This is a genomic window from Elizabethkingia miricola, assembly GCF_001675285.1.
Taxonomy (GTDB): domain Bacteria; phylum Bacteroidota; class Bacteroidia; order Flavobacteriales; family Weeksellaceae; genus Elizabethkingia; species Elizabethkingia miricola.
On the sequence record NZ_LSGQ01000027.1, the window covers coordinates 1 to 115,343 of the forward strand.

Below are 115,343 nucleotides of genomic sequence, written 5' to 3' on the forward strand. Positions count from 1 at the left end.
GTGGCTGTTTTTTGTATAAATTATTCACTAATTTCGCGTTATTAATTAGGGAACTATAACTACCAATTTTTATATATAACATTTATGGAATTTTATAAATATCAGGGAACAGGGAATGATTTTGTAATGGTTGATAATCGTGATCTTACCTTTCCAAAAAGCACTTCGCTTATAGCACAACTTTGCGACAGAAGATTCGGTATTGGCGGAGATGGCCTTATCCTTCTGGAGAATGATGATCAATACGACTTCCGGATGGTATATTACAATGCCGATGGTAATGAAAGCACAATGTGTGGTAATGGCGGCCGCTGCCTTGTTTCTTTTGCTCACTTTCTGAATATTTTTGAAGATAAAACAAACTTTATGGCTATCGATGGCTTGCATGAAGCGGAAGTAAACGGAGATCTGGTAAAATTAAAAATGATTGATGTAGAAGACATTAATACTTTCCCTGAATACACTGTGATGAATACAGGTTCACCTCACTATGTAGCATTTGTGGAACATGTAGAAGACATGGATGTTTATTTAGAAGGGAAAAAAATAAGAAACAATGATACTTTCAAAAAAGAAGGTATCAATGTAAACTTCGTTACGCAAACTTCTGAAAACGAACTATTTGTAAGAACATTCGAAAGAGGTGTAGAAGATGAAACTTACAGCTGCGGAACAGGAGTTACAGCATCAGCTTTAACTTTTATGCAAAATCATAATCAAACCCCTGTCCATATCAAGGTTCTGGGAGGAACATTGAAAGTATATGCGGAAAAAGCTGAAAAAGGTTTTCGAAACATATGGCTAGAGGGTCCTGCAAAGCAGGTATTTAAGGGTAATTTAGAAGTAAAATAACAGCATTATGAAGAAAGTAGTTTTAATTGCAGCTCTTGCTATCGTTTCGGCAGCAGGCTTCTTCGGCTGGAAATTTTACAAAAAGAATTACGGAAGCAATGTGAAAAAGTCCGGATTTATTCTGGTTCCCCACGATGCAACATTCCAGCAGGTAACGGATTCCCTGAAGCCATACCTTAACGATGTTGAAAGCTTTACACAAATAGCAAAATCTAAGGGTCTGGATAATAAGATTAAAGCCGGACGCTATGAAATTAAGGAAGGTGCAGACAATGCTCAGCTTATCAATATGATTAAAGCCGGGCTGCAAACCGAGAATACTTTCAGAATAAAGGATTTTGATGATGTATATCAGATGATTGGCCGTGTATCCAAAAAAACGGAAGCTGACTCTTTAACTTTTGTAAAGGCATTTAATGTAATTGCCCGCCAGAAAGGACTGAATAATGCAGAAGATTTGAAGCCTTATTTCTTTTCAGATACTTATAATTTTTACTGGACAGTAACACCTGAAGATTTTTTCAAAAAATTTGAAAGTCTTTATAATGACTTTTGGACTCCCGAGAATCTTGCAAAAGAAAAGAATTTAGGCCTTAGCCGTACTCAGGTTTATGCATTAGCTTCTATTGTTCAGAAAGAATCCGGTGGAAAACCCGATGAACAAAAAAGAATTGCTGGTTTATATCTGAACCGTTACCGCAAAGGAATGAAACTACAAAGTGATCCTACGGTAATTTATGCTATAAACAAAGATGCCAATTTCACTAAGTCGATTAAACGAGTCTATTACAAAGACCTTACTGTAGACTCTCCTTATAACACCTATAAAAACATAGGTATCCCGCCGGGTCCTATTTGTCTGGTCAACAAATCTTCGGTAGAAAATGTTCTGAATGCAGAAAGCAATGATTATATATTTATGGTAGCCGATCCTTCCAGGCCAGGCTTACATAAATTCACCAATAATCCTGAAGAGCATGTTCAGAATGCTAAAATTTACCAGGACTGGCTGAATAAAAAAGAAATTAAATAATGATAAAAACTGAAATCAAACAGAGAATTGTAACCCGAACATTAGGCTTAACGCTCGCATTTAGTGCAGCAGCTTTTGCCTTTGCTCAACAACAGAAAGTAGCTGTATCCGGAAAGATAACTGATAAAAACGGTGCAGCTGTTCCTTATGCTTCTATCACTTTTGCTAACAAAACAAATAATGCATTATCTGATGGCAGCATGACGGATGATAAAGGAAACTACTCTCTTAATCTTACTCCCGGAACTTACTCTTTGCAGGTAGAAACACCAGGATTCAAGACATTTCAGACAGAAAAAATAATAACTGCTGCCGGAAACATCGGTAGTGTTCAAATAGAGGCTCTGAAAGGTCAGGAAGCTGTAGATAGTAAGACCAAGAGTATACAAGGTGTTACCATTACTGCTGCTGCATCCAAGCCTTACAAGGTTGAGCTTGATAAAAAAACATATGACCCATCAACCGACCTTATTAGCAAAGGAGGTACATTACAAGATGTACTAACCAATGTTCCTTCAGTATCTGTAGATACAGACGGAACAGTTTCTATGAGAGGAAATACCAATGTGAAGTTCTTAATCAATGGTAAGCCGTCTTCACTTTTAGGTATTGACGATGGAGCGAATGCTTTACAAAGTATTCCTGCAGACCAGATTGAAAAAATAGAAGTTATTACGAATCCGTCTTCTAAATTTGAAGCATCGGGTACATCGGGTATCTTAAATATCATCCTTAAGAAAAATAAAAAAGTTGGTTTCAATGGTAGTGTTACCGGAACTCTAGGTTATATGCCAAGAACCGCATTAAATGCCAATTTAAGCTGGAGAAAAAACAACTGGACCTGGTTTTTAAATGGTGGCGGTGGTTACACAGAGAGTAAAGGTAAAAATGAAACGGAAACAACCTATCACAATATTGTTCTCCCTACAATTCCTCCAACACAAACTACACAACCCAAAGATATTCTATCATATCAATCACAGAACTCTAATAATAAAACCTATAATAATAACTACAATGTAACCGGAGGTTTTGTTTATGATATTTCGGATAAAACATCCTTAAGTTTATCTGGTGTAGTAAGAACTTTTGAAGGTGATAACAGAGAACCTTTAAACACCTATAATGATTTCTATAGATTTGATCTTAATTCCCGCCAATGGAATTTTATGAATTCATTAGGTACAAGAACATCTGTTGGAAGGAGTAACAACCTCGCTTTTCAGGGAGATTTAGGATTAGATCATAAATTTAATACCAACGGGCACAATTTATCCCTGGCATTAAGTGTACAAAGAAATCGCAGTAACAACTACTCTGACATCATTGAAACACTAGATTCTGCTTTAGTAAGCCACGATAACACTGAAAGAAAATCGGTTACGAAAACGATTATTGGTAAAGCAGATTACGAATTACCAATTGGTGAAAATTCTAAACTGGAAGCTGGTTACCGATTGGATGCTAACAAAAATGATTATAACAATATTGTGAATACTACTGCAACCAATCAGTTGATTCCAAATTATAATAATACAACAAGTTATCAGGAGATATTTAATGCTTTCTATGTTCAGTTCAAAAGTAAAGTTGGTAATTTCGGGTACCAACTCGGACTGAGAGATGAGCTTTCTAATGTAAAAATAGATTATAGTAATCTTGCAGGGTCCAATATTAATAAGACCAAAAATTATAATAATCTATTCCCAAGTATATTTTTAAGCTATGATGTAGCGAAGAATAATCAGATTTTGGTAAATTACTCTCGTAGGATAGACAGACCAAGAGCTTTCTTCATGGTGCCTTTCCCTAATTATAGTAACAACCAGAATATCTTTGAAGGAAATATAGATCTTAACCCTTCTTATGTAGACTCTTTTGAGGTTGGTTACAGCATTCAGAAGAAGAAATTCACTGTGAATCCTACCCTGTATTACAGCCGCACTACTGACGATGATAAAATGTTGGTATACAGACCAGATGAAAGTCTGAATGTATTCTATACCAAGCCTATAAATCTTGGGACTAGTGATCGTTATGGTTTAGACCTTAATTTCACTTACGATCCCTTATCATGGCTAAAGTTCATGGGTAGCTTAGACTTATTCGGGTACAAAACTACAGGTATAGCTTACTATGATGCTGTAGATATAAATAAAAATCCTATAGTAGGAAGTATGGATTTTACCGGTAGTGGTTTCTCTACACGTGCCAGGCTGAATACAACCTTCAAACTGGATAAAACACTAAGTGTACAGTTACAGGGACAATACAGAGGTGCGCAAAAAACAGCTAGTCAGAACAGATCAGATATGTATTCTCTTAATCTGGGAGCTTCTAAAACAATCTGGAATGGTGATGGTACAATCACTTTCAACATTCAAGATATATTTAATACCAGAAGAATGGAGTCTTTCACCTTTAATGATGATTTTACAAGACGTAATTATATGCAGTGGCAGCCAAGACAGTTTTCCATATCTTTGTCTTACCGCTTCAAACAGGGTGAGAAAGTTGATCAGCCTAAAAGAAAAAAAGACATCAACAATAATTACGATGGTGGCGACGAGCAAGGCGGACCAATGTAAGAAATATGAAAAAAACAATCGTTATAGTTTTAGCATTTAGTACAATGGCTTGTACTTCCAGAAGTTTGAAAGGCCCACGGCCTGAAAACTGGGCAACAAAAGTTACGGAAAAGCCTTTCCACAATCTGCATAAAGTTAGCGACAGCATTTATAGAAGTGAAAAGCCCGATAATGCGGGCTTTCACTTTTTCCAGGAAAAACAGATGGCATCTGTCCTGGATCTGCGACGTCAGCATAAAGATCTTATTGCCGTAGAAGGAAGCTCATATAACGGTAAATTATATAGTGTTCCGATGAAAGCCTCAAAGATGTCGGATAAAGATATAATTGAAGCTTTAAGAATACTAAAAACAGCTCCTAAGCCTATTGTAGTACATTGTGCGCACGGCAGTGACAGAACCGGAGTAACGATAGCTATGTACCGCATTATTTTTCAGAATTGGAACAAAGATGAGGCTATTGAAGAGATGAAACGCGGTGGCTACAATTATCACTGGTTTTATCCGGGTTTAATTACTTATATTCAAAATGCAGATATAAATCATATTAGAGAACAGGTACTTAAATAAGTATTTTTATTTGTACTTATTCTAAATTAATTTATATTTGCAACATGAAATCTAACATCATCCCGTTCAGAATTGCTCCATTGGCACCAGCATTTAATCATACAGAAGAAATGTACTGTGACAAGAAAAAATGTTGTAAAAAATTCAAGAAAGGAAAACGTTGCAAAAAATGTCCGGGCCGTCTGAAAATGGCTTAATGCCTTTTCAATAGCAAATAAAGAATAACTAAAATAACAGCTGCCGCAGCTACCCCCCATTTTATATAAACCGGAAGCTGTTCCTCTGCTTCAGTTGCTTTTCTTACCTCAGCTGTTTTTTCTTCAGCTACCGGAAATTCTTCTCTTTCTACTTCAAAAACTTCTGTAATAGTAATACCATTTGCTACTGTTTTATTCAACAGTGTATTTGTAGCATTCAGTATAAGCTGAAACCTTCCTTCAGTATCAAAATCATTGACAATGAATTTCTTTTCACCATAAGCCTTCTCCAGTCCAAAGGGGTGAATTTTCACAACATCAGCATCAAAAGTCTGCCAGGTAATAATAATCTCCTCTCCTTTTACCACACGAATCTTGTTCGCATGAAAAGATTTTATGCGTGGCGGCAGATTAGATTTCGCATTTTTCTGTTCAAGACTCAGAAGATGATTATAAGTTCTGCGTCGATCCTCGTCACTTAATGTATTGTACGCTTCCTGTACTTCCCGGAAACGATTTTCGAAAAAAGGATCATTATCGCTTTTATCCGGATGGTACTTCAATGACAATTTGCGATAGGCTTTTCTGACATCTTCGTCCGAAGCGTCAACAGAAATACCGAGAAAGTAGTAATAGTCCTTCACAATGGGAATTGTGAAACAAAAATAACAATTTATTTCCCGATACGACTAATGTAATATAAAAACGTAAGACTCATTTTCTTGTTTTTAAAGGTTTAAATTCCAGTGAAAATATCTCGTATGTTTTTGTTTTATATTTTCTGTATTCAGATACTATATAACCAAAGAAACGAAAAGCAGATACTTTTCGTTTCCCGGTTAATTGATTTATTTATTAAAATTCTTTGCAAAGAAGCCCAGCATATAGGTATAAAGCTCGATTCTGTTTGGCTCTTTACCAAATCCATGGCCTTCATCGTATTTCACCATATACGGAACATCAAAACCTTTAGCCCGCAGACCTTTTACAATCTGATCTGATTCATTGATATTAACTCGCGGATCATTGGCTCCCTGTACTACAAATAATGGTTTCTTTATTTTATCAATCTGGAATACGGGAGAAACTTCTTTAGCTATTTTAGCTTCTTCAGGATTATCCAAATCATACCAGATTTGTTTTACCATTTCTTTGTAAGGCTTCCAGTATTCCGGGAACGAATCGAAGAAAGTAAAAATATTGGAAACACCTACATAATCTACACCGCAGGCATAAAGATCAGGTGTTTTTATAAGTCCCATTAATGTTGCATAGCCACCATGACTTCCACCATAGATAGCAATTTTATCTTTGTCTACCCAGCCCTGTTCTATTGCATATTTTACTCCGTCCTCTACATCATCCATTGCTTTCCTTCCGATTTGCTTATATCCAGCTTTCTGAAATGATTTTCCATAACCTCCGGATATTCTGAAGTTAACCTGTAATGTAGCATAACCTCGGCTGGCAAATAATTGCGTTTCCGGATTGAATCCCCAGCTATCACGTATACCCTGTGGCCCACCATGAGGATTTACAACCAATGGTACCTTTTTACCTTCCAATGCTGCCTTAGGCAAGGTAATATAGCCATGTATCGTAAGCCCGTCCCTGCTTTTAAAAGTAATCGGTCTCATTTCGGCCATATCTTCAGGCTTCAGCTGAGGCATAAGATCGTATAAAAGTTTAGTCTTTTTAGTTTTTGCATCATATTCATAATAAGTTCCATATAACTTATCACTACTTACAACAACCAGAAGTTTGTTATCATTGTCATCAGAAGAAACTACAGAAAAGTCTTTATCTCCGAATTCAGATTTTAACTGATTGTGTACTTCTTTATAAAATTTGCTTACCGGTATCACTTCTTCTCTTTCTCCGTCATAGTTTATATAATCCAGTTCGAAGTTTCTATTTTTACCGGCAAGGCTCATGGAGCTAACATCATATACCGGATTGGAATAAACTTCTTTAATCACAGCATTTTTTTTCAGATCATATAAAACAATTTTTGTTTTATCACTATCCAGATTAGTTACTACATAAGCTTCATCTTTATTCTTAGAATTTTCATTGAAGCTGGTAATATAGAATGTATCCGACCAGTCAGCTTTTTTCAGAAGATTGAATCTCCCTGTCTGCAGATCTTTGTAATACGTATGGGTTGTTAATCCGTTTACCAATATTGTATATCCCCTAAGATTTCCGTCTTTATCAAATATATAATCATTAATAGGATTCTTAGGATCTTTATTCTCTAAGAGTTGGGTTGTTTCACCTGTAACAAAGTTTATTTTGAAAGGTTCAAAAATCTGCTTGTTGTTTTTATTCATGGTTACTACAACAAAGTCGGTATCCTTTACAGGCATTGCAAAGCCTATCTTTACACCTTCAAACGGTGTGAGATCTTTTAAGTTTTTTCCATCAGTGTCCGTTGCATACAGGTGGATATTCTCATTTCCACCCTTATCCTGAGTAAAATACAGGCGATTTTTGCTTAACCATCCATAGCTTTTAATCAGATCTTCTTTTTCTTCAATAGCTTTGGTTATTTTTCCCGACTTCAGGTCTTTTACATAAACATGATTTTTCTTGTTACTATCTTTCTCTTTGTAAGATAAGAACTGTCCATCTGGTGAAATTTTAAATTGTGAAGCTTTTGGTCTTGCAAAATAATCTTCGACTTTGTACTTGAAATTTCCTTTATCATAGGAAGCAAGTTGTTCCAAATTAGCTTTGGAAGATGGCAGTGTAGCATCTCCAGGCAATTTAGCAGTAGCGCTTTGTGCGTTCATCATTGCAGTAGTTATTACAACCCCGGCGGTTATAAAAAATTTAGTGTTTAATTTCATAACTCATATTTTAGTGATTAGGACAGCTGAAAAACAGCCGTTTACTAATAAGACTACTTACAACATCAAAATGTTACACTCAATATGATTTATCTTCAAAATTTTATATGTTCTTTAGTGTAAATAAATTCCGAAATACCATGTCCAGGCAATCAGAATAATCTGCATAGGTATTCTTTCTTTATAAAGATATTTCATTCCCGGGCCTGTATAATCGGCTTTGAAAATGTTGATCCGTTTTTTCGAGGAATTAATATTGGCTATAAATACAACTGTATAAAAAACAATAAGCAAAATTGCGGTTATCTCCCGCAGCTGCGGAATCATTAATCCTATTCCTGCAGCTATTTCCAGTACTCCGGTAAAATATACCCAAAACATTTTATAGGGAATGAAATCCGGAATCATCAAAGCCATTCCTTTTTGAAATTTAAAGTGAGAAAATCCTGTAAAAATAATAAATACAGCCATCCCCAGATTACCGGAAAAAATCCAGTTCCACTCTCCCTGAATAATTTTTGTTCCGAGTAGGGCTATAATAAATACGCTAAAGAGTATCGATAATAATTTCATTTATTTTTCTGCTAGTTCTTTTACTAAGCCGAGTCCTTTGACAAACCCTTTGTCCATATCATCTTTCCATTTCTCATCTACTTGCACCTCAACATGAAGTTTTGTTTTATCTCCCAAATCTGTAAGGAAATATTTTTCCTGGGCTCCACTCCATTCCATAATCTCTTTGCTATGGAGATCTTCAATCCCGTTTAATATCATTCCCAAATGTTTAAATACAATCTGATGAGGTTCTTTGAGACTGTCAATAGTCGAGACCATTCCGTCCCCTTTACTGTTCACAAATAATGTACGTCCGCCAACTTTCCAGTCTGATTTCATAACAGAATCTGAACCGAAAAATTTTGTCCATTCACTATAGGTTGCTTCGCTCCACAAGATATCCCAAATTTTCTGTTCTGGAGCACTGATTTCAATTTCGTAAGATAAAGTTTCCATAAATATATCTTTTAGGATTATACAATTCCGTTTTTATTTCTCAGCCAGATTTTTAACAATTTCCAATGCTTTCGGAAACTTATCTTCAAAGAAACTTTTAAATTCTTCTGGAGTCTGTATCTCTCCTTTAAGAATTGTTCCGTTTCCGGTTTCTTCCAATATGTACGATTCTGTTGCTTCTCCCCAGTTTTGTGCTTTTTCTACGCCATCATAAATCTCACCAAGGTGCAGAAATTTAATTTCTTTATTCAGAATGTTTTTTTCAACACGGCTATACATACCATTATTATTCGGATCAAAAAACTTCACGATACTTCCCTCTTCAAGGGTTCCTTTATAAAAAGAGCCTTCAGCAAAGACAGATGTCCATTGTGTATAGGTAACATCATTCCATAATACTTCCCATATTTTGTCTGGAGTGGCATTGATCTGAATCTGATAAAAAAGTTTTTCCATGAGATACAATGTTATATATTAATTATTTAGGAATTATAAGCTGCCTCTAAATCAGCAATTATAATTTTCTGCATTTTCAGCATCGCCTGAACAACTTTTTGCGATTTTGCAGGATCAGTATCGTTCATCAGTTCAATTAGTCTTTTAGGCACTATTTGCCAGCTTACACCATACCGGTCTTTCAGCCAGCCACACATACTTTCTCTCCCTCCTCCGGATATTAATGTATTCCAAAGATGATCTGTTTCTTTCTGATCGTTTGTCATCATTACCAGGGAGATTCCTTCATTGAAATCAAACTTATGGTCAAAAGAAGAGTCCATACAACTGAGCATATAGTTATTAATTATAAACTGAGCATGTTGTACATTTTCGGGGTTTTCTCCGTTCTCACCGCCATCTTTATACTTCAGGATGCCTTCAATCTTAGAATCCGGAAATGTATTGGTATAGAACTCCATTGCCTCCATTGCTTTTCCGTTATTCTGATGCATAAACATAAGCGTAGGCACTAATCTCTGCTCTTGCATTTCTCCAAAGTAAAGCTGCCAGGTTGCTCCGTATTTATCTTTAATCCATCCGTATTTCTTACTCCATGGATAGGAATCCAGAGCCATTAGAGCAGTTCCTCCATCAGATAGTTTATCCCAATAATGCTGCACATCTTCTTCAGAAGCACAGTTAATGAGAAAAGATATCGAAGGATTTTTCTCAAACTGCGGTCCAGCATTCAGTAACATAAGCTTTTGCCCGAATAATTCTATATTTATCACAACTGGGGTATCTACTGTAATCTTCCCTCCGAATACCTGACAATAAAATTCTGCTGATTCCTTAGCGTCTCCATTGCACCAGAGACATGGAAAAATATCATTATTCATTTTTCTATTTTTTCGTTAAACTGATATAGTATATATTCTAAACTAGCAAAAATGCACTTCTTAGTGCGTTTCTGTATACTGACTGAAGTTACCTAAAATAGCATTCCATCCGTCTTTCTGCATTTCTACCGGATTTTCTGCTTCGGGATCGAAAGCTGTAGTAATTTTTGTACCATCTTCTACTGCCTCAAAAGTTGTAGAAACTTTCCGTCCGTCCGGCATATGGTACTTAATAAGTTGCTGAGGAACGACCTCATCATAAGTTCCTTCAAAATTAAATCCAAAACTTCCGTCCCTTGCTTCCATTCTGTTATTGAATTTCCCACCTACTCTAAGGTCATTTTCAGAGGAGGGGCAAAACCAACTTTCGTGGGCAAAATTCCATTGAGTAATATGCTCAGGCTGATTAAAATAATCCCAAACCTTATCTACAGAAGCATTTACGGTTGTTTCTATTGTGATTTGTTCCATAATATTTAAATTAATTAGTTTGTCTAAAATAATGAAATTGACTAGTATCTCAACTTCAATTTTACAGATTAAATTTTGTCAGGGTTTGAAACCCTGACAAAATTGTTTATTATTTGTTTTCGTAACCTTTATCACCACTATAGTTAATCATCCATTTTACATCATATTTATCTGTAAAACAGCCAAAATAATCTCCCCAGAACTGATCTTCCAAAGGCATTTCTATAGCTCCTCCCTCAGAAAGACCTTTGAAGAGTTTGTCTGCTTCTTCTCTGGATTCCGGAAAAATGGAAACATAATTGTTATTTCCTAACTGAAGGCTTTGTCCAAATTCCGGAACAATATCGGAAGCCATTAGTAAATCGCCACCTATTGGTAAAGCGATATGCATTACTCTGTTTTTAGCTTCTTCGGATAAGTTTTCGGTACCTGGTGCATTTCCCATCTTGTGAATCTCACCAAGGAATTCCCCTCCGAAAACAGATTTGTAAAAATTAAAAGCTTCTTCTGCTTTACCATCAAAATTGAGGTATGGATTTAATTTAGGCATAATCGTAAAATTTAAAGGTTATTGTAAAAAATTTTTGACTTTCAGAATTGTAAAATCTATTGTTCTGTTATTGGTATGGCCATGCTCATCCGCCATCATATAGGTACCATGCCCCGAAGGAAGTATCAGTAACCTTGAATCCGGAAACAGGGTATGAAGCTCTGCTGCATGAGATACCTTTATAGCGTCCCGATCTCCATATATAAGAAATACAGGATTTTTAATATTCTGTAATGTTTTGTTTTCCCAGTCTTCAAAGTTTATCATCCTTTGACTGTCTTTCTGGAACATGTTGTAAAGCTTATCTTCATCCGGTGTCAGTTTTAGAAAATTTTCTTTAAGATAGTTGGGCATTATTTCTATTACTGCATTTTGCATTCCCTCAAAAAAACCATCTACCATCCCTTTTCTTTTATAAAGTCCGGAAGCGGCAATTAGTTTGTAAACTTTTTCAGGGAAGAGTTCTGCAATTTTCATAATACTTGTTGCACCATTGCTGAAACCAAAAAATGAGGCTTTTTCAATATTCAGTTTATCCAATACAGCTACAATATCTTTTGCGTCCTGTTCAAAAGTTTCAGAGATTTCTCTGTGATCAGATTTTCCATGATTCTGCAAATCGATTCCGATAAGCATAAAATGATGATGCAATCTGTTAATGACTTCCTGAAAATCTAATCTTATAGAAGATCCACCGCCATGAACTAATACTACAGGTTTTCCCTCTCCGTATATTTCGTGGTATAGCTGAATGCCATTGATATCAAGATATCCGGCTTTATGCGGTTCCATATTTAATACAGAATATTATTATCGGTGTCATATTTCATTCCGGGATAATCCAGCAAACGCCGCATCAATCCCATTTGCCCGCAGAGATAATCCTGACGCCCAATACACATTCCTATAAAATTGAGTTTATCTTCTTTAATGAAGGGGATATCCATATTAATAGGAAACTTTTCAGATAGTTGTTCATCAGTAGCTTCTAAAAGCTTCTGATAGGCTTTAGGAGAAACAGCATGAAAGCTGTCTTTCAGTTCTTTCAGAGAAGGATAAGAAAAGCTTTCATCCAGTGCCTTTCCCATAAAAAATAAATCCTGATAAGGATCTTCTGTTGCTTCTCCCAGTATATGAGCGATAGCATAGCGAACATTTACATAATTTCCGGCCATCCAGATGATATGGTTGGTTCGTCCGTCAATTCTTTTCAGTGCATCTTCTTCTGTAATTCCGTCCAGAACATTCAGAAAGGTCTGAGTATGCATTCTGTAGGCAGGAATGATGACTTCTAATTTTAATGATTTTGGTGCATTCATTTGTAATTGTTTTAAGTCGGTTTTAAACTATCTCATTTCTTTATCAAAATTAAGAGTGAATGATATAATATGGACTTGCCATAGGGCAAGAAAAATAAAAGTCGTTTATCTATTTTTTAGCTTATACTGAATAGCTTTTTTAGCTGCTGAAAAAATAATAGCATGAACAAAATGTCCATGCTATTATTTTAATATTCTTTTTTATGAGAAACCAATTCTTTTCGGATTCTGCTAAGTGAAGTATCTGTTACGCCGAGATAAGATGCAATCTGTTTCAGGGGAGCAAATCTTACTACATCCGGTTTTTGCTCCATTAGGTTCAGATAACGTTTGGTTGCAGATAGTGTAACCATATCCAAAGAACGTTGTTTCATGGAAAAAACCTGATAACTGAACCAAAGACGCCCCCATTCGCTAAATCCGGGAATAGTATGATAAATATGCTGAAAATCATCGAACTCTATTTTCAGTAATGTACAATCTGTAACAGCCTGAAGATTTTCCTGTGAAGGAGTCCTTTGAAAAAGTGAAGCCGGAACAATTACAATATCTCCTTTTGTAAAAAACTCAGTCGTGATTTCGTTATTATCATAATCATATACGAAAGCTCGAACCAATCCGCTTTCAAGCAAATAATATTCATTGGCGGTCTCACCTTCATGCAGAAATATTTTACCCTTTTCTATTTCAGTTTTCTGGTGCTTCTCTGCAATTTGTATTATATCTTCATCGGACAAGAGAAAATGTTGATATACCTCTTTATAAATCGGATTCATAATTTCTTTCCAGTTTTTGATTAAAGATAATATTATTTCCGAAAGGATCGGTTACTGTAAAAGATAATGCTTCGTAAAATGTTTCTTGCAGCCCGGGTTTATTGTATTTATAGTCTTTTGCAGAGAGTTCTTTGTGAAATTCTTCTATCCCGTCACACCAAATAAATATATGGGTTCCGGGGGTGCCATCGCCATGATGTTCGCTGAGATGAAATTTAATATTGGCTCTCTGTATTTCCATGTATACAGGAAAATTCTCTTCGAATGTATGTTCCCACAGAATCTCAAAACCAAGCCAGTCTACATAAAATTCTTTTGCTTTCTGATAATCAAACATTCGTAAAACAGGAATAATGGCTTCTGCTTTCATAACAGTATTATTTAAAATAATGATAATTGTATTTCATTTGGTTTATCCGGTTTCTTAGCATCTCCCATTGTCGACTTACCTCCATATTGCCATGAAACGGCTCTTTCTTCTTCTATCAGCTGCTGAATATCAAAATTGGGTGTGAAGTTTTTTTCTGCATTCAGTACAATCTGATGCAGCTTGTTAATTGAATTCAGCTTATCAGAATTTCCCAGTTTAGATTTTTCTATCCCTTTTTGGAGAATCTGAATACTCTCATCATAAATTTTTATAGGAACAGGAAACGGATGTCCGTCTTTCCCACCATGTGCAAATGAAAAACGGGCAGGATCTTTGAAACGTGAAGGAGCACCATGAATAACTTCACTAACCAATGCCAGCGACTGCATGGTACGGGGCCCTACCCCTTCCAGCATAAGAAGGTCTTCAAAGTTTTGTGGCTGTTGCTCTCTTGTGATATAAAGCAAGGCTCCCAGTCGTTTAAGATCTACATCCGTTGCTCTTACATCATGATGTTCAGGCAGAATCAATCGGGCAAAATCCTGCATAATTTTGGCCGAATCTGTATGAGAAATATCAAGAATTCCTTTTCTGTTATCCGACGCTTCATTAGCCGTAAGATTCAGAATTGTTCCTTTGGAAATACCATTTATCCCAGTATGCGGCTCATCTATAAAAGAAGTAAGATTTTCGGATAACCAGTGGTAGCGTCTTGCTGTTCCATCGGCATCGTTAAGTCCTTGCTGAATTACACACCAATTACCATTATCTGTAACAACAAAATTATGCTGGTATAGCTGATAGCCATCCTGAATAGCTGTATTATCTACTTTTGCAGATAATTTACTGGCTTTTACAAGCTCTGTTCCATTAAGTCCGGTTTTATCCGCAATATATAGAAGTTCCTGCGGAGTATCTCTGGAATATTTTCCTTTTCCACCACAAATAAAGATTCCCAGGCTTTGAGAATTGGGATTAATAGCTCTTTTCAAAGCCCCCATTACAGAAGTTGTAATGCCTGAAGAATGCCAATCCATTCCTAATACGGCTCCAAAGCTTTGGAACCAAAAAGGATCGGATAATCGTCTTACAACTTCTTCTTTTCCATAATCGGCAAGTATAACTTCCATTATAGAAAGCCCAAGCGCAGACATCCGCTCGTATAACCAGGCGGGAACTTTTCCGTAGTGTAGTGGTAAATCTGCAGTTCCTGAACGTTTCATACCTCTAAGATAAAAAAACGACTCCGAAAAAGAATTACGAAGTCGTTTTTTATGATTTTTTGCTTTTAATTATTTCAAAGCAGCAAGAGCAGCATCATAGTTTGGCTCCTGAGCAATTTCCGGAACCTGTTCTGTATAAACTACGTTTCCGTTCTCATCTGCTACGACAACTGCACGGCTTAATAAACCTTGTAATGGAGAATCTGCTAAAGTCACTCCATAATCATCTCCAAAATGTCCTCTGAAATCAGATAATGTATCCACATTATTTAATCCTTCTGCTGCGCAAAATCTGCCTAATGCGAAAGGTAAATCTTTAGAAACATTTACTACCACTGTGTTGTCTAAGTTAGAAGCTTCCTGATTGAATTTTCTTGCAGAAGCTGCACAAACACCAGTATCAATACTTGGAAAAATATTTAATACTACCTTCTTTCCTTTGTAATCTGCTAAAGTTTTCTCAGACAGATCTGCATTTACCAGTGTAAAATCTTTTAATTGTTCTCCAATATTCGGAAGATTTCCTACTGTAGAAATCGCATTTCCTTTTAGTGTAATGTTTGCCATTATTTTGTCTATTTAATTTTAGATAAAAATACAGAATTCTTCTAAATTTCTACTGATAGTTCATTTTAAATTTATCATAAATTTCAGTACAAGAGAAACAAATAGAAAAACACAAGGTTTATTCTTAAAAGATACAGGCTTTTCTTTTGGAAGCTTAATATGCCAGACATTCTATTTAGTATTGAATTTCAATTGAATATGGAATATTTTACATTATTTTATCTGACTTTTAAATGTAGAATACTAAACATACAAATTCAACTGTATAAAGCTATTAGTAGTCTGCCTGATTTGAAAGCATATATAAATGTTTTAAACTAAATATTCAGTTTATGTCGTTCTACCAAAAAATTTCAGTCATTGGCTCCAAATATATAGGATTACCCAAACTTATGAAATGGGGTTTCAATCTTTCACCTATGTACAGAAGAAGTACTGCAAGAATCACTTCCGTATCTCCTGACCTACTCAATGTACAAATTAAGTTACCCATCAGCTATAAAAATCGAAACTATATGGGAACCATATTTGGTGGAAGTATGTTTTCAGCAGTTGATCCCATCCCAATGGTACAGCTGATTAATCTATTGGGGCATCAGTACGTCGTATGGGATAAATCTGCTCAGATATCTTTCAAACGTCCGGGAAATGTAGATTTATATGCAGAATTTACATACACAAAAGAAGAGCTTGAACAAATAATTGAACAAGTTGAACGTGAGAACGAAATCGAAATTGTAAAGACAACACAACTAACCAACAAAAGCAAAACGACTGTATACTGCGAAGTAAAGAAAACTATCTATATTGCAGGAAAGGCTTATTATAAAATGAAAAGAAAGGAAAAAGCCAGGCTATAAAATCTAAGCCTTCTTTTCAATCTTTTGGAAAGAAGCGTTTATTCCTTTAATCAGAGATGAGCTAAATCCTTGATGTTCCATTTCATTAAGGCCAACAATAGTACAGCCTTTAGGTGTTGTTACTTTATCAATCTCATCTTCCGGATGATTCTGATTCTGGATCAGCAATTCTGCAGCACCTTTTACAGTTTGATTTACAATCTGTACCGCTGTTTTAGCATCGAATCCAATCTGAATTCCTCCCTGTACCATTGCACGCATAAATCTCAGTACATAAGCAATTCCGCAAGCTCCCAAAACAGTTGCTGCTTCCATAAGGTCTTCATTGATCTGTATAACGCTACCTACATGAGACAGCAGACTTTTCACGCTTTCCAGCTTTTCTTTCTCCTGCCCGTTGTATACCAAACAAGTTAAGGATTCTCCTACATCCGAGGCTGTATTCGGCATCGCACGCATAGTTGTAACAGCTTTATTTTCTATTGCCTCCTGAATTTGCTGTATGCTAATCCCTGTTGCCATTGAAACAAGAATTTTGTCGGATGTAAAATATTGCTTGTATTCTTTTAATACTTCCAGAATATTAAAAGGCTTAAGTGCTACAATAACAATATCCGATTGTGTAATTGCATAAGCGTTATCTGAAGTTACTTCAATACCGTCTTTTTCCAGAAAAGCAATAGACTGAGTATTTCTTCTCGTTGCTATAATCTGATAATTCTCACCGGACTTCAATATGCCCTTTATAATGGAAAGTCCAAGGTTTCCCGTCCCTAATACAGCTATCTTCATAGACATTTGGTTTTTAGTTTATTTTTTTATCACAATAAAAGTAGTTCATTTTTGGCGATTTGTTCTAAAAATCATTCTAAAAACAGTAAATTTGTTACTCTAAAAAATAGATCATAGAGAGGGGCTCTCTTTTTATAACTAAGTTTAAAAAAACAAAAAAGAATGTCAGAAAAATCAAAAATCTACTACACACTAACGGATGAAGCGCCAATGTTGGCTACACACTCGTTTTTACCAATCGTAAAGGCATTTACAAAATCAGCAGATATCGAAATCGCTGTTCCTGATATTTCTTTAGCAGGAAGAATTTTAGCAAATTTCCCGGAATTCTTAAAAGACGATCAAAAGATCGGTGATGCATTGGCAGAATTAGGTGAATTAGCAACCAAACCAGATACTAATATCATTAAGTTACCAAATATTTCAGCTTCTGTCCCGCAATTAGATGCAGCTATCGCTGAATTACAAGGAAAAGGTTTTGCTGTTCCGAACTACCCTGCTGAGCCTAAAAATGATGAAGAAAAAGCAATTAAGGCTAAATATGCTAAGGTTTTAGGAAGTGCTGTAAACCCAGTGTTAAGAGAAGGAAATTCTGACAGACGTGCTCCAAAAGCAGTTAAGAACTACGCTAAAGCTAATCCTCACAGAATGGGTGACTGGGCATCTGACAGCAAAACAGATGTTGCTCACATGAACAGTGGAGACTTCTATGGTACTGAAACATCTACTACTGTAGAAAACGCTACTAAATTCAGAATCTTATTCAAAGGAAATGATGGTTCTGAAACTTTACTGAAGGATTTCGCTCCGCTTCAGGCCGGAGAAGTAATTGATTCTTCTGTAATGAACCTTAATGCATTAAAAGTTTTTGTTCAGCAGGCTATTGAAGAAGCTAAAAATAGAAATGTACTTCTTTCTGCTCACCTGAAAGCTACTATGATGAAGATTTCCGATCCTATTATCTTCGGAGCTATTGTGGAAACTTTCTTCAAAAATGTATTTACAAAATATGCTGAGACTTTCAAGTCATTAGATATAAACCCTAACAATGGTCTTGCTGATCTTTTTGAGAAAATCAAAGGAAATGCTCAGGAAGCTGACATTAAAGCTGATATTGAAGCAGCTTTAGCTAGCGGACCAAGAGTTGCTATGGTAAACTCTGATAAAGGTATTACTAACTTCCACGTTCCTTCTGATATTATTGTTGATGCATCTATGGCTGCTCTTGTAAGAGGTGGTGGTAAGATGTGGAACAAAGAAGGTAAAGAAGAAGATACAGTTGCTATTATCCCGGATCGTTCTTATGCAGGTTTCTACCAGGCTGTAATCGATGATATGAAAGCTCACGGAAAATTAGATCCTACAACTATGGGTTCTGTTCCAAACGTAGGATTGATGGCTCAGAAAGCTGAAGAATATGGTTCTCATGATAAAACTTTCCAGGTAAAAGCTGACGGAACTGTAGAAGTTCAGGATGAAGCCGGAACTGTTCTTCTTTCTCAGAAAGTAGAAAAAGATGACATCTTCAGAATGTGTCAGACTAAAGATGCTCCTATCCAGGACTGGGTAAAATTGGCAGTAAACAGATCCAGATTATCTGAAACTCCTGCAATTTTCTGGTTAGACAAAGGAAGAGCTCATGACAGAGAGATCATCAAAAAAGTAGAAAAATATCTTAAAGATTACGATACTACAGGTCTTGACATCAGAATTCTTGATGTAATGGATGCAATGACTGAAACTTTAAGAAGAGCAAGAGAAGGGAAAGATACAATTTCTGTTTCCGGAAACGTATTAAGAGATTACCTGACTGACCTTTTCCCAATCCTTGAACTTGGAACTTCTGCAAAAATGCTTTCTATTGTTCCATTAATGAATGGTGGTGGTTTGTTCGAAACCGGAGCCGGAGGTTCTGCACCTAAACACGTTGAGCAGTTCTTAGAAGAAGGTTACTTAAGATGGGATTCATTAGGTGAATTCCTGGCACTTCAGGCTTCTTTAGAGCATTTAGCACAAACTCAGAACAATCCTAAATCTCAGGTATTAGCAGATGCATTGGATGAAGCTAACGCTAAATTCCTTGCTACTGATAAATCCCCTGCAAGAAAAGTAGGTCAGATTGATAACAGAGGTTCTCATTTCTACCTTGCTATGTATTGGGCTGAAGCATTGGCTAATCAGACTGCGAATGCAGAAATTGCTGCACAGTTCAAGCCAATTGCACAAAACATGCAGGAAAACGAGGCTAAGATTAATGAAGAATTAATCGGAGCACAAGGACAACCTCAGAATATCGATGGTTACTTCAAAACTGATGAGGCTAAAACTTATGCAGCGATGAGACCAAGTGCTACATTGAATGCTATTATTGACGGAATCTAATTTCTGATTAATATATAATTTATATGAACCGGATGCTTTTAGTATCCGGTTTTTTTATTGCTGATTATGCTCTTTATCCACTGCCGGAAGTGTTGCTTTGTCTGTAAACTGGGAGTATTAACTCCTGTATTTTTACAATTGGGTCTATTCCTTGTAGATTTACTACGGCAAAAGTTTATAAAGAAACAAAAGAGAGAAAAGCAGGTTATTAATGAACCAGATTTGGAAAAATAAAAATGACTACTCCCTACGGGTTTTTAATGATGGTTTTATCATTGTAGAAATGCCCTTTGTTAGAAATTGTTATAAAGCTAGTATCTGGCTTTCTGAATCCTACAAATACAGAAACTGGACACATCTTGAAGCTTATAATCGTAGATCAGGACAATTTGTAGGAACATTTTCCCGTGATTCGTTTATACCTCCTTTTCCCAGATTTTAAACAGACAGAATTGTTTTAAGATCTTACCCTCTTTTTACCGATTACTACTTGGTTGTATCTTACCCACTTCTATAACAGATGTGGGTATTTTTTATTAGTTTATTATGTTAAATTGTTATTTAAAATAAAATGTTTAAGTTTAAATATTGAATCATTAAATTATTATTAAATGAAAAAAAATTTATTTTATCCCGCATTGTGGGGAATTTTGACATTATCAATTTTCTATTCCTGTCGTACAGATAGTGTAACAACTGAACAAACAGTAGCTTCAAAAGAGAAAATTGCTGCTTTTGAGAGATTTGAGAAACAGAATAATATCGTTCAGCCAATTGCTGGAGCAAATCAAACTACAACCCCTCAAAAGTATATAAGCTATGCTAAACCCTTTGCAGAGATTATTTCTAATTTTATACAAAATCATCCCGATTATGCTAAATGGATGGACAAATCTGTCGGAGTAATAAGACTGGATGTAGCTTCTCAAACTTTTGGAGAAGGTAAAAAAGCTATAATATTTCCAGTAACAGATGAAAACGGAAAAGTAACAGGAGCGTGGTATGGTATTATCAATGAAGAAAGAAGCTATGTTAACTTCTCTTATATGAATGATAATTCTCTTGAACTAGCAGATATTAAAAAAACTTTTCAGAATTACTATGATAAAAAGGTTGGTAGTTTGTCATCCAGAGCAATAGCATCAACATCAAAACTAATAAATCCGGTTGCCTTAAAAATGGTAATGAACAAAAGCCTATAGATATAGAAGAAGTAGTAATAACAAAGAAGAATCCAACAACTCCTCCTCCTGATCAATGGGTTCCTAAATATCCCGATGAGCCTTCCGGAGGTGGCGGAGCCGGAAGTAGTGGTCCTGGAACTGGTATGAGTGGTGGTAGTGGTACACATGCTGGTCCTAATAATGAACCTCCTAAAACAGATGATTCTTGTAGTAAATTAAAGGCTCTACAAAATACAGAAGAATATAAAAAGAGGATTGATGCTTTAGAAAAGAAGCTTAAAGAAACAAATGAAAATGGTTATATTCAAGACAAAGATGGAAATTATTCAGAATTGACACAAAGAAGCGAGTCAGAAAATTCAAGATCTATGAGATTACCTGATGATATTTCTAATTTAAAAGGATTTATTCATACTCATGTAGAGAAAACAACAGTAATGATAGATGGAAATGAATATGATGGTAAAGGAGTAGATATGTTTAGTCCTGCTGATGTAGAAAAATTCATGGAAATTGTTAAATTTTCATCAGATCAGGGAAGATCTCTTGATGAAACATATGGAGTAATGGTTTCTAGATCAGGTAATTACACTCTTAAATTTACAGGAAACAAGAACCAGATAATAACTAAATTCCAAGGGAATTCATTAAATAAAAGAGTTTACCTTGATTACATGATGAATAATTCCAAAGAATTTAAAGGGATGAGTTTAGAGCAAAAGTTTCTTAAATATCTTGATGAATATATGAATGTAAAAGGAGTGTCTTTATATAAAGACAATAAAAATGGAACAAATACAAGAATGGATCTAAATGATTCTAATAAAAAAGAAATGAAAAAGAATGATTGTTAAAAAAAATAAATTATGAAAAAAATAATGTTAATATTTGGAATATTGTTATTTACATATGCATCAGCACAACGAACAATAAGCTTGGAAGAAGAGACTAATTATTTAACAACTGGTGATAAAAAAGTTCCTGAAGATGTTTCTTATGTAAAAGATATTAATGGTGTTTTTGATAAATACACAGGAGTATGGAATGGCAACATAAATGGAAATACTATTGAATTTAGATTCAATAAAATTACAGTAGGAGATAATTCTTTTAAAAGAGATAAGGTTATAGCTAGAATTTTTGCTAAAGATGTTAATGGTAATGTTTTATATAATACTTTAAATGATTCTGATAGTAAAGCATTTCAAGGCGTTGATTTTTCAAAAAACATGAAAATTTATTCAATGATATATGAAGGACCTAAATCAATTGACTGCAATGAAGTTGGATTTATATATATATTAAATAATAATGGAGTCTTGAGACTCAAGTTTATAGCAGATACTGACATGTTGAAAGCAAATCAATGCCCTCAAGGTTATAAATTCTTAATTCCGGACGATACTACAATAACATTAACAAAACAATGATTTTCAAGGATACCCCGACTAACCTCGGATTTTTGTTTCAATACCTATTCTTTTATGAATAGGTATTTTTTTTGTTAAAATCCTGCTCTGATCGTATTTTGATCTTAAATTTTATTAATACTGAATTATATCCTACCAATTTATTTAATTATGGGATGATTTTTTATCTATATTCGGCGTCCTTTTTGAATTGTTAAAAAATGTTAATAAAATACCACATGAAAAAGTATAATCAGCTGACTATGCAACAAAGGATTCTTATATCCTTCCTTATTAAAAAAAACAAATCTCAAAGTTACATTGCTAAAGAATTAGGCGTACATCCCTCTACTGTATGTAGAGAGCTAAAGCGTAATAAAACCTCAAAGGGACGCTATAATTATAATCTGGCTCAATCCTTTTCAGAAGACCGCAGAGTATCTAAAAAACGATACACTAAATTTACAGATGATGTAAAAGCTTTTGTAGAAAGAAAGATTAAAAAACGTTGGTCTCCTGAACAAATAACAGATTACTGCCGTGTTAACTCTATTCCCATGGTTAGCCATGAAAGAAATTATATTAAATAAAAACTAATGCTACATATCTGAAAAATCACTAAATTTCTAAGTTAAAAATCAAGATCCATTATTAGCATGAAAAACAGAATTATACTTTCAGTCTGTCTATCTTTCATTTACAATATAAAAGCACAAAGTAAAATTGATCAGGCAATACAAGTACTTGATCAAAAGTATTCTCAGGAAAAAGTTTATCTTCTTTTTGATAAAGAGAAATATGTTTCAGGAGAGAATATGTGGTTCAAAGCATTTGTCTTTGATGGCTATAACCGATCCACAATATCATCTTCCTTATTTGTTGAACTGTATGACAGCAATAAAAGTATAATTGCCAAAAAGGTATTTCCTATCAATAATGGTGAGGGTAACGGCAGCATTAATCTTTCTGAAAAACTAAAAGAGGATGTTTATTTCGTGAGGGCCTATACGACATGGATGGCCAATTTTAGTGAGGACTTCCAGCTTGTACAGCCTGTTCCGGTATACAATCCTGCATCTCCGCAAAGACTGGTTATCAATAAGGATTCCAAATGGACGGCTAAGGCCTATCCTGAAGGCGGAACCTTTATAGAAAATCTTCCTACCAAATTCGCTGTAAGACTTCAAACCGAAGGCACTCCTCCATCCGAATGGCATGGTTATGTAACAGACAAAGATAATCCTGCTGAAAAAATTATCAGCTTCAAAGGATTGGATCAGAATGTAGGAGTATTCAACCTTACTCCCAAAAAAGGAAAGACATACCAAATCGTTGTTGAAGATAATAACGGCGTAAAACAAAATATTGATTTGCCTGTAGCCAAAGATACTGGTGTACATATACAAATAGCCAATACAGCGAAAGGTATTCAGTATACATTGAAAAGCAATAATCTTTCGGGATTGAAAGACTATAAAGTTATTGGTACTGTCAGTAATTTACTGGCCTATAAAGCCAATATCAGCATCAATAATAAAGAAGCTTCAAGTACCATCCCATCTTCTATCAGTAATAAAATGAATGGTATACTACAGTTGGCTGTATTTGACGAAAAAGAGAATCTTGTTGCTCAAAGATTATGTTTCATTGATCCTTCACAGCTACATGTAACTCAGCCCACCGTTTCATATTCACAAGCTGATAAAACACCACGTGCATACAATACAATTGAAATTCCGCCCCAGGAAAATTATTCCAATTATACCGTGGTTGTCCGGGATGATGCTAAAAACACTGAGAAAAATAACATTTTAAGTGCTTTATGGCTTACTGGTGATTTCTCTTCAAAAATAACCGCACCGGCACAGTATTTCACTAAAAATGCAAATACAGAAGCTCTGGATGGTCTTCTGATTTCTGAAAAATGGAATCGTTTTGACTGGAATGCTGTAATGGCAGGAAGAACACCTGATATAAAATACAAACCTGAGCCTTATTTTTCTTACAGAGGAAAATTGACAGTCAACAGCAGACCTCTTCCAAATACTTCTGCAAACCTGATATTCAAAACGCTTGACAACACAGTAATTAATGAAGTACAAACCGATGATGGAGGTTATTTCATGTTAAATAATATAAATACTGATGAACCTATAAAAGTCACCTATTTTTTAAATACTTTAAACAAAGCAGCTAGTAATCCTCCCAATCTTAGAATAGCTTTTGAACCAACTGTTGATTTTGTTACCTACAGAAGTTCATTACCTGCTACACAATACCATCTGGAAGACCGCCAGGCTGCAAATGATACTCCTGCACCGGAAATAGCCCGTGCAATAGCTAACAAAAAGAATCAGAAGCTTATACATGACAATGAAATTCTGATCAAAGAAGTACAATTAAAAGCTAAAAAGAGAGACGAGAAGAGAATACTTAATGACAAATTGAGTAGCGGAATATTTAGAAGTATGAATGAACAGGTATTCGATCTCGTGAATGAAAATCAGGATGCACAAGGCTCTCAAAATATATTACAATGGTTACAAGGTAAAGTTGCCGGATTAACTTTCCAAATGGATACTGGTGGAAATTACGTACCATATATGAGAGGGGGGAAAGCTGCATTATACCTTGATGAAGTTCCTATGGATGCCAGCATGATCAATAGTACACCTGTAAGTAATATTGCCATGGTAAAAGTTATCAAAGGATCCGGACTGCTTGGAAATGCTGTTGCTATATATACACGGAGAGGAGATATCCAACCCGCTACTCCAACCGTAAAAGATCCTTTTATGGATAATACTGCAACTATTTTAGGTTATGATAAAGTAGCAGAATTCTATAACCCGGATTACAGCAAAGAAGCCTATAAAAGTATTCCGAATGACACGCGTGATGTGTTATACTGGAATCCTGATTTAAAAGCTCAGGAAAAAGCTCCTTCTGCAATACAGTTTTATAATAATGATACCCCGAAAAATTATCAGGTTATTATTATAGGTTTTGATAAAGATGACAAACCTTTATACTATAACGGGACAATGCCATAATCCCTAATACTATAAAAAAGGACTGAAGAAATACTCTTCAGTCCTTTTGCTTTTTTATATAAATAGCTTAGATTATTTTAGAAAATCTACTATATTTTCCAATGGTCTTCCGATAACAGCTTTATTATCTCTTATAACAACAGGTCTTTGGATTAGCGTTGGATTATCCACCAAGACATTAACCCAATCTTCTTCATCTAATTCCTGTCCTGCATATTTTTCTTTAAATAGTGCATCGCTTTTTCTCACCAAATCTTCTGCTTTCATCCCAAGCTTTTGCAGTACTGATGTTACTTCTTGCTTATTCAATGGATTCTGAATAATATTAATAAGTTCAAAACCTATATTCTGATTTTCCAGATACTGTAATGCTTCTCTGGATTTAGAACATCTGCTGTTATGTAAGATTTGTATTCCCATTGCCTGGTTAAATTTTAGAATAAACCATTCAGGTTACTGTCAATACTATCTAAGATAAAACCAAAGTCTTCTGGCTTCTCAACAAAGTCAATATCATTAACATCTATAATAAGCAGTTTTCCTTCATCATAACCTTTGATCCATTTCTCGTACTTATCATTCAGTTTCGAAAGATAATCGATACTGATTCCGGCTTCGTAGTCTCTGCCTCTTTTTGCAATCTGAGCAACAAGTTTAGAGATATCTGCTCTTAAATAAATCAATAAATCCGGAGCTGATACAAAAGTTTTCATCAGATTGAATACTGACTTATAGTTATTAAAATCTCTTTCGGTTAAAAGCCCCATATCGTTAAGGTTTTCAGCAAATATATGAGCATCTTCATAGATCGTTCTGTCCTGAATAACATTCTTACCACTCTCACGGATTTCTTTAATTTGTTTAAAGCGACTTCCTAAGAAGTAAATCTGAAGATTAAACGCCCATTTAGCCATGTCGTGGTAGAAATCATCCAGATATGGATTGTGATCTACATCTTCAAACTGCGCTTCCCATCCATAATGTTTAGCCAACATCGTTGTGAGCGTGGTTTTTCCAGCCCCTATATTTCCTGTTACCGCAATGTGCATATCTTATTTTTTTCGAGGTGTAAAGATAAAGCTTGTTTGGCTCGATTGCAAACCCATTTTGAAAACAATGACTAAAGTCCGGAATTCCATTGTGTAGGATGTATACTTACGATTTATTACTTTTTTCCAGCAATACTTCTCCCCATTCATTAAGCTGCCACAGTACCTTTACCAAATCTTCACCAAGAGGTGTAAGGGAATACTCCACACGTGGTGGCAACTCAGGATAGGAAATTTTTGTTAAAAGACCTGCTGATTCCATTTCTTTAAGCTGCTGATTAAGAACGCGTCTGTCTACTTTACCAATTCCTTTGATAAATTCACTGGGACGTTTTTTACCTTCATTAATCTGCCAAACGATAGGGATTTTCCATTTTCCGCTTATTGCATTTACTGCAAATTCAAGTGGACATATTTTTTCTTCTATCGCTCTTTCCTTTGTATTCATAAAATTGACTTTTTTATCCCATAGGGACAAATTTATGCGTTATTGCCTATCTCCGGATAGTTATAAATCTTTGCAAAATTAAATAAAATCATATGGATATTTTAGCAAAAAACATTGCTCAATTCAACGAAGTATTAGCATCTCAAATTCCTGCAGAAACATTACAGGCTTTTCAAAGATCTGTTCAGGATTTGGAAGAGAAACAAACCGGAAGTAAAAGTCTTAAAATTGGAGAAAGATTTCCGGATTTTCAACTTTCCAATTTTGACGGACATACGTATTCTTTAAAAGATCTGTTAAAAAACAAACTAGTGATCGCCTTTCTCAGAGGAAGCTGGTGCCCTTACTGCAACCTGGAAATCCAAGCACTACAAAATGAACTTCACCAGTTTAAAGCAAAAGATGCAAATCTGATTGTCATTACACCACAACCATCGAGTATTAATGCTGAATGGCAGCAACAGCAAAATGCTGAATTTGAAATTTTATCGGATAAAGGTAATCTACTCGCTAAAAAATTGGGAATCGATATTGAGCTACAAGAGTTTGTTATTCCTCATTATAAAGCCATGGGAATAGACTTACTTCAAATTAATCAGACAGAACAATACTCTTTGCCAATCCCTGCTGTTTACGTTCTCGATTCTCATGCTACTATAACTTATAAATTTGTGAACCCTGATTATATGAAACGTGTTAATATAGAAGAATTATTAAATCAGCTCTAGACTAAAGCCTCAAAGCCAATTTGCTATGAGCAGAAAAAATTAAAGTAAGCTTTCGCTTACTTTAATTTTACTTCGTATATCTTCGGCCAGTTCTTACCGGTTACCAGCATATTATCACCTTTAAAGGCTATACCGTTCAGGACATCATCGGATCCTTTGGTATGTAATTTTACATAGTTAGAGAAATCATATCTCCCTACCACTTCCCCGGTTGCAGGATCAATTTTTAGTACCACAGGCTGTTGCCATACGTTAGCATAAATAAATCCTTTATAATACTCCAGTTCATTAATCTGACCATATGCCATTTCTGAACCAGCTACTCCGATTTTTCTTACCACTTTGGAAGGATCGTTAACATCCAGGAAATAGATATTAGAAGATCCATCTGAAGCAATCAGGTTTTTGCCGTCATAAGTTAGCCCCCAGCCTTCTGTCATCTCAGTTGGATACTGAAACTGACCTATCTGCTGTAAATTGGCTTTATTATAAATGAAACCAATTTTATTTTTCCAGTCCAGCTGAAACACTTTATCTCCGGCTATTGTACTTCCTTCAGAGAATATTTTTTCAACCAGCTGAGTTCCAGGAGCAGGACTAGGTTTAGCCTCAGCAATAGGCTGGGTCTGTCCTAATGTATATTTAATCAATCTGGACTGATCGAATTGTCCATCTGATTCATAGACTGTATTTCCGTCTAACTGAAATCCCTGTACAAAATTTTTCGGATCATGCGGATATTCAGCAACCTGCTCATAAGTAAGATTTTGCTCAGGTTTAGAGGCAAATACATTAATTGTTGCATCCTGGTTGATCACTTTACCATCTTTCATCTTAATGTTGAATGTTACATCATTCTCTCCCAGTGTGAAAAATTTAGGGTCAATAGTCAGTGTATTACTTTCTTTATCTCCGAAGCTTATACTGATGCTTTCTGCATTTCCTGTTACATCGGAAGGCAAAGCTATCTTATCTCCGAAATGATAGCCTTTGTCCTGCATTGTAGCATTATATTCCTGAATACTTTTTATAACTGTTTTCTCCTTGTTACAGGAAGCTAAAAGTGTAAGAGCCATAAGCCCTATAACTATATTTTTTTTCATTTACCTATTTTTATTTTCAGGGGTATTCATCCCCTTTTATAATTGAGTCAAAAGTACAAAATTTTATCCCGAAAAATCACCAAGCATATCCATTGTTGGTACAAAAAACAAAATTCCGGTTTTTGCAGTACTGAAGTCTAGTATTCTGTCATAATTGCCTGCAGGATCACCAACAAACATACTTTCAAGCATTTTTTGTACGGTACTGAATGTACTGGCATAGGCGATAAAATAAGTTCCGGTTTCAGAACTTGTCCGAAAAGGCATATTATCCCGAACCACTTTGAAATCATCTCCTACATTAGCCAGAGCACTGTGCGAATTTGCAGGCTTCACGTCATCTGTCATTTCTATATCACTTGCTTTGTAGCGGCCAATTACTTTTTCCTGCTCTGGTACAGGCAATGAATTCCATGCTTTCATATCATGAGTATATTTCTGTACAAACAGATAGCTTCCCCCTTCATACACCTCATCTTCTGTTCCTACCTTTGCAAAGAAATCGCGGTCGGATCCCTGTGGGTTTTCTGTTCCGTCTACAAATCCCAATATGGCTCTTCCATCCCAATATCTGAAACCATGTATTTCCTCTATACAGCTTGCAACAGGAGATAATACATCGGAGATTGCTGTGGCCATATCAAAACAAATACTGAACTGATCTGCCCTGATATGGAAGTGCAAATCACCCGGAGTAGAAACAGCTGTATGCTTCTCCCCTTTTATTTCTTTAAAGATATCAAGCTCTTTAGGTAGCGGTTCCTGAAGTTCCAGCTTTTTCCATGCATTATAACCGATTCCCATAACGCAGCTAACCCTTACATTTGGAAAACGTACTGCTGCGGAATTATTAAGATTCGAAACCAAAGCACATACTCTCTGAAAAGCTTCTTTAATATTATCTGTGTTTTTAAAATTCCATACCATGAAATAGGTATTGGCATTAGGATTATCTGTTACTTTTTGTGATTGTACAGCCATATTATTTGTCAAAAAAAACGATTAAATCAATATAAATTTACTCCAATAATAATTATTTCAAAGTTTCTATATCCTGACCAAACTGCAGGATATAACCATTGTTATCATAAATAGCAAATTCCCGCATTTGCCACGGAAAATCTTCAATATTATAACATATCTCTGTTTTATCTTTCAGCTGTTCCCAAAGATTATTAACATCCTGAATGTTAAAATAAAATGATCCGGAAAACATTGAGCTTTTGAAAGGAATCTGCTCATTAGGTTTAGAAAACATAATCTCAACATCATCTTTTTTCAGCAATGCCCACTGCCATTCTTCATCTTTTTTCAGGCACTGAAACCCTAAATTTGTTGTATAGAATTCAATCGTTTCATCTAATTCTGTTGTCCATAAATTAGGGGTAAGTGTATTAAACTTTATCTCCATTATTTTCTAAAAAATTTTTAAGTGATTTACCCAGAATTTCATTCCAGCCCGCTTTATAATTTTCTTTTGCAAAGTCGGCTCCGGCATCTGAAAAACTATCCAATCCTGTATGTGTTAAGGTAAGCTTTGTTCCGTTATCTGTTTTTTCAAGTTCCCATAACAATTCCGATGAGCCTCTGCTATGATCCGGGTGTGTCCAGGTATGCTTTAAAAACCTGTTAGGTTCAAAACCAAGTACCTGACAGCGATGAAGATATTTTTTCTCATCCCCGGGTTCAAAAAAATCGAATACAGCTCCCTCTTTAAGAACAAAGTTGGGAATATCAAAATACCAGATTTTCATTTCATCTTTATCGGTAATAGCCTTCCATACTTGTTCTACAGGTACGTTATATGTTTCGGTAATGATAACTGACATAACCCATATTTTCCAATAAAGCTAAACAATATTTCAGTTATTCTTCGCCTATTTATGAAAGTTTATGAATTTTCATGAGGTATTTCATAAAAAAAGGTGAGCAAGCTCACCTTTTAATTTTATTCACTTAAAGAATAAGTTAATTTAAATCCTGTTTAAATTTTATTATTAATACTCTTCGACAGGCTCAGAGTGACATTGCTCATATCAATTATCCTCTTTTTAGAGGTGTCAGGCTGAGTTAAGTCTATAGTGAGCATGACGAACTATCGAAGCCTAATACTTTTTTGAATCAAAATTAAACAGGCTCTTATTTTAAATCGATTAATTCGTCCTCAGACTTTACTTCTTCAGGCTTAAGATAGCGGAACATCTTCCATAACTTTATTTTCAAAGCAATCCAGCCTAAAACCCCATATACAATCAGAAGAATAATCAGATGTTGTAAATACGGATAAGTAAGTTCAACAGAGCCTTTCTGAATCAGAAGTATTTTGAATGCCTGTAAAAATGGTGTCAGCGGAATAATATTCGCTAAAAACTGTACCGCCGCCGGCATTGCACTAAGCGGCCATGTAAAACCGCTGATAATAAAAGACGGCGACGCCAATACCATTAAGATCTGTGTAGCCTTTAATGCATCCGGAATCAGAATACTGATAAATACTCCCAGAAATGATGCAGATCCAACAAAAACTGCAGTAAGCAATATAAAGTTAAAAATACCTTCCGGCATTGGAACCTTAAAGATCATATGCATAAGGTAATAGATTCCTACAATAAGAATCGAGAAAAACCATATCGGAATTACTTTTATCAGCATGGTAGGGAAAGCCCATCTGCGCATTCCGTAATATTCTTTAATAAACGACCCTCTCTGGAATTCCGCAGCAAAGCTTACTGCCATTGCCAAAAGGATTACTTGCTGCAGCACTACTGCAAGCATCGCAGGCCACATAAAGATAAGGTAGTTACTGGTTGTATTAAACAGGGTAATATAATTAGTCTTAAAAGGCTCGTATTGGGTTGCAGCTTTAACAGCCGGCATTCCCATTTTCTGAAGACCTTTTATAGAAGCTCCCGCAGAGAAAGTACCAATTGTAAGCTGTAGTGCTTTAGAAGCAAAATTAGCTGTTAAAACATTTCCGGTATTCACATAAACATTAAGCTCCGGATATTTTTTCTGCAGCATATCTGCCTCAAATTTTGCCGGAATCATAACCACTGCAGCTGCTTCATTTTTTATAACTTCATCCTTTATGCTTTGTGGCTCCTGTATATATTTAATAACTTTTATACTGCTGTTATCATCCAGCATATCAGTCAGCTGATTAGACAAGGGAGTGTTGTCTCTGTCTACAACCAATACCGGAATATTCTCTACTTTTCCGCTTTGGTAAACAAAACCTAATAAAACAGCATACAGAATCGGAGCCAGAAAGAATACTGACCTCAAGGTATCATTGGCTACAAAAAGCTTAAATTCTCGCTTTAAAAGACGCAGAAATTCTTTCATAGACCTTATTATTTCAGGATAATATTTGCATTCACCAGGATATTCTGAGCTTTCTTCATATCCTTTGGTTTTACTTTGATTTCATAAATAGCATCCTGAAGCTGATAGTCCGGATAAGCGGTTGTAATATCAGCATAGCGGGTAAGCTGCTTGATGTAAACAATTGTTCCTTCCAACTCTTCTTTGTTGTAGACCACCTGCATTTTCACCTCCTCACCTTTCTTATATTTAGCAATCTTACTTTCCGGAATTGTAAAACGGAAGTAAGTACTCGAAGGAATATAACCGTTGAACAATGCAAAACCTGCTGTTGCCAATTCTCCCGGATTAAGGCTGATGGTTTCTATCTCCATATCGTTTGTTGCAATAACATAACGTTCGGAATATGCTACATTAGCTTCCTGTAAAGCTCCCTGAGCCTGAGAAGCCTGTCCGGCAGCCATTTCTATTTTTTCATAGCGCGTTCCTCTCTTTACATCGTCGAGTTCCGCATTTACTGCATCGAATTGTGCTTTTGCTCCCTGCAGTTTAGCGTAAACCTCATCATAGGCTTGTGGGGACATCAGACTGTCTCTATACATATTGGATGCTCTTCTGAAAGATTTCTGTGCAAAATCATATTGCTCTTTCAGACCTTTATATTTAGCCTGAAGTTGTTTCATCTGGTCTGCAGTTGCTCCATTTTTTGCCATTTGCTCTTGTGCCTGAGCTGCACTTACAGCCCCTTTTGCCTGAGCTATTTTAGCAGTAACTTCCGGAATATCTAATAAAGCCAGTGTATCTCCTTTTTTTACAGTTTGACCTTCACTTACTAATATTTTCACAATTCTTCCGGTAACTTTAGGGGCAAAAGAAATAACATCCTTTTTAGTTTTCCCTTCAAATTCGGACATGTTGCCTTTATCGCTTCCGCAACTGCCCAGAATAAATAAACTGAAAAGAGGTATATAGATATTTTTTTTCATAATGTTCTTTTTATAAACCTTGATAAAGCTTGGTTACATCTAATTCCTGAGTAGATTTCATCAGCTCGATAGCTGCTCTTCTCTGGTTGAATATCGCGTTTTGGTAGTCTAGCTCTGCAGCTTCCAGATCATTTTCGGCTTCTATCAGCTGTGTAGATTTTGCCATTCCGTAGCGGAATTCTTTCTCAGCCTGAACCAATGCATTCTGTGCCAGTTCTTTTTGTTTCTTTTTCAATGCAATTTGCGCATAGGCAATATCGTAATTAGACTGGTTATTGGCCAGATTCAGTGTCAGCTTTCTCGTAGCGTCATATTTCTGAGTCTGCAGCATTTCTTTATTTACTTTTGCCAGTTCTTCAGCATGTTTACCTTCCTTACCATCAAATATTTCCCATTTGAATCCTACTCCCGCAGTAAGCAATGGAAATACTGCCAGATTATTGGGTCTCCAGTCAAGTTTTCTTCCCGGATAATTCAGCTCCGGAATTGCCGGAATAATATTATCTGAAGTTTTGATCCTGTTACTATAAAGACCAATATAGTATAAAGAAGCCATTAACTGAACTTTTGGAACCCACCATGTTCTTTCTGCCTGTATTTTATAATCTGCAGCATTAATTCCATGATCGAGTGCGCGAATTTCAGCTCTTTCTTCGATGCTTTTCTGCAACGGAAGACTTTCCACCGGAACCAATACAGGGTTTATCAAACGTAATCTTTCTTTTTCTACTCCCGTCAATACTTCCAACTGTGTCAGCAGAAGTTCTTTCTTTCCTTCATATTCTACAACCTTTGCATCCAGGGTTGCCTGAGCCAGTTCAATTTTCTTATGATCGTATGGTGTAATAAGACCATAACCTAAAGCTTTATCTGCTGTTTTTCTGTTGGCATCCAGTCTTCTCTTGCTTTCATCCAGAACAATTTTGGACTGGTGAATTAGCGCCAATTGGTCATAAGCACGGGAAACGGTTGTAATAACCTCATCACGTGTTTTTTCCAATAGGATATCTTCCGACTTTTTCTTTTCTTCTAATGCCTTATTCAGATATTTCACTTTTCCACCGGAATACAACAGCATTTTTGCATCTGCTTTCGCGATTCCTGAAAACCCTGAAATATTAAGATTGTTGCTATACTGTCCGCTTGGAATAGTAAGAAAAGGTTCCAGATTTATTTCCGGAGAACTCAGACGGGTTGTCGCATTAAGATAACCTGCCTGCCCACTAATTTCCAGTGTAGGCAGAAAGATATCTTTAAGTTTATGCTGATCGAGTTCTGTGACCTTATTTTTGGTCTTCTGCATCATTAAATCTGCATCGCGTACAATAGCACTTTCCAGCAATTCTTTGAAGTCGGGAGCCGATTGTCCCCATCCCAAAACAGGGAGTAAAAACAAGCTTATCCCATACAGTGATAATCTGTTCCTCATCATTCTATTTTTCACAAAAATAATACAAAAAAAATGGAAAAAAGAGAAATTTTAATCCTCTTTTTTCCATTAAAGTTAGTTTAACCCTCAATTCCCATAAAATCAAAGCTTACAGGAAGTGTATAAGTTCATTTTTATGGCATTACAGTAACATTTGTTCCTTGTGTATGTGCATTCATCTGAGGCGCGTAGTAATTCTGCATTGTCGTAATTCCGTTAGAAAACTTACCTGCAATATTAGCTACCACATCATATTCGAACACATATTTACCTTTTGGCATCTGTTCTATATAGAAGTTGGTAGATGCATCTTTAGTCGACTGATAGTAACCTAAATTATTCTTCCACTGGTATCCGGATAACACTTCTGTTGGTTCGAATCCTGCGGCTCTCATATCTTTGATATGGATATACTCCATTGGACGGTCTGTATTCAGGATCATTCTCACTGTTACTTTATCTCCTACACGAAGTGGTGTATCAGCTGTAATCTTTTTAAGTTCTTCTCCGTTTTCTGTTTTCACTTTTTTGTAAAGCTCTTTGGTCACAGAAATATAGGTTTCAGAAGATTTCACTTTATCCAAATCTTCATAATACTGCCAGAACAATCCTCCCTGAACAATACCAGGACCTGGTTTGGTTACGGTTACTTCAGCCAGTTTTTTATCCAGTTCAGGAGATTTTACAGCAGACTTGATATAACCTGTTGCCTGAACATCAGTTTTTGTCAACTCTTTACCACCCCAGACTACAGTTGCTTTGTCCGCTTCCGGAGTTGTCCATGACTTACCGCTGTTCATTATTGTATAGATAACTTCTGCAGTAGCACGGCTGGTTTCCCAATGGTTGACTTCTTTCTGAGTTATCAGCCAGATTTTCATATCTTCTATAATTGCATCATTAGGTTTCAGCTTATTGAATGCCTGCATTGCCAAAGCATGGTTAATTGCTTTCGAAGCATACCAGCCCCATGCATCCAGATTCTGCTTCCAGTATACACCCTGAGTTTTAGTATCTGTAGACGTTTCTTTCAGATAGGTCATCAGTTTATCAGAAACATCTTTCAATCCATAGTTATTGAATAATAATGCAGCTCTTGATAATCCGTAGAATGTAAAATCTGTAATCTTAGCTGTTTTTGCTTTAGCAATAACCTGAGATTTCAGTGTTGCGCCTGTATTTTTTAATGGGTATTGAGCTTCCCAGTAATGACGTGTATCCAGATAATCCAATACCAGATTGCTCCACGGATTCATATCTTTTGGTTTCCAGTAACGGTTGATCTCACGGTCCAAATAAGCCGTTAATGCACTTACCATTTCATTTTGCGGTGTATTCTGATAATCGTTCACGCCGCCTTTATCTTTCAGCCATTCGTTTACTTTTCCTAAATTTTTAAGAATATAAAGCGATGTAGAGAAGCTGCTTGGAGAACCTGCATACCATGAGAACCCACCATCACCATTTTGCAATTGTTTTAGTGTGCTCCAATCGTCTAAAATAGAGTTACGCATATTATTGGCATCAAACAGACGTGCTAACATTTGCATTTGCTGTTTCTCATCTTTAGCCTCGAATACCCAAGGTGTTTCTTCTAATAAAAGCTGCTTCAGTTCCTGATTTTTCTCCAGATTACTTTCCAATAAGCCTTTCTCCTGATATTCTTCAAAGATTTTCTTCATTCTCGGATTAGCCTTAAATATTTCAGAAGCCAGAACATCTGCAAACCATTTATTGAATACTACATCTGCTGAATTATTAATATCATTCTTCAGACTTGGTAATGCAAACAGCACTTCCCAAATTGGATTGGTTGTCAGCTCTAATGTATTAGAAACATTGGCAATTGTTGTCGAGTTATTCGATTTCAACTGATCCAGTACAAAAGTCTTAGTTTGCCCTTCTTTTACAAAAATTGGTAAGGCATCCGTTACCAACATTCTGTTTGGCAATACCGGAACTGCTTTTTGTTCACCATCACTGTACTGCCCTGCTTTTGCAACCGTTTTTATAATAATTCCGGAAACATCGTTTGGCACTTTGAAAGTCCAGTTAACAGATTTGCTTGAAGTTGCATTGATATCAAAATTCTGAATCAGATTATTCAGTCCGAATTTTGAAGAAATATCTTCGTTGGTATCAGCATTCAGAATTTGCAGCTGTACGCTACCACTTAAAGCTTTTTCTACAAGATTATTCAGCTTCACCTGCATATTAATTTCATCACCTTCACGTAAGAATCTTGGATAATTTGGAGTAACCGAGAAATCTTTCTGTGTAACAATAGTCTGCTCCAGTGTTGCAGCATTAGCATTTTTATCATGTGCCAGGAACATCAGCTTCCACTTGGTTAGCGCTTCCGGAGATGTAAATTCAAAACTTACATTTCCATCTTTATCTGTTTTTAAGTTTGGATAGAAGAATGCAGTTTCATTCAAATTACTGCGAACAGGAACTTTGTCCAGATCTTCTTTTTTCTTCGCTTTACCATATCCAGTAACTACAACTGCTTCTACATCTCTAGTCTTTACACTATCTTTTTTAGCAGCAGCTACAGGTGCTGGTAATGCCATATCCGCAGTAGCTTCATAAGCTACATTAGCTTTCCGTAATGTGGATCCTCCTCTAATTCTGACATTAGTTGCAAGTCCACCTAGCGCTCCATACTGATCGAACCAGTTAAAATAAGGCTCAAATACGGTTTTAGCATTCAAATATTTTTCACGTTTATTAAAGCGTACAGAGTTTAGACTTTCTGTACCCACTCCATAATTTTGCTGTATAAATCTTTCGAAATTGAAATTTCTGAATGTATAAGTATTAGCAACGAACTGATCCAGTGACATATCGTACATATTAGCTAATAATTCAGCAACTGCTTTTTCTTTGTTCTTTCCGGTAATCTTCACCATCCACTTTTCTTTGCTTCCCGGCTGAATCTTATCACGGAAAGTGGTAAGTTCTATCTTCATAGGTTCTGTTTCATTACGAACCGGCAAGTTTGTAGAAAGTGTCTGAATATCATTATAAGCTGCTAAAGTAAACTGAAGGTTCAGTTGCTTCACAGCCGGATCCGTAGGAATTGCAATTTCATACTCCAACACACCGTTTTTGATATATTTTTCTTCGGTTTTAGTCTCACCGTTTCCGTTTTGTACATATACATACACTTTAGCCTCCGGGATAGCAGAATAAAGATATACTTTGGCCTTTTCTCCTCTTGCATAATCTTTCTGATTATTCATTAATCTGAAGAAAGGTTTCTGTCCATTTCCTAAAGATTTTCTGTCCCATACCTCGAAGACTTTTTCAGTTTTTATAGTATCCTGTCCTTCGATGTTGTAGAATTCCAGTTTGTAAGTTCCAGCAGCCAATTTCCCAAGATTAAATTCTTCATCGGCAGCTGTTTTCTGCAGTACTGTTTGTTTCTCTTTTCTGTTATTCGCTAATTCGGATTTATCAAAGTAATCGTGTGGGAATTTCTGAATGAAATTCTCTTTAGAAAATACCGGAATATCCTGTACAAAATCTTTAAAATTATTTCTGAAAATACGCTCAGGAGATTCCAGAAGACTCAGTTTTGCCTGATAGCTTTTCCCCAGCTTCTGGTTATTGTAATTCTTAGTCGCAACCTTCACCTTTATATCTTCATTTGCAAAAGCTGGTTTTACTTCTTCAGTTTCTATAAAATGGCTTACAGAGGCTACACGGAATGTTGACGAATTCTCCTGTGTTTCGCCATTGGTATCTGTCACCGATGCATTTATCACATATTCGTTTACCTGTATTCCTTTTAGTTTGTCATCTTTTTTCAGGTCTACAGGAATATCAAATTCACCCTTTTCATTGGTTTTAATAGTTCCCAGAATTGAATTTTCGTTAGATGTTGGTGTGAACCAGTAGAAATAACGGTAACGAATATCCTGTTTCTTAATTTCATAATTCAGCGTAGCATTGCTTAGCGGAACTCCCGAGAACGAAACAGCTTTGCCTTTCATATGAATGGTTTGGCCAAATTTATATTCACCTTTAATATCTTCAAAGGTAATTTCGAAATTCGGGCGTTTGTATTCTTCTACTCTGAAGCTTACGGAACCTTCATCCGTTTCCAGCATAAACTGACCGTTTAATTTTCCTTTTGGCAAAATAAAGTTTCCGCTGTAGCTCCCAAATTCATTTGTTGTAAATGTCTGCTCCGAAACATCTTCACCATTGGCATCTACAAGCGTTATTTTTTGCTTCATCCCAACTACAACAGTTTCCTTTTTGTTACTGTATTGGGTATTAATCACTTTGAAATAAACAGTTTGTCCGGGTCTGTAAATAGCTCTGTCCAAAAATATCTGAGCTGTCTTTTCGGCAGCATCAACTCGTGGCTGATCATAATAATTCCCGCCATAAGCTTCTATAAAGCTGATGTTTTTCTCCGAATCTTCAATCAAATAACGTTTGTAATTTTGGGTTTTATTTTCCGGGAACACAAAAATACCCTGCGGATCTGTTTTAGCAGAAGATTTAACTACAGGCTTGTTATATTCGCTATAGTCATAAAAAGTAAGGCTTGTATTTTTCTTAGACTCACCATTATTTCTGCTGATCAGCCTCAGTACATTATTAGACCCGTTACTCAAAATTTTATTATAGATAATACGGGAATCTGTTACGGAGAACCAGTAGCTTCCCTGAGATTTCCCTTCTACAATATATTCAGCAATGTAAAGACCATTCTTCAATGCGGAAAGTTCTACAGAAGAAATATGGTTTTTATAATCTCCTGTATTCTTCAACTGATAATTTTCTTTTTTTACCAGTTGTTTCGCAACCTTTAACAAGGGGTTTCTATAGCTGTCTTTAATATGGCTGATAAATGAATTGATATCAGTTACCTGATAAATATTCATGGCAAAAGCATCTGCATTTTTATAGTTAACAGATAAGTGAATAGGCTGTTGAGGTAATGTGAACGATTCATAACTTACCGTGATCACCGGAGTTGTAATACTATTCTCTGTATTTTTTATATTATTCTGAAACTCGCTCTTAGGATACATTTCCTTTGCTTTTTTCAAAATAGACATTGCCTCTTTAGGATTTGCAGAAGCCAGACCTCCAGCTATATCATTCAGAATATAGATTTTGTAATCTCCATCTGTGGAAGAATTTATAATTGCTTCATATTTTTTGCGGGCTTCCGCTTCTGATAATTGACCAAAACTTACCTCATACTGGGCTTTAAGATATTCATAAAACAATTTAGGGTTTCCTGAATTAGATGCAATCTGATCATTATAAATTTCCAGAATTTTAGCATTATTTGCTTTTAATTCATTTGGCGTAAATAATACATTATCCTTTAAAAAGTCTACATGCTGTAAAGCAACCCAGTCCTGAACAGACGGGAAGTAAGCAATATCCTGTGTATTGGTAAATAACTTCTGATATTTGGTCATGGAAATTTTACGAATTTCATTTTTAACCTTTCCAAGATCATTGAAGCCCTGTGTAAAGTATTTCTTAAAATCCAGTTTAGACCAGGTTTCAATCTGACCAAAGTCCTGATTGTCTATATTGGTTCTGTCCTGAATTTTCCATTGATTTCGTTTTAAATAATCGTCCACAAACTTTATCTGTAAAGCACGATACACTAATAACTCGTCTCCTTTCAGATTCTTTTCCTGCTTTTTTATTTTGTCAAAAAACTGGCTTGCAGAATCATTTTTCTCATCGTCACGCGTTTGGTTGACAATGACAAACTCTGCCTTCAGGGCATTGATTAACTCAATGGTGTTGTTATCTTTCATAGCTTGTTTCTGAATATCCAATACTATTGGCAAATTGGATTTTACCATTCCTTTTGCATAATTATCGTTAATCTTTTTCCATTGCTGATCATAGTAATTCTGGGCATGTAATGAGATACCCGATAAAATGACCAACAGCAGGCTAAAAATTTTGGCAATGCGTTGCATAAATATTTATTTTTGATGTGTGTTAAATTTACTTAAAAAATACATTGTAGACAGTCAGATTTATGTTTCTTTAATGGGAACTTTACTTACACTGTTCTTTATGGCAGAGCGAATACCGTTCCGTTCTGCACTTATCCTTCTTATATTCCTTACTTTTCTGAATGGTTATCTGTATACAAAATACCAGATGACACGGAGGCTTTTTGGTTATGTATTGCTTTTCAATACACTCACTTTTATCTTTTGTGTCACAGTTATTATTCACAGGCATCATCCTGAATCATTAATTAAATGGCTTTTTATCATCATTTTAGGTTTTTTATATAACACTCAGTTTCTTAATACATTTATCCGGAAAATTCCGTTTATCAAAATCTTTCATGTCGCTCTTGTATGGGCGCTGATCAATTCCTGGCTTATTATGCCTGTGATACAATGGGATGTTTTCTTCATTACTTTTTTCTTAGTCTCAGGTCTTATTTTACCTTTTGACATTCGGGATATGCAATATGATACTGTTACTACATTTCCGCAGATTATCGGTATTCAGAATACTAAATATCTGGCTTATCTGCTGTTATTTTTTTCATCACTCATTGCTGTTTTTTCCTTACAATCAGATTTCGCTTTCTGCTATTCACTGTCTGTAGCTGTTGGTTTTATATTTATTTATTTCGCTCAGCCATCGAGGCCTGATGCTTATTATTCTTTCGGAGTAGAAACCGTTAGCGGCCTTCCGTTTTTGCTTCATCTCCTTCAGAAATTATTCTGATTGTTGTATCTTTACACAAGTTTTTTCCAAGTATGCTGATACAATCTATTCGCTTAAACAATTTTAAAAATCATGCTTTCCGCCAATTTGACTTTTCACCACAAATCAATTGTTTTGTCGGGAACAATGGCGTAGGCAAGACTAATATATTAGACGCATTATATTACCTTTCGGTTGGAAAAAGTTTTCTGGGCAATACAGATCAGAATAATATTTTGCAAGGTGAAGAGTTCTTCAACATCGAAGCAATGGTAGCTGACGATGAAAAAGAAAATATTATAAAAGTTCAGCAGCCGCTGAATTCTAAGAAGATTATTAAGAAAAATGACAAGTCGTACGATCGGCTTGCTGATCATATAGGTTTTCTTCCTTCAGTTATTATTTCACCTTATGATAACAATCTGATATCAGATTCGGGGGAAGCGCGCAGAAGATTTCTGGATGGTATGATCTCTCAAACCGATACCGAATATCTTTTCCATATAATCCAATACCAAAAAACGATTCAGCAAAGAAATGCTTTACTAAAAGCTTTTCAGAAGAACCGTTACTTTGATGCCGATTCTCTGGATATTTATCAGCACCATCTGATAAAGTCCGGGAATATAATTCATGAGAAGAGAAAGTCGTTTAATGAGAAGTTCTCTCCTATTGTACAGAAATTCTACCAGTTGATTTCTGATGGAAAGGAAGACATAGAAATCAATTACCAGTCTGATCTTTCAGAACAGGATTTTGAAGCAATTCTGATTCAGAATCTGGAAAAAGACAGAATATTGACTTATACCTCAAGAGGTACTCATAAGGATGATCTTAATTTTCTTATGCGCCAGTTTCCACTAAAAAAGACAGGATCACAGGGACAGCAGAAAACTTTCCTTATCAGTCTGAAGCTTGCGCAAATGCAGATGATAAAAGATATCACCGGAAAATCACCTATTCTTTTACTGGATGATATTTTTGACAAACTGGATGACAACAGGGTAAGTCAGTTAATAGCGCTGGTAAATAAAGAGAACTTCGGGCAAATTTTTATTACGGATACCCATAAAGACCGTACACAATCTATTGTACAACGTATTAATGAAGAAAGCAGAATTTTTGAGTTATAGTTGTCCACAATTCTTTGGAAAGTGATAAAAACTAAAACCACATAGATACATAGAATACAGATTACTGGTCGTTTTACATAGTTAAACACAGACCTCTATATTTCTATAGTGTATCAGAAGTATCTTTAAACCACTTTAAAACGATGTTCCTCTATGGTTAATAAATTTATTATAATTAGAGATTACACAATTTGAATAAAATCAATAGATTTAGAAATGAAAAAAAAGAAACGCGAATATATGTCTTCTGAATTGGTTCAATCTTTTATAAAGATCTACGGGCTGGAAGAAAAAATGGAGGCTATTGCTATCCGGGATTTTCTTGAAGATTATCTGGACGAATCTCTTTATCAGGAAATCACCAGTGTCTCTTTGAAAGACGGTATGCTGGATATAAAAATTAAATCACCTCTTCTGAAAAATGATTTCAGAATGCGTAAGACTTTTTTTCTACAAAAATTCCGTGGTGTAATCGGCGAAGAAAAGATTAATGACCTTCAGTTTTTGTAATATTCGTACTTTTCATTAGATCCATTGCACGCTCATCCAGTCTCGAACGGATTGGCAGGAAGAATCTCAAGGGGTTTCTGAAGAAATAACGGAAGATCTCTGCGATAATCAATCTTACCTCCCCCATATTTACTTTTCTCGAACGGAATGCCAATACCATAGATAATCCAAAGCTTACCAGGAAGTTGAAGAATCCTATTAAGAAGACTGTTATAAAGGAGATCCAGAAAGCATAAGTGGTTACATTAAAATCTTTACCATAAAGACCTAACGCAAAGTTTCCGGCCGCAAATGTAATATGTCGAATATCCAGATCCAGACCTAAGAAAAGCCCTATTGGCGCTGTTGCTCCCAGGAAAATACCAAACCAGAAGTTGGATACAATTCCGCCCCAGTTACGGGAATAATAGACAGATAGGTTTCTGGCAAACTTTTCTCCGAAGAAATAATTGATAAACGGATTTTTTGCAATACGCTTTGGAATCTGATAAAAAACTCCTGTATTGCTCACATTTCCGGCTATAATACCCGAAATAAAAAGGAAAAACCCTGCTATACAGGCGTGGAAAATAGCTTTAGAATGTATAGGATCCAGATCCTGTAATAATTTGGATGATTTGTCTATTGCAAGGTTTTGTTTAAAAATAATTTCTAACCCGTAAATAATGATTAATGCTACAGGGAATGAAAGCAATACGTTCCCAACGAAAGCAATAAACTGTGAACGGAATAACTTAGAAACAAGGTGTGCAAAATCTATATAATTCTTCTTGGTATTACGTCCTTCGGAAAGTACTCTTGCCATAGTAGCAGCCGTCATTGCCGGCTGTTTGGTAGCAAGGGTGAAATTCATCAGATAGATCATTACAAATCCCATCGCATAGTTAAAAGAATACATAAATGCATGTACAAAATCACTACTATGACTATAACTATACAACATTTTCAGTACACACAATGCCCCTACAATAACACCACCACCGGAAGACTTCAGAAGCATCTTAAAATAATCCTTTCTTCCTGTAGTAATATAATGGGTCCCTACTTCTGAAGTATGGGTTGTAATAAGGTGAGAAATAAGCCTTGTACTGTCTGATACAAGATCTGAAATATTATTTTTATGAGATTTGAAATCCAGAATACTGAAAAATAATTGTCTTGATTTTTTCAGGTAATCATCCGGATTATCTATTACCAGCAGGTTAAGAATAATGCTTACTCTCTCCAACTGCTGACGGATCTTCAGCAAAGACTGATTAATCTTATTGGAAATCCCATATTTAGAAGCATTTTTAAAGGCCAGATTCACAAACTCCTGACACTGCTGCAGGTAGACCTTCATTTGCTTATAGATCTCTGATTTCGAATTCAATTCGGTTGCAGGATCTTTTTTAAACTCTTCTAAAAGCAAATCCAGTTCATTTTGTAATGCCAAAAACGGATTATCGAAGTTTTTGTACTCCGGCGCCATTCTCACAACATCTACATCCAGCGCATTTCCGATAACACGCCACGCCAGGATATTCATAGAGAACATTAGCTCATTTTTCACTTTTGGATTGCGAATAAAATCATCGATTTTAAGCAGTCTGAAAAGTTCATCCATCTCAGCATCTGAAATGCTTTTCAGGTAAGTCAGATCTTTTTTGGTATGTACAGAAACAGTGTCTACCAGATAAGAAACAGAATTTTCGTTATCTACAGAAGGCAGAATTTTGTTTAGTATTCTTTTCTTTAATTCCGGATAAAAGGCATTCTCCGAAAGGATATCGGCTTCAGTAAGGGATAAATTGAAGGGTTTTCCGTCAAAAAGATTCCGGATATAATATCCGAAATTATCACATATCTCCGGATTATTCTTCAGATAAGCTAAAAAGACCTCAAAATCCTCCTGTACAATACTGTTAAATACATCTTTAAGAGGTTCTAAGGATTTTGTTTCGTTTTTAAAAACGAAATATTTCTTTAGAATATTGTTAAAATTATCTTTATTTCTTCTGAGGAGCCTTCCCATAATCTGTACTGCTAAGATATCAATTTAACTTCATATAACCCATTTGTTTCATAATCCAGCTGTGCTTTTTCTGTAAGTACGGCGACGGATTTTTAGGATCATATTTCTTTGGATTTGGTAACACTGCTGCAATCCAGGCAGCTTCGCTTTTGGTTAAATCTTTTGCAGATTTATTAAAATAATATTTAGAAGCAGCTTCTACACCGAACACTCCGCGCCCCATCTCAATGGAGTTCAGGTAGCGTTCCAGAATAATATCTTTATTCCAGAGGTGCTCTATAATAAAAGTATAAACAACTTCAAGACCTTTCCGCACCCAGCTTCTCCCGTTCCACAGGAATATATTTTTGGCTGTCTGCTGGGAAATTGTACTTCCGCCCTGAACAGTTTTCTTATTTTTCTTTTCGTTGTGCTTCATTGCTCTTTCAATAGCTTTGAAGTCGAAACCATTGTGCTTGAAATAGTTTTGATCTTCACTGGCTATTACCGCAAGCTTTACATTATCTCCCATTTCATCAAACGAAATATAATCGCGGTCTAATTTTCCGTATTCTGCAAGCCCTCCCAACTGAATAAAAGTAATAGGCGGATTAAAAAATCTTCCCCATATTACAGCCAGTATATTGAAGACTATAACAATAAAAATAACTCTTTTAATAAACTTCCACATAAGTCGAAATATGTCGCAAAAATAAGCTTTTTAATTTTTTGAAAAAATATTGATTATTGTTTTAAAAGCCGATATGTAAAAGTTATATGAGCCTATACCTATAAATAAACAAACCTGATATCGCTTAAGTGCAATAACAGGTTATTTTTCAATACGTTCTGTTGTTTTTTTTAGTTCAGGGAATGAACTTGTCTTTTCAGGAAGTCAAAGAAGAAAAGTTTATCGAATAAACTGTCGATATTTTTTTGCCGGATAAAATCCAATGCAGAGTTTGCATCCTCTGTGTCTCTTTCCCTTACAAATACAAACCATAATTCTTTAACCCCACCATGATTTCTTTTAGCCTCTGTAGCCAGCTGTTTATATGAAACGGTATTATGCAGACTATTGATATCACAAAAGAAAATTCCTTTGTCCCCGCCTTCGTCAACAATTACATTTACTTTTCCCTTTAGCACGTACTCAGATCCTTTTATAGAAGAGCTGCAACATTCTATAAAACGGCTAAGATCTGCAAGCTGTACTATTTTTTCTTCTTTTTGTTGCTCTGTTAAAGTACTATCATTCAGGATCAGGTTGGATAAATCGGTGAATTCCTTTAGGTCCATAAGATTAAATTATAATGAGCAAAAGAAGGTAAATAGAACACATTAATTTTTATTTTTATATCAAATCCGCTTTTTTTTATACAAAACTGTCATTTATAATTTTGTATAAAAGGATGACGGGTTTGTATAATTTTTTAAATAATACTTCCGAATATTTTAGTTTTGCAAATTATTAATATGAATATGGAAGATGTCCAGGACATTCAGGTCAATGGTTTTATTAAGTTTCTTGTAGAAGACCGCTACAGGATTATCCGTCATGTTATTTTTATCATCGGGCTTTTCCTTTTATTCTATAGCAGTAACCCCAAAGTAACATCAGATTCTTCACAGATTTATAAATTTTACATGGTATTGCTGGGATGGTCTGTTTTTATTACCATGTTTTATGTCAACATGTATATTCTGGTGCCCTATTTCTTCTTCAGATCCAAATATCTACTGTATCTGCTTCTGCTCATTATTCTGGTTGCTGTCAGTTTATCTTTTATAAGCTATATCATCAATAACAACACTACATTCAAATTCCGGGAGGACAAAAGCTTGTACAGCGGTATCATTATTTCTACACCAATTATATTAACAACCACAACTCTGAAACTATTCCAGAGGTGGATAAAAGATAAAGAACGAATTTCTGAGCTTAAAAATCTTTCTTTGTCAATGGAACTGGATGTGCTAAAAAATCAGATTAATCCACATTTCCTTTTCAATATGCTGAATAATGTAAAAGCATTGATCAGAAAAAATCCGGAGCAGGCTACAGAGGTTTTGATGAAGCTTTCGAGTTTTTTGCGTTATCAACTTTATGAAAACAACGACAAGACGACTCCGCTTACAGGCGAGATCAATTCACTTTCCAATTTCCTGAATCTTGAGGAATTAAGACGTGAAAATTTCACAGCTGTCATCAATCACAATCAGGATATTCAGTCCTTCAACAGTATTTTTATCCCCCCAAATCTGTTTACGACTTTTGTAGAAAACGCTGTTAAACACAGTGTAGATCTTGCGGATAATAACACCTATATTATAATTGATTTTACTGTAGAAAATTCCAGATTAATTTTTACCTGCCGAAACTCTGTAAGTCCGGATTTATCTCTGGAAGAAGACCGTTATAGCGGCTTAGGACTTAAGAATATCAAAAGAAGACTGGAGCTATTGTACCAAAATCAGTACAGTCTGGATATTATTTCGACAGAAACCGAATATATTGTAAATTTAACAATACCCCTATCCTTATGAACTGTATAATTGTAGACGACGAGCCGTTGGCAAGAGAAGAAATGAGATCATTAATTAATGAAGTATCTTCTGTTGAAATACTGGGAGAATTTTCTAATGCTCTTACTGCTCTTAGTTTTCTAAAAGAGAATAAAACTGATCTTATATTTCTGGATATACAGATGCCTAAAGTAACAGGATTGGAATTTGCAGAAATGGTTCCTGAAGAAACGCTGATTGTCTTTACAACAGCCTATCCTCAGTATGCGCTGAAAAGTTATGAACTGGACGCTATAGACTATCTATTGAAACCGGTAGAAAAGCAGAGATTAAAAAAAGCGATTGACAAGGCCCTTTCATATAAAGAATTGTTTTCCCAGGCTACAGTAAAAAATACAATTGAGGCCAGTAATGACGCTTCTCTAATGATAAAGGCGGATAAAAGATATTATAAAATCCAGCTCGATGACATTCTCTTTATCGAAGGCTTAAAAGATTATGTTGTTATTTACACACAAAATCAGAAGCTTATTACAGCTATGAATCTTAAAACCATTCATCAAAAAATTTCATCTCCACTTTTTTTGCGGGTTAGTAAATCTTATGTGGTGAATATGCAGCATATTGAATCATTCGACAGCCATACTATTTATATTTGTGAACACGAGATCCCTATTGGTGAGGTATACCGAAATGATTTTTTTGATAAGTATTCCGGCGGGCTTATAGCAGGCAATTAGATCTGAATTGCATAATTAGTGAACTTTAGTCCATAAAAAAGTAATATAATTATTGGATTTTTAAAAAAAACTGACTCCAACAAGCAGAGAAATTTCTATAAACGGTCATTAAATCTTATTCATTTTAGTTTTTTTTAGACAATTTCACTAATTAAACAATTGTGACTAAATTAACACTTAAGATATCAATTACACAAAATATAACACAATAATTTTAACAAGTCATAACAGTACACTCTTTTTATTCAGGTGGTAATAATATCAAAAATAAACATCTACTAATTAGATAGACTTTATATGATATAAATCATATCCGCTATTAGGGACGAATTTTGATTAATTAAATACTTTTGGTGCAGTAAAAAAATCAAATTCGTTTTATGAACACAAGTTTATCCGACGCTGTCCCGGGAAACTTCCCAACAGTATCTGCCCAAGAATCTTCTTGTACAAAAAACTATTATACACTGAAATATTTCACCTTTCAATGTATGTGTTATATGTATTCCATGTAATGCATTATTGAAGAGGTAATAAAAACGGGAGTTTAGATTCTTTCTCTTACTAAATCTCCTTTTTCCTTTCAATCTTCAGCACTTTTAATGCAACCTCCCTCATAGAAGGAGGCCGGATATTTATTATCTCTTTTCAGTAATAATGAACAGGGACTAAATAAACTATGTGTCTTCTCAAGATTTAAACTAAGATTAATATATAATGAAAAAACAACAATGTAAAATTGGAGCATTGGCCTTGATTCTGTTTGCGGAATATGGCTTTGCACAAACCAGGGACAGCCTGACCAAGGAAAATTCCATCAAGGAAGTCGTGGTAGTAGCCTTTGGTAAACAAAAAAAAGAAGAGATCACAGGATCTGTACAATCACTAAAAACAAAAGATCTGGCTAATCTTCAAAACGGTAATATTTTGCAGGGAATCGGCGGAAAAGTTGCCGGCGTACAGGTAATATCTTCCGGGCAGCCAGGTTCCCAACCAACCATAAGAATGCGTGGAATAGGATCCATCAATGCATCAAGTGATCCGTTAATTGTATTAGATGGTATTCCGTATAACGGAAACCTCAATAGTATTCCGGGAACAGATATAGAAAGTATTTCTTTTCTGGAGGATGCATCTTCCAATGCCTTATATGGTTCCAGAGGTGCCAACGGAGTAATTATTGTAAATACCAAAAGAGGAAAAACCAATGGCCTTCGAGTAGAAGCCGATGTAAAAACAGGTATAAATTTCAGATCTATAGAAGATTATCCGGTTTATACATCTCCAAAAGATTATTATACTGCATTTTATAACCGAGCCAGAGTCGGCGAAATCGCAAGACTGAAACAAACTGGAGCAGTTCCTACCGGAGCCTCTCCGCATGAAGTTGGAATCTCTGCCCTGAATAAGCTTGGGTACAATGCATACAACCTGCCTTTTAATCAGTTAATTTCACAAGATGGCTCGTTTAATCCTAATGCACAGTTATTGTATCAGGATGACTGGAAAAAGCTGCTTTTCAAACCATCCTTAAGAAGGGAGGCAAGTGTGGGAATTACAGCAAATAATGAGCAGGTAAAGTCTTATACTTCATTGAATTATCTGGATGACCAGGGTTACCTTATCTCTTCAGGGTTTGAAAGGTTTGGAATAAGGTCTAATTTGGATTATGCTATTACCAGTAAGCTAAAACTGACCAGTGGTTTATCATATACCCATAGCAAACAAAATTTTGGTGAAACCGGAGGCTTTTCCAATCCGTTTCAATTTGCCAGAAATATTGCCCCTTTTTACCCGGTATTTCTAAGAAATAATAACTACCAGATTGTTTATGATAAGAACGGAAAAGCTTTGTATGATTATGGAGACGGACAAGGCCCAAATGGAGCTGCAAGATCTTATGCTGTTTATGAAAATCCGGTTGGTAACCTTCAGCAGGATAAATCACAGACAACCAGCAACATTACCAATATAAACCTGGGATTAAACTATGAAATTATTAAGGGATTAGATTTCACTTATAACTTCGGTGCATATTTAGAAAACATAAAAGATCTCCGCTTTGGTAATACAATTGGAGGTACTTCCGCATCCGTTGGGGGCAATCTTACTATGAGTTCTATATTCAGAAATACCCTGAATCACCAGCAGTTGCTTACCTACCAGAAGAAACTAGGCAAACACAATTTCAATATTCTTGTAGGTCATGAACTTAACAAAACAAAAAGCGACAGGTTCTCAGGAACAAAACAGCAACTTGTATTGCCCAACTCTCTGTCCTTTGACAATGCTGTAAAAATTACAGATTTGTCAGGAAATGGCTATGAATATGCAGTAGAAGGTTATTTCTCCAGATTACTTTATAATTATGACAACAAATATTTCTTCAATGCCAACATCCGGAGGGATGGTTCTTCGGTTTTCTCTCCCGACAGCAGATGGGGTAATTTTTATGGCTTAGGAGCAGCATGGAATATTGCAAAAGAAGATTTTCTTAAAGAAAACAGCTTCATAAATACATTAAAGCTAAAAGCTTCATATATAATCGGCAAATCCATTTGTAAATAATCGAAAAACTAAATGTAAAGAAAAAACACACGCACAAATAAAAAAGCCTCTCAATTGAAAGGCTTTTTAAATATGTTTTAATTGATGTTTAAATTAGGATTCACAAAATTACGTATCCTGCTTTATCTTTTGTTTTTTGGCTTAAAACACTCCATTTATAGCCTTTCTTTTCAAAATGAGGCATATCCTTGAATGTCGCCCAATTACCGCCCCAGTCCCATCCAAAATGCTTGAAAACAGCAACGCATTCCATCCAGTCTGCAATACCATCTTTATCCCAGTCTGCCTTTGTGTCCCAACTAGCAGTTCTACCATCAATAATCAGTACGATATCGACCGCTAAACCATAATTATGAATGCTTTGACCAGGTTTTGCATTTGTAACTGTTTTTCCTGGTATAGTTCGCCCCTGGGCATAAAGTGCAGCCTGTTCTTGATCTGTTCGTAGACCTTGGGCTATTCTAACCTGTGAGCGTCCTGTAAGATTAGCGTTACATTCATTTATAATTGCCGTCACTTCATTTCTTACAGAAGGATGCAGCTTTGCAATCCTTTCTTGTGTTATTTTATCCATCTACTTTTTTTATAAAAGGTTAATTTTCCGAAATACACTAAAAGAGCTATCACTACTATTCCAACAGCTCCCAAACCTAATAGAGTTAAATAAGCCCCAAACTGTAAACCTGTTTTTTTAGATTCTGATTCCTTCTGCTTTTTATAGATATCGAAATTCTTTTGGAGATTTTCAAAGTTGTTTTGGAGAATTGAAATACTATCCTGGACTTGCATTAATAATGTTTTAGAAATGGTTTCTGATCCGAAATTTATAGCCTCATTACCTTGTATATCATATTCAGCCTCATTACCGGCAGCATCTTTTATTTTAACTTTTCTAGGTGCTTTTGGGATAGTTGAATCTTGTATTTGAGAATTACCAGGAACAATTGATAAATTCATTTTTCCAGATACAGTTTGCGAAAAATCAGTTATAGATCTATTGACTTTAACATCTGCTGTCCCTGATTTAGTTAATACCTCTTTTTCAGAGCTCCTTACTTCGCTAATTTGTTTTTTTTTATTCCAGGCTGCACAACTAAATAATAGAAATCCAGTTGTTATAATTACAATAATTGTTTTCATATTTCAAATACTTACTTTTTAAATGATATTTAATAGCTGTTTAAATTATAGCGGTTGCATTGTGTTAGCATTGAGCCAGCCACCGAGATATACAACCTTTATCCTTTGTGTCTTCAGGTAGCCTTCCAGCCCATCAGTTGGATTACTTGGAAGAGCGTCCCAGACATTAGCAGGCATATATGATAAGTTGTGTTCATCGTTGATAACTTTAACCCGAACACCAGCATCCCACGAGCCAACACCTTTTTCGCCTCCTTCCTTATGTACAACATATCTATCAATCGTTACACTAGACGTACCGGATTCCTGAATAATGTCTTTTTCGGAATACCACCACTTGGTAGTATCATTAATTATCTCGGTTTGATATACACCTAAATTAAGGTACGCCCCGTCACCCATTACGATTGGATTTCTGTTCATCTCCAAAATACATTGACCTATTCTAGCAGGATAGAATTTTTCAACATGCATTCCGTTAACATTTCCAGAGCCGATGTATTTGCCCAATTCCAAATGCTCCGTGGCGTAGAAACCTGTTCCAAAGCCTTGACATCTTAAATACACCCCGTCTATAGATGCGTGGTTATTCCACTTTGGAAGATATAATCCAATACTTTTAAGAGACGGCATTAAGAGCTTAGTCCCTGGCACAGAAGTACGAATAAACATTCTACCGAATTGGAAATTTGAGTTTGTACTCGCGTCAATTCCGGACATTGTATTCGATACAGGTGCACCGTTGGCTCCATGACTACGCAACATCATATAGATGTTATCCATGAATATGTTAACATTATTGAACTCACCAAAAACAGATGAATCACGTCCGGAACCTAATGAAATACACCAGTTAGTCTGGTTTGTATCTTGATTAAACAAGCTGCTGTAAAAACCACATCCAGCATAAGAAACAGGCATTTCGGCGATACTTTGCTCTTCCCAGATTGGTGCGTGCTCTCCGACAATACCTACGTTTTTTATCACCATTAAAGGTGTATAATCAATAGTTGGAAACATTACCTGTGCACGCTTACCGTTTGGCCATGTCTTAACCTCTCCACCAATCCTATACATACCCTTAAGGGCTATTTTTGCATTTACGATATTATTATCATTGAATATTTCATCAATACAAACCTGAAGAGCTGCTGTGCAATCTACGCTACTATCAGGAGAAAATGGATTTAAGGCTACAGCTCCATAGTCCTCTAAATAGTATATTTTTGAATTGGCGCTGATATTATTAAACTGGGATAATAATCGCACTGCATCATCACCCGTTAATTTCGGTTGTTTTACTTTGAAGGTGTAAGACCAAGATATACCAGCATCAACATTCGCTCCGGTTTCTGCACCTTCGACCATTGCAGTAGGTGAGAAATTTAAGCTATTTCCTAAAGCAGAATTATACTTAAAGTTTCTGTTATCTACATAAACGCCTAGGCGATCCCCGTTTTCAATATTAATAGTCTCACTTAATACTACAGTACTTACAGCATTTGGCGTGAAACCAGATACGGTGAATACCTTTATCGTTTTAAACATTAAACCTGTAGTTTTTCGAAGGACACAGAATTTAACATTGTCCGCATTTGCTGTCGAGGCATTCAGGGTGATTTCGGAAATAACTCCGGATATTGTAGCCGGGACATCAATTACCCGAACAACATTATAATTACTCACACTATCGCTATCTGTTCCAAAACCAAAGGTTAAGGGATCAGTGAACCCAGCCTTTTTAGTAATAGCTTCATCAAACAAGATATCAGAAGCATTATGAACATCTTTCATTGTCGCCACTCCGTTTGTACGGATGCCCTCCAATATATTTATAGCTTGGTCCCCTGTTAATTTGGGCTGTATAACTTTAAAATCATAACACCAGGATAAACTGGTATTATATGTTGCATTATTAGTACTTCCTTCTACAGCTGCATCGGTCGGCAATGATAAACAATTACCTGTAGTTACATTGGCGCTGAAGCTTCTACCATCTACATCAATACCCAAATAATAACCAGTCGCAATATTAATAGTTTCATTTAATACTACAGTACTGACAGCATTTGGTGTAAATCCGGACACTGTGAACACCTTGACCGTTTTAAAAGATGATGCACCGACTTTTTGCAGAATACAGAATTTAACATTATCGGCATTCGCTGTAGTTGTCTTTAGGGTAATTTCGGAAATAATACCGTCAATAGTAGAAGGTGTATCGTTAACCCTTACAAGTGAATAGCTGCTCACTTCGTTGGTCGTTGTTCCATAACCAAAGGTTAAAGGATCAGTGAATCCGGCTTTTTTGGTTACTGCCTGATCAAACAACTCATCAGAAGCATTATAAGTTGCCCTCATAGTTGATGCGTTAACATCATTTCCGGAGTCGAAAACCTTACTATTTTCCTTTGCGCCCTTTACTGCGGGAATCCATCTGGAAGACACCCCCGGAACATCGGCTCCGGTTGCAATCGAATTAGCTTCCCAAAGAGTATTGTCATATATAACCTGTGCCCCTTTATTATATGGATTTGTATTGCTCCATGTTGGTGTCAGGGAAGACGGTTTTTGATTACGTTCTTTTTGAGCTACACCATCTTTTACCTCGATGGTTACTTCATAAAAAGCCCCATTATTTTCAAAGTCTTCAGCTTTGGTCTCGATAGGCGTTCCTGTGGCATCTTTTAGATTGGTAAATGTGATAATAGCACCCTGTTCAACTTTATACCAGTAGGAACCAAATGCAGGAGGCTGTGAAGACATCACAGCTATACCCAGATAGGATTTATTAACAATATTCTCAGCCTCTTTTATTTTTTCGTCAAATGCTGCCAATAAACCATCCTCCGCACCTTTTTCCAGTTTCCCGTCCAAAGCATTTTTTAAGCCGGAAACGTTGTCTATAGTTATGGCATCATCTTTATGAACGAAACTATCCAGATTATCGCTAAATTGTTCTTCAGTTGGCTTTTTACCTTTCTGAAAATATGTTTTTAGTGTATTACGAGGTCTTTTCATTTTTCTAACCTTTAAAACGTATAAAAATTACTACTCGGTAAGGGTTCATTATGTCGTGAGCCTGATCACCTCCTAAAGCATTTGTTTTACCAGCAAATGGCTCACCGCTTGTGGATGTGATGGTATAGTTCCAATCTTCATTATCATTAGGAGAATCACCCTTTCCGGCTGCTGTAGCATTTGGATTATTGGCAATAGTTGAAGTATTCATCCCATCACCACCAAACAAGCTGAATCTATGTGAAGGAATTTCCGACATTGTTAGTGTATGCGTTTTATTACCACCTGCCTGAAGTACCTGTTTAAAGTCTAAATCATTAGGGTCTAAGCCTAGAGGAAAACGTCCTCTAAATTCGGTCGCCTCTTCCCATCCTTCAGGAATCTCATTTGCAGGACGCATGAATAATACTGGTGCGTTACCGTCAATAATTGGTTTTGAAGCACGTTCTAGTTTGGTTAAACGTGCTTCTATTTGTTGTAATGGAACAGAATTAATAAAATCATCAATTGTTTTAAATTTCCCTTCTAGGGTGTTTAAAGCAGGGATTCTTTTAAAATCAGTCCAGGGTAAAGAATCTTGTGAAAACCCGAAAGTTGCAAAACGATCGATAATAACATCTTTCATTTCTCCGTTTTCAAATTTCTTTTGGGTTATGATCTCACGGATAATAACAGTATTTTGTTTGGCTCCGCCTTTGAATTCTAAAAGCTCACCATTAATCATGACAATACCGTCACTGATTACTGCACCAGCATTTGTTTCCACACACCCGGAAATAATAGCCTTATTTCCCGCCATTCTCGCAACCCCTTCAACAATGGAATAAGCTGGCGTTATATCTGCCAGAGTTTCAGTTGTTACCTTAAAACCTCCGGTCTGATTATAGTTAAATGTTCTCATACTAATTCTATTCTAAATCTTTTACTTGCCAACCTGTAATAGTCTACAGTGTTATATATTTGATCGTAATAGTCTTTTAATGCTATAGGCACTTTGACTATAAAGTCTACCTGATCATCCGAAAACTCACTGGCCGGATATAAGATTAATTCGCCCAGGTATTTTGGTTTATTCTCTGAATCTGTGTAGATATAGGTTTCTTCTTTATTTATAGGGTCTTCTATAGTTATTCTCCGGTCTGAATCAAACTTATCATTCAATAATCCTCTCAAATGGCATAACTGGCTATTATGGACTGCACGTTCAATATTATAATCCCTGGTCTCTAAAAAAATATCATGCAGTTTTTCTAGCGTGATACATATAACGCTTATAAAAACACTGTATATATCACCTCGTAGAAATGGCGGGCATAGTAATAAACCAAATTTTCTAAAGTCAACTTTATACCACATTATCACTTACTCTTTGTTTTGTATTCAATAACTGTATTAGACCAATCCATTTCAAAGTAGCCAGATTCGGGAATTTTACTTATTTCTATAGATTCGTAATTTCCATAACCTCCGGTCTTAGGGTCTATCCATTTTGAATCTGCTGTCCATAACCATGGATCTACAACACCTGGAACTTTTTGTAGTTTATCTATAAGACTATTTAGAATCAATTCACCATTAAATGGCAGTTCTTTCATAAATTCATTTATAGCCTCTTCAAAAGGTTTATTGCCTAAAAGTTTATGATATCCGTTTTCATCTATGATTTTATCATCTACATAGATTGTAAGACGCATCTTTAGGATATCAGGCAGATAGTTGATAATAGTAAGCTTTACACCTGCATCACGGTATTCGTTTGCATAGGTTTTAAAGCCGTTATATTGGCTCTGTGTAATAGGCGAAAGTTTTCCGTTTGTTTCAGTAGCAATTTTCAAAATTAACCGACTTTCTTTATCGTCCTCAGATATCGCTGCATACTTGATAATTTTTGAAGCTGCTATCTGTTCATCCGTTTTGCCGGTATTGTCAAACTCATCTTTATCCGGGAGTAACTGAAAACCGAACTGAAAAGCTTTTGCCTTTTCTCTATACCAAAGAAGGCCATGAGCTTTCTCCTTTTTCAATAGATCTTCCAGTTCCTGTTGGTGTGAATCAAATATTAATTCATGTGTCCAGATCACTAATGTGAAAATGTCAAAAAGTATATTTTCAAAAGAAACTATTGAAAACTGATCATAAAAACTTTTCTGATTATCCAGCTCATAATATTCCTGTACTTTCGTATTGCTTACGAAATAATCTATAATTGACTGTTTTATTTCCTCTTTAGTACGTGCCATTATTCTACAATAAATGTTTCTTCTATTATCATATATCCTATTCCTCCCGGTCCTGGTATAATACTTCCGGGACTGAGTGCCGTTGCTGGCTGTTTTGATCTGAAAAGCCTTACATTATCCTCATTTATAATCCTTGTAACATTTATAATCTCACCAATTGCCAGATCATCAGTTATAGACTTATTATTTAGGATCGCAGCATTAATAATTTCGTCAAAGCTTCCTGACTGCTGAACAACCATATCAATAAATGATTGCCCCTGTTGTACTTTATTCATACTCGGCATCGATACTAAATTTTTGAAGGTTATAGAAATCCAGATGTTTTACCACCAGAGAATCTTTAGCAAAGTTTTCTTTAATCAGGTGTCTATACTCTAAAAGATCTTCACCTAATAATATCGATCTAAGACCAACACCCAAATCCAGATTTGTTTTAAAATCACCCTGCTCAGCAATGAGGATAGAAGCCATATTTTGCTCCAGAATAGGACCTAAAACCAACCCGGTTATAATCTTTCCGGAACTGTCTTTTTTTACGTCAATATTCAGGTCATAATTCCCGTTATCTGCTACCCGGTATTGTATGCCAAAGTCTTTAGTTTTCATTCGATATTACCGTTAAATGTTCCGGTTACAGGATTAGCCCCGGCAACCAGTCCGGTTGTATATTTTACTTGAGCTTTTGAAATCCAAGTAAAAAGAAGCCCTATAAATCGCCGAGAAAACTCCTGATCTGATAATTCCGTTTTGGATCTCATTTCTGTTAATAGACTTTCCAGATCTGAAATAGCCTTTTGTTTTTCGCTACTTAAACTCATTTTAAAAGCTTTTTAAAATTGGTTTCAAACTCATCTAATTTTGTAATGGTGTCCGGCAATGGAACACCTGACGGACCTACAGGCGTTGAAACCTTCAATGTTTTCAATAACATTGTCAGATCCTCAAATAATTGATAAAGGTTTATTTCATCGTTTTTCACACTTATTTTCTTGGATTCGCTGTCTATTTCGACTGCTACACCATTTTGGTTATATAGAAATTTCGTTACCTGGTCACACTTAATAACAGTTAAATTATCAATGCTTCCATCTGTAGAGATCATAAGCACATGAGAGCCAATAACCGGAACCATTAAAACAGAATCCTTTCCGTTTGCTGTAGCTTTTAACCTTACATCTACCAGCTCGATATCATCTACCTGAACAGAACAGGTATCGCCTGTTATTGCTGTGACAACACCGTCAATGGTTATCATGCCTTGTTTTGGCATCATGTCCCGGAACCGGCGTTTTAATTCTGCAATTTTGTCCATTAGTTGCTTAACTTTATTCCTGGTGTTATGGTTCGTTTTCCTCCGGATTCGCTAAAGGAGATCGTAACACTCTCAGCATAATAGCGTCCATCCTTATATGGATAATCTTTGTCGTAAATCCCTATGGTATAGCTAGGTTCTACGTATGGGATTAGCCAGCTATCAAATGTCCCTTCATAACCAGGAGCCATTTTATTTTTATATTCAACATCAGCAATAAGCTTTATTGCTTCTTTGCTCATTCTGCCTACTTTACGGGTGATCTTTTCACCGCCGGCATTTCCAACTGTGGTTTTAATGGTTTTGCCATCCAGTCCGACACTTTCGATAGTAACTTCAACTTTTCTATCCTCAGCCGATTTATATTCTAAAGAAGCACCTTCCTCAATATTATGCTGAAAGCTGTAATCAGTTTCACCACCTTTACGGGTATATGCCGGATGTATATGCAGCTCTTTGGTTTTCATATCGAAAAAAATATCCGCTCCGGTTTCTTCCTGGATCTTTGCTAATACATCTCTTCCGGTAGCCTGATAAATGGTAAACTTTTCATAGCCTATATTATAGTCACAAACAACCTTATAAGAAGGATCTATCTGGCTGCATACATATTGTGCTAATTCTTTAACCGTTGTTGTTTTATACTGCTTATTTTTAACTCCTTTCCTGAAAAGAAATAAAGCATCTTCACACATGATTTTCAAAGCGCCATCTACAGTGATAATTTCCCGAATGTAACCGGAAAACTCAGTTCTTAGATCAGAATCATAGCCTAATTTTATTCTAATTTCATCACCCCGTCCAATAGAATCCTGAACACGCAAAACCGTATTTTGGTCAGCTTCCGGAAGTATAACAGTTGCGATATCAACAAGGTTTTTAACTGATTTCTCAATTGTACACTCTGCCAATATTCCAAGCTGCCATTCACCTTCTTTATTTTTGATATAACAATCCCAATTCAATTGATACATTAGTCCTTTATTTTTTCTTGTGACCAATCTCCCATACTAACAGTACTTTTTTTACTTGCTTTTCTTCTGTAAATAAGCTGATAAGGAAAATCACTTAAAGCCCGTATTTCATAGGCTTGGACATTCTCACCTTTAGTAAATGGAAAACTAACTGATTCAATTACAATCCTATTAATATCTAGGATCTGTAAAGCTTCAGATCTAACTTCTATTGCATTAGCAGACAAAAGATATTGCCGGAGTTTTTCCATATCTTTTCTGGGATAGGTTTGTGCCGGTTTACCCAGCATTTTATCCCCATAAAAAGCACCTGTGATGGTTATTTTATAATCACCTGTTGTCCAACGTTCTTTTACTGAGCCAATTAAATTTTGACCGGCTTTTGCAACATTTCTTTTGGCAATAATATTCTCAGATTCAATACTTATAATAGGCTCCCACGGGAATAGATAAAAATCCTTTTCATCTACAGCTCTAAACGACAGTGGAAAAAACTGATTATCAGATTCTGTTGGCAATGTTCCTTTCCATAGCTCGTATTGATCATCATATTCAGGCTCATTAATGCCTACATCCTGAACATTTAAAGGCAGAAATCTTACCGGAGGTAAAACATGTTTACTGATCTCATTTTGCACCGCTGCAAAGCGTGGAATGCTTTTGGCAACCTGACTCCCCAATAATGAGGCAATCAATCCCGTTTCATTACTTATTTTCATCCTCCTGCTGTTATGGCGCTTGCCGTTATTCTTAAAAGTTCATCTAATACCTCTTCACCGGCCTTTTTCTTTGCGGATTCAAAAGATCCAGTAAAGCCTTTTATACCTACCTGTTCTCTAATATTAATAGTGATGTAGTTATGCTTTGTTCCGCCGGTTGCTATATCGCTATTTGCTTTTTTTCCGTCTTTTTTATCGTCATCGTCTCCGGATCCGCCTTTTTTACCTCCTCCAATTCCTCCAGTACCAGGTATACCAACAGGGGGTAAAATTCCAGAGTCTGTGGATCCCGATGTTTTGCCAGCGTTTAGCTTTTTAGTATAAGCATTACTAGCTGATTGACCGGCTTTCATTGCCCCGCTCCATCCGGAAACAACCTGATTACCAAATTTTGATGCAGAACCATAGCCACTAAGATCAATAGCTGCTTTTTTTCCGGTCTCCCAGGCTGTTTTCCAATCTCCTTTAAAAAAGGATAATAAAGCGGATCCAATGCCGGTAATTCCGGAAAGAAGTTCTTTAAAACGATTTATTACAAAATCTTTTATTGCTGTTCCAAACAGCTTCATAGCTTCCCAGCTTTTAAAAATCACGGTTCTAAAGCCTTCAAACTTATTCCAGCATACTACTACACCGGCAATTAATGCAGCAATACCGGCAACAATGAGCCCTATAGGGTTGGCGGTCATTGCGGCATTCCATAACCACTGTGCAGCAGTTACAATTTTTGTCCATAAAGCCTGCATCTTCTGAGCATTCGTAACAAACATGATAACCTGACCGACACCCTGAAATATTGGAACTAAATTGCCAACATCACGGGCAACTTCTGCTGCTACGTTCGCATATCCCATCCATGCATTAGTAGCATTGAAAAGCGATATTTTAAAATCATCAAGCTGAGCTTTTAACCTGGCATTCTTTTCTGCAGGGCTTTCCATTACAATGGCAGCCTGGTCATAAGCTGATGTAGTTCCTTTAACCGCTCCGGTTAATCTGTCTATTTCTCCGGTTTGCCCTATTAATGCCATTGCTGCATTACTATTTTCCTTTCCAAAGGTTGCAGATAATAGAGCTGAATCCTTTAATAAAGGTTTAAGCATATTAAGCCTTTGGCTTAAGGAAATGGATGGATTGTTGAGCTGGTTAATGTCAATGCCTAAAGCCTGAAATTCTGAACGCACTTTTTTAGGAAGGAATCGGCCCTGTCCTAATGTAGCGAGTACGTTTCTAAGAGCAACACCACCCTCGCTTCCTTTTTTTCCAGCAGCATCCAATACCTCAATAGCTGCATTGGTTTCCTCAAAAGAAACACCTGCACTTTTAGCAGCCATTCCGGACTGCTCTAAAGCTGCTTTTAATTGTGGTAATTCCGCGGATCCTTCTTTGGATGCAGCAGCCATAACATTCATCATGGATGCCATGATCTGACTGGCTTTTATGGGATCATCAGTGGATATTCCATACTGATTCATTGCCGTGGTTAAAACCTCCGTGGCTGCAATGGTATCACCGCCCATAAGTTTGGAAGTGTAACCAACCGTTTCGCCCATACTTTTAAGGGCTTTTGGGACTTTAGCAATCTCTGGGGACAACTGTCCCAGAATTAACTTATAAGACTCTACACCCTGAGCAGCAGAACCGCCGAAAGTTTTTGCTGCATTCCTGGCATAGCCTTCAATTTCTTTTAGTTTATCTCCTGCAACACCGGTAAGAGCTTCAAGATCCTTCATTGAAGAAGCGAGCTCCATACCTGGTCCATTTAGAGAAGAAATACCATCAGCTACACGGTTAATATTATTAAGGAAAGAATCCAGTCTAACAGCATTAAGTTGTGACTGGATTTTTTTAATCATTCCAGACGTTGACTGCTGTACACTATTAACATTTGCAATGATCTTTTGCTGACCTTGCATTTGCAAAACAATATTATACAGTAAGTTATTAGTCATGGTTATTTTCCGTTTTCTGATTTTCTGATATAAACAAGGTCCTGGACTTTTGAAGCCCATTCCTCGTCACTTAGCAGGCCGGGATCTGAGATATGAAAGTAATAGGATAGCTGAGCGTTGGTTATTCTCAGCCAATCCTTTTCCGGGTCAACTTTCGCCTGCTTTATAGCTTTACCATCTCAACCTCTTTAATCTCTACAAGTGCAGCTAAATGGTTTGAAATTGAAAGGAATAAGCCGTTATCTGTTTTTATTTCCTCATCTCCCGCAATCCAACAATCATCCAAAAGGATCTCATTATATTTAAGCGGGTCTGTCTGGCCGGCAACTGAGGCATAAGAAATTGCACGTCTTGTAGGTTTTCTTAGGTAACATACTTTTTCACCTACGATAAATTTGTAAATGTCGCCATGCTCCTCCTTCCAGGCTTTGATTTGTTTTTCTGAAACTTCTGTATTCATACTATTGATATTATTTAAATTCCGTCGTCAATGAAAAGGGCCACAAATGGGATTGAAACCTCTGCGAACTTATCGCCCTGTTTCCATTCCTCTTCCTCGGCTGTAAACATTAAGCTCTCAACTCTTTTTGTAGTCATTGCGTTACCCTCAGTAGGATTACCATAGCATAACAATGCATCGAGCATAAGGCTTAAAATTGTCCCTTTACCGGCTCTTTGTAAAGCCTGAAACTCAGACGTGAGCATTGTTATTTCACCCTCATAGGTAAAATTGCCGGTTTGGATAGATCTGGGTTGTCTCCCTTTTGCATGTACAGGCTCTCTTTCAACCTTTTTTGAAGATTTAAAGCCTCTGAATCCGGCAATATCTCTACCGCCTAACATTAGGGTAAGATCTCCCCATTCGTATTCACGGCCGTTAATTTTGATTTTTTCTAACATGGTTTAGTTTTTATTCGAGTTCAAAGCCCACCGTTACGTTAATCCAACGATTATACCCGTACGGTCTTACCTTTACCACAACTTCAATTTTGGAAGTACGCACAATGTTTTGTGAAGGATCTACAAAACACTCAACACCCTTATCCCGTTTGTTCTCAGGATCACTGCTGAGATCTTCACCCATTGTGTTGCTGATTTTCATCACAACAGCCGTTTCCATAGTTTTAGCATACGCCGCCACAATGCTTCCGTCTGAATTAGCCGGAACTTCATCCAGGAGAAAATCTAAAAGAGCTTCATAAGACAATCTGACAGCTTCATTTATAACCCTTCTACGAGATAAATAATGATAATCGTCATTTACACTACATGCCAAAGGATCGTCGATAATATAATAACCGGCACGGCTTTGATGTGTTGTAAATGTGATATAGCCTTTATCGTATAAAGCTTCTGTATCATAGTTTTCAACAGCCTTATCACCGATATATAAAGTCGGAGCTGCTAAAGCGCCATTTCTTACCTTTCCGGGATTTACTCTGGTAGGATAAGCTGCCAATCGTCCGGCAAGAACGCCAACGGCTGCACCTTTTGAGGCTGTCGCTCCGGATTTGGTTTCTGTATCACCAATTAAAACACCTACTGCATTGAAATTCTTTGCAGATAGATCTTCCAGAGTTACTTTATTACCGTCAAAGGCGTAACCTTCGAGAATAGTAAAGAAAGGAGCGTATTTGCCTACTGTATAATTCTCAAATAAGGTCTGAGCCTTTTGAGCTGCCAATAATACATCAGCATCAATGCCTTTAGTGACTACAGGAGCTACCGTTGAATCGTTTACAGTGAACAAGCCTCTTATTTTTCCTTTTGCAGCATTTAATAATGCTTCAACCGGAGTTATTCCATCGGTTGGCGTAAACCAGTCTGAAACTTTCTGAGTTTTCGGCATTCCTAGGATCCAACATTCTGAACCCTCACCGGCTTCTGTATAAAACTCTGATAAAGCCTTATATAATCTATGATTGTCAATACTGTCAACCAGCTTAAGATCTGCAACATCCTTCATAGATTTTAACTGGTAAACAGTTCCCACCTGGAAACCATCAGCTACAGATACAGCACTGGCGACAAAGCCAAAGCATCCTGTATCTAATGGCGTTACCGCTCCGATAACGCCATTTTTAAATGATATACTAATCTTTGGTTTCATTATGCGCCTTTTTCAAGTTCTGCAATTCTTACTTCCAAAGCTTCTACCACAGATTTACGTGGCTTATCCAAAGCTTGGTCTGCCTCCAAGTACTCTTTTGCAGTTTCCAGATCCATGTCCGGAACTAATGCCAGAATATCGGCAGCGGATTTTTGCTTAGAATCGGATTCTGATTCTGATTCCGATCTTTCAACATGCTTTATATTCTTGTCTTCTAAACCAGAAGCGTGATTTTTAGCCATGTTTTCGGTGTAGAATGGAGTTCCATCGGAAGTCTCCCAATATTCCTTTAGGTTTTTATTATCTTTAAATACACTATTCATGTGTTGCTTTTTTACCGTTAAGTTGTTTATACTTTTTTAGCTCGTCAATAAGAGCTCTGTTCTCATCCGCAAGGGTGTTGAAACGCTTTTCCAAATCAGCGAGATCATTAAGCGCCTGCTTATAGAGCTCATTCATTTTTCGGGTTTCTTCCGTTGCTTCTTTCCAGCGTGCGCCGATATCCTCTAATTGTTCTCGGTAGATCTTTACGGCCTTTTCGACATTGTCCAACTCTGAGGTTTGAACGTCTGCGAGGTTTTTCCGTCTGGCCGCAAACCACCCGCCCAATGAGGTTACAATGCCTACTACGGCCGTAAATACTACCTCCTTCACAATAATGGTTTAGATAATAGCCCCCATTTGCTCCTGTTTAGCAGGCATAGCAATAAAATAATGGCGGTAGTTTAATAAGTTTGACTGTTCTGTTGGAGAATCAGCAGCTTTGCGGAAATACTGTTTTGTAAGACCTGTTTTTTTAGCCACGTTGTTTTTATGGAATACAACAGATGCAATTTTGTCTGTAGATTCTTTTATTGCTCCGAAAGGTTTTTTCTTTCCGGTTGCATCATAACGCGGATTGCCTACGTAGGAATAGGTGTTAAATCCTGCAATCATTCCGTTTACTTTCCCGGTATTGATGTTGGCAATCTGATCCCCAAATCTGTTTCTATCCAATAAAAGGATATTGACGTGATCTGTGGATAATACCAATCTTCTGTCCTCTTCCGGAACCTCTTCGGCATCTAAACGGCCTTTAAGCTCTACAATTTTTTGATAGAAAGCTTCTGCCTTCTCGGATCCTTTTGTTAATCCTGTAAAATCAACAGTTACAACCGGAGTTTTTGGAGTGTCCTGAGCAGGAGCCTGAGCATGGATAGCTTTTCTGTACTTTGTAGAATTGATCTGTGTCATGTGTCCACGAGTTGCAGAATCAATTCTGGCATAAGAAGCTCCAATGATTTGATCATCAGTTAATGATGTTGCTTTTGTCTGGTATTTATCCAGTTTTACAAGGATTTCAGTATCTGAAAACTCCTGTACTGGAATTGGGTAAGTTGTATTGTTAATCAATACTTCCGGTTGGAAAGTTTCAATAGGTACGTGAATTACATTCATTTCTGATGCAGAACCTGCACCCATTTCTACAACTTCTACGTCAAGTTCAGGAATTCCGTCTAACCACGGCGCCACATTCAATGTGGTTAATAAAGTGATTACACGAGCTAACCAAACTTCTGGAAAATTTGCTGGCATTTTTTTATAATTTAAGGTTATTAGTTTTTAGAAAAATCAGCCTCCTCCATAGAAAAAGGAGGCTGTTCAAAATATAGATATGAAAAGAAGAGTTGTTAACTGAATAGCTTTTTATAAGCCTCAGGCTGACTATTTTTAAACTCCAATTGAGCTGTCAAATCCAGTTTTTCAAAATCATCCAGTGATTTTATTGCACCAAAATCTCCTGTAGGTACTGTCTGACCTGCTAAAGTTACTTTTGTAGGAATACTACCAACTAATGACTTATATAAGTCCGGAGACTGGGCATGAAGCTTAATAAATTCATCTTTTTTGGTAGCATCAATCTTACCGGCTTTAATATCTGCCTCAACAGTATCAGCGGATAATTTTGCTTTCTTGTCTTTTTCCAGATCTTCAAAACCCTGAATTTTCTGTTTAGCACTGTCTAACTCAGATTTTAGGTTAATGATCTTTTCATTTACGACATTTTCGTCGTGCTCTAAGGATGTGCCGGGTAGCCCTAATGCAGATATCGCGGCAATAGATAACGTGATCTTTTTCATGGAATTATTTAAATTGAATTTTGAAACATCAGATGCCATTAACAAAATGTCAGATACTTCCGTTTCTGCCAGTTCTTTAAAACTTTCTTCTGTGGAAGCATAGAGTTTAATAGCGTTGGCATTGTTAGGAATAGCGACGATAGAAGCTTCTAAAGCCTCAGATTTTACCAGATCATAGACATCATCCGGAGCTATAATAAAATTGCTCATAGAGAAAGGATTGAGCCCTAAACTGCAACCTTTAAGAAAGCCCCTTTCTACCTTTCCCGAAATTTTAGCAGCATTTGGATCTGCATCATCAAACACAGCCTCAGCCGTTAACAAATGGCCTTCGATCTGGATATTTTCCCAACGTCCAATAACAGCCTCATTGCCCTCTTTATGATAATCTAAAATCACAGGATTAGCCTTGAATCTTGCAAGGTCCAACCCAGCATTTGAAACTCTGAATCCGTACTGGTTTATTTTTGTTTCGTCATTAAGTATGAACTTATGTTTTGACATCTTTTTTGTCGTTTAGACCACAAACATCCGATGTCATTCGAGGCAAAAAAAATAGTTGTACAGAACCTGAACAACCTTGTACAGAAGTTGTACAACTATGTCCAGAAACTGGACACCTTTTTTTAATCCCTATAGTATTCCGGCAATTTTGCTACAAACTATAACCTATGGGACTTAAAAAAACCGAGCAAAAGGAATATGCTAAGTTCCTCTACACCGAAAAGAATTTAACTCAAAAAGATATCGCTGAAAAAGTAGGCGTTACAGAGAAAACACTAATCAAATGGATTAATGAAAATGACGGTGAGTGGAAAAAGCTGAAAAAGTCATTATTGACCACAAAAGCAAGTCAGATCAATCGATATTATGAACAATTGGACCGTATGAGTTCCGATATCGAAAACCGTAAAATAATTTATGATGTCCCGGCTCATTTACTCAAACCTATAAAACTGAAAGATGCTGATGGCTCGGAATATTTGGAATACCCGGATTATAATGAATCAGATTACCCAATTAAAGTAGGAAACTTTCCAACCAGTAAGGAAGCTGACATTATAACCAAAATTACGAATGCCATTAATAAACTGGAAGGCGAAGTTTCTGTAGGTGAAACCGTGCAGATCGCTATGACATTCTGTGAATACGTCCGTGATATAGATTTTCAGGCATCTCAACAGATTAGCGAGTATTTCGACATGTTTATCCGTGAACAATTGAAATAATGGCTAAAAAGTTATCAGATAAGAAACATTTAGACATTTGGTCATTGTTCCGGGACAACATGTCCCGGAGTACTCCTGTGGATATCCACGAAACGGAAATAGAAAAAAAGAAGCGTATAGCCTATCTGGAAGCTCATCCAGAAAAATGGAATGCTTATTATTTCCCGCTGTTCTATACTCATAAACCCGCTGTTTTCCACTTAGAAGCATCGAAACGGGTTATTGAAAACTCAGAATGGTTTGAAGTTCGTTCCTGGTCCCGGGGATTTGCTAAATCTGTCAGAACAATGATGGAATCACTTTACCTGTCTTTGACAAAAAGAAAGAAGACCTGGTTAATGATTTCCAATACAGAGGATAATGCCATCAGATTATTGGCAGCCTATAAGAATGCTTTAGAATCAAACAACCGTATTATCAATGACTATGGTATTCAGAAACAGGTCGGCAAATGGGAGGATAAAGAATTTACTTCAAAATTTGGTTTCAGCTTCCGGGCATTAGGTGAAGGCCAGTCGCCCCGTGGTACTCGTAATGATGCATACAGGCCGGATGGTATTCTGATAGATGACTTTGACACAGATGAAAAATGCCGTAACAAAGACCGGGTTAAAAATGGAACTGACTGGCTTTTAGAAGCGGTTATACCTACAAGAGGATCAGAAGACTTATTAGTCATTGTCAACGGAAATATTATTGCAAAATACTGCACAGTTACAATTCTGGGACCACTTGCAGATCATTGGGATATTGTAAATCTGACGGATAAACAAGGGAATCCAAATTGGAAAGATAAATACCCTAAAGAAACAATCCATAAGATGGTTTACAATTCCAAAGGGAAGCGTAAAATGACTAAAAAAGCCGAGCAAAAGGAGTATTATAATAATCCGAGTGCAGAAGGTGATACATTCAAAGTCTTCAATTATGGCAAATGTCCGCCACTTAAAAAGTGTGAAAAGGTTGTTACTTATATAGATCCATCTCCTTCCAATAATAAAGAAAAAAACAGCTCATCCAAAGCTGTTGTTATTGTTGGGCTATATCAGGGAAAATACTACATCTATAAGGTTTGGCTGGGTAAAGCTACCAATGCCGAAATGGTAGGTTGGATCGCTCTGGCTTACCACTATTTAGATAAACACGGAATCGATGCTAAAAAAATATTCATAGAGAATAATAGTTTGCAGGATCCGCACTATCAACAAGTCATCAAACCACTTTTAGAGAAATACAGAAAAGAACATGGCATAAAGCTTCCCGTTCGGGAAGACAAAAGAAAAAAGGCCGAAAAATTTGACAGACTTGAAAATATGGCTGATGAAAATAATTGCGGTGATATCATTTTCAACGAAGAGGAAAAGGAAAACCCGATGATGATAGAAATGGAAGATGAGTGGCTGGGAGTTTCCAAAGATTCTAAAGAGATGGACGGACCTGATGCCGTGGAAGGAGCAAAAACAATGATAGATACCCGCGTGGTAAAAGAAGACTTAGGCTATGCCTCGGGGCAAGTTGAATCCCGTAAATACTAAAATTATGTTTATACAACCAGAAGAATTAGGCACTACAATCTATAACTATCAGATTGAACAGATCACCGAAGGCGATGAGAGTATTGTCATTCAAGCTATACAATCAGCAGAATCCGAGTTAAGGGCATATCTCGTGGCTAACAATAAAAGAGAGTGGAAAGATGGAAGGATCCGTTATGATGTAGGAAAAATTTTAGCAGCAACCGGAGCAGACAGAAATCCGTTATTGGTGCGCCACTGTGCCACAATAGCAAAATGGTATATCGCTGAGCTCTGCAATGCTGATTATATCTATGAACATTGCAAAGAAAGGTATGATCGTGCAGTAACATGGCTGAATAAACTAGCAAAAGGAGATATAACACTAGATACTTTGCCTGCACTAGTAGATCCAACGGATCCGGGCACTGAACCCAACGAGACCGATCCATTTATCTATGGAAGCCGGGAAAAATTCATACACGAATAATATTTAACAATGAAAAAGTTTTTTAAAACAATTGTTTTTCAGATTGGAGTTGATGTTTTAGGTTTTCCAGTATTCCATAAACACGAGATAGAAAACAGAAGTCTTGTAAGTGATTCTGTTTATTTCAAAGCATATTCAAAAAAATAACCATGTCCAGAAATTACCGTAATAACTACCAAAAACCGTATAATAAAAATAAGCTTGCCGGAGCTCAGGCACAAGGCAAAAAAAGTTCTGTAGGCTCCAAGCTCTATCCTCAGCTTGTAGATAAATCAATATCACAGACCAGGCAGGATATAGCTAAATATAAAGCTGCATTAAATAGTTTTAAAAATGCCGACAATCCTATTTCATACCTGATATATAACCTTTATGATTATATATTGGATGATGCTTTATTGACCTCTCAGATTGAAAACCGTATTCAGGATTCTTTGGGATCCTCTTTTAACCTAAAAAAAAGAGGGGGTGATATAGATCCGGAACTAACAGAAACGTTGCAAAATTCTGAGCTATTCAATGAGCTTATTAAGCAAATTATTAATACAAGATTCTACGGACATTCTGTAGTTGAATTGGATTGGGTCCAGGAAGGACAGAACGAACCACAACTGAAAGTGAATTTATTACCGCGTCAGAACATTATTGCCAAAAAAGGGAAATTTGTTCCGGATTATAATGAGGATAAAGGCATAAATTATAGAGAGCTCCCGGAGTTTGGGACATGGCTTTTAGAATTTGGCAATCCTGGTGAATTAGGTTTACTAAGCAAAGCCATTCCACATGCTTTATTTAAGCGTTTTGCACAATCATGCTGGTCTGAACTCTGCGAAATTTATGGAATACCTCCACGGGTATACAAAACAGATGCTCAGGATCCGGCAGCGGTTGCAAGAGGTAAAAAAATGATGCAGGATATGGGATCTGCTGCATGGTTTATTATCGATACGACAGAGGAATTTGAATGGGCTAAAGGAGTTACAACCAATGGTGATGTCTATCATAACCTACTTACTTTCTGCGACAATCAAAATACACTATTAATGTCCGGAGCTATTATAGGTCAGGACACTAAGAACGGATCCAGATCCAAAGATGAGGCAAGTCAGAAAATGCTTGAAAAATTAGTATTGGCGGACATGGCACTCGTTGAAATGTACATGAATACCAAAGTAATGCCGGCTTTGGCTCGTATTGGTATTGTACCGGCTGATTATATTTTTGCCTGGGAAATATCAGAGGATCTTTCAGAACTATGGGCCAGAACCATGCAGGCACTTCAATATTATGAAGTGGATCCGGAGTGGGTAAAAGAAAAATTCGGAATTGCTATTACCGGGAAAAGAGAAAACAACCCTTTACAGGCAGGTAACGGACAATTTAATATAGCAGAAAGTTTTTTCAATTAAGGGCTGGCAATAGGCCGTTATTTGTCAGTCCGAAAATATATTTCAGCGGTTTACACATGCGATTAAATTCACTTTATGAGTGTAATTGCGATAGATGTAAAGCTGGAAAAATCAACCTGGCATCCGGAGAGGAAAATCCTGTTTTTAAATCTGTTTTAAATGCTGCTGAAAAAGCATTTAAACACCTTCACGAGAAAGGAGGTTATAAAGCAGAAGATATAAAGGATAAACCATATCAGAATCTGATTAATGAAACTGTAAAAGTTTTTGACTCAGCAATAAAAGATAATGATATTCCGCCGGCAATGCTTGCAAAATTACAGAATGATAGTTTTGTATTCTCAGGGCTTAAAACACATGCTCAATTACTGGAAGCTTCTAGCATGCTGCGTGATGACAAAGGGCAAATACGAGGATTTGACAGCTTTGCAAACGAGTTTAACAAGGTTAATATAGCTTATAACCAAACTTATCTCGAAGCTGAATATCAATTTGCTGTTAGCAGTTCTCAGAGTGCCGCCAATTGGGCGGAATTAGATCCGGACGGACGGTATAATCTGCAATATCGGACTGCAAATGACGACAGAGTAAGGGCGGAGCATGCCGTTTTGCAAGATACTACGCTGCCAATAGATGATCCGTTTTGGTTGTCTTATTATCCTCCAAATGGTTGGCGTTGTCGTTGTACAGCAGTTGAAGTATTGAAAGCGAAATATGAGGTTTCCGATTCTGAAAAAGCACTTAAAAAAGGAGAATCTGCAACAACTCAAATAGGTAAGGATGGAAAAAACAGATTAGAGATGTTCAGGTTTAATCCTGGTGCAGAACAAAAAGTTTTTCCGCCAAAGCATCCATATAATAAAGTGAAAGGCGCTGATACTGTTAAACAGGCTTTAGATGACAAGCCTCTAAAAACAGTGAAAGATCTCAGCCAGCATTTTGAAAATTTTGCTTCCAATAACTCAGAAATGTTCCAGCGTGGCTTTAAAGAAATCAAGGTAACAAGGCAAAAAAGCGTTAACGGATTTACGGATCTAAACGGAATGATTGCCCTAAAACCGGATATCATTAAGCCGATTATCGAAGGAATCAACAATATTAAAAAAGGAGAAAAAACAACCTTTGACCAGGAAAAAGCGATATCCACTTTACACCATGAAATTTGGCATAATGCCAATAAGCCTGGTATGATGAGATTGACTAAAGACACAACCAAAACTATGGAGCTTGCAAATGAATTTGTATCAAGAAAAACACTGCCGGAGTTTATGAAAAAAATAGGTGGTGAACTTCAAAACAAAGAGCTTGTAGATAACCGGGATAATACCGGTTATAATAAAATGGTTGTGAACTATGATAAGATTATAAAGTGGTCTGATTCGGATCCTAATAAGGTGCTAAATACCGTAAAGGAACATCTAATTGAAGGCCGTTATGATAATCAGATGACCGGACTTGTAAAAGCCATAAAAGAACATAGTAAGTATGAAATTAAAGACAGCACGATCAGAGCTTTCATTAATTACGGAAAGCAATATGACAATGACAAATTTCAGCAATTATTGGATGGTAATACTGATCTCTTAAGACAAAGAGAGTAGTTCAGTTTTAAACAAAGATTCCAGTTTGGACTTTAGATCTTCTATTTTATAGTAGTCTGCAAAAGTATATAGATACAGAATCCGTTCCTGTTCATCTGATAGGTCATTATCTGACGAAACAAAAATAACAGGCTTATCCGGGAACAATTCTGCGATATCATATACAGTTACTTTCCGGAGATCTAAATTTTTATATGTGGAACTATTTTCCATAAAAGCAAAATTACAACTTATTTTTATATAGCAATGGATCTAAAAGAATTTCATCAGAATATCATTAAGGATGTTAAAACCGAGGTGATGGAGGAGTTTGATAGAAACTTCGAGCGAAAGGCTTTTTTTGACAAGAAGTGGCCATCTAATATTTTAGTTAATAGAAAAGGATCCATGATGGCACGAAGTAATAATTTGCGCCGTGGATATCGTGCCAGGATTGAAGGTGAAAAAATTGCGTTCTCCAATTCTATGCCTTATGCATCCATTCAGAACGAAGGTGGTGAGATTACTGTAACTGCCAGAATGAAAAAATATTTCTGGGCAATGTATTATCAGGCAACCGGAGGAATAACCTATAATATCAAAACTAAAGCTGTAGCTAAAACGAAAAAGAATGCCCATCTAAGTATCGAAGCTGAGCAGTTTAAAGCTTTGGCATTAATGCCAATAGGCAAAAAAATAAAAATTCCGGCAAGGCGGGTAATAGGACCACATCCCAGAATAAACGAAATCATTCAGAAAGTCGTGGATTCACATCTTCCGGCTATGAATAATTTTATAAATAATAACCTTAAACAACGTTAATTATGGACGAAATAATAACAGCGATTATTAACAAGCTGAATGAAGTTCCAGAGCTCATACATAAGGACGAAAATTGGGGACAATTACAGCTATATGGTATTGAATGCCCGGTAAGCTGGCCATGTGCTTTAGTTGATATTTCAGCCGGACAATTTTCTAACAATGGGAAAGATATTCGATTAACCCCCACAAACCGACAGGAAGGCGTCATTTCAATCGAAATAACTGTAGCTAATATAAAGCTTAGTAATACCAGTTTTAATGCTCCTATTGGCCAGAAAAAGAACGCTTTTAAAATTTGGGGACTTATTGAAAAGGTACATCAAGTAATACAGGGCTTTAAACCTGTTAATAATGCCGGCGGAATGACAAGGGCTTCTTTTCAATCAGTTACAAGGGACGACGGAATACAGGAAAAAAGAATTGTATATACTATTGGACTCCACAATTGTTAGCATTTATTTCCGCTAACTGCTTTTCAATAGGTGTGCTGAGAATAGTATTTAAAGTGCTTCTGCTGATTGGGTATTTAGGATAAATATGGCGTCTGAGAACCTTTGTGTCAGGAATATCCTCAGTTTTATGTTCCAGGTATAAATCTTTTATCAATTTATAGCGGAGTAAAGTATTGCGTTGTAATGTTTTAGCCATGTTACAATGCAAAATAAGGAAATTATTTCCATTTTTACAACGCTTATAAACAAAAATGGTAGCGACAATAATGTCGCTACCATTTTTATTCATCTGAAATCATATAGAAATAATTTTCAAGATATGTATTAGGATTATCTCCATTAATATCTATTTGTTCTTCTAGCTTCTCTTTATACATCCTGCCAATAAATTTGTTTTCAGAATTATAAAACTCATAATTACTATCAGCTTTATAAATGGTAAAGAAAGGTTGTTCATTATTCGCTTTTATTTTGGCTTCTTTTAAAGCTTTATAATATAAAGCAAAAGCTAAAGCAGTATTATTATCCCCTTTTTTTTTAGATTCTGCAATGATATACTGACATCTATCAAGATTCTGATCTAAGTTTTCATTTTTTAAATGAAGTACCTTATTAAATTGATGAACAACGTCATTATAGGTTATCTGTCTGAAAATTGTTTTCTCTTGACCGAAAATTAAGCCAGATAATAAAATAAATATGTATAAGAATCTTTTCATATTTCAAATATAAGTAAAAAGCCTACATACAAATAGCCTATTCCTTAATAAGTTGAGATATCATATTATTAAAGGCTTCCTGATCAATATTAGATTTCTTTTGAGGTGAAAAAACAACTGTTGTCTGTTCTCCATCGACTTTCACATTATAATCTATTATCTGCTTAAGGTTTGTTGATGATATCTTTTTAAAAATATCCTTAAAAAATCCATTTCTTTTAGTTACTCTAATTTCTTCCATTTTTTCTATTAATATTTGTTAAGTAAAAAAGCCCCGGCAAACAAATAAAACCGAGGCCATGCCAATTTTAAATTTCATCCACATGTTAAACTTAATCTCCTTCATTTTCTGATACAAAAATAATCCTGTATTTTTTTTATTCATTACGGATATCCGTAACACGATTTAAAATTTTATTCTATGCTACTCTAAAGGTGGTTTCTTATGAAATAATTTTAAAGCAACTGATTCCATTTTAGTACATGGTTCCGGCTCCTCTCCCGGAAGTAAAGCGAAATAATTAGTTTCTATATTACCTCGTTTGTCCGGATGTGATACAACATAAACAATATTATAGCCTTTTCTTTCCAGTGCCTCTTTTACCTCATTAAAACTATACTCGTGGCAGTTTATTTTCATTGTCTCTTTCTCTGATAGGTTAATTTATGTTCCATTTAAATCTGTTTTAAAGTTAATTTTTCAAGTTTTTTCTTTGCCAAATACTGAACTGTATATTCATCTTTCTTCTTTTTATTTTTAACATACCATTGTCTCATATATTCCTTTCTGTAATCACGGTTTTTGTCTTCCCACTTTTTATTGCGTGCCCTTTTTTGTTCCTTGTTTCTTTCATCATAAGCACGCCTGCTTTTTTTGAATTTTTCTGGATTGTTATTTCTCCATTCTTTTTGTTGTATATTAATACATGTTTTGCAAACATTTCTAGTATAAATAACATTTCTGGATTCTTTCAATGCAAAAAATGCTATTGGTAAACACTTATTACATTTTGTACATACTTTTTCTTGATAATTATTAGTTAAGTCAACTTCTTTAACTGTTCGATAACTATAACTAAAACCTTTAATTTTACTTAAACAGCCTTTAAAATCTAATTCCAAAAGAACAGCATCGTGTACAACATCTTCATAACAATTTGGAAATTTGCTTCGGGCAATGGAAATAAGTTTATTGTATTCCGAAGTACTAATTGTAATTCTCATAACCAAATATGTATTTATACTAAATTTTATCTGCTAGCCAGTATTTACCAGAAATATATGATTGAGGATAAGGCATTGCAGTTCCGTCAGCCTTCTTTTGAGTATGCAGCTTTGGAATGTATAATAAAGCTTCAATTTTTTCTGCATCTGTAAGTCTTTCCCAGTAACGCTGCGCACCTGGTATCTTTCCCTTTTTGTATGCAAACAGATTCCAGAAGTTTGAAAAGCTCAAATCTGTAGGAATTTCCATATAAGTAAACTCTAAAGTTTTATTTTCAATCCTGGTCCAAATATCAGATTCTGTTAATGGGATCCTTCCTGGTTTAAATATCCAGTCAATTGTTGACTCTTTCCAGCGTTCTCCAGAAAACTCCAATTTCACCAAAACGCCGAATGTATCATAACTCAAATAGATCTTATGATCACTCTTTTTGTGTAATGCTACATAATTTTTCATTGTAATTGTTGGTGTAGTTCGTTTTTTAATTGCATAACAGTGTTATTTTCATACGGTCCAAAAGAATCCGGGAAATAAATTTCAAAATCAGTCAGGAAGCGATATAAAGCGTCAGCTTTGTAGTATGCCAGCTTTAATATAAAAGATTTGTCTTTTTGCCTTGTTTTAATTGCTTTCTGTAGCAGTTCAGTTCTAAGATCCCAGCAGATAGAAACAGACGTTTTTAACTGCCTACCTATACCGCTAAAGGTTAATCCATCCAGTGAAGCCATACAGTTGTTGAGCACAACCAGCTTACCATTGTCCATAGGAAGCAAAATTTTACCTTCCATCTTTGCCTTCAATTCTCTACTATTCATATTTTCTTTTATTAAGTGAATTCAAGCCTTCTATCTTGTTTAATAATTGTTGTTTTAAAAGGAAATTTGTCTTTAGGAACCTGCCTAATCATGAATATTAAATTTGCTGATCCGCAAAAGAGTATATTTTTATCGCCTTTTCTTTCTATTTGCAAAGTGAGAAGCTCTGTTCCGGGCTTTACCTTCGACGGCTCCACTTTATAATCAAGTATCAGTATTTCAGTGTTTATAATTTTATCTATGCTTATTTTATCACCTATGAAGGTGCTTTCTTTTGGTTTTATTCCTAATTCGCTAAAGTTGAACATCCCAGTTTTTTAAGTAAGTTTTTTGAATCACAATGCTTTGTCCAACCTTTATAAGAAGCAATTGAAGCTTTGTTTGGTCTTTTTTTGAGCATTCGGGCAAAACGTTTTTTGATTGATTTACGTAGTAAAACATGTGTGTGATAATGTTTGTAGCCTACAAAGTCAATTCCTCGTTTTGATACTGGAAATACTTGCCAGTTATTTTTTACTGTTAATTTTAAACGCTCTTTAAAGTAGGTTTCAATTTCTTTTAAAAGCTGATGCAGATATTCTTTACTATCAGATAAAATAACCAGATCATCTGCATACCTGAAATAATACTTTACTGATTTTTGTTCTTTGATCCAGTGATCGAAATAGGTTAAGTAAAAATTTGCTAAAAACTGACTTAAATAGTTACCAATAGGAAGCCCCGGCGCACTATCTATAATTTCATCCAGCAACCAAAGCAGATCAGTATCTTTAAATTTTCTTCGTAGTAATGTTTTTAGTATTTCGTGGTCAATGTTTGGATAAAATTTTTCAACATCCAATTTTAGACAATAGGTAGTTTTTTCGACATTTTTTAAAGCTTTGCGTACTGCAAAAGAAGCTGCATGAATACCTTTTCCTTTTATACAGCTATAAGAGTCAGCAGTAAAAGTTGAAACGAATATCGGCTCTAAGATGTTCATTACTGCATGATGTGTAATTCTATCAGGGAAGAACGGCAGACGGTATACTTCACGCTCTTTTGGTTCATACACTTTAAACACTGAGTATTCAGATGTTTTATAGCTTTTCATACGTAACTGGGTGTTAAGCTTCATAATATTATTTTCTTTATTCTTATTATGCAGCATAATGCCGTATCTGTTAGCCTTTCCTTTCTGGGCTTTTTCATCAGCAAGCATCAAATTTTCGATGCTGATAATTTTCTCGTATAGATTGTTTAATCTTTTCATTTTGCCTTTGCTTTTAAAAAAGTCGTTTTCGGAAATCCTACCAACGCCTTTTGGAAAGTGAGTTGTTTTTTGCCAAGAGGCATGGTTTGCAGTGTTAAATAACATAGGTGAGAGCTGACATTCGAATTCGAGTTATCGTAATCGTAGTCGTTGTACGAGAACCTGCCAGACGAAGAACTACAGCAACACACTGCACAACCTTTATTTTCAATTATTCAATTACAAAATATTCTCTGTAAATGGTTTCAAACTGTTTTCCTGCATATTCTGCTAAATCCCTGCTTTTAAAGCAAAGGCGAGAGCCGACACACGAAGCCGAGTAAACGCAAGCGCAGTCGACGAACGAGAACCCGCCAGACGAAGAACCTTCCATATCAAAATAAGGGTGATACTTATACTCGTCGTCATTATCCCAGTCAGGTTCCCATCCTTCATTTAAAGCCATAGCAATAATGCATAGCTTGTAATGTGCGAATAGTGGTTTTTGTAATTTAGTAGGAATAGTTTCTAAATCTGGGTTTTGTGGAGTAATTCCTAAAACATCACAAGCATCTTCGAAACTTTTTACTCTGTCTTTGATATCCTTAGGCTTTTCAGCAAACTTTACAACACCTGTCGCTTTATCAAAAGTGTCAATTTTGTACCCTTCCGGGATTTCAATTTTTAATTCGTTCATAATAACTGTTTTTTAAAGGGTTGTGAATTTCTTATAGATACTTATAAACTGAGTTCCGGCATATTTTGCAAGCTCACTGCTCTTGTAGCAAAGGCGAGAGCCGACAGCCGAATGCGAGTGACCGTAATCGCAGCCGACGGACGAGAACCCGCCAGACGAAGAACCCATTCTAAACCATGGATAATATTTAGTCTGATTATGATCATTCCAATCTGGTGTCCAACCTTCATTTAATGCTGATGCAATCAGTTTTATCTGTTTATATGCAATTTCATCATCTGTTAGGCTAAGACATTCCATTGAAAAGGTTTGTGGTTCTATACTGTGATAATTCAGCACATCATTAAAAGTCTTAATACGTTCTTTAATGTCTTTTGGTTTAGCTTCGAATTTTACTACACCTGTAACTTTGTCGAAAGCTCCAATCTGGAAGCCTTCAGGAATTTGAATTTTTAATTCGTTCATGATATCTATTTTATAATTGAAATTTTTATTTTCTTCTTTTCTTAGTTGCAAATAGTGAGATCGTACCACCGATAATGGCTATAATCAGGAAGAACATAAGGAAGAATCCCAACGGTCCCCAGATAGGAGCTAAAACCCACCACCATGACCAGTCTATTGTTTTTGTTAGTTTCAGTACAATAAATACTATTGCAATTACCGTGAATAGGCCAACGCCTGTGTTTTCTGTTTTCATTTGAATTTAGATTTAGTTATGTTTTCTAATGCGACAATAATTTTTGATAATTCCTGCTTTGTCATTTGTTTAAGTGGCTTCTTTACAGGAGATCTTTCAGATTTGAGCCAACCACCAAGCCGATTAAGATCTACAAACCGCGGATTATTTGGATTAACCCAACCCAGAGTATGGCAATGGCTAAGAATTGTCCTGTGTTGGTTGTTTTTATGGTCAAAAAGCGCATAACTGCTATGATCCATATTTTTACCAGTGTTGAAAAAGTAAATCAATTCATCAGCCTGCAATTCGGTTAGATCCTTTATTGATGTTATCGGAGATCCGACCATTTCGGAAAGCATTTCCAATCTTTCCTCACGATTTCTAAATTTTGCGCTACAAATGGTTTGTAGCTGTGTAATCTGCCTAGTGGTTATTGTGCTCATATCTAATTTTTATCTTTAAAAAAATAGGCTCCTATTGTTACGCCGAATACAAAACCTATAATGGTGACGGCTATACCGCCTATTAATGCTAATGCTACGTTATCAAGAAGCATAAGAGAAATTCAATATTATAGGAATCCATTGTCCGTTTCGATTTCGGCGTTCAAAGCGGATATAATCTTTTGAGTGTTTATAGCTATAGGATTCTTTTAATAACTTAATTCCTTCCTTCCAATTCGGATCATCGAAACGATCTTCCATACTATAAAGCTTCTGCACCTGATCAATGTCTAAAGCTCCGTTTTTCCTCTCCAGACACAGCATGATAAAATCACGTGTATCGGCATCACCTCCGAATTTATTATTGATAAAGTCTATAATATGTTGTTCAGCCTGATTTGAACGTTCGTCAAAGGTTCCTTTTCCCTGTTTTTTAAGAATGATTTTCATATCATCAACCTCTATCGTGCAGGATCCTTTTCCGTCCTTGTGACGCTTACTATATGACTGTAGTACTTCATACAGTTTATACATTAGTGTAAATGCCTTATCCCGGAATCTGGTTAAATGCAGCCCGATTTCCTCAGCTTCTGGAAACAGATCCTTTACTGTTTCAGCTCTTAATTCCTCATAGGCTATTCGATTGTCCTCACGTTCTTTTGCTTCCTGCTGCTTTCTCTCAGCTAATAAAGCTTCTAATTCTTCTGTTGTGTACTGTTTTACTTCTGACATGGTTTTTTAGTTTATTTAAGTGGATTAGTTCTGTTGTAGTACGCCGGGTTCAACTCTTCAATGGTTTTTTCCTGCAGACGCTCTTTAAATGTTGAGCTTAGGGGAGGAAAAGGAGGCATTTCGGATTGAAAAATGAATTCTTTCAGTTGTAATAATTTAAATTTCAGTTTCAATGCCTTTTCTTCCTTTTGGTTTTGTTCAGCCTGTTGTTTTGCCATACGCTCATCACGCTCTTTTTCTCTAGCCTCAGGATCTTTATCTTTACTAAATCCTGAAAAAAGCATTTCTGACATCATAAACATTCCGAAATCTGCTTTGGAAATACTGTCTACTGCTTCATTAAGCATTTTAAAATCCTCTTCTGTAAATAATTCTTTTAAATTGTTCATTTCTATAATTTTTATGGGTTAATTTTAATTTTCTGTTTCTTCTAAATCTGAGCGTTCTGAAAGCTTTTCCATTTCTGTCAAAAATGTTTCTTGCATTTCCTCGGTAGCTAAAACATGATTGATAAACAACATACTAGTTGATTTAGCATTACAATTTTTTAGTACATGAGCCTTTTCGCCATCATCAGTGATAAATATTGCAGGATATTTAGCATCTGAAAGCTTTTGCATAACGGCAGTTACCTGATCTATTAATTCTTGTGTCATAATATTTAGTTAAGATTAAATTCTAGTTTTGGTTTTTGTAGTGTTTTTTCTTTTAATAGGGATGCAGGGTAATAATCCTCCAGCTCGTAAGCATAATCACAGATCTGTTTGTAATAGATCTCCCGGCTGTCTTCTATATCTTTGGTTAGATATCCTGAGTATTCCCGAACAAAACGGCGCTCTACCAATAAGCCCCACTGGTTACGATAGTATTTCCACAAAGCTTCACTATTTATCAGATCTCTGTCATTGTGATAAAACCGGATCGCCATTGCCTCACACCAGGTCACAAAAAATTTGTGTATCAGATTATCGTAATAATGATCAGTGTAACCGATTGCGCCGATGGTTACTTTTCGGAATTTTTGATTTTGTAAGTCCATTATTGTGAAAATTTTTATTGTTTACTTATCTCTGAGCCGTGTATCAGCATTGCCTTCTGCTCATCTATTACGTATTGTTTACCGTCCAATCGACCGCCTACCGTAGCAACAAGTCCCTGAACCCGAACAATTCTATCAGCAAGCCTTTTAATCATTTTTGCAGTGGCTGTATAAGGTTCGCCACGGTCTTCGTGTGCAACGAATATGAAAAGCTTATCCGGATTCTCCTTTATAAGGAGCTGAACGCCTCCATTTTTCAACTCTTCCTGATAAACCGTTACATTATCTATAAAAACTATTTTGGGAGCGTAACGACGGCTTAAATGAGCTCTGAGATCTTCCATAGGTACGTATTCGTAAGCCTGAAACTTTTTATTACTGATATCTACATTTGCCCTGGTAAGAACATCTTGAAAACTTTGTCCAATTCCTTCCTCTGCACTGATGTATAAAACCTTTTCCGATTCACTCAGGTATTTTGCTAATAACACAGAAAACCATGTTTTCCCGTTTTTCTCAGCTCCATAGATCAGCCACATTTTGCCGGATCGTTCCGGGCGTCCAAATACCGCCAGCCAGATTCCTGTAAGGACCAGTATTTTTATTTTTCTAGTGAGGATGTTTTTTACAGTATACGTTCTCATTAAGCGCTGATTTTAATTAGTGTATCTAGATGTCTCAGGGTTGTTTCTTTCTTCATGCACTGTAACACTAATTGTTCAACAGGCTTGTTTCCGGTATGGTTTGCCGTGGCAACCTGTGTTAAAAGCTCATGACGGAACGCTTTTTTATCATCCACACCGCTCGGTGTAAGCTTTACGAACTCATCAGAAAAACGACTGAATATTTCAGCGTAACCAACCTTTTTCCCATTGATGCCACGTTCTACTTTTGCACGAAGACCATCAGCCCCCATCATATACCATCCGCAAAAACCATCAGTAGCATTCCAAAGCTCTTTTAATTCTAAAAAGGCTGTATATTCAAGGTCTCCGGCTTCATCCAACACAATTACAGGATGATCGATTTGATTTAAATAATATTTCATATTAGCCTTCACGTCTAAGTATTTACCCTTGCTGTCAATTCCGATAGTTTTTGCCAGAAGACGAACAAAGGCTTGCTTACTTTTTGCTTGTGAACAGTCAACGTAGAATGCATTTTTCAGCGTTTTTACAATACTTTTAGAACAAAATGTTTTACCTATACCACAGTCATCTACAAGCATCATGGAATTACTATAGTGCTGGCAGAAAGTAATACTGGCCTCAATATTTTCATACACTTTTGTACGAACGATTTTCCAGCCTGATTTTCGGGATCCAACTTCCAGTAGTCTACCTAATTGAAGCCATTCAGAATCTGAAAGAAGTTTCTCAATTTTGCCTGTAGAAATTCTACTGTATTTTGTAGCCGTCAATCCGAAGGTTTTGGCGTAATTGCCATCAGGACCGGCATAATTATCACGATTAGCTAATAAAGCTTCTCTGACTTGTAATTTATATTCTGTAGTTAATTGCATGTTGATTGGTTTTTATGATTTATTTAAAAAATGAGTTCTGCCAGCTTACTGATGGTGCGGCATGCGGTATATTATCATCTGGCTGTTCTATGGTTTCTACCGTCTCAGGATCCGAAGTCTGAAAAGTTCTGACGTCAATTCCTGGAATAAAGAAGCTATTTTTAGGAGCTGGCTTCCGTTGCTTGATAACATTGATACTCTGTAATGCCTTTTCCTGTTTACGGATAAAGCTCTCAACAGTCATCACATAAGCGCTTTGGATCTCTCTGGCTTTTTTATCGTCTTCTGTACGTTCAATAACAGCTCTGTTGTATCGTGGCATTTCCTGAACTTCACAGATAAAACGGCCATCATAGAAAGCTAAAGCCTTTAAAACTTTTCCTCTGTTATCATCAATCCAGTAGACCATCAGCTCTTTTCCTTCAACTACTTTAAGAGCATTGATAAGCTCATCACCTCGGCAGATCTCGCCATTCATAGCAATAGCTCTTTTCTTCCCTTGTAGATTTATATAACCACCATTACAAGATGTTTCCTGTGGATATCCTAAATATGGAAGGATGGTCTGCCAATTGGTTGGCCTTAATTCCGGGTGTTGCATTTCTAAGAAATATTCCCAGCGTGTCTTTTCTGTTTCCTCCATATGAGGCGAATTATTAAGAGTGTAGATATCTTCTATAGCACCTTCAATAATTTGTTCATAAGGGATTTTTGGAACTTTATCTGGTCCTGACTGGTTGGCTTCACTTTTAGCAGTTGGTCTAGCGATCCAGCCCTCACGTTCCTTTTCAATACCGTAACGAAGAATACCGTTATCTCTTTCTATACGCTTACCACGTGCATTATTTGCTTCTATTCTTACATTTTGGAACATGTTACCTTCTTTTAAAAAGGTATCTACAAAACTGCTATTTAACGACATTTCAGCCTCTAGTCCATCAGGTAGATTTATGCCCCATTCAGTATAGTTTCTAAGCATTTGGCGGTAAAACTCTTTGATAATACCTTCTTTTGATTTTCCGTATACAAAAACCGTTATACATCCGGAAGCAACGTCTAAACCATTGTAAAACCATACTCTTTCTCCTGAAAGATCTTTAAACGGTGGTTGTCTATCATCAATTGATATTAAGGATCCGGCAAATGTTGGACGCTCCAACTGATGGTGAATAACAAATTGATTCATATATTGCTGACGATCTCCGGATCTGCTCTTATAAGTTGCTGCTTTATTTTCCCATTTAGCCAGCCAATTAGAAACCGTACGCTCAGAAAGCTTTGGATATTCTTTTGGATCGTATATTTCTGCGGTATCTTCATTATAAACCAATGCGTATCCTGAAAGAAAAGCATCATAAGTACGATAGATCTCCGTTGGTGTAGGTTTGTGTCCAATTGTTTTAAACAATCCGTTTAAAATTGTATTTACTGCATCATCTACCTTTATTGGATTTTGCTTCCGCTTACCCTCAGCATCTTTAATTAAAGAAAAGAAGTTATATGGCCACTCTCGGTCTCCATAATTAAATGGAGTTTCAAACGCATTTAAAGTCTCTTTAAATCTGGTTGGATGCGTTGGGATATTGTGCTCTAGCTTAAATTTCTCTAACAGAATAGGATTGAACGTTTTACTTTCTTCACATAAAAAGTTGTAAATACCTCTTAGTGACATTCCTGTCTTAATACGCTCCGCTGCATGTCTTGAACGCAAATGCAATAAGCTTATTAATACGCTGGCATTAGTGATGTATCTTTGCTGTTCCTCAGGTCTCATATATAATCCATCAGGACGACGAAACGACGTATAGAAATCAACAGCTATTGCATCGGTCTTGTAGAAATACAATAGATTATGCTCCAATAGGCGCGGATCTCCAAGTTCCTTCTGTATATGTGTAGGAAGGCTGTCAAAATCAACTATAAGCTTTCTGTTTTTACCACCTCCATTTTGTAAGGCTTTTACACCATACACATTATTACGATTTTGACTTATTGCCTTGGATAATACATTTTGACTGCTCCAATAGTATGGGACCAGCTCATCAACCAGAACGGCTATTTTATTAGATTCATTCCAGAATTGTGGCATAACTTATTGAATTTTATTATCAAAAGTTTTTGAGGTTGTCCACATAAACAATCCTCCAAATAGTAAATGAGTGGTACGGACTTCAACGATATCAGAATCTAATACATAGAATGTCACTCTGTTTTTAGAATAGATCTTCATGTTATTTATTTTTAAATTCTCTAATTTTTTGAAGGGTAGCGTTAGCCATCTCATGGTATTTTTTTTCAATATTTTGAGCTGTGCGACTATGCTTTTGCTTTCTAATGCACTCTCTAACAAAATATGTTGATACCTCAAACTCCTCCGCTAAAGCTTTTACAACAGCCGTATTGTAAGTCTGTCTTTTTTTTGTAGGTTTGTCCATTGTTTTCTTTGTTTTAATTATGAAACAAATATATACACAAATTGTTTATTTAAGAAAATATTTTACACAAATTGTTTAACAAAATGGATAAGTCGCTGATTTTAAATGAAATAAAATCGTACTATAATATTAAATCTGATACCGATTTTGCACATTTTCTTGGTGTAAAACCACAGACATTGTCAAATTGGAAGGCTAGAAATAGCATGGATTACGATTTAATTTACACAAGATGTGTAGAAATTGATGCTAACTGGCTATTAACGGGAAAAGGAGAAATGTTGAAAAGAAAACAAAATGAAGAATCAACAGATACTCCTACCATAATTGACATTGCAATAGGTGATAGAATTAAAGATCTAAGATTATCGAAAGATCTTAAACAAAAAGATATTGCAGAAATTTTAGAAATGGATCCCAGTCAATATAGTAAGATTGAAAGCAGTAAACTTATGCCAACACTTTTACAGGTAATGCAAATAAGTAAAATACTAAATGAAAGCATAGATTATATTGTATCAGGCAGGAAAAGTGAGAAAGAACCTTCAGTTTATCAGGAAATAAATGTTGCGCTTAAAGATCAAATAGAACTTCTAAAAGAAAATAAGAAGCTTTTAGAAAATGAAATAAATACTCTCAAAAGCAGCCGTTCGGAGAATAAAACATATCGTCCTTACACTTCTGAATCTAAATCAGAATTAGAAAAGTAACAACTACGCATAACTTTTAAATATATAGGAAAAAACATCTACTATCTATTTTGTTGATTATCAATAGGATAATATTAAATAATAAATATAAACAAATGTAATTAAATACATTTTAAGCTTATTTTTATGCTATTTTAATGCACTTTTTTACGTTTAATATCTGTACATGATATAAAAAAAACTGTGTTTTGGTAATCCAAATGGTAATCCAAACGGTAATGCAAGTGTTTTTTTTAGTTATTTTTATGATTTAATTCCAAGCAAAAAAATGATCTCCAGCTTTACATTTATAAAGCTGGAGATCACAATTAATACTTCCAAAATATGCCTTATACAGGCTTGTATTGTAGTATTTCTATTTATCGCAGTAGCAAATACCTTTAATTAAATAAAGCTTCTTTAAATCACTTTTAAAATTGTACAATAACTGTACAAAACTGTGTAACTTTTACATTTCGTTACATCCTAAATTTTAAGGCAAAAAGCCTGAAACGCTTGTAGAATCGGGCTTTTTAGGGCTTTTTTATATTCCTTCACTTCTTAACAATTAGTATTACCCCTCATACATACGGCCAGCAGGGAAATGACAATATATTATTGGAAAATTCCGACAGAGATTATTATGCTTATCAGGATATCTACGGAATCAACAACTTTGGAGATGGCAAACCAGTTCTATCACTGAGAAAACAAGGAAATAAAGATTTGAAATGGGAAACATCTAAAAACCTGAATGCAGGGATTGAAATTTCGCTATTAAAAAACAGAATTAGCCTGAATGCAGATTACTTCGAAAGAAAAGTATCGGATATGATCTATACCCTTCCCCTGCCTCCTTCTAATGCAGGATCATATATCAGATATGGTAACATTGGCGACATGATCAACAGAGGGGTTCAGGCTAATATCAATATAGATATTCTGCGTTCTGACCAGTTACAATGGAGTTTTTATGCAAATGCGACTCATTATAAAAATAAAATAACCAAACTACCTGCAGAGCAAAGAAGCACAGGACTGGTTTCGGGTTTATTTATTCTGACTGAAGGTGGAGACAGATATACCTATTATCTGAAGAAATTTGCAGGTACAGACCCCAATAATGGTGATGCACTTTGGTACCGAACCAATATAAACCCTAATACCAAAAAGGAGGAAACTACTGTTACCAATAATTATAAAGAGGCAACTGATTACAATACGGGCAAATCGGCCATTCCAAAAGTATATGGTGGCTTCGGTACTGATTTTACCTATAAAGGATTCAACCTGGCAGTTAATTTCGCTTATCAGTTTGGCGGTTATGGCTATGACGACATCTACAGAAGTCTATTTCATTCCGATACCTATGCTTCCAACTATTCAACAGACTTAGATAAAACATGGACACCGGAAAACCCGAATGCTGCATTACCACGTGTAGACCTTAATTCGACTAATCAAAACGGAAACTCTACACTGTATCTTATAAAATCAGATTATATAAGTCTTCAGGATATAACACTGTCTTATCAGCTGCCTCAGGATTTCACGAAGCAGATAGGTCTGTCAGCACTCAAAATTTATCTTACAGGAAACAATCTCTACTTATGGTCTAAAAGAAAAGGCTATGATCCCAGAGCCTCATTAACGGGCGTATCTAACTCATACAGATACTCATTACTTTCAAGCGTTTCTTTAGGCTTCAAACTCAATTTTTAAAACATATGAAAACAATAAAATATTTTATCACAGCACTATCTATAGGCACAATCATTAACAGTTGTTCCAGCGACCTGAATACTTTGCCAAACGGAGACATTTCGGGTGAACAACTGAACGATGATAAAACAAAAGCTGAAAAAATCCTGGGTGGGATTTATCTGGATCTGCGCAGTAATGGAGCCGGCGGAACAACGCTGCATTCCGACTTTGGTATTATGGCTATAAAAGCAGGAGCAGATCTTATGTCAAATGATGTAATACAAGCCACCAACCAGCATTTAGGTATGTTCTATAATTATGATGCTACAAACGCAAATAATTCTGCTGCTGAATTTGTCTGGACTACTTTCTATGCCAGAATATTTGTAATCAATAAACTCCTGAATGATTTAAAAAACGATAATAGTACAGCTAACAGAGCCATTGCTGGGCAGCTACATGCGCTAAGAGCTTACTCTTACTTTTACCTGATTCGTTTCTATGCCAACGACTACAAAGAGCACAAACAGGATCCGGGGCTTCCTTTGGTATTAACGAATGATAATCAAAGCCAGGGACTTTCCAGATCTACAGTAGCCGAGGTATATCAGCAGATTACCAAAGATATTGAAGAAGCCATTGTCCTTTTAGGCAGCTATGCACGCTCTTCCAGAGCTCAGATAGATCAAAGAACGGCTAAAGCAATTGCTTCTGAAATATATCTGCAAACCGGAGATTATGCTAAAGCGGGGAAATATGCTAATGAAAGCAGACAGGGAATAGCACTGATGACGGAAAATGATTACACCACAACTGGCTTTTCGAATATCAATAATCCGGAAGTAATATGGGGTTTTCATAATACTACAGCTACCATGAGTATTGGTAACTATTATGCTTCCTTTTTCTCTATGTTCGACAATACAAACAGAGGTTATGCCGGAGCAGCGCAAATTTATAAGCTGATAGATAAAAGACTTTATGATGCTATCCCGGGGACCGATTACCGTAAAAAAGTATTTAATGGCAGTCAGAAATCAGATTATACTTTTAACGGAACTGAAAGAAATTACCCGCCATATGTAAGCTGGAAGTTTAAAGATCCTACTTTGTTTGAAGGTGATTATATCTATATCAGAGCTTCTTCTTTATATTATACAGAAGCTGAAGCATTGGCAAGACAAGGTCGTGAGGCTGAAGCCAGACAGGTTCTTTACGATATCACCTCCCAAAGAGATAAAGCTTATACTTTATCTTCCAAAGCAGGAAATGAACTTATCAATGAGATCATCCTTCATAAAAGAATCGAACTTTGGGGAGAAGGTTATGCATGGTTTGATATGAAACGACTGAATACACCACTGGAGAGAATATATCCCGGAACTAACCATACTTTTGGAAGATTCAATCTAGCACCTGATAAATTCAAATTCCAAATCCCAAATAAAGAAATTAATAACAATCCACAGATCAAACAAAATGAATCTTAAATAAAGTATATCAATCTTAAAAGAGCAAGAGCACAATAAAAAGGCAACATTTCAGGATGTTGCCTTACTTTGTTAATTAAAATATAACCATATGAAGCACCTGAATACTATTTTCCAAATATTTTTATATCATCATGATAAGCTATTCGTGTACCGGAATGCGGGACTCCGTATATCCCCCATTTCACATATCCGAACTGTCCATTAGGACTATCACCTGTATAAGTTCTTATGTTTGAATACTCTTTTACAAGCGTATAATCGCTGCTTCCCGGAAGTTTAACGTAATATCTCAGATTTCCCGTGTTGGTAGACGACCAGGTCACATCTACACGAAAATCAAGCCACTGATTGATATAAGGTGTTATATCGGGTACTAAATCTACTAATGATGTATCCGGATTTCTTGTTCTTATAGCATTGCGTACTACTCTTATCATAACAGGAACATAAGGAGGACCTGTTATTTTACATTGAAAAAGGTTGGTTTCTTTTATAGGATCATTGGCATTCCACAGCGGCCAATCTTTTAAAAGTACACTAAATTCATATCTCCGGATATCTCCGTCGTGGAAACGCGCTGCCTGAACTGCCATTGCATCCGACTCGCTTCTGTAATTTCCATCAGAAAAATACGCAGGATCCCCCTCTACTACCTTATGCGCAATAGCATAATTATTACCCGTACTTCCTGTTCGTGGTACCATATATGCAGCATCCGGAGCTGTAGCACTTGTTCCGTTTACACCGGGAATACCAGAGTCTGTTGTATTGGTTTCGTAATTAACTTCTAATAATTTCTGATATGTATCCGCAGCAACATTTTTCTGCCCTATGTCTGCATTGGGGTTAATATCTGAATTCATTTCTGATCCGGCAGTACGACAGGAACTGCCCAATAGCAGTAATAAAAATAGCGCACAACTGCCTAATGCATTTATTTTTTTCATAAAATAATATTTAAGATTGGTATTACGAATGTAAATATTCTTACCATAAATTATTTACAACACAATAAATTTATTACTAATACGTTTTCGTTAAATTTTATCTGAATTATCATTTTGTAATACTGAATTGAAATACTGACATTAATTTATATTTTAGCAAAACCAAATCTAAATATTACTAAAACCATGAAGAAACATTTATTTTCCGCAACTCTTGCTGTTGTATCAATCATTTCGTGCTCACGACCGGAGATCCACTCCAGTGCTGCAGAATTAGAAGCGAAGCAATATGCTTTACAAAATAAATCTACATCAGAAGATCAGACTTATTCATTCAGTGTTATGCAGTTCAATATCTGGCAGGAAGGCACTCAGGTATCAGGAGGTTACGATGCTATTGTTAATGAAATAGCAGACCGTGATCCTGATTTTGTAACCCTTTCGGAAGTCAGAAATTACAACAATACATCTTTTGACCAGCGTATTGTAGCTTCTTTAAAAGCTAAAGGAAAAACATATTATGCTTCCAGAGGAGACGATAATGGCGTCCTGAGTAAATACCCTATTAAAGAATATTCGGCTTTTAGCGCTTATCACCGGCTTGTAACCGAAGTTGTTCCCGGGAATGAAGTTGTTATTTACTCGGGGCATTTAGATTACACTCACTATGCCGTATATTATCCCAGAGGTTATGATCCTGTTACCTTCAAAGAATTACCGGCACCTGTTACAGACATAGCTAAAATCACGGAAATGAATGATCAGTCTAAACGACCTCAGCAAATTCAGGATTTCCTTACCCGCGCAAAACAGGATATTGCAAGCGGTAAAGTAGTGATTCTGGGTGGAGATTTCAATGAAGCCTCACATTTGGACTGGACAGAAGCGGTTAAAAATTTATACGACCATCGTGGCACTGTTATCAACTGGAGTTCTACAGCTACTCTTTCCAAAGCAGGTTTTAAAGACAGCTACAGAGTAGCCTATCCGGATGAGGTAAACTATCCGGGATTTACATGGCCTGCGCAGTCCTCTTGGACTCCTAAATCGGATGAACGGGACAGAATAGATTATATTTTCTATTATGACAACGGAAATATTTCTGTAAGCGACAGTTATATAGTAGGACCAAAAAACACAGTAGTAAAGAATATTTCGGTTCCGGAAACCTCAAAAGATAAATTTTCTGAACCAAAAGGAATCTGGCCTACAGATCATAAAGCAGTATGGAGTACTTTCAAGATTAAAATACCTCAGAGTAATGCTAAAATTGTATTAAACAAAACCAGCTATAAACTGAACGAAACAGTTCAGGTTTCCTTTAGCAACGGATCCTCAGATCCAAAAGCATGGATAGGTATATACAAACAGGGACAAACTCCGGGGACTAATTATTCAACAAAATGGCAGTATACAAATAACATCAACGGAACATTAAACTTTGCCTTAGATACTCCGGGATCATACTATATTGCTTTCTTTAAGGATAATGCTTATACCGAAATAGCGCCAAGAGTTTATTTTACGTGCGGGAATTAAACTATTGAAATCAAGTATTTCACCTAAATAAAAAGAGAACATTTCCAATGTTCTCTTTTTATTTGCAGATACTACATTTATGAGGTTACAGCTATGTATCCTGTAAAAAAAAGTGGACAGTAGCAGAGCTACTATCCATTAAAACTACTAGTTAACAAAAATATAATGATGGTTATTAAATCTCCCTTCAGAATACTAGCAATTTTATACAAACAAATGATTATGGTTAATGATTAATTTTCATATATATTCCATTCAAATTTATTATATAGAAACCTCTTCAATATTTACATTTTACTCCTGTATGCAACGAACTGGTGCTCCTCTTTGCACATAATGAGAAGCATTATATTCAAACCAATAGCCTTTTGCCAGTCCGGTATCTGGAAAATAATAATATGCTGAACCAGTTTGGGGATTTGGAACTCCCCAATTTCTACTTGACCAATATACAACCGTTAAGCCTCTTTCTTGAAGCGATCCCGCACCAGGATCAAATTCTTCTCTATACCCGGCTGCCGGAAAAGTAATTTGATATTGCCCTTTTTTACTTGTAAGTGTTAATCTGGCATCATAATTTGCAGGACTATTATTCCAGGTTCCTTTTTGTTCAAAACTGGTAGCTGAATTTAATATACTATATTCATTTTCCGTAGGAACTCTATACCCTGTTTGACAAGGGTCATTAAATGTATTTTTAATTGGTGTAGTTTCCGTTCCGAGATTCCATGCATCAGAGGTCTTTACCTGAGTTGATAACCAAGGAACGGATCCACTGGTTACTTGATCAGCTGATTGGGAGATATAGCGATTTGTTTCGTTTACTTTTGCTCCCCATTGGAATTTAGCTCCATGTTGTTTGGCTGAGTATGTTGCATTTAATGGTGTTTCGGGATTATAATTATTACTTATAGAAATCTTCTCACCTGCAGCAACACCAACATTATATCTATCCCACCTATATCCTGCTATAACAACATAATCACCATTAGCTTTCGTCACATTATTAGCATCTGTGTATCTGTCACTATTGAATTTTAGTTTTAATGTATAAGCTTTACCTGGTTCCAAACCTGCCCCGGCCGTCCCATCTATATTAATTGATACAGGTGCGGAATTCTTGTCATTACCAATTACTACAGCGCCAGTCGGCAGAGTAATAGTCCCCTTATAACCCGTTTCACTACCAGTATTAATAATAAGAACCTTTTCATTTCCAACTGCAGCTTTAATTCCTCCCACAGAAATAGTTCCGGGAGATCCGCCTGTCACAATACCCGTAGTATTCCCATTTTTAAATCTCACACTACAACCTGTATAAAAACTACTGATTGTTGCCGTTGCTCCGGCTCCTGATTCACTAGCCAGCGGATAACCTCCTTTTATATAATTCGGCTGTCCATACAGTCCTGTGGCATCACTGGCATCCATACTTATCGTTATTTTACTGAACTTATGTTTTAAATGTACATCCAATGGCGTATTTCCACCAGTAAGAAGCACATCTTCATTAATTGCAAACATTAAATCTGAACCACTCGTTCCACCAGTAAAAATCCCTAAACCCAATGTAGCCACATTGAGATTTGTTGTAGGTGCTGCAGGCGGTGCAGTTGTTGCTCCCAAAGAATAAGTTACAAAAGTATATTTCTGGTTTCCTACTAAATTAAGACTACCGAACATCTTTTGATTGGGGTTAGAAGCATCTCCTAATTCCTGTCCTAAATAAGTTCCGTCTTGTTTATATACCACAACGACATATTTAACTGGGTTAGAAATACTTCCAAGTTTATCCGCAACTGAATTGATTACTGTTGATGCCTGTGTTGGTATTTTAACCGGTGAAATTTCAGAAGCTAATTCTGCTGTAATATTAAATGGTCCTGATTGAATTTCCTGTTTGTTTACAAGAGCTTTTGCAATACCACTGTTATTTACTGAAGCCTGTAGAGCATTATGGTCTGTTTCAAAATCTGCATTAATCAGATTGAAGCTTATACCTTGTAACATTGCATTTTCAGATAAGTTATGATCTGTATCATTACTCCTGCATGAATAGGTGAAAATCAGAATACCTGTTACAGCAAAAGCATTTATCTTTCTAAGTAAATTTTTATTCATCTTTTTCTTTTAAGGTTTTATATTTTTCTGACTTATATTATTTCCACCATTCATTACCTGGCTCTCCACTTCCGCCACTCCCCCCGTCTATCCAAGGGTCAACATCTACTCCAGCTCCACCTCCGGGTTGCACTGTAGACCCAGCAGCTATGCCTTGTTCCAGTTCTATAATTTCAACCTCCAATATTGGAGTGAGATACTCTCTTTTTTCACATTCATTATCAATACATTTAATGCTTCTTCTTTGTTTTTTCATTCTAATTATATTAATTGTTTTTCATCCCGAATTTTAAATCCGAAACAAAGAGAATAATAAGATTTTACCTCATCAAAAAAACGCATACCATATAGATACCACAGAATTATAAACATTTATTTATCAGGTCATTAAAATTGAAAACATAATTATTAAATATTTAAGTCACGAATAAATTCTTAGGAACTTTCTGTGGGAAAACAGAAGGAGCCATTTATAATATTTTTATTGTTTACAAAACAAAAAACGGATAGCCAGAAATTTGACTATCCGATAAACTGTTAATGAATTTATATAATGCGAAATGAAAAAAACTTTAACCCCATAAGTAAGATTAGCACTACAAAATAATTAATAACAGTTTTATATATATACATTCTATGATTATAAAGTGGTATTATTTTTTTCCAAAAACCATAAGAGAACCTTCATACTGTGTTATTTTCCCCGAATTGATAACAACAGCTGATATTTTTTCAATAAAGTTTTCTTTCTGCTGCTGCTTAAGAAAGTATGCCGTTCTTCCTGCAAAATCAGTATACAATACCGGAGATTTAATTCTGGCTGTTATTTTTTCAAAATCCCGGGCAAATTTATCTGAATCCTTCAATACCCTTGTGTGAATATTAATCCAAGTTTCAATAACATTAGTCCATTGTCCTGATGTATACAGTATTTCCCATTGCAAGTCATTGGCTATATATTCTAAAATATTTTCAGCCCGATCACTATCGCTTTGAGAAAGTTTTGTGCCTATGCCACGGGGAATATTCATAATCTTAATCAATTCACCAACATAGTGAACACGCTTTCGCAGCTTATTCTGAAAAACTTCATACAGCTTTTCCTGTTTTTGAATCTCCTGCTGAAATATTTTATAATTCTTATCTGTTTCAGGATATACTTTCTTAGCCTGTTGCATGGCATCATATCTCAAAAAGATATTATTCTGCTGCGTGTATAAGCTATCCATTTCCTTCATCATATTATTTCCAACATAAATAGTATTATTTTGATCAGGCTTGGGATCCTTAGAGGATACTGAAAAATCTTTTCCGGGAATCAGCATATCTAATCCTCCTCCCTCTTTTGTATTGGTAATCAGCCATTGACTTATCCCCGTATACGTTTTATATTCTTCAGGTATTGTTAAGGTAAATTTGCCATCTTCCGGAATATCTCCCTGACAAACAGTTCTTTTATCATCACCTTGTAAAATAATAAACTTATAAGTTTTACCTGCGAAATATGGAAATTCCATATGTATCTTTTGGGCCAGTAACCCTGAAAAAAACAAACAAAAGAATAATACTGATTCTATTTTCTTTATCATACTAAAATAATGATCCTAAATTTTCGATTGTTCCAGAAATAAACCGGCAGTAAGGACAATACTGCCGGAAGATGTTAAAATAATATAGTTAAATGATTGTTTTATTCTGCAATACAACGAACACTAAATCCATATAAGTAAGCATAATTAGTAATAAATGCAGTATTACTTGAAAATCTAAACTGCCCTCCATAACCAGAACTGTTTGATGTTGAGGACCAGTAATTTCCTTGTCTACCAACATCTATAAACGTACCATAGGTAAACGGCCCTACCCCTGGAGGCACCTTATTTCCTGTAGCCCCATAACGCCCTGTATTAGCCGGTAAAAATAAAGTAACTCCATTCCCTGGTGAACTTACCTCGAGCCCGGAATCAAAATTGGGATAAAGTCTGTTCCAACTCCCAACTTGCGTTAGTGTATTATTACTTATAAAGCCTGTCCATTGTGCCTTTGTAGGAACACGGTAACCGGAAGGACAAGGATCATTTGCTGTTTTAGAGGCATCTAGCCATGCATTATCCGAAGGTAAAATAGTATTCCATGGACTTGCTGTACCAGTTCCAACGATCTGATCATTAGCCTGAGTAATCTCAGGAGTGCTTTTTCCCCATTCATATAAAGCCCCCATAATGCTAGCAGAAGGCGTAAACGGATCCTTACTTGTATCTGCTCCAAGATTGTGGCACATAAAATCTTTCCAAACTCCTGAAGCTACATATGCACCACATTTTTTAGCCAATGTTATGTTCAGGTTTCTTTTCCAGCCTGGTCTTATGGCAAAAGCATTAGGTACATTAATTGTATTTGTGACTCCTCCTATTTTAATATCTGCAGAGAACGATCCCGTAGTTAAACTGCCAGTATCTGCATTTACCAATACAGGCGTAGCTGTCTGAGTACTTCCCGGAAATGCTCCCGGAAATGCAACCTGTGCATTAGACAAAGTTGTGCGTCCGGACATATTTCCCGAAGATAAAGGGATAATTCCGTTTGTATAATGCGGTGTAATACTGGCATTAGCGATACTTTGTATTGGCCCTAATGATCCTGAGAGGATTTTCGTTGTAATCTGAGCTAATTTATGGTGTAATGTTATATTAAATGTATTGGTTCCGCCTGGATTAACGGGAGTAAATCCTTGCTGATAATACATAAAATCCCTGTTGGCATTATCATAATTAACCTGTGCCGTACTAATATTTGCTTTTTCTCCCACACTTATCGCAGGAAGTGAAGTAGCTCCGTAAGAATACACAACCATATTGTATGGTGTATTATTATCCAGCATTAAAGGCACTGGAGCAACACCTATAGTGTAATCCTGATGGGTATAATAAGCCCCATCACTTTGCTTATATGCAATAATACGGAATTTAATTCCGGAAGTTAACGGATCTCCCGGTATTGCTGCCACGGGATTAATACTTGCAGAAGTATTTAATGAAGTATCCGTACTTAACTTTACGACCAATACTGTACTCGGGTTAATTAAAACACTGCGTGACTGTTCCAAGCCATTCGTGGATATAATACTTCCAGTTCCTATAGAAGCCTGTGGCGCATTTGATTCAGTTTCAGAAAATTCCGTCCCCAATAAATTAATATTTACAGCTACAGGCCCGGAAGCTCCTAAATTATTATCTGAATCTGCAGTTCTGCAGGAACTCATCAATAAAAGAAATGATACCAGTCCCATTCCTGTTATGCTTTTTTTATTTGTTTTCATAAAGTTCTCAATATATTAAAACCCAACAGTAACATTTGTATCTGACTCTTGTCCCGTCCAATCTGTTTGCACATCGCTTACAAGTCCACCTGTTGTTGGCGGAGTCGTAGGGTCCGATCCTGTTGCAATCCCTTCTTCCATTTCTATATACTGGACTTCAACAACAGGTGGAATATATTCTTTCATTACACTTCTTGTAGTTTGTTTTTCATCTCTGTTTTTCATCATATTATAATAAATTTTATTTGTTGTGGATGCCTTTAGGGATGGTAATAAAGGCGGCTCGGTTTTCAGTAGTTTTAACCCTAATCCAAAAGGTTATTACCGAAGAAATAATGATTTTGTGTTTTCAGAAACAAAGAGAGTTAAAGAATTTCAGGGCGCAAAAAAAAACGCTACCACTTAGACACCATACAGCATTAAAACACTGAATTACATATAATTAAATAACAATTAGCACAACACCTATTTTGAGATAAGCACCACAAAAAATAAAAATACTTATGCATAATCACTGCGGAAATACAGAACAGAAATTTGAATAATAAAAAATATAGCCACCTTCAGGGTGGCTATAATATTCAAAATAAATGCATATTTATTGTCGTAATTTTTATCCTATTTTATTGATCCATGTATATATATCTTCGTCTGAAGGAATATTGAGTTTTTTCCGAAGTCTGTTTTTCCTATTCTGTATGGCAGATGGGGTTACAAAGGTATAAGTAGCTATTTCCTTTGTAGAAAAATTAAGTTTAAGATAGGCGCAAAAAGCAAATTCTGAATTGACAATATCCGGATATATCATCAGAATCTTTTGACAAAAGTCAGGATACACTTCTCTGAAACGTCCTAGAAATGCAGGATCATTATTTTTCGCCATAACAATGACCTCTTCGAAGGCATCGTTGACTCTACTTTCCAGTTTTCTTATATCTTCCTGGCCCTCGGCAATCTGCTTTTGCTTTTTCTTTTTTATTCTAATAATAAAATATCCTGTAGCAATCAGTATTATTATTATTCCCAAAGCTGACAAAAGAACAAGTCTCCTCTGTACAGTATCTGCTTTTTCAGATTCTATACTTTTAATTAGATCTACGGATTCCTGTATTGTTTTTTCTTTTGCAGAATTCAGACTGTCTTTTATATGATAGAATTTATTGAGATACTCTTCCTGTTTAACTTTATTTTTCTCTAATCCATATATATCTGATATTAGCTTATAAGCAGGAATCAATTCATCAGTTTTTTTCTTTTTTTTAGCATCCTTTAATGCCAGTATTGCAGACTCCAATGCTTCAGGATATCTTTCCTGTTTCATCAAAATCATCCCCATTGTCCTGCCCGACCTGTAAAGCGAAGTATTAACAGTTCCTCTTCTGGCAACTCCCTTATTTACGTAATAATATGCAGAATCCATATTATTTGTATTTTCTACATGATATTCGGCAATAGAAAAATATAGTGTCGATTTTTTCAGAGATTCCGGAGAAGGCGTAGAAAAATGCTCCAGTTGTGTATCCCAATACTTAGCTTTCATCATATAATAGTATACACTATCTTTATTAACCCCTTTGTAACAAGAATATAACTCTGTATACGCAGATCTTTTGTAAATGAAAAGCTTTTCTTGTTCTTTAAACTCATCAGCAACCTGTAATAACTGACGGGAAATTTTGAGTGCTTCTTTTCTTAGCCCCATATTACGATAATTACTCTCTATTAGCATTAAAACCGTATAATTAAGCTGGGGGCTTCTATTCAAAGTATCTTTAAATTTATACCGAATAAGGTTAGCATATTCTAGACTTTTCTTATAATCTCCAATATTGTCATACTCGTAAGCTAACATAGTATAACCCCTGACAATACCTTTTCTGTAATTAATACCAATAGATTTATTTAGTATTTCCCTGCTTAAGATTATATTCTCAATATATTTATTTTCTTTAGAAAGCTTAAGTCCTTTTTCCATTAGAACATCGACTTCTTTATGGGAGCTTTGAGAATATAAAGAACCTGTACATAAAATTCCCAAAATAAAAACAAAAAACAAAACGCAATTTTTTTTCATACACTCAATACAGTATTTTACAGCATATATTTTTATAAAAAACAACAGAATTTACAATTTCAATCTATATAATAATAAATATACCACAATATAATTAACACATATATAACATATATTTAATTATATCGATACAATAACAATATGTGGAAATTTAAAAGAAAATCAGCTCAAACCGTATAATTAATCTAAGCTGAAATTCAGATTAGATTTTTTTAAAACAAATCTCAGATATATTTGATTGTGAAATTTTAAAAAGCGTCCTTTCACAGAGCAAAATTACACTATTTTCAGAAAAATAATCTTAACAACAGCCATAATCCAGTATATTAAAACTAGATATTTGTCGACATATAAATAAACAATACAGATATGGTATCTGTGTGGTGTCTGTTTTTTTTGTATTCATCAATATTCTTATTCTATTTGCATCAGAAAGCAATTAAACATCTTTAAATAACAATGAATACAAATAATGTTTTTTAGTTCAGTTTACTTATTTCAAGCTAAGCTAAAACAGAAATAGGCTCAATGAGAAAATTATTATCAAATTAGAAAAAAACGACATCTCTAAAAATCCAGATGATTCCAGAGATTGATGAAAAAAAATCACTTATTACTTCAAGCACAACAATAAGACGATATAGTATTAAACTTTTCATTTGTTTGTGTTAAAGAGCCGCTGACAATTTCCGTGCAATTATGTATGTATTTTAATCATATAAGATCAGATACTATATCGTTACTCTACAATTCAGCGGTCTTTGCGGGCAGGTTCGCAAGTCCTGCCCGATTTCTTACAACTAAGGATTATAATTCAAATTAAAAAAGTTATGTTTAAAAAATTAAATTTCACTAAATCTATAATCAACAATCAATATCTGATTATAAGTTCGGGGGTAATTTTCATTATAACAGGTATCAGCTATTTTACAGTTTCAAACATACATGTTTGTTTATTTTTGACAGGCTTATCCTTTATGATTTCGAGTTTACTTAATATTATCTTTTTCTTCAAAAACCGATATACAATAGAAGGTTGGGGATTTTATCTGGTTTTCTTAATGATTGTTTTAAACGGAGGACTATATTTCTTACTTAACACAGAAGCTGGCATTACATTAGGAATAGGAATAATTTGCTTGTTTAATCTTTTTATCTTTTTAGGCTTTATGATAGACTTAAAGAAATATGCATTCTCGAACAGTAACCTCCTTATCACGGTCAATATTATTATCATCATTTTTTCAATTATTCTTCTAATAAAATCTCCTTCAACTCTTTCAACTGCAATTAATATAATCCTGGTGGGAAGCAATTTTATATTTCTAGATTTCGAACTAAAAAAGTTAAAAAAAAGATATGCTTACATAAAGCAGCTTACAAAAATTTAAAAACAACAAATTAAAACTATGAAAAAAAACATCTTAAAATTAACCCTTTTGGGTGGAGCAATGATTTGTTTTGGGCAGAGTATAACCGGAAAATATTCAGAATCTGCTATCATAGCTCCTGATAAAATCAGGAATATCATGCAGAATAATGTTGTCATCACCACAGACAAAAATTCATCTAAAAAAATATGGATTAACAACCTAATCGGCAATACAACATTCTATGCGATAAGAAATACAGTAAACGATGAGAAAGAAATCTATAATATTCCACCTCAGAATATTGGCAACTATATTGTAAACATAGGATGTATTGTTTTTGATAAAGAAGAGAAGCAGATTTCTATTGTACTTAATAACAAGAGTAATTGCGCTGGAATATCCCAATCTGATTATGGAAATGTTTCATTGGGAAAGAAAGAAATCAAAACTGGTAGTACTAAAATAGGTTCCAATGATAAAATTTCTACAAGAACCGGAAATATCCAAATAAATAAAAAGGGAATAAATATAAATACGAAGGAAGCTCTTTCCGGTGTGCAGTATGTTGGCACTAAAATATAAGAAGAACACAAATTGTGATGTTAAATTACAATGATAAAAAGACCGCTTTTTAGTGGTCTTTTATTCTATTTTTATCATTAAGAATCGCAAAATAGTTCATTACATGATTAAATGGACCACCACATCGTAGCACTTTATATATAAACAGATTAATCATCACAAATTTTATTTCTATTCAAACATCATTGAAATTTGATTATTGTTTGAACTTTTAATATAAATCTTACCCAAATCAATAGCTACCCTTCCCTTATCTTTCCTTAGAAATCTAAGCTCCTTAATCATACTATATCTCCTTTCTGCTAGCCTCAATTCAATTGTGACTGAATCTAATTTATAGATTACCAATTCTGGTTTCTGCTTTTTAATTTTAATATTTAGCGCTTTAAATTCTTTAATCATTTTATAAAAATCATTAGCATTTGCATTAATCACAATACCCGATAAATCGATAATCTTTTTATTTTGATCAAATACCTTTTTTAAAAAATCCTCTCTCTTAAAGTCAGAATAATTAATATTGAATAAATAATTTAAGAAAGCAGGATTGTATATGGCATACCAAGTTGCAATACTCCCCTTCAAATCGATATAGAAAAAGGTATACCATAATATTTCTTTACTTCCAAATGACCAGTTAGCTTCACTTTTATGAAATTTTAAATCTTTAAATTTCTGAATACTTTTTTGTACAGAATCCAGAGTGGTATTATAAGTATCCCATGAAAATCCGATTCCTACAGATCCAATTTTTTCTTTGAATCTATTCTCAGGTCCCATAATTTCTAAATATGTAGATCTGAACCTCATATAAATAGTCGTTGCAGAATTATCTACCGGAAGAAAATTCGGAAGTCCTTTGTCCTGGTTTGCCAAAGTATTTAACTCATTACTCTGTTTTAAGGCATTAAATGTAGTAGAATCAACAACCACATATATATGGTTTACTTTAAGATCTTTTAAATCAGAATTACCTCCTGATTTCTGGCCAGAAAGAGCCATACTTACAAAAAGGATTAAAAGTGAAAATATTTTATTCATCTGTCCAGGTGTTTAGTACCCTCAAAACTAATCAATTTTAATTAACGCAATAAAGTTTCATTAATTATTAAAAAGAAAACTCTGAGAAATCAATATTTTCTCTATATTGCAACTATATTGCATTAATGTACTTTTTGATTCTTCCTTTAGAATATAAACTATCGTTTCTAAAATATATTAATCAGCAAATAATTGCAGATACACCAATGAAAATTAAAATATTAAAAAGAATTAAGCATTTTTTTGAAAGAGAGCATTATCCGTTTTTCCGGCAACTGGATACAATGGACTGTGGCCCGACATGCCTCAAAATGATCACCAATTATTATGGAAAAGAATTATCTCTAAATCACTTACGAGAGTTGTGTGATGTCCGCAGCCAGGGGACTTCTGTGACCGGATTAAAATATGCCGCAGAAAAGCTTGGATTTAACACATTTCCTGCAGAAATAAGCCAGGACGTATTGCTAGAAAAAGCTCCAATGCCTTGTATACTCCATTGGGATCATAATCATTTTGTTGTTCTATGGCATCTTACCGAAACTCATGCCTATGTTGGAAATCCGGCACTTGGAAAAAACATGCGTTATGCTCTCAGCGATTTTATGGAGCATTGGAGATTACCCGGACAAGGTGATAAAGGAATCGCCTTTTTTTTAGAAACGACAGAAGTATTTGATCAGGTAGAAAATTCCCCAGAGCCACCAGTACGTCTGTTTTCTTTACTGAAGCGAATAGATAATCATTATAAAAATATTTCTTTTATTATATTAACGCTTTTGGCTGCTACTCTCTTAACATTAGCAATCCCATTACTGACCCAGGCTGTTGTAGATAAAGCTATTACCAGAAAAGATATCGGAATATTATCGTTGATCTGCATTGGTCAGATTCTACTATTCACAGGAAGAATTTTTACAGATTTTTTGCGCAGCAGATTACTTTTTAAGGTAGGGATGACTATTAGCATAAAACTGATATACGAATTTGTAGATAAGCTGATGCAGCTTAAACTTTCTTTCTTCGAATACAGAAACAGCGGAGACAATCTCCAAAGAATTTATGATAATCAACGAATAGAAGAGTTTCTTACAAAACACTGTGTCAGTGCAGGGCTTTCCATTATAATTCTTGTTGTTAACGGCGGACTGTTATGTTACTACAATTGGAAGCTTTTCTTATTGTTCTTATGTGCCAGTATTATTAGTGTATTATGGACTAATCTTTTTGAAGAAAAAAGAAGACGCCTGGATCAGCGTACATTCAGTTTGCTGGCCAACACACAGCGCCACCAGATAGAAACCTTTGAAGCGATGACAGAAATAAAACTGACAGGAGCGGAAATGGAAAAAAATCAGATTTGGAAAACCATGCAGGAGGAAGCCTATGCCGTCAGGATGGAAAGTCTAAAGTTAGACCAACGGATACAGGGGGTTGCTCTTTTTATTAATGAAACAGCCGGAGTATCAACAACATTTTTAACAGCTTCTTTGGTCATTAGCGGAAGTCTATCCCTTGGGGCAATGCTTGCCATTACATATATGTATGGAGCATTAAACGGTACAGTCAACCAGTTATCAGATTTTATACGTTCTATGCAGACCGCAAAATTCAGTTTGCAACGTATTTCAGAGGTCGAATATGAGCCAACAGAAGATGCTCATTCAAGCTTGACTATGTTTGAAGGGAATCCCGGTTCAATAGAATTGCATAATGTCCATTTCCGTTATGGCAAACTATCTCCTGAAGTATTGCAGAATATAAATCTGACCATTCCAGCAGGAAAGGTGACTGCTATTGTCGGAATGAGCGGGAGTGGAAAAACAACACTTCTGAAACTCCTGCTCAAGTTTTTCCCGGTCACACAGGGGACAATCACTTTCTGTGGACAAGATCTTGAAATGATTACTGCAAAAAGTTTACGCAGAAATTGTGGAGCTGTAATGCAAGACTCGTTCATTTTTACAGATACAATAGCTGGTAATATTTGGATCGGAAGTCCCGAAAAAGACCTAAATAGAGTAAAAAATGCTTGTGAAATGGTCAATATGAAGGACTATATAGAAAGCCTTCCCCTCTCTTATGAAACTCTAATCGGCACAGACGGAACCGGACTTAGTGAAGGACAGAAACAGCGTCTGCTTATAGCACGCCTTATCTATAGGCAACCTGACTATATTTTTCTGGATGAAGCCACCAACTCTCTGGATGCTAATAATGAAAAATTAATTGTTGAAAATCTGAATAGCTTCTTTATGGGCAGGACAGTTGTCATTGTGGCTCATAGGCTAAGCACCGTAGTCCACGCAGATAATATCATTGTTATGGATAAAGGAAGCATTGTTGAACAAGGAACCCATGAAGCTTTAACAAAGTCAAGAGGAGCCTATTTTAATTTAGTTAAAAATCAATTAGAACTAGGAAAATAATAAAAAATGAGCTTGAATATTTTACCTTATATTTTCACACGATTCGCTGCATTGCCCGTAACAAGACTGAATACACTCATTATTCCTGATACTCACCATCAGCTGAATACCTGGCAAAAGATTACTGACTTCCATAAAATATGTAATGAAAATTTATGCAGCCAATTATATACCCTTATTGAAAAAAGTTCTGATAACCTGGAACAGAAACGGCTGTTAAACTTAAAGCGCTCTGTTTACAACAACCGCCAAAATGCTTTGACAATGGTTCAAAAAATACAACCGGAAACATTTGAACTTTTTAAAGAATATTGGCAAGAGTGGCAAAATGCAAACGTTGTCTATAAAGAGTTTTTACAGCTATGGGAAGCAGAATTTCAGAATTACCAATCATCACACAGAAAGGAAATTAAAAAACTCATTGGAGAATATCCTTTCCGGAATGGTATTTTACTTTCCAGCAAAGATCTATATGACCAACTAGATGATTTCGCTGAGACACTCCCCTCTGTCAATAAAGATAGCGAACGTATTGAGTTCAGTGTTCTCCGTTATCTTACCCGAATGGTCTATAAAACTTCTCCTTTCAGTACATTCACTTATTTAGGCCTTACAAAAACAGTAGCCAGTAATAATACCCATTCAGTTTCAGCTGATCTTAATTGCAAAATCAGGCTAAACAATAAATTACTGAAAAGAGTCAAAAAATTGATGGAACAACATCCCGCCCTGCGGGGACTGTTATTTGTAAATACCAATAGCAGCATAACAGAAATTAATGGTCGTTTTACTTTCCTGATGAACAGTGCAAATATTGAAGTTTTTCAGGAAATACAAGCCAGTGGTATCAATCAGTATATCAAAGAACTGATTAGCAGTTCAGAAGAAAGCATAACATTATCTGCTTTGGCGGAATTTCTTTCATCACAAATTGATGCTGCACTTCCTGAATTACAAGATTACTTACTAAGACTTGTTGATGTCGGTTTTTTAGAACTGACTCTGGAATGTTCTGAAATCTATCCTGACTGGGATAGCCATCTTTTTACATTTCTTCATAAACATAAAGAAACAAACCCTCCTGCAAACCAACTCTATCAACTTATTCTCATTTTGCATGAAGCAAAAAAAGAATTTGGTACAGCTGAAATACCTCAACGTGAAATCCTTCTCCAAAAGACCTCCGAAATTTTTGATCATATTATTTCTGATCTCGAAAATCAGGCGGGTATTGTTAAACTACCCAAAAAGGAAATGCAAACTGTATTGGACGAAATTCTTCACCGATATAAAAATGGAGAGGGCTTTGAAAAACTTCCGTATCTGCCTGTTGATTATCGCCAGGAAGGCTTTATTTATGAAGATGTTTATACATCTGTATCTCATATAATTGACGAAAATTTGATTCAGGAATGTGGACAGTTACTGTCTGACCTTGCTAACCGATTATCGGCTTTTGATGTCAGAGGTCATGAAAAAAATAACGTTACCAATTTCTTCAGGTCCAGATATCAGCCAAATCAACAGATACCTCTTGTCACATTTTATCATGAATATTACCGTCAAAAAAATGAATTTGAAACCCAATATGATATAACTCAAAAAGAAACTGAGAATTCATGGTCTGATATTTTTTGGAAAGCCCTTCATTATGAACCTCAAAATCCGGATGAAATAAAAATTTGTCAAAAGAATCTTAATGTCCTTCCCTTATCAAAAAATAAGACCTTAGCAGGATCTGCGTTTTTACAGTTTTTTGATGATCCATCAGGAGGAAAAACAAAAGCTGTTGTCAATGGTTTGATGCAGGGAATGGGCAAGATGAGCGGGCGGTTTCTGCATCTATTCGATGATGAAGTATCAGAAATACACAGAGATTACAACAACCGGCTATTCCCAGATCAAATACTCATAGAACTTAATGATGATTCCAGTTTTAACGCCAATATTCATCCTCCATTGCTGGATCATGAAGTAAAAATGCCATCATCCAACACACAAATGAAAAAAACACAACAGATTCCATTAGATCAAATAGCTGTTGTATACGACTCAGATAAGGATTTATTATGTCTGATAGAGACGGTTTCAAAGAAAGAGATTTACGCATTTGATCTGTGTCTGGAAACCATAACAAACAGATCTAATCTTTATCAGCTTATGTCATTGTTCAATCCATGTGTCTATGCTAGTTATTATCCGTTAATCCAGGCTGTCGATAGAAATTTTTCTAAACAGTTTACCAATGAGGATATTCAGATTTTTCCAAGAATTGTTTTTGAAGACCAGCTTATCCTCCGGCGCAAAGGGTGGCTACTAAATTTAGCTGCTATTCCTGTACAGGGAAATGATGAAAGTGATAGTATTTATTTTCTGCGTTTTCATCAATGGCTTTTAGAAAACATATTGCCTTCTTCCCTCTTCCTTTATTTGCAATCATCTTACATCCCTGAAGACGATTCATCCGAGAAAAATACAGGATACAGGGACGATTACAAGCCTCAATTTATAGATTTCGAACAACCGCTCCTTTTTAATCTTTTCAAAAAGCTTCTGAACAGAGCCTCTTCTTATATTTATGTGGAAGAATCCCTGCCTACAGTCGACAATTCCCGCGAAAGAGTTTCTGAACATTTGATCCAATGGTATAATTTTTAAGCCGATGAAAAAAAACTGGGAAACTTACTATCTGTATTATGAAGATCATGCAGACCGGGTATTAAAAGAAATTGTACATCCTGTTATTGAAGATATACAATACAAATTGAAGAAAACGGTAAAGTTTTTTTTTATTCGCTATTTCGAAAATGGTTATCATATTCGTTTAAGAGTTCTTTTATTTCCCGAAGAATCTCCATTGTTTCGTTCTATACTTACTTATTATATATCAGATTCCGATATAAAAATTATTTTGAAAGAAGCCCAGTATATTCCGGAAACAGAAAGATATGGTAATTCAGACACTATTGTTTATGCAGAAAATCAATTTTATGCATCATCACGCTTTGTTCTTAATCAACTGACAGAAAGTGTTCCTATAAAAGTATCTGAAAGATATTCCATTGCATTGAATACCCATCTGGCATTTTTAAAAGGATTGGGATTGTCCTCTGAATACTGTCTGCAATTATGCGACAAATTTGTAGAAAGCTGGCTTCCGATACCTGCTTCATTTGATGCTAATGAACAGGAACAATACAAAAAGAGTCTTTTGGCTGCTTTTCAGCAGCAATTTGATCTTTATAAAGATTCCTTATATAGCAACGCAGTGAGCTTCTGGAATTTACCTGACACTTCGAGAGATTCCTTTACACTAGAGTTTATTAAAATCAACAGAGAAATAAATAAAAAATATACTGACTCCCATTTACCTGCTGAAGCTATAGATGAAGCATTGCTGAGTTTTATTCATATGACTAATAACCGCATTGGAATTATAAACTCTGAAGAATCTTACCTGCTTTTTTTAGTCAGACAAACCATCACCCTAATCAAGGATTATGACCACTAATAAAGAACTTAATGAACTGGAAACCGGATTGAATGAAATAAGTGAATTTCTTCTGTCTAAAATAAAACAGGACCAAAACGGATTTTATTGGGATACTATTAGTTATGATCATAATGCCGGAGAATTTTCTTTTGCATTCAACCCGTCACTTTGGAACGGAACCGGGGGAATTGCCTGGTTTTTCCTCGTATTGTATGAGAGTACAGGCAAAACCGATTATCTCGAAATAGCCGAAAAATCCTTTTCCAAAATATATCACTTTTCCATTAATCATAATATAGCCGGAGCCAGCCTGTATGATGGAATATGTGGCACTATCTACTTTGGTTTGGAACTATTCCGGGTTACAGGTAAAAACCTGTACCTGAAGCAAGCTTCAGAGCTTTATGATCGGTATCGGGAAAAAATACTGGCTGAACAGACGGAAGATATGCTGATTGGGATATCAGGAATATTAATTGTTCTTACACTGCTTTATCATTTTACCAAAAGTAATAGCCTATATCATGATATAACGGTATTGGTTACAAATCTTCTCAAAAAATCCTTGGCTGCTGAAGCAGGAATTAAATGGGGAAGCAATCAACTCTCTGTAGATTCTTTATGTGGTTTTTCACACGGAAATTCAGGTATTGGTTTCTCTTTGCTGCAACTTGGAAAGTATTTTAATAATCAGGAATTTATCTGGTTAGCCGAACAGGCATTCCTGTATGAAAGCCTGTATTATAATCCTGAGAAAAATAACTGGATGGATTTAAGATGGGAAAATTCAAAAAACGACCTTCCAAATCTATTCGACTGGACAAAAGAAACTTTTCTTCCTGAAGATTTCGACCTCAACGCATGGGCACATGGAGCCTGTGGTATTGGAACAGCAAGAGTTGCAGCATTCAAAATAACTGCTGATAGTGTCTATAAAAAAGACTGTATAAAAGCATTCGAAAGATGCAAAAGAGATATTGAGACAAGATCCAAGCGTAATCATATTCTGTTTAGTGGCTATGGTGGACTCGCTGATTTCCTCATCCAATACCACAACACATTTGGTGATAAAGAATCTATGGAACTTGCAACAGAGATTGTTAAGGAAAGTTTAGAAAAAAGCAGGCAAACCGGACATTCTGAATGGGGAGTTCAAAACAGTGAGGATTTGGGACTAATGACGGGTACAGCTGGTATTGCTTTTTCATTACTTATGATTACAAAAGGCAAAACTTTTAATTCCATTCTTCATCCGGAGCTCCCAGATTCTGATATTTCTGTTACAAATAACAATACTCTGAAAAACATTAAAATAAAAGAAACTTTTTTCAGGACCTATTATCCTAAGACTATTGAAATACTGGAAACTACCATTCAGCCCCGAGACGCAATATATGACTCTCAAAACTTAGATGATTTTAGTAATTCTTTATTAAATCTAATAGAATGTTTACCTCAGAAGGACATCATGTCTATTTCTGATATTTACTTATTGGAAACAGCCAAAATACAATTCCTGAAAAAGCATAAAGGTACTTTATGTTTTCAGACACGGCTAACAATGTTACAGAATGATTTAGACCAAATCTTAGAAAATAATGAGGTAGACTTTTCAGAAAGGCTATTTATCCGCAATCCTTTTATCCATATCCATGAATCACAGTTGAACTGGAAAGAAAGTAATAACAGGGAATCCGGTGCCGGAGTCTGTTACAATGTTTTTTACAGCACAGATAAGGAAACGTTTCACCTTATTATAGATCCATTTTCTGCAATAATCCTTAAGCTATTAGAAAAACCTTTAAGTATTGAAGAACTCGCAAATCAGTTTCAGTACTCCCATGAAGAAAAAGAGATGGTAGAAAGAAAGTTAACTGACCAGATTAAGGAACTGCTTAAATCATTTTTTATACGAATCCGATAAAATGGTTTGATGTCTATAAATGGATATTGATTAAACCAGTTCTATATTCTGGCGAAAAATAATTACAAAAAAGGGCTGCCTTTATATAAAAGCAGCCCTACAATATAATCCCTCAATAATTAACACTGAACTGTTCCACAAACGTGAAGTCTGTCCTGTGTTTTTATTGTATGAGTTGGGTGGTCATGATCTCCTGCCGCAGAAATTCCTAAACCACCCTGAAGTTTTTTGGATAAATCTTTATCCAATGCTGTTACGAAGCTTTCGATCTTAAGATCTTCAATTTTAAGCTTCATCTTTTTGTTGTTTTCCATAGTAAAACATTTTATAATTTGGCCTACTGTTTAAGGGTTTCGGCTTTCCCTCTTTTGTAAAGATAAACATTTTAACGCAACTAAGTTGCATTTAAATGTTAAAATTTCATGCCTACCTGTAATTTAAAATTAAAAGGATTGCTTTCTTTATACATCCAGTTCTGCCCTATCACAGAACTCCAATCCGCATTATACCTGTCTGTTACATTTCCATCCGTTATATAGCGTCTGTTTGCCAGGTTATCAAATATTCCCCTCACAAACCATTTTTTATGCTGATACATAATACTGGCATCCAGTTTTATAAAATCCGGTATACGGACTCCGGGCACATCTGTTTCCCGCAGTAAGGCTGCTGTTTGTCCTATGGCCAATGATAGTCCCTGAAGTTTTCCTTTCTGAAATTTGTACATAAACCATGTATTGATCTGATGTCTTGGAACGCTTGAAAATCTTTTACCAACAAGTTCCGGTGCATAAGGATCTTTTGAATAAACAGAATTGATATAGGAATAATTAGCTGTTAAGGTAATATTCGGGTAGATGGAACCAATTATATCGACTTCTATTCCTTTATTTCTAACTTGGTTTAGCTGCGTCATCAGACCATTTGCCGGATTCTGGGAAAACGTATTATTTCTTATAAGACGATAAGCGCTTACAGAAGTAGATAATAACCCACCAAACCAGTCCTTCTTCAACCCAAATTCAGTGTTGTAGGTTTCCATAGGCTTCCATTCTTTGCCTTGTGGATCTGTTCCCGGCATTGGCTCGAAACTCTGATCATAAGAGAAGAAAGCTGCAAAATCTTTTTCAATAAGATAAGTTATTCCTACTCTTGGACTAAAGGCATAATGTCTGTAAATCTTACTGTCGCCTTCAGGTGAAAAAGGACCTTTGAGATATCGGTTACGTTTATTCCTGCTATATCGGAAGCCAGCATCGATAATCACACGATCCCATAATTTGAAATTATTGTAGAGATAGGCTCCTATAGTTACATCTTTTGATTTTGTATAATCAATTTGATCATCAGCCTCAGGTTGAATCAGCAGGTCTCTGTTGATACCATAATTCATTTGGCTCCTGTTAAAAATAAATTCATTTGCTCCCTGGATATGTTCCGTAGTACTTTCACTGCTATTAAAATCGAATCCTGTGAGTATTGTATGAACAATATCTTTGGTCATATTATAACTGCCATTCAAAAATAGCTGAGTATTATAGGTCAGGTATTTCTGTTTATTTCTGAAACTTGAACGCAAAGCATTCCCTGCTTCATCAAACATTGGCGGATTATAGCTTTTAGTTCCTCCTAAAAGGCTCCATTGATCCAGGGGTGTACTTTTAATGGATGACTGGGATACTATTTTCCATTTATCATTGAAATTATGATTAAAGACCAGCCTTCCGTAATGCTCATCAAGCTTTGACACAGGAAGATTTGGATCTCCCTGATAATTAGCTCTCCAAGGATGTTTCTGAACCATATTTTCAGATTCATACTGAATGAAATTACTTGATTCAAGAGCTCTTCCCTGAATCATATTCCACTCTGCAAGAAGGAAAGTATTTTTGCTAAAATTATATTGGATAACAGGTGCAATGACAAATTTTCTCCGCTTAGCATAATCAAAATAATAGCCTTGTGATTCATAAGCCGCATTCAGGCGAAATGAAAGACCTTTCTCTTTTACCGCGCTTCCCAAATCAACAGAAGCTCTGTAAAAGCCAAAGCTCCCGGCAGTTATATTAGCTTCTCTTATCCTGCGGGGCGTTTTGGTATTGATGTTTAAAGATCCCCCACCTGATCCCATTGAATTGATAAATCCCGCAGGCCCTTTTATAACATCCACCTGCTCTATCAGTGCAACATCTTCTTGTGACAGGCCTCCAGCAAAAGAAGGCAATCCATTTCTGAATGTACTGACAGGGTTAAATCCACGAATCTGGGCATTGAATGTTCCGGAGAAGATATTACCAGCCCCGGTAGCATCACCTATATAAATCCCACTTACATTTCGAAGCACATCTTGTACATCAAATGCTCCCTGAAGATTGAGTAAATCACTTTTAATACTTACAATATTCTGAGGAATTTCTAATAGCTTGTCATTTCTCTTCAGGTTTCCCGAAAGACTGTCTGTTTTAATCTGCTTCATCGCGGTTAGTATGACCTCATCAATATATTTTGCAGACACAGAATCTTTTTTCTCCTGTCCATATATTAAAGAAAATGTTCCGCAAAGGGCTGCCGTTACCAGGAGGTAGTTTCTCTTCATTATTATTTTTTTATTGTTTTATTTTCTTTATCAGGAATAAGCTCCCCACACAGAATACTATGCTTATAAGCCACAAACTCCATATACCATATGTAAACTCCGACAGGTCTACTTCATGGTATTTCACTTTGAACTCTGGTATTTCTTTCAGCTCTTCCGGAGAGAATGAAGACAATGTTCTTTTTCCTTTCTCCATTGAAAAAACTCTGTTGTAAAAACAGTTTTGCCATATACGCTGAAAATCTTTAACATCTTGTTTATATTGCAGGTAGTCTTTCCGGCTGGTATGAGCTAGCAGGGTGAACAAATGTTCTGTATTTTGAACCGGATTATATTTGATTAAACTATGAGCTGTCTGATTAGCCATATTCTCATTTTTCCATAAGGAATCTACTACAGCTTTCATTCGATTTTGTTTAATCTGATAGTATCCCGCAAAAAATGCATCATTTTGGTTGTCCAGAGTGTCTGCCGGAGTATACGCTGATTTATATTGTGGATAATTTCTGTAAAAACTGTCAGTAACAGACTTTGGATTCATCGCCCATACTTCATCACTTATTAATCTGTCTTTCTCCTGGAGATCCAAAAGCTTAAGTTCAGAAGGGTTTCTCAATTGTGCTGTCTTATTAATCACCAGAGGTAACAGAAACAATAAAAAAATCCAAAGTGCAAGACACGAAAACAGGTTAAATACACTGTTTCTATCCAGAGAAATAATTATAAAACACAGAGAAAACCAAAAAATACAATATGACAGCAGTAAAAAGAACCAAAGAAATATATTCCAAACGGAAGGATATCCTGATGGAGAAAGCAACATCCCTAACGCATTTAAAAATACTGCAGCCAGAAAAACTAAGCCTAAGCGAAACGTAAGCTTAATAAACAATACACGTTTTATAGTTCCGCCCTGAAGAATCAAAAGACGGCTAATCCCATTTTCTTTTTCCGAAGAAAGAGTGTTGTATACCAAAACTATAATGAGCAATGGAATAAGGTATAAATTAACATATACAAGATCCAGGCGTCCTTCAAAAAGAATAGCAGGATTGGTTATCTCCCTGTCAACAGCGGCATAATCTGTATAATAATTAACCTTCTCCGTAACAGGAGTTACATCTTTTATTCCAGCAGCCAAACCCGTCAACGGATAAGGATAATCAAAAGCGATCCGCGGATATCGGTAATCTATTACATAGGGATTCCCTGCATTTTCTGCCTGCTTTTTTTTCTCAATAGTCAAAGTATCACTAAAAGCCTTCAGGGTATTATGATAATCTTTAACAGATTCTTTCTTTGCCTCGTCAATAGCTTTCAACTTTTTATTTGTCAAAGCATTCCCGGAGTAAATAGCATAGCCTCCGATTACAAAAAACAGAAAAAAAAGGACCCAGACAGTTGGCTGGCGAAAAATATGTTTCCATTCGTATAATAACAACATTACTCTATCCTTCATATCTTAAAAATTATTTCGCTTAATAATTAACCTGAAAGAGAAAATTAATATCAGAGTCCACAATAACAATGACAGAATAGCAATTGTATGATCATGGATAACAGATCCTGCAGCAGGGTACCTGTAGTTAAAATCCGGAAAACGGCTATAAAAATCTTGGTTATTTACTTTTACTTTCCCGGAAACAGCAATTTCAAACTCTCTTCTATTCAACCTGTTTATCATATTATTTCTATACTCTTCGGCTTTATTAAAGAAATCAATATGATGCTGTACATCTGTTCCGGTAAATGCCATAGAAAGCTGTCTTACCGCTATAAAAGGATTGATAAGTCCCATGTAATTCATAAATTCCTGCTGCTGATTAAACTTCCCCTCTACTTTCTTAGAATAAAAAGCGTTTACTTTATTTTCATAAGCTTCGGCTTGAATAAGATCAAGAGCAAAACGGACTTTTTCCGGTAACTGGTCTATACTGGCCGCATTGAACTGATTAAGATGTTTTTTTAAGTAAACCTCAGATCGGGAAGTATAATCCCCATCATTCCCAAGCCCTTTGTCGAAACCTGTTTTAACATTATGCTCAAATTCATGATAGGAAGGTAAAGGATAGAGATTATCCGCTACTGAAGTACTGAATTTAGGAATTAACAGAACGCTGAAAACCCATACCGTAATATTAGCCATTAATGAAGACCAGGACGAGCGGCTTAAAGCAGAAATCAACAAAACTCCACCTGCAACAAGCAGAAAATATACTGCATATAAAATAATCCAATATCCTGCTCTGATCAAATAACTGACAGATTCACCCTCAAAAATAAGTCCGGCAACCATTATGACCAATGATGGAACAATAAACATTAGAGCCGCAGTGTAAATAGCCATAAATTTTCCTGCCAACAGTTGCCCAAATGAGGCACCTTGTACAGATAATACCTTTAGAAATCCTTTTTCACGTTCAGAAGAAACAGAAGAAAAACCCAGTCCAATAATAATCAATGGCATAAACCATTGAAAAAAAAATGCTGTATTCAAATCGGGCCGTCTCATAAATGCTTCCAGATCCGGTAATCTGTAGGAGTGCATTTGTGGTCTTTTATGAGCTTCTACCCTATATTGATTCTCTGAATAAACATTAGTACCCGATTCCAAAAGGGATAGATAGCTGACAGGCTTAAAAAGAAATGTTCCCCAATGTGCAGCGCTATGATTATTCCGGTTCTGATCTTTCCATTCGCTGTCTATTATTTCTTTAGCTTGCTTATTTTTAGCTGA

The 115,343-nt window shown here is 35.8% G+C and carries 119 protein-coding genes and 1 pseudogene (1 of these 120 running past the window's edge); 37 read left to right on the plus strand and 83 right to left on the minus strand.

All coding sequences use genetic code 11. From position 1 onward, the window contains the following. The first annotated feature begins 84 nt into the window (after window positions 1-84). From dapF to ATE49_RS20380, 5 genes are read left to right on the plus strand one after another with little or no spacing between them, the layout of a single operon-like run. Entirely contained in the window at window positions 85-852 is a 768-nt protein-coding gene (gene dapF / locus ATE49_RS11800) for a diaminopimelate epimerase (RefSeq protein ID WP_065082348.1), read from the plus strand. 7 nt (window positions 853-859) lie between these two features. Then, window positions 860-1,885 (plus strand): endolytic transglycosylase MltG, encoded by a 1,026-nt coding sequence (mltG, locus tag ATE49_RS11805; protein ID WP_065082349.1) that lies wholly within the window; start codon window positions 860-862, stop codon window positions 1,883-1,885. Continuing rightward, window positions 1,885-4,473, plus strand: a complete 2,589-nt coding sequence (locus tag ATE49_RS11810) for a TonB-dependent receptor (RefSeq protein ID WP_065082350.1) — start codon at window positions 1,885-1,887, stop codon at window positions 4,471-4,473. The genes mltG and ATE49_RS11810 overlap by 1 nt, the downstream gene beginning before the upstream one ends. A gap of 5 nt (window positions 4,474-4,478) precedes the next feature. Beyond that, on the plus strand, window positions 4,479-5,042 hold the full coding sequence (locus ATE49_RS11815; RefSeq protein WP_049038410.1) for a tyrosine-protein phosphatase: 564 nt from the start codon (window positions 4,479-4,481) through the stop codon (window positions 5,040-5,042). Between the two features lie 44 nt (window positions 5,043-5,086). Further along, the gene (locus ATE49_RS20380; protein ID WP_165689944.1) at window positions 5,087-5,239 is read left to right on the plus strand and encodes a hypothetical protein; all 153 of its coding nucleotides are present in this window, start codon (window positions 5,087-5,089) and stop codon (window positions 5,237-5,239) included. On the opposite strand, the gene ATE49_RS11820 is transcribed toward ATE49_RS20380, so the two are convergent. The 14 genes from ATE49_RS11820 to tpx form a co-directional block, all read right to left on the minus strand. After that, window positions 5,236-5,883 carry a J domain-containing protein gene (locus tag ATE49_RS11820; RefSeq protein ID WP_065082351.1) on the minus strand — a complete coding sequence of 216 codons (648 nt, stop codon included), beginning with the start codon at window positions 5,881-5,883 and terminating at the stop codon, window positions 5,236-5,238. The genes ATE49_RS20380 and ATE49_RS11820 overlap by 4 nt on opposite strands. A 204-nt stretch (window positions 5,884-6,087) precedes the next feature. Further along, a complete protein-coding gene (locus ATE49_RS11825) occupies window positions 6,088-8,091 on the minus strand; it encodes a S9 family peptidase (RefSeq protein ID WP_065082352.1) in 2,004 nt (667 codons plus the stop codon). A 114-nt stretch (window positions 8,092-8,205) separates the two neighbouring features. Further along, entirely contained in the window at window positions 8,206-8,664 is a 459-nt protein-coding gene (locus ATE49_RS11830) for a DoxX family protein (protein ID WP_059345494.1), read from the minus strand. Then, on the minus strand, window positions 8,665-9,102 hold the full coding sequence (locus tag ATE49_RS11835; protein ID WP_059345493.1) for an SRPBCC family protein: 438 nt from the start codon (window positions 9,100-9,102) through the stop codon (window positions 8,665-8,667). It lies immediately after the preceding gene. A 33-nt stretch (window positions 9,103-9,135) separates the two neighbouring features. Beyond that, the gene (locus tag ATE49_RS11840; RefSeq protein WP_059156286.1) at window positions 9,136-9,558 is read right to left on the minus strand and encodes an SRPBCC family protein; all 423 of its coding nucleotides are present in this window, start codon (window positions 9,556-9,558) and stop codon (window positions 9,136-9,138) included. Window positions 9,559-9,584: 26 nt separating this feature from the next. Beyond that, window positions 9,585-10,439: a VOC family protein gene (locus tag ATE49_RS11845; protein ID WP_065082353.1), complete on the minus strand. Its 855-nt coding sequence runs from the start codon at window positions 10,437-10,439 to the stop codon at window positions 9,585-9,587. Window positions 10,440-10,499: 60 nt separating this feature from the next. Further along, window positions 10,500-10,910, minus strand: a complete 411-nt coding sequence (locus ATE49_RS11850) for an SRPBCC family protein (RefSeq protein WP_065082354.1) — start codon at window positions 10,908-10,910, stop codon at window positions 10,500-10,502. Window positions 10,911-11,019: 109 nt separating this feature from the next. Then, window positions 11,020-11,460 carry a VOC family protein gene (locus ATE49_RS11855; protein ID WP_065082355.1) on the minus strand — a complete coding sequence of 147 codons (441 nt, stop codon included), beginning with the start codon at window positions 11,458-11,460 and terminating at the stop codon, window positions 11,020-11,022. An 18-nt stretch (window positions 11,461-11,478) separates the two neighbouring features. Further along, window positions 11,479-12,252, minus strand: a complete 774-nt coding sequence (locus ATE49_RS11860; protein WP_065082356.1) for an alpha/beta fold hydrolase — start codon at window positions 12,250-12,252, stop codon at window positions 11,479-11,481. A gap of 2 nt (window positions 12,253-12,254) precedes the next feature. Continuing rightward, window positions 12,255-12,779, minus strand: a complete 525-nt coding sequence (locus ATE49_RS11865) for a DinB family protein (RefSeq protein ID WP_065082357.1) — start codon at window positions 12,777-12,779, stop codon at window positions 12,255-12,257. A gap of 188 nt (window positions 12,780-12,967) precedes the next feature. Further along, complete coding sequence (locus tag ATE49_RS11870) at window positions 12,968-13,555, minus strand: Crp/Fnr family transcriptional regulator (RefSeq protein WP_065082358.1); 588 nt, start codon at window positions 13,553-13,555, stop codon at window positions 12,968-12,970. After that, entirely contained in the window at window positions 13,539-13,925 is a 387-nt protein-coding gene (locus tag ATE49_RS11875) for a glyoxalase superfamily protein (RefSeq protein WP_065082359.1), read from the minus strand. The genes ATE49_RS11870 and ATE49_RS11875 overlap by 17 nt, the downstream gene beginning before the upstream one ends. Before the next feature lie 11 nt (window positions 13,926-13,936). After that, window positions 13,937-15,148 (minus strand): DUF763 domain-containing protein, encoded by a 1,212-nt coding sequence (locus ATE49_RS11880; protein ID WP_065082360.1) that lies wholly within the window; start codon window positions 15,146-15,148, stop codon window positions 13,937-13,939. A 69-nt stretch (window positions 15,149-15,217) separates the two neighbouring features. Continuing rightward, entirely contained in the window at window positions 15,218-15,715 is a 498-nt protein-coding gene (gene tpx, locus ATE49_RS11885) for a thiol peroxidase (protein WP_009090558.1), read from the minus strand. A 332-nt stretch (window positions 15,716-16,047) separates the two neighbouring features. Here tpx and ATE49_RS11890 point away from each other — a divergent pair, with 332 nt between their 5' ends. Beyond that, window positions 16,048-16,575, plus strand: a complete 528-nt coding sequence (locus ATE49_RS11890; RefSeq protein ID WP_045184785.1) for a DUF4442 domain-containing protein — start codon at window positions 16,048-16,050, stop codon at window positions 16,573-16,575. Between the two features lie 3 nt (window positions 16,576-16,578). On the opposite strand, the gene proC is transcribed toward ATE49_RS11890, so the two are convergent. Then, a complete protein-coding gene (gene proC / locus ATE49_RS11895) occupies window positions 16,579-17,367 on the minus strand; it encodes a pyrroline-5-carboxylate reductase (protein WP_078795489.1) in 789 nt (262 codons plus the stop codon). Window positions 17,368-17,529: 162 nt separating this feature from the next. Between proC and ATE49_RS11900 the strand changes: the two genes are divergently transcribed. The 7 genes and pseudogenes from ATE49_RS11900 to ATE49_RS11930 all read left to right on the plus strand — a co-directional run bounded on the left by ATE49_RS11900 (window position 17,530) and on the right by ATE49_RS11930 (window position 25,395). Continuing rightward, on the plus strand, window positions 17,530-19,749 hold the full coding sequence (locus ATE49_RS11900; RefSeq protein ID WP_065082362.1) for an NADP-dependent isocitrate dehydrogenase: 2,220 nt from the start codon (window positions 17,530-17,532) through the stop codon (window positions 19,747-19,749). A 211-nt stretch (window positions 19,750-19,960) separates the two neighbouring features. Then, entirely contained in the window at window positions 19,961-20,191 is a 231-nt protein-coding gene (locus ATE49_RS11905; RefSeq protein ID WP_065082363.1) for a hypothetical protein, read from the plus strand. A 169-nt stretch (window positions 20,192-20,360) separates the two neighbouring features. Next, window positions 20,361-20,951 carry a hypothetical protein gene (locus ATE49_RS11910; RefSeq protein ID WP_065082364.1) on the plus strand — a complete coding sequence of 197 codons (591 nt, stop codon included), beginning with the start codon at window positions 20,361-20,363 and terminating at the stop codon, window positions 20,949-20,951. 125 nt (window positions 20,952-21,076) lie between these two features. Further along, on the plus strand, window positions 21,077-21,787 hold the full coding sequence (locus tag ATE49_RS11915; RefSeq protein ID WP_065082365.1) for a hypothetical protein: 711 nt from the start codon (window positions 21,077-21,079) through the stop codon (window positions 21,785-21,787). A 12-nt stretch (window positions 21,788-21,799) separates the two neighbouring features. After that, entirely contained in the window at window positions 21,800-22,363 is a 564-nt protein-coding gene (locus ATE49_RS11920; RefSeq protein WP_090346978.1) for a hypothetical protein, read from the plus strand. Between the two features lie 218 nt (window positions 22,364-22,581). Beyond that, a pseudogene (locus ATE49_RS11925) lies at window positions 22,582-22,923 on the plus strand (transposase); the annotation flags it as partial. A gap of 75 nt (window positions 22,924-22,998) precedes the next feature. Further along, complete coding sequence (locus tag ATE49_RS11930; protein WP_065082368.1) at window positions 22,999-25,395, plus strand: hypothetical protein; 2,397 nt, start codon at window positions 22,999-23,001, stop codon at window positions 25,393-25,395. Window positions 25,396-25,467: 72 nt separating this feature from the next. Here the strand turns inward: ATE49_RS11930 and arsC are convergent, their stop codons facing one another. The 3 genes from arsC to ATE49_RS11945 all read right to left on the minus strand — a co-directional run bounded on the left by arsC (window position 25,468) and on the right by ATE49_RS11945 (window position 26,892). Beyond that, complete coding sequence (gene arsC / locus ATE49_RS11935) at window positions 25,468-25,815, minus strand: arsenate reductase (glutaredoxin) (protein WP_065082369.1); 348 nt, start codon at window positions 25,813-25,815, stop codon at window positions 25,468-25,470. 14 nt (window positions 25,816-25,829) lie between these two features. Next, window positions 25,830-26,444 carry a deoxynucleoside kinase gene (locus ATE49_RS11940; protein ID WP_009090550.1) on the minus strand — a complete coding sequence of 205 codons (615 nt, stop codon included), beginning with the start codon at window positions 26,442-26,444 and terminating at the stop codon, window positions 25,830-25,832. Between the two features lie 106 nt (window positions 26,445-26,550). Then, on the minus strand, window positions 26,551-26,892 hold the full coding sequence (locus tag ATE49_RS11945; protein ID WP_065082370.1) for a winged helix-turn-helix transcriptional regulator: 342 nt from the start codon (window positions 26,890-26,892) through the stop codon (window positions 26,551-26,553). A gap of 92 nt (window positions 26,893-26,984) precedes the next feature. On the opposite strand from ATE49_RS11945, the gene ATE49_RS11950 reads away from it, so the two are divergent. Continuing rightward, a complete protein-coding gene (locus tag ATE49_RS11950) occupies window positions 26,985-27,620 on the plus strand; it encodes a peroxiredoxin family protein (protein WP_059345481.1) in 636 nt (211 codons plus the stop codon). A gap of 56 nt (window positions 27,621-27,676) precedes the next feature. Here the strand turns inward: ATE49_RS11950 and ATE49_RS11955 are convergent, their stop codons facing one another. The 8 genes from ATE49_RS11955 to ATE49_RS11990 form a co-directional block, all read right to left on the minus strand. Further along, entirely contained in the window at window positions 27,677-28,723 is a 1,047-nt protein-coding gene (locus ATE49_RS11955) for a glutaminyl-peptide cyclotransferase (protein ID WP_045178867.1), read from the minus strand. A 63-nt stretch (window positions 28,724-28,786) separates the two neighbouring features. Further along, complete coding sequence (locus ATE49_RS11960; protein WP_065082371.1) at window positions 28,787-29,704, minus strand: Dyp-type peroxidase; 918 nt, start codon at window positions 29,702-29,704, stop codon at window positions 28,787-28,789. Between the two features lie 52 nt (window positions 29,705-29,756). Then, window positions 29,757-30,134: a VOC family protein gene (locus ATE49_RS11965; protein WP_065082372.1), complete on the minus strand. Its 378-nt coding sequence runs from the start codon at window positions 30,132-30,134 to the stop codon at window positions 29,757-29,759. Further along, on the minus strand, window positions 30,118-30,552 hold the full coding sequence (locus ATE49_RS11970) for an SRPBCC family protein (RefSeq protein WP_065082373.1): 435 nt from the start codon (window positions 30,550-30,552) through the stop codon (window positions 30,118-30,120). The genes ATE49_RS11965 and ATE49_RS11970 overlap by 17 nt, the downstream gene beginning before the upstream one ends. A 310-nt stretch (window positions 30,553-30,862) precedes the next feature. Continuing rightward, complete coding sequence (locus ATE49_RS11975) at window positions 30,863-32,068, minus strand: ABC transporter permease (protein ID WP_059156268.1); 1,206 nt, start codon at window positions 32,066-32,068, stop codon at window positions 30,863-30,865. An 8-nt stretch (window positions 32,069-32,076) separates the two neighbouring features. Continuing rightward, window positions 32,077-33,033, minus strand: coding sequence for an HlyD family secretion protein (locus tag ATE49_RS11980; protein ID WP_059345477.1), 957 nt, complete (start codon window positions 33,031-33,033; stop codon window positions 32,077-32,079). Between the two features lie 10 nt (window positions 33,034-33,043). Beyond that, a complete protein-coding gene (locus ATE49_RS11985) occupies window positions 33,044-34,465 on the minus strand; it encodes a TolC family protein (RefSeq protein WP_228099769.1) in 1,422 nt (473 codons plus the stop codon). A gap of 131 nt (window positions 34,466-34,596) precedes the next feature. Continuing rightward, window positions 34,597-40,431, minus strand: a complete 5,835-nt coding sequence (locus ATE49_RS11990; RefSeq protein WP_065082374.1) for an alpha-2-macroglobulin family protein — start codon at window positions 40,429-40,431, stop codon at window positions 34,597-34,599. A gap of 19 nt (window positions 40,432-40,450) precedes the next feature. On the opposite strand from ATE49_RS11990, the gene ATE49_RS11995 reads away from it, so the two are divergent. From ATE49_RS11995 to ATE49_RS12005, 3 genes are all read left to right on the plus strand, one after another. After that, window positions 40,451-41,203 carry a UbiA prenyltransferase family protein gene (locus tag ATE49_RS11995; RefSeq protein WP_081278469.1) on the plus strand — a complete coding sequence of 251 codons (753 nt, stop codon included), beginning with the start codon at window positions 40,451-40,453 and terminating at the stop codon, window positions 41,201-41,203. Between the two features lie 32 nt (window positions 41,204-41,235). Next, window positions 41,236-42,315, plus strand: a complete 1,080-nt coding sequence (gene recF / locus ATE49_RS12000; RefSeq protein WP_065082375.1) for a DNA replication/repair protein RecF — start codon at window positions 41,236-41,238, stop codon at window positions 42,313-42,315. A 216-nt stretch (window positions 42,316-42,531) separates the two neighbouring features. Continuing rightward, window positions 42,532-42,825, plus strand: a complete 294-nt coding sequence (locus tag ATE49_RS12005; protein ID WP_034871178.1) for a hypothetical protein — start codon at window positions 42,532-42,534, stop codon at window positions 42,823-42,825. Here ATE49_RS12005 and ATE49_RS12010 read toward each other — a convergent pair. The 3 genes from ATE49_RS12010 to ATE49_RS12020 form a co-directional block, all read right to left on the minus strand. Next, on the minus strand, window positions 42,803-44,839 hold the full coding sequence (locus ATE49_RS12010; protein WP_065082376.1) for a recombinase: 2,037 nt from the start codon (window positions 44,837-44,839) through the stop codon (window positions 42,803-42,805). The two genes, ATE49_RS12005 and ATE49_RS12010, sit on opposite strands and share 23 nt — an antisense overlap. A 19-nt stretch (window positions 44,840-44,858) precedes the next feature. Further along, a complete protein-coding gene (gene mtgA, locus ATE49_RS12015; RefSeq protein WP_034871176.1) occupies window positions 44,859-45,509 on the minus strand; it encodes a monofunctional biosynthetic peptidoglycan transglycosylase in 651 nt (216 codons plus the stop codon). 170 nt (window positions 45,510-45,679) lie between these two features. Further along, window positions 45,680-46,117 (minus strand): hypothetical protein, encoded by a 438-nt coding sequence (locus ATE49_RS12020; protein ID WP_065082377.1) that lies wholly within the window; start codon window positions 46,115-46,117, stop codon window positions 45,680-45,682. Between the two features lie 177 nt (window positions 46,118-46,294). On the opposite strand from ATE49_RS12020, the gene ATE49_RS12025 reads away from it, so the two are divergent. The 3 genes from ATE49_RS12025 (at window position 46,295) to ATE49_RS12035 (ending at window position 50,652) form a co-directional block, all read left to right on the plus strand. Next, window positions 46,295-47,365, plus strand: a complete 1,071-nt coding sequence (locus ATE49_RS12025) for a sensor histidine kinase (RefSeq protein WP_065082378.1) — start codon at window positions 46,295-46,297, stop codon at window positions 47,363-47,365. Further along, window positions 47,362-48,084: a LytR/AlgR family response regulator transcription factor gene (locus ATE49_RS12030; RefSeq protein ID WP_065082379.1), complete on the plus strand. Its 723-nt coding sequence runs from the start codon at window positions 47,362-47,364 to the stop codon at window positions 48,082-48,084. Before ATE49_RS12025 ends, ATE49_RS12030 begins: the two co-directional genes overlap by 4 nt. 717 nt (window positions 48,085-48,801) lie before the next feature. Next, on the plus strand, window positions 48,802-50,652 hold the full coding sequence (locus ATE49_RS12035; RefSeq protein WP_260256180.1) for a SusC/RagA family TonB-linked outer membrane protein: 1,851 nt from the start codon (window positions 48,802-48,804) through the stop codon (window positions 50,650-50,652). Window positions 50,653-50,752: 100 nt separating this feature from the next. Here the strand turns inward: ATE49_RS12035 and ATE49_RS12040 are convergent, their stop codons facing one another. The 20 genes from ATE49_RS12040 to ATE49_RS12135 all read right to left on the minus strand — a co-directional run bounded on the left by ATE49_RS12040 (window position 50,753) and on the right by ATE49_RS12135 (window position 66,747). Then, window positions 50,753-51,226, minus strand: coding sequence for a M15 family metallopeptidase (locus ATE49_RS12040; protein WP_065082380.1), 474 nt, complete (start codon window positions 51,224-51,226; stop codon window positions 50,753-50,755). Beyond that, a complete protein-coding gene (locus ATE49_RS12045) occupies window positions 51,214-51,792 on the minus strand; it encodes a hypothetical protein (RefSeq protein ID WP_065082381.1) in 579 nt (192 codons plus the stop codon). The genes ATE49_RS12040 and ATE49_RS12045 overlap by 13 nt, the downstream gene beginning before the upstream one ends. Window positions 51,793-51,837: 45 nt before the next feature. Continuing rightward, entirely contained in the window at window positions 51,838-54,813 is a 2,976-nt protein-coding gene (locus ATE49_RS12050; protein WP_065082382.1) for a hypothetical protein, read from the minus strand. Between the two features lie 4 nt (window positions 54,814-54,817). Next, window positions 54,818-55,714: a hypothetical protein gene (locus ATE49_RS12055; protein WP_065082383.1), complete on the minus strand. Its 897-nt coding sequence runs from the start codon at window positions 55,712-55,714 to the stop codon at window positions 54,818-54,820. Further along, window positions 55,711-56,169, minus strand: a complete 459-nt coding sequence (locus tag ATE49_RS12060) for a hypothetical protein (RefSeq protein ID WP_065082384.1) — start codon at window positions 56,167-56,169, stop codon at window positions 55,711-55,713. The genes ATE49_RS12055 and ATE49_RS12060 overlap by 4 nt, the downstream gene beginning before the upstream one ends. 2 nt (window positions 56,170-56,171) lie before the next feature. Continuing rightward, window positions 56,172-57,053, minus strand: coding sequence for a hypothetical protein (locus ATE49_RS12065; RefSeq protein WP_065082385.1), 882 nt, complete (start codon window positions 57,051-57,053; stop codon window positions 56,172-56,174). Beyond that, window positions 57,053-57,331, minus strand: coding sequence for a hypothetical protein (locus ATE49_RS12070; protein ID WP_065082386.1), 279 nt, complete (start codon window positions 57,329-57,331; stop codon window positions 57,053-57,055). The genes ATE49_RS12065 and ATE49_RS12070 overlap by 1 nt, the downstream gene beginning before the upstream one ends. Continuing rightward, window positions 57,324-57,662, minus strand: coding sequence for a hypothetical protein (locus tag ATE49_RS12075; RefSeq protein ID WP_065082387.1), 339 nt, complete (start codon window positions 57,660-57,662; stop codon window positions 57,324-57,326). Before ATE49_RS12075 ends, ATE49_RS12070 begins: the two co-directional genes overlap by 8 nt. After that, complete coding sequence (locus tag ATE49_RS12080; protein WP_065082388.1) at window positions 57,659-57,874, minus strand: hypothetical protein; 216 nt, start codon at window positions 57,872-57,874, stop codon at window positions 57,659-57,661. The genes ATE49_RS12075 and ATE49_RS12080 overlap by 4 nt, the downstream gene beginning before the upstream one ends. Further along, window positions 57,871-58,368 (minus strand): hypothetical protein, encoded by a 498-nt coding sequence (locus ATE49_RS12085; protein ID WP_065082389.1) that lies wholly within the window; start codon window positions 58,366-58,368, stop codon window positions 57,871-57,873. Before ATE49_RS12085 ends, ATE49_RS12080 begins: the two co-directional genes overlap by 4 nt. After that, window positions 58,368-59,342 carry a hypothetical protein gene (locus ATE49_RS12090; protein ID WP_065082390.1) on the minus strand — a complete coding sequence of 325 codons (975 nt, stop codon included), beginning with the start codon at window positions 59,340-59,342 and terminating at the stop codon, window positions 58,368-58,370. The genes ATE49_RS12085 and ATE49_RS12090 overlap by 1 nt, the downstream gene beginning before the upstream one ends. Further along, on the minus strand, window positions 59,342-60,061 hold the full coding sequence (locus tag ATE49_RS12095) for a DUF6046 domain-containing protein (RefSeq protein ID WP_065082391.1): 720 nt from the start codon (window positions 60,059-60,061) through the stop codon (window positions 59,342-59,344). Before ATE49_RS12095 ends, ATE49_RS12090 begins: the two co-directional genes overlap by 1 nt. Further along, window positions 60,058-62,013 (minus strand): phage tail tape measure protein, encoded by a 1,956-nt coding sequence (locus ATE49_RS12100; RefSeq protein WP_090346979.1) that lies wholly within the window; start codon window positions 62,011-62,013, stop codon window positions 60,058-60,060. Before ATE49_RS12100 ends, ATE49_RS12095 begins: the two co-directional genes overlap by 4 nt. A 163-nt stretch (window positions 62,014-62,176) precedes the next feature. Continuing rightward, window positions 62,177-62,473, minus strand: a complete 297-nt coding sequence (locus ATE49_RS12105) for a hypothetical protein (RefSeq protein ID WP_065082393.1) — start codon at window positions 62,471-62,473, stop codon at window positions 62,177-62,179. Between the two features lie 14 nt (window positions 62,474-62,487). After that, complete coding sequence (locus ATE49_RS12110) at window positions 62,488-62,913, minus strand: hypothetical protein (protein WP_065082394.1); 426 nt, start codon at window positions 62,911-62,913, stop codon at window positions 62,488-62,490. 10 nt (window positions 62,914-62,923) lie between these two features. Then, window positions 62,924-64,123 carry a DUF2586 family protein gene (locus tag ATE49_RS12115; protein ID WP_065082395.1) on the minus strand — a complete coding sequence of 400 codons (1,200 nt, stop codon included), beginning with the start codon at window positions 64,121-64,123 and terminating at the stop codon, window positions 62,924-62,926. Then, window positions 64,123-64,446 carry a hypothetical protein gene (locus ATE49_RS12120; protein WP_065082396.1) on the minus strand — a complete coding sequence of 108 codons (324 nt, stop codon included), beginning with the start codon at window positions 64,444-64,446 and terminating at the stop codon, window positions 64,123-64,125. Before ATE49_RS12120 ends, ATE49_RS12115 begins: the two co-directional genes overlap by 1 nt. Then, on the minus strand, window positions 64,439-64,675 hold the full coding sequence (locus ATE49_RS12125; protein ID WP_260256181.1) for a hypothetical protein: 237 nt from the start codon (window positions 64,673-64,675) through the stop codon (window positions 64,439-64,441). The genes ATE49_RS12120 and ATE49_RS12125 overlap by 8 nt, the downstream gene beginning before the upstream one ends. Before the next feature lie 111 nt (window positions 64,676-64,786). After that, window positions 64,787-65,698, minus strand: a complete 912-nt coding sequence (locus ATE49_RS12130) for a hypothetical protein (RefSeq protein WP_065082398.1) — start codon at window positions 65,696-65,698, stop codon at window positions 64,787-64,789. A 95-nt stretch (window positions 65,699-65,793) separates the two neighbouring features. Next, a complete protein-coding gene (locus tag ATE49_RS12135; RefSeq protein WP_065082399.1) occupies window positions 65,794-66,747 on the minus strand; it encodes a hypothetical protein in 954 nt (317 codons plus the stop codon). A 167-nt stretch (window positions 66,748-66,914) separates the two neighbouring features. Between ATE49_RS12135 and ATE49_RS12140 the strand changes: the two genes are divergently transcribed. The 6 genes from ATE49_RS12140 to ATE49_RS12160 are packed head-to-tail and all read left to right on the plus strand — an operon-like array spanning window position 66,915 to window position 72,486. After that, complete coding sequence (locus ATE49_RS12140; protein WP_065082400.1) at window positions 66,915-67,472, plus strand: helix-turn-helix domain-containing protein; 558 nt, start codon at window positions 66,915-66,917, stop codon at window positions 67,470-67,472. Then, entirely contained in the window at window positions 67,472-69,007 is a 1,536-nt protein-coding gene (locus ATE49_RS12145) for a hypothetical protein (RefSeq protein ID WP_065082401.1), read from the plus strand. The genes ATE49_RS12140 and ATE49_RS12145 overlap by 1 nt, the downstream gene beginning before the upstream one ends. Before the next feature lie 4 nt (window positions 69,008-69,011). Further along, the gene (locus ATE49_RS12150) at window positions 69,012-69,476 is read left to right on the plus strand and encodes a phage protein Gp36 family protein (RefSeq protein ID WP_065082488.1); all 465 of its coding nucleotides are present in this window, start codon (window positions 69,012-69,014) and stop codon (window positions 69,474-69,476) included. Window positions 69,477-69,485: 9 nt separating this feature from the next. Continuing rightward, window positions 69,486-69,623, plus strand: coding sequence for a hypothetical protein (locus ATE49_RS20225; RefSeq protein ID WP_155759305.1), 138 nt, complete (start codon window positions 69,486-69,488; stop codon window positions 69,621-69,623). A gap of 2 nt (window positions 69,624-69,625) precedes the next feature. Then, window positions 69,626-70,885: a phage portal protein family protein gene (locus tag ATE49_RS12155; protein ID WP_081278471.1), complete on the plus strand. Its 1,260-nt coding sequence runs from the start codon at window positions 69,626-69,628 to the stop codon at window positions 70,883-70,885. A 56-nt stretch (window positions 70,886-70,941) separates the two neighbouring features. Further along, on the plus strand, window positions 70,942-72,486 hold the full coding sequence (locus ATE49_RS12160) for a phage head morphogenesis protein (RefSeq protein ID WP_065082402.1): 1,545 nt from the start codon (window positions 70,942-70,944) through the stop codon (window positions 72,484-72,486). Here ATE49_RS12160 and ATE49_RS12165 read toward each other — a convergent pair. Next, complete coding sequence (locus tag ATE49_RS12165; RefSeq protein WP_065082403.1) at window positions 72,469-72,699, minus strand: hypothetical protein; 231 nt, start codon at window positions 72,697-72,699, stop codon at window positions 72,469-72,471. The two genes, ATE49_RS12160 and ATE49_RS12165, sit on opposite strands and share 18 nt — an antisense overlap. 33 nt (window positions 72,700-72,732) lie before the next feature. Between ATE49_RS12165 and ATE49_RS12170 the strand changes: the two genes are divergently transcribed. Beyond that, on the plus strand, window positions 72,733-73,287 hold the full coding sequence (locus ATE49_RS12170) for a hypothetical protein (RefSeq protein WP_065082404.1): 555 nt from the start codon (window positions 72,733-72,735) through the stop codon (window positions 73,285-73,287). A 2-nt stretch (window positions 73,288-73,289) separates the two neighbouring features. Next, the gene (locus ATE49_RS12175) at window positions 73,290-73,742 is read left to right on the plus strand and encodes a hypothetical protein (RefSeq protein WP_065082405.1); all 453 of its coding nucleotides are present in this window, start codon (window positions 73,290-73,292) and stop codon (window positions 73,740-73,742) included. Between the two features lie 281 nt (window positions 73,743-74,023). On the opposite strand, the gene ATE49_RS12185 is transcribed toward ATE49_RS12175, so the two are convergent. From ATE49_RS12185 to ATE49_RS12280, 21 genes are all read right to left on the minus strand, one after another. Then, window positions 74,024-74,461 carry a hypothetical protein gene (locus ATE49_RS12185; protein ID WP_065082406.1) on the minus strand — a complete coding sequence of 146 codons (438 nt, stop codon included), beginning with the start codon at window positions 74,459-74,461 and terminating at the stop codon, window positions 74,024-74,026. Between the two features lie 37 nt (window positions 74,462-74,498). After that, the gene (locus ATE49_RS12190; protein ID WP_065082407.1) at window positions 74,499-74,702 is read right to left on the minus strand and encodes a hypothetical protein; all 204 of its coding nucleotides are present in this window, start codon (window positions 74,700-74,702) and stop codon (window positions 74,499-74,501) included. Between the two features lie 183 nt (window positions 74,703-74,885). Beyond that, window positions 74,886-75,101 (minus strand): hypothetical protein, encoded by a 216-nt coding sequence (locus ATE49_RS12195; protein WP_065082408.1) that lies wholly within the window; start codon window positions 75,099-75,101, stop codon window positions 74,886-74,888. A 35-nt stretch (window positions 75,102-75,136) separates the two neighbouring features. Beyond that, window positions 75,137-75,685 (minus strand): hypothetical protein, encoded by a 549-nt coding sequence (locus ATE49_RS12200; RefSeq protein WP_065082409.1) that lies wholly within the window; start codon window positions 75,683-75,685, stop codon window positions 75,137-75,139. 19 nt (window positions 75,686-75,704) lie between these two features. Then, window positions 75,705-76,142, minus strand: coding sequence for a hypothetical protein (locus ATE49_RS12205; protein WP_065082410.1), 438 nt, complete (start codon window positions 76,140-76,142; stop codon window positions 75,705-75,707). Next, on the minus strand, window positions 76,139-76,501 hold the full coding sequence (locus ATE49_RS12210; protein WP_065082411.1) for a hypothetical protein: 363 nt from the start codon (window positions 76,499-76,501) through the stop codon (window positions 76,139-76,141). The genes ATE49_RS12205 and ATE49_RS12210 overlap by 4 nt, the downstream gene beginning before the upstream one ends. Before the next feature lie 11 nt (window positions 76,502-76,512). After that, window positions 76,513-76,809, minus strand: a complete 297-nt coding sequence (locus tag ATE49_RS12215) for a hypothetical protein (RefSeq protein WP_065082412.1) — start codon at window positions 76,807-76,809, stop codon at window positions 76,513-76,515. Beyond that, window positions 76,788-77,858 (minus strand): RNA-directed DNA polymerase, encoded by a 1,071-nt coding sequence (locus ATE49_RS12220; RefSeq protein ID WP_221407075.1) that lies wholly within the window; start codon window positions 77,856-77,858, stop codon window positions 76,788-76,790. The genes ATE49_RS12215 and ATE49_RS12220 overlap by 22 nt, the downstream gene beginning before the upstream one ends. A gap of 106 nt (window positions 77,859-77,964) precedes the next feature. Continuing rightward, window positions 77,965-78,429 carry a hypothetical protein gene (locus ATE49_RS12225; RefSeq protein ID WP_065082413.1) on the minus strand — a complete coding sequence of 155 codons (465 nt, stop codon included), beginning with the start codon at window positions 78,427-78,429 and terminating at the stop codon, window positions 77,965-77,967. A 12-nt stretch (window positions 78,430-78,441) separates the two neighbouring features. After that, window positions 78,442-78,894 carry a hypothetical protein gene (locus ATE49_RS12230; RefSeq protein WP_143349673.1) on the minus strand — a complete coding sequence of 151 codons (453 nt, stop codon included), beginning with the start codon at window positions 78,892-78,894 and terminating at the stop codon, window positions 78,442-78,444. A gap of 25 nt (window positions 78,895-78,919) precedes the next feature. Next, the gene (locus ATE49_RS12235; protein WP_065082415.1) at window positions 78,920-79,129 is read right to left on the minus strand and encodes a hypothetical protein; all 210 of its coding nucleotides are present in this window, start codon (window positions 79,127-79,129) and stop codon (window positions 78,920-78,922) included. Further along, a complete protein-coding gene (locus ATE49_RS12240) occupies window positions 79,126-79,554 on the minus strand; it encodes a hypothetical protein (RefSeq protein WP_065082416.1) in 429 nt (142 codons plus the stop codon). Before ATE49_RS12240 ends, ATE49_RS12235 begins: the two co-directional genes overlap by 4 nt. Window positions 79,555-79,656: 102 nt before the next feature. Beyond that, the gene (locus ATE49_RS12245; protein WP_065082417.1) at window positions 79,657-80,286 is read right to left on the minus strand and encodes a DUF3164 family protein; all 630 of its coding nucleotides are present in this window, start codon (window positions 80,284-80,286) and stop codon (window positions 79,657-79,659) included. Between the two features lie 11 nt (window positions 80,287-80,297). Beyond that, window positions 80,298-80,675 carry a hypothetical protein gene (locus ATE49_RS12250; RefSeq protein ID WP_065082418.1) on the minus strand — a complete coding sequence of 126 codons (378 nt, stop codon included), beginning with the start codon at window positions 80,673-80,675 and terminating at the stop codon, window positions 80,298-80,300. Window positions 80,676-80,699: 24 nt separating this feature from the next. Then, window positions 80,700-80,942, minus strand: a complete 243-nt coding sequence (locus tag ATE49_RS12255) for a hypothetical protein (protein WP_065082419.1) — start codon at window positions 80,940-80,942, stop codon at window positions 80,700-80,702. A gap of 5 nt (window positions 80,943-80,947) precedes the next feature. Beyond that, window positions 80,948-81,325: a hypothetical protein gene (locus ATE49_RS12260; protein WP_065082420.1), complete on the minus strand. Its 378-nt coding sequence runs from the start codon at window positions 81,323-81,325 to the stop codon at window positions 80,948-80,950. Window positions 81,326-81,339: 14 nt separating this feature from the next. Continuing rightward, a complete protein-coding gene (locus ATE49_RS12265) occupies window positions 81,340-81,969 on the minus strand; it encodes an AAA family ATPase (protein WP_065082421.1) in 630 nt (209 codons plus the stop codon). Beyond that, entirely contained in the window at window positions 81,969-82,847 is an 879-nt protein-coding gene (locus tag ATE49_RS12270; protein ID WP_065082422.1) for an ATP-binding protein, read from the minus strand. The genes ATE49_RS12265 and ATE49_RS12270 overlap by 1 nt, the downstream gene beginning before the upstream one ends. A gap of 19 nt (window positions 82,848-82,866) precedes the next feature. Continuing rightward, window positions 82,867-84,936, minus strand: coding sequence for a hypothetical protein (locus tag ATE49_RS12275; protein ID WP_065082423.1), 2,070 nt, complete (start codon window positions 84,934-84,936; stop codon window positions 82,867-82,869). 3 nt (window positions 84,937-84,939) lie between these two features. Further along, the gene (locus ATE49_RS20230) at window positions 84,940-85,077 is read right to left on the minus strand and encodes a hypothetical protein (protein ID WP_155759306.1); all 138 of its coding nucleotides are present in this window, start codon (window positions 85,075-85,077) and stop codon (window positions 84,940-84,942) included. A gap of 1 nt (window position 85,078) precedes the next feature. Beyond that, the gene (locus tag ATE49_RS12280) at window positions 85,079-85,282 is read right to left on the minus strand and encodes a hypothetical protein (RefSeq protein ID WP_065082424.1); all 204 of its coding nucleotides are present in this window, start codon (window positions 85,280-85,282) and stop codon (window positions 85,079-85,081) included. A gap of 83 nt (window positions 85,283-85,365) precedes the next feature. Here ATE49_RS12280 and ATE49_RS12285 point away from each other — a divergent pair, with 83 nt between their 5' ends. The 3 genes from ATE49_RS12285 (at window position 85,366) to ATE49_RS12295 (ending at window position 89,165) form a co-directional block, all read left to right on the plus strand. Further along, window positions 85,366-85,992, plus strand: coding sequence for a helix-turn-helix domain-containing protein (locus ATE49_RS12285; RefSeq protein WP_065082425.1), 627 nt, complete (start codon window positions 85,366-85,368; stop codon window positions 85,990-85,992). 597 nt (window positions 85,993-86,589) lie between these two features. Next, the gene (locus ATE49_RS12290) at window positions 86,590-87,693 is read left to right on the plus strand and encodes a TonB-dependent receptor domain-containing protein (protein WP_260256182.1); all 1,104 of its coding nucleotides are present in this window, start codon (window positions 86,590-86,592) and stop codon (window positions 87,691-87,693) included. Window positions 87,694-87,698: 5 nt separating this feature from the next. Then, a complete protein-coding gene (locus ATE49_RS12295) occupies window positions 87,699-89,165 on the plus strand; it encodes a RagB/SusD family nutrient uptake outer membrane protein (protein WP_065082426.1) in 1,467 nt (488 codons plus the stop codon). 107 nt (window positions 89,166-89,272) lie between these two features. On the opposite strand, the gene ATE49_RS12300 is transcribed toward ATE49_RS12295, so the two are convergent. After that, a complete protein-coding gene (locus tag ATE49_RS12300; RefSeq protein ID WP_065082427.1) occupies window positions 89,273-90,115 on the minus strand; it encodes a heparin lyase I family protein in 843 nt (280 codons plus the stop codon). Between the two features lie 186 nt (window positions 90,116-90,301). On the opposite strand from ATE49_RS12300, the gene ATE49_RS12305 reads away from it, so the two are divergent. After that, window positions 90,302-91,654 (plus strand): endonuclease/exonuclease/phosphatase family protein, encoded by a 1,353-nt coding sequence (locus ATE49_RS12305; protein ID WP_065082428.1) that lies wholly within the window; start codon window positions 90,302-90,304, stop codon window positions 91,652-91,654. Between the two features lie 294 nt (window positions 91,655-91,948). On the opposite strand, the gene ATE49_RS12310 is transcribed toward ATE49_RS12305, so the two are convergent. The 6 genes from ATE49_RS12310 to ATE49_RS12335 all read right to left on the minus strand — a co-directional run bounded on the left by ATE49_RS12310 (window position 91,949) and on the right by ATE49_RS12335 (window position 99,168). Beyond that, window positions 91,949-93,775, minus strand: coding sequence for a hypothetical protein (locus tag ATE49_RS12310; RefSeq protein WP_065082429.1), 1,827 nt, complete (start codon window positions 93,773-93,775; stop codon window positions 91,949-91,951). Between the two features lie 37 nt (window positions 93,776-93,812). Continuing rightward, a complete protein-coding gene (locus ATE49_RS12315; protein WP_065082430.1) occupies window positions 93,813-94,031 on the minus strand; it encodes a hypothetical protein in 219 nt (72 codons plus the stop codon). A gap of 397 nt (window positions 94,032-94,428) precedes the next feature. Then, complete coding sequence (locus ATE49_RS12320; protein ID WP_065082431.1) at window positions 94,429-95,292, minus strand: alkyl hydroperoxide reductase; 864 nt, start codon at window positions 95,290-95,292, stop codon at window positions 94,429-94,431. A 173-nt stretch (window positions 95,293-95,465) separates the two neighbouring features. Then, a complete protein-coding gene (locus tag ATE49_RS12325) occupies window positions 95,466-97,094 on the minus strand; it encodes an FISUMP domain-containing protein (protein WP_065082432.1) in 1,629 nt (542 codons plus the stop codon). Window positions 97,095-97,109: 15 nt separating this feature from the next. Continuing rightward, window positions 97,110-97,322: a hypothetical protein gene (locus tag ATE49_RS12330; RefSeq protein WP_065082433.1), complete on the minus strand. Its 213-nt coding sequence runs from the start codon at window positions 97,320-97,322 to the stop codon at window positions 97,110-97,112. A gap of 385 nt (window positions 97,323-97,707) precedes the next feature. Further along, on the minus strand, window positions 97,708-99,168 hold the full coding sequence (locus ATE49_RS12335; RefSeq protein ID WP_065082434.1) for a helix-turn-helix transcriptional regulator: 1,461 nt from the start codon (window positions 99,166-99,168) through the stop codon (window positions 97,708-97,710). 1,409 nt (window positions 99,169-100,577) lie between these two features. Between ATE49_RS12335 and ATE49_RS12345 the strand changes: the two genes are divergently transcribed. Continuing rightward, on the plus strand, window positions 100,578-101,123 hold the full coding sequence (locus tag ATE49_RS12345) for a hypothetical protein (protein WP_065082436.1): 546 nt from the start codon (window positions 100,578-100,580) through the stop codon (window positions 101,121-101,123). A 171-nt stretch (window positions 101,124-101,294) separates the two neighbouring features. Here the strand turns inward: ATE49_RS12345 and ATE49_RS12350 are convergent, their stop codons facing one another. Next, complete coding sequence (locus ATE49_RS12350; protein WP_065082437.1) at window positions 101,295-102,164, minus strand: DUF5829 family protein; 870 nt, start codon at window positions 102,162-102,164, stop codon at window positions 101,295-101,297. 206 nt (window positions 102,165-102,370) lie between these two features. Between ATE49_RS12350 and ATE49_RS12355 the strand changes: the two genes are divergently transcribed. The 4 genes from ATE49_RS12355 to ATE49_RS12370 are packed head-to-tail and all read left to right on the plus strand — an operon-like array spanning window position 102,371 to window position 110,010. Further along, window positions 102,371-104,593, plus strand: a complete 2,223-nt coding sequence (locus ATE49_RS12355) for a peptidase domain-containing ABC transporter (RefSeq protein WP_065082491.1) — start codon at window positions 102,371-102,373, stop codon at window positions 104,591-104,593. Between the two features lie 6 nt (window positions 104,594-104,599). Next, entirely contained in the window at window positions 104,600-107,251 is a 2,652-nt protein-coding gene (locus tag ATE49_RS12360) for a lantibiotic dehydratase (RefSeq protein WP_065082438.1), read from the plus strand. Between the two features lie 4 nt (window positions 107,252-107,255). Beyond that, window positions 107,256-108,104, plus strand: coding sequence for a thiopeptide-type bacteriocin biosynthesis protein (locus ATE49_RS12365; RefSeq protein ID WP_065082439.1), 849 nt, complete (start codon window positions 107,256-107,258; stop codon window positions 108,102-108,104). Then, entirely contained in the window at window positions 108,094-110,010 is a 1,917-nt protein-coding gene (locus ATE49_RS12370; protein WP_065082440.1) for a lanthionine synthetase LanC family protein, read from the plus strand. Before ATE49_RS12365 ends, ATE49_RS12370 begins: the two co-directional genes overlap by 11 nt. Before the next feature lie 119 nt (window positions 110,011-110,129). Here ATE49_RS12370 and ATE49_RS12375 read toward each other — a convergent pair whose 3' ends face one another. The 4 genes from ATE49_RS12375 to ATE49_RS12390 form a co-directional block, all read right to left on the minus strand. Continuing rightward, the gene (locus tag ATE49_RS12375; protein ID WP_034872029.1) at window positions 110,130-110,324 is read right to left on the minus strand and encodes a pinensin family lanthipeptide; all 195 of its coding nucleotides are present in this window, start codon (window positions 110,322-110,324) and stop codon (window positions 110,130-110,132) included. A 98-nt stretch (window positions 110,325-110,422) separates the two neighbouring features. Beyond that, a complete protein-coding gene (locus ATE49_RS12380) occupies window positions 110,423-112,606 on the minus strand; it encodes a TonB-dependent siderophore receptor (protein ID WP_065082441.1) in 2,184 nt (727 codons plus the stop codon). Window positions 112,607-112,616: 10 nt separating this feature from the next. After that, entirely contained in the window at window positions 112,617-114,065 is a 1,449-nt protein-coding gene (locus ATE49_RS12385; RefSeq protein WP_081278473.1) for an ABC transporter permease, read from the minus strand. 3 nt (window positions 114,066-114,068) lie between these two features. Next, window positions 114,069-115,343: the 3' portion of a DUF3526 domain-containing protein gene (locus ATE49_RS12390; protein WP_065082443.1), read on the minus strand. 144 nt of this gene lie beyond the right edge of the window; 1,275 of the gene's 1,419 nt are visible here — the last part of the coding sequence; its start codon lies off the right edge, out of view — the gene reads right to left on this strand; it ends in the stop codon at window positions 114,069-114,071.

Excerpts from the sequence above, each read along its gene's own strand:
- ATE49_RS12315 (WP_065082430.1), bottom strand. The coding sequence starts at position 94,031 with ATGAAAAAACAAAGAAGAAGCATTAAATGTATTGATAATGAATGTGAA.
- ATE49_RS12245 (WP_065082417.1), bottom strand. The coding sequence starts at position 80,286 with ATGTCAGAAGTAAAACAGTACACAACAGAAGAATTAGAAGCTTTATTA.
- ATE49_RS11945 (WP_065082370.1), bottom strand. The coding sequence starts at position 26,892 with ATGAATACAAAGGAAAGAGCGATAGAAGAAAAAATATGTCCACTTGAA.
- ATE49_RS12050 (WP_065082382.1), bottom strand. The coding sequence starts at position 54,813 with ATGAAAAGACCTCGTAATACACTAAAAACATATTTTCAGAAAGGTAAA.
- ATE49_RS12075 (WP_065082387.1), bottom strand. The coding sequence starts at position 57,662 with ATGAAAACTAAAGACTTTGGCATACAATACCGGGTAGCAGATAACGGG.
- ATE49_RS12265 (WP_065082421.1), bottom strand. The coding sequence starts at position 81,969 with ATGAGAACGTATACTGTAAAAAACATCCTCACTAGAAAAATAAAAATA.
- ATE49_RS11880 (WP_065082360.1), bottom strand. The coding sequence starts at position 15,148 with ATGAAACGTTCAGGAACTGCAGATTTACCACTACACTACGGAAAAGTT.
- ATE49_RS12320 (WP_065082431.1), bottom strand. The coding sequence starts at position 95,292 with ATGGAATTTCCATATTTCGCAGGTAAAACTTATAAGTTTATTATTTTA.
- arsC (WP_065082369.1), bottom strand. The coding sequence starts at position 25,815 with ATGGGAATACAAATCTTACATAACAGCAGATGTTCTAAATCCAGAGAA.
- ATE49_RS12220 (WP_221407075.1), bottom strand. The coding sequence starts at position 77,858 with ATGTTATTTAACACTGCAAACCATGCCTCTTGGCAAAAAACAACTCAC.
- ATE49_RS12215 (WP_065082412.1), bottom strand. The coding sequence starts at position 76,809 with ATGTTCAACTTTAGCGAATTAGGAATAAAACCAAAAGAAAGCACCTTC.
- ATE49_RS12025 (WP_065082378.1), top strand. The coding sequence starts at position 46,295 with ATGAATATGGAAGATGTCCAGGACATTCAGGTCAATGGTTTTATTAAG.
- ATE49_RS12235 (WP_065082415.1), bottom strand. The coding sequence starts at position 79,129 with ATGAAAACAGAAAACACAGGCGTTGGCCTATTCACGGTAATTGCAATA.
- ATE49_RS12110 (WP_065082394.1), bottom strand. The coding sequence starts at position 62,913 with ATGTTAGAAAAAATCAAAATTAACGGCCGTGAATACGAATGGGGAGAT.
- ATE49_RS12020 (WP_065082377.1), bottom strand. The coding sequence starts at position 46,117 with ATGGACCTAAAGGAATTCACCGATTTATCCAACCTGATCCTGAATGAT.
- ATE49_RS12250 (WP_065082418.1), bottom strand. The coding sequence starts at position 80,675 with ATGAACAATTTAAAAGAATTATTTACAGAAGAGGATTTTAAAATGCTT.
- ATE49_RS11855 (WP_065082355.1), bottom strand. The coding sequence starts at position 11,460 with ATGCCTAAATTAAATCCATACCTCAATTTTGATGGTAAAGCAGAAGAA.
- ATE49_RS12060 (WP_065082384.1), bottom strand. The coding sequence starts at position 56,169 with ATGTGGTATAAAGTTGACTTTAGAAAATTTGGTTTATTACTATGCCCG.
- ATE49_RS12190 (WP_065082407.1), bottom strand. The coding sequence starts at position 74,702 with ATGGAAGAAATTAGAGTAACTAAAAGAAATGGATTTTTTAAGGATATT.
- ATE49_RS11960 (WP_065082371.1), bottom strand. The coding sequence starts at position 29,704 with ATGGCTGTACAATCACAAAAAGTAACAGATAATCCTAATGCCAATACC.
- ATE49_RS12260 (WP_065082420.1), bottom strand. The coding sequence starts at position 81,325 with ATGGACTTACAAAATCAAAAATTCCGAAAAGTAACCATCGGCGCAATC.
- ATE49_RS12325 (WP_065082432.1), bottom strand. The coding sequence starts at position 97,094 with ATGAAAACAAATAAAAAAAGCATAACAGGAATGGGACTGGTATCATTT.
- ATE49_RS11840 (WP_059156286.1), bottom strand. The coding sequence starts at position 9,558 with ATGGAAAAACTTTTTTATCAGATTCAGATCAATGCCACTCCAGACAAA.
- ATE49_RS12155 (WP_081278471.1), top strand. The coding sequence starts at position 69,626 with ATGTCCAGAAATTACCGTAATAACTACCAAAAACCGTATAATAAAAAT.
- ATE49_RS12130 (WP_065082398.1), bottom strand. The coding sequence starts at position 65,698 with ATGCCAGCAAATTTTCCAGAAGTTTGGTTAGCTCGTGTAATCACTTTA.
- ATE49_RS11845 (WP_065082353.1), bottom strand. The coding sequence starts at position 10,439 with ATGAATAATGATATTTTTCCATGTCTCTGGTGCAATGGAGACGCTAAG.
- ATE49_RS12185 (WP_065082406.1), bottom strand. The coding sequence starts at position 74,461 with ATGAAAAGATTCTTATACATATTTATTTTATTATCTGGCTTAATTTTC.
- ATE49_RS12200 (WP_065082409.1), bottom strand. The coding sequence starts at position 75,685 with ATGAGAATTACAATTAGTACTTCGGAATACAATAAACTTATTTCCATT.
- ATE49_RS11905 (WP_065082363.1), top strand. The coding sequence starts at position 19,961 with ATGAACCAGATTTGGAAAAATAAAAATGACTACTCCCTACGGGTTTTT.
- ATE49_RS12255 (WP_065082419.1), bottom strand. The coding sequence starts at position 80,942 with ATGACACAAGAATTAATAGATCAGGTAACTGCCGTTATGCAAAAGCTT.
- ATE49_RS12145 (WP_065082401.1), top strand. The coding sequence starts at position 67,472 with ATGGCTAAAAAGTTATCAGATAAGAAACATTTAGACATTTGGTCATTG.
- ATE49_RS12140 (WP_065082400.1), top strand. The coding sequence starts at position 66,915 with ATGGGACTTAAAAAAACCGAGCAAAAGGAATATGCTAAGTTCCTCTAC.
- ATE49_RS12120 (WP_065082396.1), bottom strand. The coding sequence starts at position 64,446 with ATGAATAGTGTATTTAAAGATAATAAAAACCTAAAGGAATATTGGGAG.
- mtgA (WP_034871176.1), bottom strand. The coding sequence starts at position 45,509 with ATGTGGAAGTTTATTAAAAGAGTTATTTTTATTGTTATAGTCTTCAAT.
- ATE49_RS11890 (WP_045184785.1), top strand. The coding sequence starts at position 16,048 with ATGTCGTTCTACCAAAAAATTTCAGTCATTGGCTCCAAATATATAGGA.
- ATE49_RS20225 (WP_155759305.1), top strand. The coding sequence starts at position 69,486 with ATGAAAAAGTTTTTTAAAACAATTGTTTTTCAGATTGGAGTTGATGTT.
- ATE49_RS11830 (WP_059345494.1), bottom strand. The coding sequence starts at position 8,664 with ATGAAATTATTATCGATACTCTTTAGCGTATTTATTATAGCCCTACTC.
- ATE49_RS12150 (WP_065082488.1), top strand. The coding sequence starts at position 69,012 with ATGTTTATACAACCAGAAGAATTAGGCACTACAATCTATAACTATCAG.
- ATE49_RS12300 (WP_065082427.1), bottom strand. The coding sequence starts at position 90,115 with ATGAAAAAAATAAATGCATTAGGCAGTTGTGCGCTATTTTTATTACTG.
- ATE49_RS12305 (WP_065082428.1), top strand. The coding sequence starts at position 90,302 with ATGAAGAAACATTTATTTTCCGCAACTCTTGCTGTTGTATCAATCATT.
- ATE49_RS12080 (WP_065082388.1), bottom strand. The coding sequence starts at position 57,874 with ATGAGTTTAAGTAGCGAAAAACAAAAGGCTATTTCAGATCTGGAAAGT.
- ATE49_RS11965 (WP_065082372.1), bottom strand. The coding sequence starts at position 30,134 with ATGGAGATAAAGTTTAATACACTTACCCCTAATTTATGGACAACAGAA.
- ATE49_RS20230 (WP_155759306.1), bottom strand. The coding sequence starts at position 85,077 with ATGAAGATCTATTCTAAAAACAGAGTGACATTCTATGTATTAGATTCT.
- ATE49_RS11955 (WP_045178867.1), bottom strand. The coding sequence starts at position 28,723 with ATGAAAAAAAATATAGTTATAGGGCTTATGGCTCTTACACTTTTAGCT.
- dapF (WP_065082348.1), top strand. The coding sequence starts at position 85 with ATGGAATTTTATAAATATCAGGGAACAGGGAATGATTTTGTAATGGTT.
- ATE49_RS12010 (WP_065082376.1), bottom strand. The coding sequence starts at position 44,839 with ATGGGAAGGCTCCTCAGAAGAAATAAAGATAATTTTAACAATATTCTA.
- ATE49_RS11915 (WP_065082365.1), top strand. The coding sequence starts at position 21,077 with ATGAGTGGTGGTAGTGGTACACATGCTGGTCCTAATAATGAACCTCCT.
- ATE49_RS12360 (WP_065082438.1), top strand. The coding sequence starts at position 104,600 with ATGAGCTTGAATATTTTACCTTATATTTTCACACGATTCGCTGCATTG.
- ATE49_RS11985 (WP_228099769.1), bottom strand. The coding sequence starts at position 34,465 with ATGATGAGGAACAGATTATCACTGTATGGGATAAGCTTGTTTTTACTC.
- ATE49_RS12230 (WP_143349673.1), bottom strand. The coding sequence starts at position 78,894 with ATGAACGAATTAAAAATTCAAATTCCTGAAGGCTTCCAGATTGGAGCT.
- ATE49_RS11810 (WP_065082350.1), top strand. The coding sequence starts at position 1,885 with ATGATAAAAACTGAAATCAAACAGAGAATTGTAACCCGAACATTAGGC.
- ATE49_RS12380 (WP_065082441.1), bottom strand. The coding sequence starts at position 112,606 with ATGAAGAGAAACTACCTCCTGGTAACGGCAGCCCTTTGCGGAACATTT.
- ATE49_RS12225 (WP_065082413.1), bottom strand. The coding sequence starts at position 78,429 with ATGAACGAATTAAAAATTGAAATCCCGGAAGGGTACAAAATTGACACT.
- ATE49_RS12100 (WP_090346979.1), bottom strand. The coding sequence starts at position 62,013 with ATGACTAATAACTTACTGTATAATATTGTTTTGCAAATGCAAGGTCAG.
- ATE49_RS12310 (WP_065082429.1), bottom strand. The coding sequence starts at position 93,775 with ATGAATAAAAATTTACTTAGAAAGATAAATGCTTTTGCTGTAACAGGT.
- ATE49_RS12055 (WP_065082383.1), bottom strand. The coding sequence starts at position 55,714 with ATGAGAACATTTAACTATAATCAGACCGGAGGTTTTAAGGTAACAACT.
- ATE49_RS11870 (WP_065082358.1), bottom strand. The coding sequence starts at position 13,555 with ATGAATCCGATTTATAAAGAGGTATATCAACATTTTCTCTTGTCCGAT.
- ATE49_RS11865 (WP_065082357.1), bottom strand. The coding sequence starts at position 12,779 with ATGAATGCACCAAAATCATTAAAATTAGAAGTCATCATTCCTGCCTAC.
- ATE49_RS12085 (WP_065082389.1), bottom strand. The coding sequence starts at position 58,368 with ATGGACAAAATTGCAGAATTAAAACGCCGGTTCCGGGACATGATGCCA.
- ATE49_RS12345 (WP_065082436.1), top strand. The coding sequence starts at position 100,578 with ATGAAAAAAAACATCTTAAAATTAACCCTTTTGGGTGGAGCAATGATT.
- ATE49_RS11815 (WP_049038410.1), top strand. The coding sequence starts at position 4,479 with ATGAAAAAAACAATCGTTATAGTTTTAGCATTTAGTACAATGGCTTGT.
- ATE49_RS12295 (WP_065082426.1), top strand. The coding sequence starts at position 87,699 with ATGAAAACAATAAAATATTTTATCACAGCACTATCTATAGGCACAATC.
- ATE49_RS12090 (WP_065082390.1), bottom strand. The coding sequence starts at position 59,342 with ATGTATCAATTGAATTGGGATTGTTATATCAAAAATAAAGAAGGTGAA.
- ATE49_RS12005 (WP_034871178.1), top strand. The coding sequence starts at position 42,532 with ATGAAAAAAAAGAAACGCGAATATATGTCTTCTGAATTGGTTCAATCT.
- ATE49_RS11910 (WP_065082364.1), top strand. The coding sequence starts at position 20,361 with ATGAAAAAAAATTTATTTTATCCCGCATTGTGGGGAATTTTGACATTA.
- ATE49_RS12175 (WP_065082405.1), top strand. The coding sequence starts at position 73,290 with ATGGACGAAATAATAACAGCGATTATTAACAAGCTGAATGAAGTTCCA.
- ATE49_RS11900 (WP_065082362.1), top strand. The coding sequence starts at position 17,530 with ATGTCAGAAAAATCAAAAATCTACTACACACTAACGGATGAAGCGCCA.
- ATE49_RS12335 (WP_065082434.1), bottom strand. The coding sequence starts at position 99,168 with ATGAAAAAAAATTGCGTTTTGTTTTTTGTTTTTATTTTGGGAATTTTA.
- ATE49_RS12165 (WP_065082403.1), bottom strand. The coding sequence starts at position 72,699 with ATGGAAAATAGTTCCACATATAAAAATTTAGATCTCCGGAAAGTAACT.
- ATE49_RS11920 (WP_090346978.1), top strand. The coding sequence starts at position 21,800 with ATGAAAAAAATAATGTTAATATTTGGAATATTGTTATTTACATATGCA.
- ATE49_RS12030 (WP_065082379.1), top strand. The coding sequence starts at position 47,362 with ATGAACTGTATAATTGTAGACGACGAGCCGTTGGCAAGAGAAGAAATG.
- ATE49_RS11990 (WP_065082374.1), bottom strand. The coding sequence starts at position 40,431 with ATGCAACGCATTGCCAAAATTTTTAGCCTGCTGTTGGTCATTTTATCG.
- ATE49_RS12045 (WP_065082381.1), bottom strand. The coding sequence starts at position 51,792 with ATGAAAACAATTATTGTAATTATAACAACTGGATTTCTATTATTTAGT.
- ATE49_RS12285 (WP_065082425.1), top strand. The coding sequence starts at position 85,366 with ATGGATAAGTCGCTGATTTTAAATGAAATAAAATCGTACTATAATATT.
- ATE49_RS12160 (WP_065082402.1), top strand. The coding sequence starts at position 70,942 with ATGCGATTAAATTCACTTTATGAGTGTAATTGCGATAGATGTAAAGCT.
- ATE49_RS11950 (WP_059345481.1), top strand. The coding sequence starts at position 26,985 with ATGGATATTTTAGCAAAAAACATTGCTCAATTCAACGAAGTATTAGCA.
- ATE49_RS12375 (WP_034872029.1), bottom strand. The coding sequence starts at position 110,324 with ATGGAAAACAACAAAAAGATGAAGCTTAAAATTGAAGATCTTAAGATC.
- ATE49_RS12330 (WP_065082433.1), bottom strand. The coding sequence starts at position 97,322 with ATGATGAAAAACAGAGATGAAAAACAAACTACAAGAAGTGTAATGAAA.
- ATE49_RS12280 (WP_065082424.1), bottom strand. The coding sequence starts at position 85,282 with ATGGACAAACCTACAAAAAAAAGACAGACTTACAATACGGCTGTTGTA.
- mltG (WP_065082349.1), top strand. The coding sequence starts at position 860 with ATGAAGAAAGTAGTTTTAATTGCAGCTCTTGCTATCGTTTCGGCAGCA.
- recF (WP_065082375.1), top strand. The coding sequence starts at position 41,236 with ATGCTGATACAATCTATTCGCTTAAACAATTTTAAAAATCATGCTTTC.
- ATE49_RS12170 (WP_065082404.1), top strand. The coding sequence starts at position 72,733 with ATGGATCTAAAAGAATTTCATCAGAATATCATTAAGGATGTTAAAACC.
- ATE49_RS12350 (WP_065082437.1), bottom strand. The coding sequence starts at position 102,164 with ATGAATAAAATATTTTCACTTTTAATCCTTTTTGTAAGTATGGCTCTT.
- ATE49_RS12195 (WP_065082408.1), bottom strand. The coding sequence starts at position 75,101 with ATGAAAATAAACTGCCACGAGTATAGTTTTAATGAGGTAAAAGAGGCA.
- ATE49_RS12210 (WP_065082411.1), bottom strand. The coding sequence starts at position 76,501 with ATGAATAGTAGAGAATTGAAGGCAAAGATGGAAGGTAAAATTTTGCTT.
- ATE49_RS12275 (WP_065082423.1), bottom strand. The coding sequence starts at position 84,936 with ATGCCACAATTCTGGAATGAATCTAATAAAATAGCCGTTCTGGTTGAT.
- ATE49_RS12205 (WP_065082410.1), bottom strand. The coding sequence starts at position 76,142 with ATGAAAAATTATGTAGCATTACACAAAAAGAGTGATCATAAGATCTAT.
- ATE49_RS20380 (WP_165689944.1), top strand. The coding sequence starts at position 5,087 with ATGAAATCTAACATCATCCCGTTCAGAATTGCTCCATTGGCACCAGCA.
- ATE49_RS11860 (WP_065082356.1), bottom strand. The coding sequence starts at position 12,252 with ATGGAACCGCATAAAGCCGGATATCTTGATATCAATGGCATTCAGCTA.
- ATE49_RS12115 (WP_065082395.1), bottom strand. The coding sequence starts at position 64,123 with ATGAAACCAAAGATTAGTATATCATTTAAAAATGGCGTTATCGGAGCG.
- ATE49_RS12365 (WP_065082439.1), top strand. The coding sequence starts at position 107,256 with ATGAAAAAAAACTGGGAAACTTACTATCTGTATTATGAAGATCATGCA.
- ATE49_RS12270 (WP_065082422.1), bottom strand. The coding sequence starts at position 82,847 with ATGCAATTAACTACAGAATATAAATTACAAGTCAGAGAAGCTTTATTA.
- ATE49_RS12105 (WP_065082393.1), bottom strand. The coding sequence starts at position 62,473 with ATGAATACAGAAGTTTCAGAAAAACAAATCAAAGCCTGGAAGGAGGAG.
- ATE49_RS11970 (WP_065082373.1), bottom strand. The coding sequence starts at position 30,552 with ATGTCAGTTATCATTACCGAAACATATAACGTACCTGTAGAACAAGTA.
- ATE49_RS11875 (WP_065082359.1), bottom strand. The coding sequence starts at position 13,925 with ATGAAAGCAGAAGCCATTATTCCTGTTTTACGAATGTTTGATTATCAG.
- ATE49_RS12370 (WP_065082440.1), top strand. The coding sequence starts at position 108,094 with ATGACCACTAATAAAGAACTTAATGAACTGGAAACCGGATTGAATGAA.
- ATE49_RS11980 (WP_059345477.1), bottom strand. The coding sequence starts at position 33,033 with ATGAAAAAAAATATCTATATACCTCTTTTCAGTTTATTTATTCTGGGC.
- ATE49_RS11835 (WP_059345493.1), bottom strand. The coding sequence starts at position 9,102 with ATGGAAACTTTATCTTACGAAATTGAAATCAGTGCTCCAGAACAGAAA.
- ATE49_RS11825 (WP_065082352.1), bottom strand. The coding sequence starts at position 8,091 with ATGAAATTAAACACTAAATTTTTTATAACCGCCGGGGTTGTAATAACT.
- ATE49_RS11930 (WP_065082368.1), top strand. The coding sequence starts at position 22,999 with ATGAAAAACAGAATTATACTTTCAGTCTGTCTATCTTTCATTTACAAT.
- ATE49_RS12355 (WP_065082491.1), top strand. The coding sequence starts at position 102,371 with ATGAAAATTAAAATATTAAAAAGAATTAAGCATTTTTTTGAAAGAGAG.
- proC (WP_078795489.1), bottom strand. The coding sequence starts at position 17,367 with ATGAAGATAGCTGTATTAGGGACGGGAAACCTTGGACTTTCCATTATA.
- ATE49_RS11975 (WP_059156268.1), bottom strand. The coding sequence starts at position 32,068 with ATGAAAGAATTTCTGCGTCTTTTAAAGCGAGAATTTAAGCTTTTTGTA.
- ATE49_RS12035 (WP_260256180.1), top strand. The coding sequence starts at position 48,802 with ATGAAAAAACAACAATGTAAAATTGGAGCATTGGCCTTGATTCTGTTT.
- ATE49_RS12070 (WP_065082386.1), bottom strand. The coding sequence starts at position 57,331 with ATGAATAAAGTACAACAGGGGCAATCATTTATTGATATGGTTGTTCAG.
- ATE49_RS12135 (WP_065082399.1), bottom strand. The coding sequence starts at position 66,747 with ATGTCAAAACATAAGTTCATACTTAATGACGAAACAAAAATAAACCAG.
- tpx (WP_009090558.1), bottom strand. The coding sequence starts at position 15,715 with ATGGCAAACATTACACTAAAAGGAAATGCGATTTCTACAGTAGGAAAT.
- ATE49_RS11850 (WP_065082354.1), bottom strand. The coding sequence starts at position 10,910 with ATGGAACAAATCACAATAGAAACAACCGTAAATGCTTCTGTAGATAAG.
- ATE49_RS12040 (WP_065082380.1), bottom strand. The coding sequence starts at position 51,226 with ATGGATAAAATAACACAAGAAAGGATTGCAAAGCTGCATCCTTCTGTA.
- ATE49_RS12385 (WP_081278473.1), bottom strand. The coding sequence starts at position 114,065 with ATGAAGGATAGAGTAATGTTGTTATTATACGAATGGAAACATATTTTT.
- ATE49_RS12240 (WP_065082416.1), bottom strand. The coding sequence starts at position 79,554 with ATGAGCACAATAACCACTAGGCAGATTACACAGCTACAAACCATTTGT.
- ATE49_RS12065 (WP_065082385.1), bottom strand. The coding sequence starts at position 57,053 with ATGGCACGTACTAAAGAGGAAATAAAACAGTCAATTATAGATTATTTC.
- ATE49_RS11940 (WP_009090550.1), bottom strand. The coding sequence starts at position 26,444 with ATGCACATTGCGGTAACAGGAAATATAGGGGCTGGAAAAACCACGCTC.
- ATE49_RS12095 (WP_065082391.1), bottom strand. The coding sequence starts at position 60,061 with ATGAAAATAAGTAATGAAACGGGATTGATTGCCTCATTATTGGGGAGT.